At 62.2% G+C, this 112,659-nt stretch carries 102 protein-coding genes and 16 pseudogenes (2 of these 118 only partly in view); 57 read left to right on the forward strand and 61 right to left on the reverse strand.

The genetic code is table 11. The features are described 5' to 3' along the window. Positions 1 to 393, forward strand: partial view of a LysR family transcriptional regulator gene (locus AB8Z38_RS35380; RefSeq protein WP_369722157.1) — the 3' end only. Its footprint begins 552 nt before the window's first position; 393 of the gene's 945 nt are visible here — the last part of the coding sequence; its start codon lies off the left edge, out of view; the stop codon is at positions 391 to 393. 94 nt (positions 394 to 487) lie between these two features. On the opposite strand, the gene AB8Z38_RS35385 is transcribed toward AB8Z38_RS35380, so the two are convergent. The 5 genes from AB8Z38_RS35385 to AB8Z38_RS35405 all read right to left on the reverse strand — a co-directional run bounded on the left by AB8Z38_RS35385 (position 488) and on the right by AB8Z38_RS35405 (position 5,414). Beyond that, positions 488 to 1,585, reverse strand: a complete 1,098-nt coding sequence (locus AB8Z38_RS35385) for a Gfo/Idh/MocA family protein (protein WP_369722158.1) — start codon at positions 1,583 to 1,585, stop codon at positions 488 to 490. 47 nt (positions 1,586 to 1,632) lie between these two features. Continuing rightward, positions 1,633 to 2,625 (reverse strand): N-acetylglucosamine-6-phosphate deacetylase, encoded by a 993-nt coding sequence (gene nagA / locus AB8Z38_RS35390; protein ID WP_369722159.1) that lies wholly within the window; start codon positions 2,623 to 2,625, stop codon positions 1,633 to 1,635. Between the two features lie 142 nt (positions 2,626 to 2,767). Beyond that, positions 2,768 to 3,793 carry an SIS domain-containing protein gene (locus tag AB8Z38_RS35395; RefSeq protein WP_369722160.1) on the reverse strand — a complete coding sequence of 342 codons (1,026 nt, stop codon included), beginning with the start codon at positions 3,791 to 3,793 and terminating at the stop codon, positions 2,768 to 2,770. Then, entirely contained in the window at positions 3,790 to 4,545 is a 756-nt protein-coding gene (locus AB8Z38_RS35400; RefSeq protein ID WP_369722161.1) for a GntR family transcriptional regulator, read from the reverse strand. Before AB8Z38_RS35400 ends, AB8Z38_RS35395 begins: the two co-directional genes overlap by 4 nt. Next, positions 4,536 to 5,414: a BadF/BadG/BcrA/BcrD ATPase family protein gene (locus AB8Z38_RS35405; RefSeq protein WP_369722162.1), complete on the reverse strand. Its 879-nt coding sequence runs from the start codon at positions 5,412 to 5,414 to the stop codon at positions 4,536 to 4,538. The genes AB8Z38_RS35400 and AB8Z38_RS35405 overlap by 10 nt, the downstream gene beginning before the upstream one ends. Before the next feature lie 116 nt (positions 5,415 to 5,530). Between AB8Z38_RS35405 and AB8Z38_RS35410 the strand changes: the two genes are divergently transcribed. From AB8Z38_RS35410 to dhaK, 37 genes and pseudogenes are all read left to right on the forward strand, one after another. Continuing rightward, positions 5,531 to 6,454 carry an N-acetylmuramic acid 6-phosphate etherase gene (locus tag AB8Z38_RS35410; RefSeq protein ID WP_369722163.1) on the forward strand — a complete coding sequence of 308 codons (924 nt, stop codon included), beginning with the start codon at positions 5,531 to 5,533 and terminating at the stop codon, positions 6,452 to 6,454. Between the two features lies 1 nt (position 6,455). Further along, positions 6,456 to 7,718 (forward strand): extracellular solute-binding protein, encoded by a 1,263-nt coding sequence (locus tag AB8Z38_RS35415; protein ID WP_369722164.1) that lies wholly within the window; start codon positions 6,456 to 6,458, stop codon positions 7,716 to 7,718. Between the two features lie 144 nt (positions 7,719 to 7,862). Beyond that, a complete protein-coding gene (locus AB8Z38_RS35420) occupies positions 7,863 to 8,810 on the forward strand; it encodes a carbohydrate ABC transporter permease (RefSeq protein ID WP_369722165.1) in 948 nt (315 codons plus the stop codon). 11 nt (positions 8,811 to 8,821) lie between these two features. Next, entirely contained in the window at positions 8,822 to 9,655 is an 834-nt protein-coding gene (locus AB8Z38_RS35425) for a carbohydrate ABC transporter permease (protein WP_369722166.1), read from the forward strand. 8 nt (positions 9,656 to 9,663) lie between these two features. Continuing rightward, on the forward strand, positions 9,664 to 10,809 hold the full coding sequence (locus AB8Z38_RS35430; RefSeq protein WP_369722168.1) for an ABC transporter ATP-binding protein: 1,146 nt from the start codon (positions 9,664 to 9,666) through the stop codon (positions 10,807 to 10,809). Further along, positions 10,806 to 11,384: a histidine phosphatase family protein gene (locus tag AB8Z38_RS35435; protein WP_369722169.1), complete on the forward strand. Its 579-nt coding sequence runs from the start codon at positions 10,806 to 10,808 to the stop codon at positions 11,382 to 11,384. Before AB8Z38_RS35430 ends, AB8Z38_RS35435 begins: the two co-directional genes overlap by 4 nt. A gap of 186 nt (positions 11,385 to 11,570) precedes the next feature. Next, positions 11,571 to 12,233, forward strand: coding sequence for a response regulator (locus tag AB8Z38_RS35440; protein ID WP_369722170.1), 663 nt, complete (start codon positions 11,571 to 11,573; stop codon positions 12,231 to 12,233). Beyond that, positions 12,233 to 13,372, forward strand: coding sequence for a sensor histidine kinase (locus tag AB8Z38_RS35445; RefSeq protein WP_369722171.1), 1,140 nt, complete (start codon positions 12,233 to 12,235; stop codon positions 13,370 to 13,372). Before AB8Z38_RS35440 ends, AB8Z38_RS35445 begins: the two co-directional genes overlap by 1 nt. After that, positions 13,369 to 13,653 (forward strand): sensor histidine kinase, encoded by a 285-nt coding sequence (locus AB8Z38_RS35450; RefSeq protein WP_369722172.1) that lies wholly within the window; start codon positions 13,369 to 13,371, stop codon positions 13,651 to 13,653. Before AB8Z38_RS35445 ends, AB8Z38_RS35450 begins: the two co-directional genes overlap by 4 nt. Before the next feature lie 86 nt (positions 13,654 to 13,739). Beyond that, the gene (locus tag AB8Z38_RS35455; protein WP_369722173.1) at positions 13,740 to 14,849 is read left to right on the forward strand and encodes an ABC transporter substrate-binding protein; all 1,110 of its coding nucleotides are present in this window, start codon (positions 13,740 to 13,742) and stop codon (positions 14,847 to 14,849) included. Between the two features lie 302 nt (positions 14,850 to 15,151). Beyond that, positions 15,152 to 16,459 carry an MFS transporter gene (locus AB8Z38_RS35460; protein ID WP_369722174.1) on the forward strand — a complete coding sequence of 436 codons (1,308 nt, stop codon included), beginning with the start codon at positions 15,152 to 15,154 and terminating at the stop codon, positions 16,457 to 16,459. 76 nt (positions 16,460 to 16,535) lie between these two features. After that, a pseudogene (locus AB8Z38_RS35465) lies at positions 16,536 to 17,332 on the forward strand (substrate-binding domain-containing protein). A 75-nt stretch (positions 17,333 to 17,407) separates the two neighbouring features. Further along, positions 17,408 to 18,159 (forward strand): annotated as a pseudogene (locus tag AB8Z38_RS35470) (aconitase family protein); the annotation flags it as partial. A gap of 128 nt (positions 18,160 to 18,287) precedes the next feature. Further along, positions 18,288 to 19,610, forward strand: coding sequence for an MFS transporter (locus AB8Z38_RS35475; protein ID WP_369722175.1), 1,323 nt, complete (start codon positions 18,288 to 18,290; stop codon positions 19,608 to 19,610). A 63-nt stretch (positions 19,611 to 19,673) separates the two neighbouring features. Next, entirely contained in the window at positions 19,674 to 20,711 is a 1,038-nt protein-coding gene (locus AB8Z38_RS35480; RefSeq protein WP_369722177.1) for an isocitrate/isopropylmalate dehydrogenase family protein, read from the forward strand. A gap of 81 nt (positions 20,712 to 20,792) precedes the next feature. Then, positions 20,793 to 22,452: pseudogene (locus tag AB8Z38_RS35485) on the forward strand (acetolactate synthase large subunit). Positions 22,453 to 22,525: 73 nt separating this feature from the next. Then, positions 22,526 to 22,894: a phasin family protein gene (locus AB8Z38_RS35490; protein WP_369722178.1), complete on the forward strand. Its 369-nt coding sequence runs from the start codon at positions 22,526 to 22,528 to the stop codon at positions 22,892 to 22,894. A 10-nt stretch (positions 22,895 to 22,904) separates the two neighbouring features. Next, positions 22,905 to 23,141: pseudogene (locus AB8Z38_RS35495) on the forward strand (inorganic diphosphatase); the annotation flags it as partial. A gap of 22 nt (positions 23,142 to 23,163) precedes the next feature. Continuing rightward, positions 23,164 to 23,779: pseudogene (locus AB8Z38_RS35500) on the forward strand (adenylate kinase). Next, positions 23,776 to 24,948, forward strand: coding sequence for an iron-containing alcohol dehydrogenase (locus AB8Z38_RS35505; RefSeq protein WP_369722179.1), 1,173 nt, complete (start codon positions 23,776 to 23,778; stop codon positions 24,946 to 24,948). The pseudogene AB8Z38_RS35500 and the gene AB8Z38_RS35505 overlap by 4 nt, the downstream one beginning before the upstream one ends. Positions 24,949 to 24,969: 21 nt before the next feature. Further along, complete coding sequence (locus tag AB8Z38_RS35510; protein WP_369722180.1) at positions 24,970 to 25,644, forward strand: poly(R)-hydroxyalkanoic acid synthase subunit PhaE; 675 nt, start codon at positions 24,970 to 24,972, stop codon at positions 25,642 to 25,644. Beyond that, the gene (gene phaC / locus AB8Z38_RS35515) at positions 25,641 to 26,762 is read left to right on the forward strand and encodes a class III poly(R)-hydroxyalkanoic acid synthase subunit PhaC (RefSeq protein ID WP_369722181.1); all 1,122 of its coding nucleotides are present in this window, start codon (positions 25,641 to 25,643) and stop codon (positions 26,760 to 26,762) included. Before AB8Z38_RS35510 ends, phaC begins: the two co-directional genes overlap by 4 nt. Next, positions 26,762 to 28,683 (forward strand): annotated as a pseudogene (locus AB8Z38_RS35520) (acyl CoA:acetate/3-ketoacid CoA transferase). Before phaC ends, AB8Z38_RS35520 begins: the two are co-directional and overlap by 1 nt. A 189-nt stretch (positions 28,684 to 28,872) precedes the next feature. Then, on the forward strand, positions 28,873 to 29,628 hold the full coding sequence (locus tag AB8Z38_RS35525) for an alpha/beta fold hydrolase (RefSeq protein WP_369722182.1): 756 nt from the start codon (positions 28,873 to 28,875) through the stop codon (positions 29,626 to 29,628). Between the two features lie 63 nt (positions 29,629 to 29,691). Continuing rightward, entirely contained in the window at positions 29,692 to 31,170 is a 1,479-nt protein-coding gene (gene gabD, locus AB8Z38_RS35530; protein ID WP_369722183.1) for an NADP-dependent succinate-semialdehyde dehydrogenase, read from the forward strand. A 385-nt stretch (positions 31,171 to 31,555) separates the two neighbouring features. After that, positions 31,556 to 32,902, forward strand: a complete 1,347-nt coding sequence (locus AB8Z38_RS35535; protein ID WP_369722184.1) for an ABC transporter substrate-binding protein — start codon at positions 31,556 to 31,558, stop codon at positions 32,900 to 32,902. A 101-nt stretch (positions 32,903 to 33,003) separates the two neighbouring features. Continuing rightward, positions 33,004 to 33,963: a carbohydrate ABC transporter permease gene (locus AB8Z38_RS35540; protein ID WP_369722185.1), complete on the forward strand. Its 960-nt coding sequence runs from the start codon at positions 33,004 to 33,006 to the stop codon at positions 33,961 to 33,963. Further along, positions 33,960 to 34,913 (forward strand): carbohydrate ABC transporter permease, encoded by a 954-nt coding sequence (locus AB8Z38_RS35545; RefSeq protein ID WP_369722186.1) that lies wholly within the window; start codon positions 33,960 to 33,962, stop codon positions 34,911 to 34,913. Before AB8Z38_RS35540 ends, AB8Z38_RS35545 begins: the two co-directional genes overlap by 4 nt. Beyond that, positions 34,910 to 35,122 carry a hypothetical protein gene (locus AB8Z38_RS35550; RefSeq protein WP_369722188.1) on the forward strand — a complete coding sequence of 71 codons (213 nt, stop codon included), beginning with the start codon at positions 34,910 to 34,912 and terminating at the stop codon, positions 35,120 to 35,122. The genes AB8Z38_RS35545 and AB8Z38_RS35550 overlap by 4 nt, the downstream gene beginning before the upstream one ends. 6 nt (positions 35,123 to 35,128) lie before the next feature. After that, entirely contained in the window at positions 35,129 to 36,226 is a 1,098-nt protein-coding gene (locus AB8Z38_RS35555) for an ABC transporter ATP-binding protein (RefSeq protein ID WP_369722189.1), read from the forward strand. After that, positions 36,219 to 37,226: an ABC transporter ATP-binding protein gene (locus AB8Z38_RS35560; RefSeq protein ID WP_369722190.1), complete on the forward strand. Its 1,008-nt coding sequence runs from the start codon at positions 36,219 to 36,221 to the stop codon at positions 37,224 to 37,226. The genes AB8Z38_RS35555 and AB8Z38_RS35560 overlap by 8 nt, the downstream gene beginning before the upstream one ends. Beyond that, complete coding sequence (gene dhaL / locus AB8Z38_RS35565) at positions 37,223 to 37,837, forward strand: dihydroxyacetone kinase subunit DhaL (protein WP_369722192.1); 615 nt, start codon at positions 37,223 to 37,225, stop codon at positions 37,835 to 37,837. The genes AB8Z38_RS35560 and dhaL overlap by 4 nt, the downstream gene beginning before the upstream one ends. After that, positions 37,834 to 38,234, forward strand: a pseudogene (gene dhaM, locus AB8Z38_RS35570) (dihydroxyacetone kinase phosphoryl donor subunit DhaM). Before dhaL ends, dhaM begins: the two are co-directional and overlap by 4 nt. Continuing rightward, positions 38,227 to 38,541 (forward strand): HPr family phosphocarrier protein, encoded by a 315-nt coding sequence (locus tag AB8Z38_RS35575; protein WP_369722194.1) that lies wholly within the window; start codon positions 38,227 to 38,229, stop codon positions 38,539 to 38,541. The pseudogene dhaM and the gene AB8Z38_RS35575 overlap by 8 nt, the downstream one beginning before the upstream one ends. Before the next feature lie 5 nt (positions 38,542 to 38,546). Beyond that, on the forward strand, positions 38,547 to 40,145 hold the full coding sequence (ptsP, locus tag AB8Z38_RS35580; RefSeq protein WP_369722195.1) for a phosphoenolpyruvate--protein phosphotransferase: 1,599 nt from the start codon (positions 38,547 to 38,549) through the stop codon (positions 40,143 to 40,145). Then, positions 40,142 to 40,573 carry a hypothetical protein gene (locus tag AB8Z38_RS35585; RefSeq protein WP_007592625.1) on the forward strand — a complete coding sequence of 144 codons (432 nt, stop codon included), beginning with the start codon at positions 40,142 to 40,144 and terminating at the stop codon, positions 40,571 to 40,573. Before ptsP ends, AB8Z38_RS35585 begins: the two co-directional genes overlap by 4 nt. Before the next feature lie 39 nt (positions 40,574 to 40,612). Then, on the forward strand, positions 40,613 to 41,602 hold the full coding sequence (gene dhaK, locus AB8Z38_RS35590; RefSeq protein ID WP_369722197.1) for a dihydroxyacetone kinase subunit DhaK: 990 nt from the start codon (positions 40,613 to 40,615) through the stop codon (positions 41,600 to 41,602). A gap of 2 nt (positions 41,603 to 41,604) precedes the next feature. Here the strand turns inward: dhaK and AB8Z38_RS35595 are convergent, their stop codons facing one another. From AB8Z38_RS35595 to AB8Z38_RS35615, 5 genes and pseudogenes are all read right to left on the reverse strand, one after another. Beyond that, the gene (locus AB8Z38_RS35595) at positions 41,605 to 42,576 is read right to left on the reverse strand and encodes an ABC transporter ATP-binding protein (RefSeq protein WP_369722198.1); all 972 of its coding nucleotides are present in this window, start codon (positions 42,574 to 42,576) and stop codon (positions 41,605 to 41,607) included. Further along, entirely contained in the window at positions 42,573 to 43,547 is a 975-nt protein-coding gene (locus AB8Z38_RS35600) for an ABC transporter ATP-binding protein (protein ID WP_369722200.1), read from the reverse strand. Before AB8Z38_RS35600 ends, AB8Z38_RS35595 begins: the two co-directional genes overlap by 4 nt. Before the next feature lie 3 nt (positions 43,548 to 43,550). Then, complete coding sequence (locus AB8Z38_RS35605) at positions 43,551 to 44,411, reverse strand: ABC transporter permease (RefSeq protein ID WP_369722201.1); 861 nt, start codon at positions 44,409 to 44,411, stop codon at positions 43,551 to 43,553. Then, positions 44,408 to 45,351, reverse strand: a pseudogene (locus AB8Z38_RS35610) (ABC transporter permease). The gene AB8Z38_RS35605 and the pseudogene AB8Z38_RS35610 overlap by 4 nt, the downstream one beginning before the upstream one ends. A 79-nt stretch (positions 45,352 to 45,430) precedes the next feature. Next, positions 45,431 to 46,972, reverse strand: a complete 1,542-nt coding sequence (locus AB8Z38_RS35615; protein WP_369722202.1) for an ABC transporter substrate-binding protein — start codon at positions 46,970 to 46,972, stop codon at positions 45,431 to 45,433. Between the two features lie 238 nt (positions 46,973 to 47,210). Here AB8Z38_RS35615 and AB8Z38_RS35620 point away from each other — a divergent pair, with 238 nt between their 5' ends. Then, positions 47,211 to 48,167 (forward strand): MurR/RpiR family transcriptional regulator, encoded by a 957-nt coding sequence (locus AB8Z38_RS35620; RefSeq protein ID WP_369722203.1) that lies wholly within the window; start codon positions 47,211 to 47,213, stop codon positions 48,165 to 48,167. A 179-nt stretch (positions 48,168 to 48,346) separates the two neighbouring features. Here AB8Z38_RS35620 and AB8Z38_RS35625 read toward each other — a convergent pair whose 3' ends face one another. Next, complete coding sequence (locus AB8Z38_RS35625; RefSeq protein ID WP_369722204.1) at positions 48,347 to 49,672, reverse strand: NAD(P)/FAD-dependent oxidoreductase; 1,326 nt, start codon at positions 49,670 to 49,672, stop codon at positions 48,347 to 48,349. A gap of 233 nt (positions 49,673 to 49,905) precedes the next feature. Here AB8Z38_RS35625 and AB8Z38_RS35630 point away from each other — a divergent pair, with 233 nt between their 5' ends. Further along, the gene (locus tag AB8Z38_RS35630) at positions 49,906 to 50,382 is read left to right on the forward strand and encodes an Lrp/AsnC family transcriptional regulator (RefSeq protein WP_369722206.1); all 477 of its coding nucleotides are present in this window, start codon (positions 49,906 to 49,908) and stop codon (positions 50,380 to 50,382) included. 23 nt (positions 50,383 to 50,405) lie between these two features. Here the strand turns inward: AB8Z38_RS35630 and AB8Z38_RS35635 are convergent, their stop codons facing one another. From AB8Z38_RS35635 to AB8Z38_RS35660, 6 genes are all read right to left on the reverse strand, one after another. Beyond that, on the reverse strand, positions 50,406 to 52,067 hold the full coding sequence (locus tag AB8Z38_RS35635) for an ABC transporter ATP-binding protein (protein ID WP_369722207.1): 1,662 nt from the start codon (positions 52,065 to 52,067) through the stop codon (positions 50,406 to 50,408). Next, the gene (locus tag AB8Z38_RS35640) at positions 52,064 to 52,918 is read right to left on the reverse strand and encodes an ABC transporter permease (protein WP_369722208.1); all 855 of its coding nucleotides are present in this window, start codon (positions 52,916 to 52,918) and stop codon (positions 52,064 to 52,066) included. The genes AB8Z38_RS35635 and AB8Z38_RS35640 overlap by 4 nt, the downstream gene beginning before the upstream one ends. Then, positions 52,915 to 53,865: an ABC transporter permease gene (locus AB8Z38_RS35645; protein WP_369722209.1), complete on the reverse strand. Its 951-nt coding sequence runs from the start codon at positions 53,863 to 53,865 to the stop codon at positions 52,915 to 52,917. The genes AB8Z38_RS35640 and AB8Z38_RS35645 overlap by 4 nt, the downstream gene beginning before the upstream one ends. A gap of 57 nt (positions 53,866 to 53,922) precedes the next feature. After that, on the reverse strand, positions 53,923 to 55,530 hold the full coding sequence (locus AB8Z38_RS35650) for an ABC transporter substrate-binding protein (RefSeq protein ID WP_369722210.1): 1,608 nt from the start codon (positions 55,528 to 55,530) through the stop codon (positions 53,923 to 53,925). Positions 55,531 to 55,802: 272 nt separating this feature from the next. Continuing rightward, a complete protein-coding gene (locus AB8Z38_RS35655; RefSeq protein ID WP_369722211.1) occupies positions 55,803 to 57,182 on the reverse strand; it encodes an aspartate aminotransferase family protein in 1,380 nt (459 codons plus the stop codon). 12 nt (positions 57,183 to 57,194) lie between these two features. After that, positions 57,195 to 58,037 (reverse strand): GNAT family N-acetyltransferase, encoded by an 843-nt coding sequence (locus AB8Z38_RS35660; protein WP_369722212.1) that lies wholly within the window; start codon positions 58,035 to 58,037, stop codon positions 57,195 to 57,197. Positions 58,038 to 58,212: 175 nt separating this feature from the next. Here AB8Z38_RS35660 and AB8Z38_RS35665 point away from each other — a divergent pair, with 175 nt between their 5' ends. Together AB8Z38_RS35665 and AB8Z38_RS35670 are read left to right on the forward strand one after the other, a co-directional pair. Continuing rightward, positions 58,213 to 58,881: a haloacid dehalogenase type II gene (locus AB8Z38_RS35665; RefSeq protein WP_369722213.1), complete on the forward strand. Its 669-nt coding sequence runs from the start codon at positions 58,213 to 58,215 to the stop codon at positions 58,879 to 58,881. A gap of 16 nt (positions 58,882 to 58,897) precedes the next feature. Beyond that, positions 58,898 to 60,172: an NAD(P)/FAD-dependent oxidoreductase gene (locus AB8Z38_RS35670; protein ID WP_369722214.1), complete on the forward strand. Its 1,275-nt coding sequence runs from the start codon at positions 58,898 to 58,900 to the stop codon at positions 60,170 to 60,172. Between the two features lie 108 nt (positions 60,173 to 60,280). On the opposite strand, the pseudogene AB8Z38_RS35675 reads toward AB8Z38_RS35670, so the two are convergent. The 4 genes and pseudogenes from AB8Z38_RS35675 to AB8Z38_RS35690 all read right to left on the reverse strand — a co-directional run. Next, a pseudogene (locus AB8Z38_RS35675) lies at positions 60,281 to 61,737 on the reverse strand (NAD-dependent succinate-semialdehyde dehydrogenase). 17 nt (positions 61,738 to 61,754) lie between these two features. Continuing rightward, on the reverse strand, positions 61,755 to 61,886 hold the full coding sequence (locus AB8Z38_RS35680) for a hypothetical protein (RefSeq protein ID WP_369722215.1): 132 nt from the start codon (positions 61,884 to 61,886) through the stop codon (positions 61,755 to 61,757). Further along, positions 61,883 to 63,358: an aldehyde dehydrogenase gene (locus tag AB8Z38_RS35685; protein WP_369722216.1), complete on the reverse strand. Its 1,476-nt coding sequence runs from the start codon at positions 63,356 to 63,358 to the stop codon at positions 61,883 to 61,885. The genes AB8Z38_RS35680 and AB8Z38_RS35685 overlap by 4 nt, the downstream gene beginning before the upstream one ends. After that, positions 63,355 to 63,423 (reverse strand): annotated as a pseudogene (locus tag AB8Z38_RS35690) (cupin); the annotation flags it as partial. The gene AB8Z38_RS35685 and the pseudogene AB8Z38_RS35690, both read right to left, overlap by 4 nt. Positions 63,424 to 63,753: 330 nt before the next feature. On the opposite strand from AB8Z38_RS35690, the gene AB8Z38_RS35695 reads away from it, so the two are divergent. After that, the gene (locus tag AB8Z38_RS35695; protein ID WP_369722217.1) at positions 63,754 to 64,653 is read left to right on the forward strand and encodes a GNAT family N-acetyltransferase; all 900 of its coding nucleotides are present in this window, start codon (positions 63,754 to 63,756) and stop codon (positions 64,651 to 64,653) included. Between the two features lie 541 nt (positions 64,654 to 65,194). Next, positions 65,195 to 65,473 (forward strand): hypothetical protein, encoded by a 279-nt coding sequence (locus AB8Z38_RS35700; RefSeq protein ID WP_369722219.1) that lies wholly within the window; start codon positions 65,195 to 65,197, stop codon positions 65,471 to 65,473. 197 nt (positions 65,474 to 65,670) lie between these two features. Here AB8Z38_RS35700 and AB8Z38_RS35705 read toward each other — a convergent pair whose 3' ends face one another. Further along, entirely contained in the window at positions 65,671 to 65,982 is a 312-nt protein-coding gene (locus AB8Z38_RS35705; RefSeq protein ID WP_369722220.1) for a hypothetical protein, read from the reverse strand. Between the two features lie 77 nt (positions 65,983 to 66,059). Here AB8Z38_RS35705 and AB8Z38_RS35710 point away from each other — a divergent pair, with 77 nt between their 5' ends. From AB8Z38_RS35710 to AB8Z38_RS35725, 4 genes are all read left to right on the forward strand, one after another. After that, positions 66,060 to 66,485: a hypothetical protein gene (locus AB8Z38_RS35710; protein ID WP_369722221.1), complete on the forward strand. Its 426-nt coding sequence runs from the start codon at positions 66,060 to 66,062 to the stop codon at positions 66,483 to 66,485. A 117-nt stretch (positions 66,486 to 66,602) separates the two neighbouring features. Beyond that, the gene (locus tag AB8Z38_RS35715) at positions 66,603 to 67,856 is read left to right on the forward strand and encodes a cation:proton antiporter (RefSeq protein ID WP_369722222.1); all 1,254 of its coding nucleotides are present in this window, start codon (positions 66,603 to 66,605) and stop codon (positions 67,854 to 67,856) included. Positions 67,857 to 67,970: 114 nt separating this feature from the next. After that, the gene (locus AB8Z38_RS35720) at positions 67,971 to 68,168 is read left to right on the forward strand and encodes a DUF3311 domain-containing protein (RefSeq protein WP_369722223.1); all 198 of its coding nucleotides are present in this window, start codon (positions 67,971 to 67,973) and stop codon (positions 68,166 to 68,168) included. Then, positions 68,165 to 69,631 (forward strand): sodium:solute symporter, encoded by a 1,467-nt coding sequence (locus AB8Z38_RS35725; protein WP_369722225.1) that lies wholly within the window; start codon positions 68,165 to 68,167, stop codon positions 69,629 to 69,631. Before AB8Z38_RS35720 ends, AB8Z38_RS35725 begins: the two co-directional genes overlap by 4 nt. 569 nt (positions 69,632 to 70,200) lie before the next feature. Here the strand turns inward: AB8Z38_RS35725 and AB8Z38_RS35730 are convergent. Then, positions 70,201 to 72,584: pseudogene (locus AB8Z38_RS35730) on the reverse strand (membrane-bound PQQ-dependent dehydrogenase, glucose/quinate/shikimate family); the annotation flags it as partial. A gap of 235 nt (positions 72,585 to 72,819) precedes the next feature. On the opposite strand from AB8Z38_RS35730, the gene AB8Z38_RS35735 reads away from it, so the two are divergent. Then, entirely contained in the window at positions 72,820 to 73,128 is a 309-nt protein-coding gene (locus AB8Z38_RS35735) for a hypothetical protein (protein WP_369722226.1), read from the forward strand. A 133-nt stretch (positions 73,129 to 73,261) separates the two neighbouring features. Continuing rightward, a complete protein-coding gene (locus AB8Z38_RS35740) occupies positions 73,262 to 73,444 on the forward strand; it encodes a hypothetical protein (protein ID WP_369722227.1) in 183 nt (60 codons plus the stop codon). 113 nt (positions 73,445 to 73,557) lie between these two features. Here AB8Z38_RS35740 and AB8Z38_RS35745 read toward each other — a convergent pair whose 3' ends face one another. After that, positions 73,558 to 73,827, reverse strand: coding sequence for a hypothetical protein (locus tag AB8Z38_RS35745; protein WP_369722228.1), 270 nt, complete (start codon positions 73,825 to 73,827; stop codon positions 73,558 to 73,560). 282 nt (positions 73,828 to 74,109) lie between these two features. Here AB8Z38_RS35745 and AB8Z38_RS35750 point away from each other — a divergent pair, with 282 nt between their 5' ends. Both AB8Z38_RS35750 and AB8Z38_RS35755 read left to right on the forward strand, forming a co-directional pair. Then, positions 74,110 to 74,310: a hypothetical protein gene (locus tag AB8Z38_RS35750; protein WP_369722229.1), complete on the forward strand. Its 201-nt coding sequence runs from the start codon at positions 74,110 to 74,112 to the stop codon at positions 74,308 to 74,310. A gap of 185 nt (positions 74,311 to 74,495) precedes the next feature. Continuing rightward, a complete protein-coding gene (locus AB8Z38_RS35755) occupies positions 74,496 to 74,744 on the forward strand; it encodes a hypothetical protein (protein ID WP_369722230.1) in 249 nt (82 codons plus the stop codon). Positions 74,745 to 75,205: 461 nt separating this feature from the next. Here AB8Z38_RS35755 and AB8Z38_RS35760 read toward each other — a convergent pair whose 3' ends face one another. Both AB8Z38_RS35760 and AB8Z38_RS35765 read right to left on the reverse strand, forming a co-directional pair. Then, positions 75,206 to 75,433 carry a hypothetical protein gene (locus AB8Z38_RS35760; protein WP_369722231.1) on the reverse strand — a complete coding sequence of 76 codons (228 nt, stop codon included), beginning with the start codon at positions 75,431 to 75,433 and terminating at the stop codon, positions 75,206 to 75,208. Between the two features lie 45 nt (positions 75,434 to 75,478). After that, positions 75,479 to 76,054, reverse strand: a complete 576-nt coding sequence (locus AB8Z38_RS35765; protein ID WP_369722232.1) for a Crp/Fnr family transcriptional regulator — start codon at positions 76,052 to 76,054, stop codon at positions 75,479 to 75,481. 391 nt (positions 76,055 to 76,445) lie between these two features. Here AB8Z38_RS35765 and AB8Z38_RS35770 point away from each other — a divergent pair. Then, a pseudogene (locus AB8Z38_RS35770) lies at positions 76,446 to 77,301 on the forward strand (SDR family oxidoreductase). 62 nt (positions 77,302 to 77,363) lie between these two features. Here AB8Z38_RS35770 and AB8Z38_RS35775 read toward each other — a convergent pair. From AB8Z38_RS35775 to AB8Z38_RS35925, 31 genes and pseudogenes are all read right to left on the reverse strand, one after another. After that, positions 77,364 to 77,714 carry a cytochrome c family protein gene (locus tag AB8Z38_RS35775; RefSeq protein ID WP_369722233.1) on the reverse strand — a complete coding sequence of 117 codons (351 nt, stop codon included), beginning with the start codon at positions 77,712 to 77,714 and terminating at the stop codon, positions 77,364 to 77,366. 56 nt (positions 77,715 to 77,770) lie between these two features. Continuing rightward, on the reverse strand, positions 77,771 to 78,403 hold the full coding sequence (locus AB8Z38_RS35780) for a cytochrome c (RefSeq protein WP_369722234.1): 633 nt from the start codon (positions 78,401 to 78,403) through the stop codon (positions 77,771 to 77,773). After that, positions 78,404 to 79,239 (reverse strand): annotated as a pseudogene (locus AB8Z38_RS35785) (substrate-binding domain-containing protein). Then, a complete protein-coding gene (locus tag AB8Z38_RS35790; protein WP_369722235.1) occupies positions 79,223 to 81,031 on the reverse strand; it encodes a PQQ-dependent dehydrogenase, methanol/ethanol family in 1,809 nt (602 codons plus the stop codon). The pseudogene AB8Z38_RS35785 and the gene AB8Z38_RS35790 overlap by 17 nt, the downstream one beginning before the upstream one ends. 142 nt (positions 81,032 to 81,173) lie before the next feature. Then, entirely contained in the window at positions 81,174 to 81,944 is a 771-nt protein-coding gene (locus tag AB8Z38_RS35795; RefSeq protein WP_369726689.1) for a heme-binding protein, read from the reverse strand. A 77-nt stretch (positions 81,945 to 82,021) separates the two neighbouring features. Then, positions 82,022 to 82,954 (reverse strand): cytochrome c oxidase assembly protein, encoded by a 933-nt coding sequence (locus AB8Z38_RS35800; protein ID WP_369722236.1) that lies wholly within the window; start codon positions 82,952 to 82,954, stop codon positions 82,022 to 82,024. Continuing rightward, positions 82,942 to 83,295 (reverse strand): hypothetical protein, encoded by a 354-nt coding sequence (locus tag AB8Z38_RS35805; RefSeq protein WP_369722237.1) that lies wholly within the window; start codon positions 83,293 to 83,295, stop codon positions 82,942 to 82,944. Before AB8Z38_RS35805 ends, AB8Z38_RS35800 begins: the two co-directional genes overlap by 13 nt. Continuing rightward, complete coding sequence (locus tag AB8Z38_RS35810) at positions 83,292 to 83,891, reverse strand: cytochrome c oxidase subunit 3 (protein ID WP_369722238.1); 600 nt, start codon at positions 83,889 to 83,891, stop codon at positions 83,292 to 83,294. The genes AB8Z38_RS35805 and AB8Z38_RS35810 overlap by 4 nt, the downstream gene beginning before the upstream one ends. Continuing rightward, positions 83,888 to 85,800 (reverse strand): annotated as a pseudogene (gene ctaD, locus AB8Z38_RS35815) (cytochrome c oxidase subunit I). Before ctaD ends, AB8Z38_RS35810 begins: the two are co-directional and overlap by 4 nt. Further along, on the reverse strand, positions 85,797 to 86,381 hold the full coding sequence (locus AB8Z38_RS35820; RefSeq protein WP_369722239.1) for a c-type cytochrome: 585 nt from the start codon (positions 86,379 to 86,381) through the stop codon (positions 85,797 to 85,799). Before AB8Z38_RS35820 ends, ctaD begins: the two are co-directional and overlap by 4 nt. A gap of 16 nt (positions 86,382 to 86,397) precedes the next feature. Continuing rightward, on the reverse strand, positions 86,398 to 86,730 hold the full coding sequence (locus AB8Z38_RS35825) for a hypothetical protein (RefSeq protein WP_369722240.1): 333 nt from the start codon (positions 86,728 to 86,730) through the stop codon (positions 86,398 to 86,400). 164 nt (positions 86,731 to 86,894) lie between these two features. After that, positions 86,895 to 87,020: a hypothetical protein gene (locus AB8Z38_RS35830; RefSeq protein WP_369722241.1), complete on the reverse strand. Its 126-nt coding sequence runs from the start codon at positions 87,018 to 87,020 to the stop codon at positions 86,895 to 86,897. Between the two features lie 115 nt (positions 87,021 to 87,135). After that, a complete protein-coding gene (locus AB8Z38_RS35835) occupies positions 87,136 to 87,597 on the reverse strand; it encodes an inorganic diphosphatase (protein WP_369722242.1) in 462 nt (153 codons plus the stop codon). A 138-nt stretch (positions 87,598 to 87,735) separates the two neighbouring features. Continuing rightward, entirely contained in the window at positions 87,736 to 89,010 is a 1,275-nt protein-coding gene (locus AB8Z38_RS35840; RefSeq protein ID WP_369722243.1) for a DUF892 family protein, read from the reverse strand. A 92-nt stretch (positions 89,011 to 89,102) separates the two neighbouring features. Next, positions 89,103 to 90,725 (reverse strand): alpha-amylase family glycosyl hydrolase, encoded by a 1,623-nt coding sequence (locus tag AB8Z38_RS35845; protein WP_369722244.1) that lies wholly within the window; start codon positions 90,723 to 90,725, stop codon positions 89,103 to 89,105. A 46-nt stretch (positions 90,726 to 90,771) separates the two neighbouring features. Further along, complete coding sequence (locus tag AB8Z38_RS35850) at positions 90,772 to 91,836, reverse strand: UDP-glucuronic acid decarboxylase family protein (RefSeq protein WP_369722245.1); 1,065 nt, start codon at positions 91,834 to 91,836, stop codon at positions 90,772 to 90,774. Between the two features lie 12 nt (positions 91,837 to 91,848). Next, a pseudogene (locus AB8Z38_RS35855) lies at positions 91,849 to 92,972 on the reverse strand (glycosyltransferase). Then, positions 92,969 to 94,057, reverse strand: coding sequence for a glycosyltransferase (locus tag AB8Z38_RS35860; RefSeq protein WP_369722246.1), 1,089 nt, complete (start codon positions 94,055 to 94,057; stop codon positions 92,969 to 92,971). The pseudogene AB8Z38_RS35855 and the gene AB8Z38_RS35860 overlap by 4 nt, the downstream one beginning before the upstream one ends. After that, on the reverse strand, positions 94,054 to 95,181 hold the full coding sequence (locus tag AB8Z38_RS35865) for a glycosyltransferase (RefSeq protein ID WP_369722247.1): 1,128 nt from the start codon (positions 95,179 to 95,181) through the stop codon (positions 94,054 to 94,056). Before AB8Z38_RS35865 ends, AB8Z38_RS35860 begins: the two co-directional genes overlap by 4 nt. Then, entirely contained in the window at positions 95,178 to 95,546 is a 369-nt protein-coding gene (locus tag AB8Z38_RS35870) for a glycosyltransferase (RefSeq protein WP_369722248.1), read from the reverse strand. Before AB8Z38_RS35870 ends, AB8Z38_RS35865 begins: the two co-directional genes overlap by 4 nt. 29 nt (positions 95,547 to 95,575) lie before the next feature. Further along, positions 95,576 to 96,115, reverse strand: coding sequence for a glycosyltransferase family 4 protein (locus tag AB8Z38_RS35875; RefSeq protein WP_369722249.1), 540 nt, complete (start codon positions 96,113 to 96,115; stop codon positions 95,576 to 95,578). A gap of 168 nt (positions 96,116 to 96,283) precedes the next feature. Further along, positions 96,284 to 97,570, reverse strand: a pseudogene (locus AB8Z38_RS35880) (TIGR04295 family B12-binding domain-containing radical SAM protein). Beyond that, on the reverse strand, positions 97,567 to 98,634 hold the full coding sequence (locus AB8Z38_RS35885) for an NAD-dependent epimerase/dehydratase family protein (protein ID WP_369726690.1): 1,068 nt from the start codon (positions 98,632 to 98,634) through the stop codon (positions 97,567 to 97,569). Before AB8Z38_RS35885 ends, AB8Z38_RS35880 begins: the two are co-directional and overlap by 4 nt. Then, positions 98,634 to 99,746, reverse strand: coding sequence for an NAD-dependent epimerase/dehydratase family protein (locus tag AB8Z38_RS35890; RefSeq protein ID WP_369722250.1), 1,113 nt, complete (start codon positions 99,744 to 99,746; stop codon positions 98,634 to 98,636). Before AB8Z38_RS35890 ends, AB8Z38_RS35885 begins: the two co-directional genes overlap by 1 nt. 206 nt (positions 99,747 to 99,952) lie before the next feature. Then, a complete protein-coding gene (locus AB8Z38_RS35895) occupies positions 99,953 to 101,176 on the reverse strand; it encodes a phosphopentomutase (RefSeq protein ID WP_369722251.1) in 1,224 nt (407 codons plus the stop codon). Beyond that, the gene (locus tag AB8Z38_RS35900; protein ID WP_369722252.1) at positions 101,164 to 102,117 is read right to left on the reverse strand and encodes a beta-xylosidase; all 954 of its coding nucleotides are present in this window, start codon (positions 102,115 to 102,117) and stop codon (positions 101,164 to 101,166) included. The genes AB8Z38_RS35895 and AB8Z38_RS35900 overlap by 13 nt, the downstream gene beginning before the upstream one ends. Next, positions 102,117 to 102,881 (reverse strand): TIGR04290 family methyltransferase, encoded by a 765-nt coding sequence (locus AB8Z38_RS35905; RefSeq protein WP_369722254.1) that lies wholly within the window; start codon positions 102,879 to 102,881, stop codon positions 102,117 to 102,119. The genes AB8Z38_RS35900 and AB8Z38_RS35905 overlap by 1 nt, the downstream gene beginning before the upstream one ends. Further along, positions 102,878 to 103,687 (reverse strand): nucleotidyltransferase family protein, encoded by an 810-nt coding sequence (locus tag AB8Z38_RS35910; RefSeq protein ID WP_369722255.1) that lies wholly within the window; start codon positions 103,685 to 103,687, stop codon positions 102,878 to 102,880. The genes AB8Z38_RS35905 and AB8Z38_RS35910 overlap by 4 nt, the downstream gene beginning before the upstream one ends. A 1-nt stretch (position 103,688) precedes the next feature. Continuing rightward, positions 103,689 to 104,792, reverse strand: coding sequence for a glycosyltransferase (locus AB8Z38_RS35915; RefSeq protein WP_369722256.1), 1,104 nt, complete (start codon positions 104,790 to 104,792; stop codon positions 103,689 to 103,691). Continuing rightward, positions 104,789 to 105,385: a histidine phosphatase family protein gene (locus AB8Z38_RS35920; RefSeq protein WP_369726691.1), complete on the reverse strand. Its 597-nt coding sequence runs from the start codon at positions 105,383 to 105,385 to the stop codon at positions 104,789 to 104,791. Before AB8Z38_RS35920 ends, AB8Z38_RS35915 begins: the two co-directional genes overlap by 4 nt. Continuing rightward, entirely contained in the window at positions 105,385 to 106,485 is a 1,101-nt protein-coding gene (locus AB8Z38_RS35925) for an inositol-3-phosphate synthase (RefSeq protein ID WP_369722257.1), read from the reverse strand. Before AB8Z38_RS35925 ends, AB8Z38_RS35920 begins: the two co-directional genes overlap by 1 nt. 318 nt (positions 106,486 to 106,803) lie before the next feature. Here AB8Z38_RS35925 and AB8Z38_RS35930 point away from each other — a divergent pair, with 318 nt between their 5' ends. Together AB8Z38_RS35930 and AB8Z38_RS35935 are read left to right on the forward strand one after the other, a co-directional pair. Further along, complete coding sequence (locus AB8Z38_RS35930) at positions 106,804 to 107,112, forward strand: hypothetical protein (protein ID WP_369726692.1); 309 nt, start codon at positions 106,804 to 106,806, stop codon at positions 107,110 to 107,112. A 13-nt stretch (positions 107,113 to 107,125) separates the two neighbouring features. After that, the gene (locus AB8Z38_RS35935) at positions 107,126 to 108,052 is read left to right on the forward strand and encodes a hypothetical protein (RefSeq protein ID WP_369722258.1); all 927 of its coding nucleotides are present in this window, start codon (positions 107,126 to 107,128) and stop codon (positions 108,050 to 108,052) included. A gap of 4 nt (positions 108,053 to 108,056) precedes the next feature. Here the strand turns inward: AB8Z38_RS35935 and AB8Z38_RS35940 are convergent, their stop codons facing one another. The 3 genes from AB8Z38_RS35940 to AB8Z38_RS35950 form a co-directional block, all read right to left on the reverse strand. After that, complete coding sequence (locus tag AB8Z38_RS35940) at positions 108,057 to 108,839, reverse strand: Crp/Fnr family transcriptional regulator (RefSeq protein WP_369722259.1); 783 nt, start codon at positions 108,837 to 108,839, stop codon at positions 108,057 to 108,059. A 167-nt stretch (positions 108,840 to 109,006) separates the two neighbouring features. Then, on the reverse strand, positions 109,007 to 109,555 hold the full coding sequence (locus AB8Z38_RS35945) for a hypothetical protein (RefSeq protein ID WP_369722261.1): 549 nt from the start codon (positions 109,553 to 109,555) through the stop codon (positions 109,007 to 109,009). A 16-nt stretch (positions 109,556 to 109,571) separates the two neighbouring features. After that, a complete protein-coding gene (locus AB8Z38_RS35950) occupies positions 109,572 to 110,747 on the reverse strand; it encodes a zinc-dependent alcohol dehydrogenase (protein ID WP_369722262.1) in 1,176 nt (391 codons plus the stop codon). A 162-nt stretch (positions 110,748 to 110,909) separates the two neighbouring features. Here AB8Z38_RS35950 and AB8Z38_RS35955 point away from each other — a divergent pair, with 162 nt between their 5' ends. Then, the gene (locus tag AB8Z38_RS35955) at positions 110,910 to 111,692 is read left to right on the forward strand and encodes an SDR family NAD(P)-dependent oxidoreductase (protein WP_369722263.1); all 783 of its coding nucleotides are present in this window, start codon (positions 110,910 to 110,912) and stop codon (positions 111,690 to 111,692) included. A 273-nt stretch (positions 111,693 to 111,965) separates the two neighbouring features. On the opposite strand, the gene AB8Z38_RS35960 is transcribed toward AB8Z38_RS35955, so the two are convergent. After that, positions 111,966 to 112,160, reverse strand: a complete 195-nt coding sequence (locus AB8Z38_RS35960; protein WP_369722264.1) for a DUF3072 domain-containing protein — start codon at positions 112,158 to 112,160, stop codon at positions 111,966 to 111,968. A gap of 298 nt (positions 112,161 to 112,458) precedes the next feature. On the opposite strand from AB8Z38_RS35960, the gene AB8Z38_RS35965 reads away from it, so the two are divergent. Next, a protein-coding gene (locus AB8Z38_RS35965; RefSeq protein WP_369722265.1) for a hypothetical protein crosses the window boundary here: on the forward strand, positions 112,459 to 112,659 show its 5' portion. Its footprint extends 6 nt past the window's final position; only the first 201 of its 207 coding nucleotides appear in the window; it begins with the start codon at positions 112,459 to 112,461; its stop codon lies beyond the right edge, outside the window.

The following is a 112,659-nucleotide window of genomic DNA, read 5'->3' on the forward strand; positions in this document are numbered from 1 at the left end:
AGCTTTCTCTCCGCACAGCGCAAGGGTCATCCGCGCGGCAACGGGGCGCTTGACCTCGATCGCTTTTGCGCGCTCGACCATCTGCTGATCTCCGCTGACGGCGGCGGCTTCTCAGGCCTCGTCGACGACGCCCTGGCCGCGCTCGGCCGCTCGCGGCGCGTCGCCGTCTCGATTCAAACCTATGCGCTGGCACCGGTCATCCTTGCGCACAGTGATTGCATCTGCACCCTCCCGCGACGCTTTCTGATGCGATTTTCCCACGAGCTCGATCTCACGCCGCCGCCGCTCGATCTGCCGCCGGCGCGCATCGTCGCGCTGTGGCATCCGCGCAATCAGGAGGACGGAGGTCATGCTTGGCTACGCGAGTGTTTATACCAGGCGGCAGCCGCGTAATCTCGATTTGCACTCAAACCGGTTGACAACCGCCTCGTTCTTGGCGGGGAACGGAACGCTTGCCGGCGCGACACGATCTTCCGAAAATCGGTTGTCACAGGCGTACGACGTCGCCGCTGCGAATGCTGGCGTCGGCGGCAAAGACGATGCCCAGCGAGTTGATGGCGGCATCGTGATGCTCGGACAGGTCGATCTCGCCACGGATGGCGCTGAGAAATAGCCGCTGCTCGCGCTCGCAGAGCTCCTGGTGGCTCGGTTCGTCCTCGGTCGAGAGGAGTTCGTCCGGCCTTGCGAAGCGGCCCTCCAGGTCGCGGGCTGCGTGATGGATCCGCAGTGCGTTGGTTCGCGTATGCGTGTCATGGTCCGCAGAGCTCGCAGTCGCATCGCTGCTTTCCCTCGCAACCATCGATACGCTGCCGTTCGGGCCGATCATGTCCTTCACGAAATGAGCAGTCTCGCTCACCATCGGTCCCCAACCAACCTCGTACCAGCCAATTGATCCGTCCTCGAACACGATGTGAAGATGGCCGTAATTGTACATGCCAGGCGCGATCTCGTCCGTGAGCCTCGCCCCGACGGCGTGCACAGCGATCGGACGCGAGCGCGTCACCTGGCACATGATATCGACATAGTGCACGCCGCAGTCGACGATCGGTGAGGTCGACACCATGAGCTTCTTGTGAACCTCCCAGAACGAGCCGGCCGATTGCTGGTTGAGATTCATGCGCATCACGAGCGGCTTGCCGAGCGTGCGGCCGATCTCGACGAAGCGCGACCATGACGGATGGACACGAAGGATATAGCCGATCAGCAGCGCCTTTCCGCTCAGGCGCGCTGCGTCGACAATGTACCGGGCTGCCTCCAGCGTCTCGGCCAGGGGCTTTTCGCAAAACACGTGCGCACCTGCCGCGAAAGCCTGCAGGGCCATGGCGGCATGATGTTCGGTATAGGTGCAAATCGCGACGGCATCGGGACGCAGTGTCGCGAGTGCCTCGTCGTATCGCTCGAAGCGCGGCAGACCGGGAAACTCCGCGTCGAGGTCATGGCGAGCGGCCGCGCGAGAGGTGCAGAGGCCAACGAGCTTGAACCCTTCGATCGCGCCGTAGGCGCGCGCGTGGCTGGTTCCCATGGTGCCGAGCCCAACCACGAGAACGCGGATGGGCTGCGTCGTCGACGATGATGAGGAAGACATGCCCAATCGCGTCCTTCAATCCAAACAACACCCGCCAAGCTCGTGCATCAGGAGCCGCTAGACGAGCGGCCCTCGATCCAGGTTTCGAGCACGTGCAAATCGTCGTCAAGATGCACCAGGCTCGCCAGATATCCGGGCGCGATGCGGCCAAGCTCGCTCTCGCGTCGCAGAAACGTTGCCGGAACGCGCGAAGCCATCGCGAGTGCGTCGCCGAGCTCGATCTCCGTTACCTCGACGGCAAACCGTACGGCTTCGTCCATGGTCAGAACCGAGCCCGCGAGCGTTCCGTCCTCGAGCCGCAGGCTGCCTTCTGCGCAGGTCACGCGGCGGCCCTGTAGATCGAACTGATCGGGACCGCCGGCGGCCGGCGGCATCGCGTCGGTGATCAGCATGAAGCGGTCATGCCGCTTGGCGGCGAAGGCGATACGAAGGTTCGCCTCGTGCACATGATGACCATCCGCGATGATTCCGACGAAAGCCTCGTCGAGATCGAGCGCTGCGCCGACCATGCCTGGCTCGCGCCCGGCGGGCGCGCTCATCGCATTGAACAGATGGGTGAATGCGTGTGCGCCGGCTTTGACGGCCGCGCTCGCCTCCGCGTAGCTTGCATTGGAGTGGCCGAGCGAAATGAGCACGCCATGCCGCGCGAGTTCGGCAATGCTCGCCCCATCGACCCGATTGGGCGCGAGCGTCAGCATGACGGCGCCGCAATTCGCTGCGGCGATCGTCGCAATGTCGTCCGGCTTGAGGTCGCGGATGTATCGGAGCTCATGCGCGCCCTTGCGAGCCGGATCCAGGAAGGGTCCTTCCAGATGGACGCCGAGCGTTGCCGGGTTCAGTTGCCGTGCTTCGCGCGTCCCGGCGATTGCTGCCGCCATCACTTGCGGGGCATCGGTGACCAGCGTCGGCAGCAGTCCGACGGTGCCGTGCTTGCGATGCGCTGCGGCGATGCGGGCGATGCCTTCGGGCGTCGGATCCTCGTTGAACAAGACGCCGCCACCGCCATTGACCTGCACATCAATGTAGCCGGGCGCAAGCAAACCGCCACCGAGATCGCGTGCCGCGCCATGCGGTCGCCCGGAGTAGGGAGGACCGCGGCGACGCGGTCGCCTTCGACGAGGACTACGTGGTCGTCAAGGAAACGCTCGCCATCGAAAATCCGTGCGCCGGTCAAAACGATCATCAAAGGGTCTCCGTCACCTTGCGCAGGTTGCGCGGGCGGTCGGGATCTCGCCCGAGCTGGAGCGCAAGTGCCTCGGCAAGGCGATAGAACCGGTGGATCATGACGATGGGCTCCAGCAGCGTCGCCTCGACTTTTGCCGTGGCGAGACGATCCGTCTCGTCGGCGCCTCCGGCCTCGATTGTAATCACCCTCGCGCCGGCACTGGCCAGCGCCGCAAGTGTCGTCAGCATGCCGTCGCGTGCTGCGTCGGATGGCAGGAAGGCGATGACGGGAAAGCCCGAGGTCACGAGTTCGGCCGGGCCATGCAGGACCTCGGCTGCGGAATAGGCTTCGGCGTGAATCGCGCAGGTTTCCTTGAGCTTCAGCGCCGCCTCGGCGGCGATCGCAAGCGTAGCACCGCGACCGAGGACGAAAGCGCTGCGGGCATTCGCAAGCTGCCCGAGCAATGCCGCGGGCGGCGGCGCCGTTTGTCCGCGCAGGATCTCGGGCAGGCCGGTGAGGGCGTCCGCTAGCTGCCGATCTTCGCACCAAGCCGCGACGAGGCTCGCGCCCGCGACGAGACCTGCGACCATCGATTTGGTCGCCGCGACCGAGCGTTCAGCGCCGGCGCACAATGGCAGCAGCACTTCGGCCTCTTGCGCGAGCGGCGAGGCCAATTCGTTGACAAGTGCGACGGCCAGCGCACCGCCGCGTCGTGCGGCGCGCTGCATTTCGACGATGTCCGGGCTGCGTCCCGATTGCGAGATCGCGACGGAAACGCCGCTTTCGAGCCGCATCGGCGTGCGATAGAGCGTCGCGATGGAGGGACCGATGGAGGCACAGGGCACCCCCGAAACAATCTCGACAAGGTATTTCAGATAGAGCGCGCAGCAATCCGACGAGCCGCGGGCGATGGTCGCGACGAGCGGCGGATCGAGGCGGCGCAGGCGCGCGCCAAGTTCAGCGAGCCGCTCCGCGTTGTGGCCAAGCTGGCGCGCGGCCACTTCGTCAGATTCGCCAATCTCCTGAAGCATGCAGGTCGTCATCGATGCGCCTTTCGGGCCGGTGGCGACAGCGTGAGTTCGGAGACGAAGTCATACGCGTCCGCCCGGTACCAGGATTTCGTGAATTCGACGCAGGATCCGTCGGCAAGGTAGGCGATGCGCTGGATATAGAGCGCCGGGCTGTCCGGTGCGACGCCGAGCAGTTCCGCATCCGCATGATCGACGAGGGTCGCACGCAGGCGCTGCAAGCCCCGGGCGGGCCTGAAGCCTCGCGCGGAGAGCGCCTCGTAAAGCGAGCCGGCGACCGAATCCTGTTCAGGAAGAAAGCGTATAGGCACGGCGGCGCGCTCGATCGCCATGGGCGAACCGTCGGCCAGGCGCAGGCGGCCGAGCCGGAACACGCGTTCGTTCGGCCGCACGCCAAGCATCATGGACTCTTCCGGGGTCGGCAGGAATACGCCGCGCTCGAGTTCGCGCGAGCTCGCCTCCAATCCGCGGAGCCGCATATCTTCCGTGAAGCTCGTCAGGCGCGACGAGGGCTGTTCGACGCGCGGCGTTGCGCGATGAATGAAGGTACCGGCGCCATGGCGGTGAAACAGCACTCCCTCGGCGATCAGATCGGCAATCGCCTTGCGCAGCGTGGTGCGCGATACCTCGAGCAGCTCGCACAAGACCCGCTCGGCCGGAAGCAATTGCGTCTCCGCGAAGCGACCGGTCTCGATCTCGCGCCGAAGCGCGTCGACTACGGCACGATAGAGCTTTTGGCCGGGCGCGGTTTCGACCGTCAGGGACATGCAGCGTCCTCCGCGAGCGTTCCGCCGGCGAGCAGGATTGCGCCGTCGACTGCGTCGCGCTGTGGCAGGGCGAGGCGCTTGGCCACATCAGGGGGCAAAAATGGGCGCAAGGGCTCACCGAAGCCGCCGGCAAGTGCAATGCGTTCGGCGCCGAGTGCATTGAGCGCGTTCGCAAGTGCCGCTATCGCACCGGCTGCTTCGCCGACAATTTCGCGCGCGCGCATATCTCCGGACCTGGCGACGTCCAGGATCTGGGGTGCGAAGGCGCCGTAGTCGCTGGGCCTCGCGTCCGCTGCCCAGCGGCTCATCCGCAAGGGATCGCCATCGAAATGTCGCCCGAGCGCTTGCGCCAGGCCGCTCATCGGCTCGAGGCCATCGATCGCACGCAGCGTCGCGCGCAACGCCGACTCGCCAAGGCGTGCAGCAGATCCGTCGTCGCCAAGCCAGAACCCGCGTCCGCCGATGATAGTCGTTCGAGCTCCCACGCGAGCGATGCCCGCCGAGCCGGTGCCCGCGATGATCAGGCCGCCGTCGCCGAGGCCATTGGCACCGACGCAGGCGGCGACAGCATCATTGACGGCGACGATGCGCGCAAAGTCGGGCAGGGCGGCGGAGACGCGCGCTGCTTCTTCGTCGTCCGAAAGCCCGGCAAGGCTGAGGCCGACTGCGATCTCCTGCCGTGCTGCGCCGGCCGCGATGGCGGACTCGATCGTTTCACGGACGACCCGCATGGCTTCGTCGAAATCGAGATAGATGTTGGAAGCCGGCCCGACGCCGCGCCCGAGCTCGCGGCCTGAGGAATCCCGCAGTCTCGCGCGACACCGGGTCGCGCCGCCGTCCACACCGAGGAAGAATTGGGCCGTCGCCAAGGAGCCTCCTAAAAATTCCTTAACGCATCTAGACAAGTGGTATGTCACGCGGTTAAAACAAATACAAGAGGTCTGTACCATTGGTATGCACGATGTCAGGACTGCCGAACTCGGGGATGGACGGAGAGAGGTGGCGTGGCACCGGCGCCGGAATGGGCGGCGAGGCGATGTTCGTGAAGGCATTGCTCGCGTCCTACGGCCGAGCGATCGCGTCGGTCGCGGCTGCCTCCGGAGACATCCGCGCCGCCGCGCTTCGCCTCGCTGTGATTTGGCGAGCAGGCGGACGGCTGATCTATGCGGGCGCGGGCTCTTCCGGTCTTACAGCGGCTGAAGATGCAGCCGAGCTTCCCGGCACGTTCGGCCTTGATGAGAACCGCATCGCGATTGTTCTGCCCGGCGGGACCACCGAGCCGTTCCGCATCGATGGTGCCGCGGAGGACGATGCCGCAGCCGGCGAGCACGCGATAACCGGGCTCGGTGATCTCTCTCGTGATGCCGTGATCGCCGTATCGGCGAGCGGCTCGACGCCGTTCACGGTGGCCGCGGCCGCAGAGGCGCGCCGCCGCGGCGCCTACGTGATCGGCATCGCGCACCGTCCGGGCTCGCCCTTGCTCGTCGGTGCCGACGCCTCGATCTTGCTCGAGAGCGGAGAGGAGGCGTTGCGCGGTTCGACACGGCTCGCGGCCGGAGCTGCGCAAAAGGCCGCGCTAGGCATGCTCTCGTCATTGATGGGGTTCGAGCTTGGTCACATCCATCAGGGCCTGATGGTCAATCTGAAGTCCGACAATGCGAAATTGCGCGAGCGGGCGCGCGGGATCGTCGCAACAATCGCCGGCATCAGCGATGCCGAAGCGGAAGCGGCGCTGCGCGAAGCCCACGGCGAGGTCAAGCCGGCCATCCTGATTGCCTGCGGTATCGGCAGCATGAGCGAAGCCGTCGCGTGGCTCGCTGCTGCAGAAGGCCGGATAGACGACGCGTTGAGCCGCGCACGCGCAACAGCCAACGGGATCAAGGGCGAAGGCCCGAACAAGGGAGCGTAGCATGAGACGGACATTCAAGGCTGCAACGGGAGCTGAGCTTGCCGCGTTGGCGTTGCTTGCGGGGCTTGCGTCGGCCCAGGCAGGCTCGTTGAAGATCGAGAGCTGGCGCAATGACGATGCTGACATCTGGAACTCGAAGATCATCCCCGCCTTCAACAAGCATTATCCCGACATCAAGATCGAATTCGCGCCTTCGGCGCCCAAGGAATACAACGCCGCCCTGAACGCGCGACTTGACGGCGGTACCGCCGGCGACCTCATTACGTGCCGTCCGTTCGACGCCTCGCTCGCGCTCTATCAAAAGCATCAGCTCGACGCAGTCGACGGCCTCAAGGGTATGGACAATTTCTCTGATGTCGCGAAGGCGGCGTGGCAAACCGACGACGGCAAGACCACCTTCTGTGTTCCGATGGCTTCGGTCATCGCTGGATTTATCTACAACAAGGAAGCGTTCGCCAAACTCGGCGTGTCCGAGCCAAAGACGCTCGATGAATTCCACGCCGTGCTTGAGAAATTCAAGAAGGACGGGACCTATGTCCCGCTGGTGATGGGCACGGCTGACCAGTGGGAGGCCGCAACCATGGGATTCCAGAACGTCGGCCCCGACTATTGGAAGGGCGAAGTCGGCCGCGCCAATCTGATTGCGGGCAAGGAAAAACTCACTGATCCGCAATATGTCGCGGCGTTCAAGGAGATCGCAAGTTGGGCGCCGTATCTCGGGTCAGGCTTTCAGGCGCAGACCTACGCCGATAGCCAGAACCTGTTTTCTCTCGGCAAGGGCGCGATCTATGCGGCTGGCTCGTGGGATATCTCGACCTTCCGCGGCCAGGCGAAATTCGCCATGGGTGCATTCCCGCCGCCGCAGCCGGCCGGCACGACGGATTGCTACATTTCCGATCACACCGACATCGCGATGGGCGTCAACGCAGCGTCGAAGAACAAGGAAGACGCAAAGAAGTTCCTGGAATGGCTGACGACGCCGGAATTCGCAACGATCTATGCCAACGCGCTTCCCGGCTTCTTCCCGCTCGCCAAGACTGCGGTGAAGGTCGACGACGACGTCGCCGCAACGATGGTCGGATGGCGCCAGACCTGCAAGTCCACGATCCGCAACTCGTATCAAATCCTGTCGCGCGGTACGCCAGATCTGGAAAACGAGCTCTGGAACGTGTCCGCGCAGGTCGTCAACGGCAAGCTGACGCCCGATGCTGCCGGCAAGCAGCTCCAGGACGGCCTCGACAAGTGGTACAAGCCCGTCAAGTGACGTCGCTCCCTCTTCCCGCTTTCGCGGGGAGAGGGACTGTCCTTGTTTCATTCGACAGTCGCTGCACACTCCGCTAACAAGACGGCATCAGCCGCAAGCGCGGAGAGGGACGACAACGCACGGCAGGTTTAACCTCTTTCCGTCATGGCTGAATCGGTCTCGAACATCACGGCCCAGATGCCTCGCGCCAAACTGGCGGGCCTTCTGCTGTTCTTCCTCGGACCGGCGGTCGTGATCTACACCCTGTTCTCGATCTATCCTCTCGTCGCGACGATGGCGCTCTCCACCTACACGAGCGACCCGTCTGGAGCCCGGTTTTTCGTCGGGCTTGCCAATTTCGAGACGCTGCTCGGTGATGCGCTCTGGTCGAAGCCGTTCTGGAATGCCCTCGGCAACAATCTGATATTCTTCGCCGTGCACATGTGTATGCAGAATCCGATCGGTATCGCGCTCGCAGGATTACTCAGCTTGCCGGGCCTGAGACTCAAGGGCTTTTATCGCACCGTCATGTTCTTGCCGACGATGCTATCGGTTGTCATCGTCGGCTTCTCCTGGAACCTGATCCTGTCCCCGCTCTGGGGCGTGGCTGCCGGCGCCTTGAAGTCCGTGGGGTTGGGCTCACTGTTCGCGCCCTGGCTGGGGCTCGAATCGAGCGCGCTCGTAACCCTATCGCTCATTTCGGTCTGGCAATTCGTCGGCATTCCGATGATGTTGATCTATGCCGCGTTGCTCAACATCCCCGAAGAGCTGATCGACGCGGCACGCGTCGACGGGCTCGGACAATTCCGCATCTTCTTCCATATCAAGCTTCCGCTCGTCCTGCCGACGATCAGCCTGGTCTCGGTCTTGACCTTCGTCGCCAACTTCAACGCTTTCGACCTGATCTATTCGGTCAAGGGCGCGCTTGCGGGACCGAATTTCGCAACCGACATTCTCGGCACGTTTTTCTACCGGACCTTCTTCGGTAACCAGCTCCAGCTTGGCAATCCGACGATGGGCTCGGCGGTCGCGACCGTCATGTTCTTCATCATCCTGGTCGGCCTCTGCCTCTATCTCTTCCTCGTGCAGCGGCGCATCCGCCGTTACGTTTGAGGGGGAGCGGCATGACGGCGGAGCAGCGCGCAAGGAGCCTCGGTGTCCACCTCGTCCTGGTCGCCTACAGCCTGCTGGCGGTCGGTCCAATCCTGCTGGTCGTGATGAATTCGTTCAAGGTGCGCAGCGCCATCTTCGGCAGCCCGCTCACGCCGCCCGACGCTTCGACCTTCAGCCTTGTCGGTTATGAGAAAGTTTTTCGCTCCTCTCATATCCTGACCTACTACTCGAATTCGCTGATCGTGACTCTCGTCAGCATGGCGCTCGTGCTGCTGTTTGGCGCGATGGCAGCCTGGGCCTTAACTGAATACCGCTTTCGCGGTTCGACGGCGCTCGCACTGTTCCTCTCGATCGGCATCATGGTGCCGATCCGACTTGGCTCCGTTGCGATCCTCAACATGATGCGGTCCGCGGGCCTCAACGACACGCTGACCGCCTTGGTCCTCGTCTATGTCGCGCAAGGCCTGCCGATGTCGATCTTCATATTGAGCGAGTTTATCCAGCAGATCCCCAGGGACCTGCGGGACGCGGCGCGCTGCGACGGCGTTCCGGAAACCCGCATCTTCTTCGAAGTGGTCGCCCCTCTGCTGCGTCCCGCGATCGCGACCGTCGCCGTCTTCACCATCGTGCCGATCTGGAACGATCTCTGGTTTCCGCTGATCCTGACGTCGAGCGACTCGACGCATACGGTCACGCTTGGCGTGCAGCAGTTTCTTGGCCAATACATCACCGACTGGAATTCCGTGCTCGCGGCGCTGTCAATGGCGATCCTGCCGGTCGTCATCATCTACGTGATCCTCTCGCGCCAACTCATTGCAGGCCTCACCTCAGGTGCAGTCAAATAGGTTTTTGAATGGCCAATCTGCGCATCGAGCATCTCAACAAGCGCTATGGCGCGGCGACGGTGCTCAACGACATCAACCTGGGCATCGAGGACGGTGAGTTCGTCGTGCTCGTCGGCCCATCGGGCTGTGGCAAGTCGACGCTTCTGCGCATGATCGCCGGGCTGGATGGAGTCTCGAGCGGCGACATCTATATCGCAGAGAGGCCCGTCAATACGCTCGCACCTGCGGCGCGCGGCATCGCGATGGTGTTCCAGTCCTACGCACTCTATCCGCACATGAACGTGCGCAAGAACATGACGTTCGGTCTGAAATTTACCGGCGTGGCGCCGGCCGAACGCGAGCGGCGCGTCGCGGAAGCCGCCCGCATGCTGCGGCTCGTAGACCTGCTCGATCGCTATCCGCGCGATCTCTCTGGCGGCCAGCGTCAGCGCGTCGCGATCGGACGCGCGATCGTCCGCGAACCCGCCGTCTTCCTGTTCGACGAACCGCTCTCCAATCTGGACGCGGCGCTGCGCGTCTCCACCCGCGTCGAGATTGCCAACCTGCACAGAGTGTTGAAAGCCACCATCGTCTATGTGACGCACGATCAGGTCGAAGCGATGACGCTCGCCGACCGTATCGTCGTGATGAACAAGGGTCGCATCGAGCAGGTAGGCAAGCCGCTCGACCTCTACTATGAACCCGCTAACCTGTTCGTAGCCGGCTTCATCGGCTCGCCCGCGATGAATTTCTTCGATGCAAAGGTCGAAAGCATCGAGGACGGACGCGCGCGTGTCGCCGGTGCCGGGTTTGCCGACCTCGAACTGCCGGCGGCATCGCTGAAGGCCGGCGATGCGCTGACGCTCGGAGTTCGTCCGGAGCATCTTGTCCGAGGCGTGGACGGCCCCTTCGCCGCGGAAGGCATCGTCGAGCTCGTCGAACGGCTTGGCGAGGCGTCGTTCGCCTATTTGCGCCGCGCCGACGGCAGGATGTTCGTTGCAGAGGTCCGCGGCCGCCTGACGCCGTCGCGAGGCGAGACGGTGACGCTGGTTGCGGCGGCTCCCGACATACACGTCTTCGACGCCTCCGGCATGCGGGTTGCGGCGCAAACCGTTGATGGGAGCGATACGATGCCGATTGCAAGTTGCTCTGACGGCGTCATCATTCAATCATGACGAATGTCATACGCTATCTGACCCATCCTCAGGTGAGTATCGATCCCTCGATTCCCGTTCCGTGCTGGGGACTTAGCGAGGTCGGGAAAGCGCGTACGGAAGCCCTCACGGTCGCGGGAGGGCTGTCAGGTACCACGCAGGTCGTCTCCAGCGCAGAGCGAAAGGCGATCGAGACCGCTGAGATCATTGCCGCAAAGCTGGGCGTCGAAGTAGAAGTGCGCGAGGCAATGCACGAGAACGACCGATCGGCCACGGGCTTCCTCGTGCCCGACCAGTTCGAGGCGGTGGCCAATCAGTTCTTCGCGCAACCGCACATCAGCGTTCGTGGCTGGGAACGAGCGGTTGACGCCCAGCTGCGCATTGTCGGCGAGGTCGAGCATGTGCTGGCGCGCAACACGCCGGGCGACGTGCTCTTTGTCGGCCACGGTGGCGTTGGGACTCTCTTATACTGCCATTTTTCCGATTTGGCGATTGATCGCGCGCATGACCAGCCCGCTGGCGGCGGTTGCTTCTTCGCGTTCGGCTCGCATGGCCGTCGGGTGCTGCATGCGTGGCGTCGCCTCGAAGAACTGTGACTTTGGCGAAGAATCAATCCCGCTTGCGCGGTCTTTGAAGCCAATATCCATTTCTTGAGAAATGCGCCGCGTGATCGGTGCTTCGATCCCACTCTGCAGCTTGACAAGCGTGACGAATGTTCTCGATGCTGCACCTCGCGGTGACGTATCCTTCGCACGGCTGGTGCGAACGCAAGGGCTTGTTCGGTGAGGATTCTGATTGTCGAGGACGATGCCGCCATGGCGCGGGGTCTTGCCGAGCGGCTCAAGCTGTCCGGCTTCGCCGTCGATATCGAGTCTGACGGGGCTTCGGCGGCGCAGACTGCGTTGCTGGAGCCCTATAGCCTCGTCATCCTGGACATCAACTTACCAAACGTGTCGGGATTCGGAGTCCTGCACGAGATACGGCAAGCCGGCTCAACCGTTCCGGTCATGATTCTGACTGCCCGTTATGCGGTCGGCGACAAGGTCAGCGGGCTCGATCTCGGCGCCGACGATTATCTCTCCAAGCCGTTTGATATCGCCGAATTCGATGCCCGCGTCCGTGCGCTCGTGAGAAGAGGACAGGGACTTCCTAATCCGACCTTGATCTGTGGCCCGCTCGCGTTCGACCGCGCCGCGGGCACGATTACGTTGAGCGGCCGGCCGCTTGAATTGCGACGGCGCGAGTTTGCCGTGCTGGAAGTGCTGATGACCCGGGCCGGCAAAGTCGTGTCCAAGGAGCGCCTGATCGCGGAGGTGTTTGGCTTCGACGAGGCGGTAGCGCCGAACGCGGCGGAACTCTATGTTGGTCGCGTTCGCCAGAAACTCGGTCCCGCCGGGCCGCGGATCCGAACCGTCCGCGGGCTGGGCTATCTGCTGGAGGTATAGTGATCGCCACCTGGCGGCCGTCGTTGAGGCGAACGCTCCTCACCAATCTCGTGGCGCCCGCCATCGTGCTGGCGATGGTGCTTGGAATCGGCGGCATGTTGCTGATCCAGCGGGTTGTCCAGACAGTCCATGACCGGTTGCTCGATGGGTCGGTTCTCGCGATCGCCGAGCGCGTCGGCGTGGAAGATGGCGAACTGACCGTCGATTTGCCGCAGGTTGCGCTCGGCATGCTGGAAAGCCAGTCGCATGACAGCATCTATTATAGCGTGACTTACCTTGGCGAATTGATCACTGGCTATAAGGATCTTCCGCTGTCCGGCTTCGATCGATTGAAGGCCGGCGAAACCGGCCATCACGACGGCGCGTACCGCGGCAAGACGGTTCGTATCGGTGCGCAGGCGCGGCAGGTTTACGGCAGGCCAGGGCTTGTCCTCGTCGCAGTCGCCGAAACGCTTCAGGCGCGCCGCGTCGTGGAACGTGAAATGCTGATCGGACTGGCGGTGCTCGAGGTCGGATTGATTGGACTGATCGGTTGCCTCGGCTGGTATGCGGTCGATCGAGGCCTGAGGCCGCTTGGCGAACTCAAGCAACAAATCGACGCGCGCGGTATTCAGGGCGGTCCAAATCTCAGTCCACTCGACCTTTCCCGGGTGCCGCAGGAAGCTTTGGCACCGGCGTCCGCGGTAAATTCGCTGCTACAGCGGCTGGATCTGGCCATTGAACTGGTGCGCCGATTTACCGCCGATGCTTCGCATCAGATGCGCACGCCATTGGCGATATTGAGGACGCATCTCGATCTGGTGCGACGCCTTGGGTCGGAGACGCCGGCGGGCCAAGCTGCCCTTAACGAGGTCGATAACGCGATCAACCGCCTTGAGCGGCTGCTCAGGCAACTGGTGACACTGGCTCGGGCCGACGAGCAGAACATTGCGCAACCGGCCCCGGAGAACGTTGACCTGAACGACGTCGCCTTCAATGTCTTGTCGGAGCGTACGCCACAGGCTTTCGCACGCGATATCGACGTCCAGTTCGATCGATTTGACGGTCCCGCCGTCATCGCCGGCAATAGCGTCATGATCGGCGAATTGCTGGCGAACCTGATCGACAATGCCATCCGCTACAATTGCCCGGGGGGATGATCCTCGTTCGCGTGGTTGTTGATGCCGCCGCCGCGCGAGTTGAAGTCGAGGATACCGGTCCGGGAATACCGGAGGCTCATCTGGCCCGCGTCTTCGAACGTTTTTATCGGATTCCCACGGCGAACGGCCCGGAGGGCAGCGGCCTTGGACTGGCCATCGTGAAAGCGTTGTCGGATCGTCTCGGGGCTCAAATCGTGCTTGCGCCCGGCCCGGAAGGTCGGGGCCTGCGGGTCTCCGTCAGCTTTCCTCTTGCCAACCGCGATAGTGAAAGCCCAAGCTGAGGCCGGATTTCGCACCGCCGTAGCAGAGGGTTGCAATCCTGACAAACTGAAGCCGTACCGCGGCGCCTGGATGAGGAAACGTGTCGATGAAGGCTACGAAAGCCTTGGTCCTGTGCGTTGGAATCTTGCTGGCGTGGCCTGCCATGTCGGAACAGGCGCAGGTAAGCCCTCCCGACGGGCAAGCGTCCACTAGCGCCGGAGCCCGAGAGCAACTCAACATCGTATCGACCACCCAGGACGCGGACGTCGCCGACTTGCTTGCCGATTTCCGGGCACGTCATCCGGACATCGAGATCGTCCATACGAAGATCAATTCGAACGACATCTACAACCAGATCGTGGATCCCTCGAGCTCCAGCGCAGCACCCGGAGACATTATCTGGAGCTCCGCGATGGATCTGCAGATCAAGCTCGTCAACGACGGCTATGCTCAAACCTATGTGTCGAAGGAGATTGCCCATATCCCCGATTGGGCAATCTGGAAGAACGAAGCCTATGCGATCACGGCAGAGCCGATTGTCATAGTTTACAACAAGAAGCTCGTTGCGGAGTCCGATGTCCCCCGAACCCGCGCGGATCTGAAGAGCCTTCTAAGCCGAAAGCCTGACACATATCGAGGCAAGATCGCATCCTATGATCCGGAGCAGAGCGGGACTGGATTCCTGTTCATCACGCGCGATGCCCAGATCACTAGGACGACGTGGGACATGATCCGCGCGTTTGGCGGCGCCGGTATCAAGCTCTATTCGACCACCGGGACGGTGCTTGATCGGATTTCATCCGGCGAACATCTGATCGCCTACAATATGATAGGGTCCTACGCGATCGAACGGGCCAAGGAAGATGCCTCTATCGGAATAGTGTTTCCTGCCGACTACATCACCTTGATGTCGCGCATCGCGTTCATACCCGTCACAGCGCGGCATCCGGAATCTGCAAAACTGTTTCTTGATTACTTACTTTCGGAACGCGGCCAGAAATTTCTCCTGGGCCGGTCAGTCGGTCCCGTACGCCTCGGTCTCGGCGCAGACGGCGTGATACCGGCCGATCGCATCGATGCTGTCAAGCCAATCCATATTGGTCCGGAATTGCTCACCTATCTCGATCAATCGAAGCGAGCTAGCTTTCTAAAAAGAGTGGCGCCGCGCATTGCAGGATCGATAGAAATCCAGGGGTTGGGATTTCAAACGAAATAGCATCCACGAGAAGCCCTCGATCTATGCCGCCTGACGTACCGCTCGATCGCTGAGTGGGGCGGTTGTGCATCCGCATGATATCAGGTCGACCGTTAGCCGCCGTGCCGAACCCCGGCTTCGACCGGATTTGGTCGCAACGTGCGGAAGTGACAGGTTGGTGACAGCCAGCTGATATACGGTGAGCGACCATCGCAGCTTGAACGACAGCGCCTCGCGCATCGGTCAACCCGGCCGCGGTCAAGTTCGCAACACCTGCCAGACGGGTGGACAAGACAAAAAATTATAAACAAAGGGAGGACGGTATGACGGCTACCACCGGACAATCCAAGCTCGGCATGGTGCTGCGCGTCACCAGCGGCAACTTTCTCGAGATGTTCGACTTCTTTCTGTCGGGCGTCTACGCGTCGTACATCGCCAAGGCATTCTTCCCGCTGGAAAACGAATACGCGTCATTGCTGCTGACCTTTGTGGCGTTTGGCGCGGGATTTCTGATGCGTCCGCTCGGCGCCATCATCCTCGGCGCCTACGTTGATCGCATCGGCCGTCGCCAAGGCCTGATCGTTACATTATCCATCATGGCTGCTGGGACAGTGCTCATCGCATTCGTGCCAAGTTACGCGACCATTGGCATATTGGCACCAATCCTCGTTTTGATTGGACGGCTGCTGCAAGGCTTCTCGGCTGGCGTCGAGCTTGGTGGCGTTTCTGTCTATCTCTCGGAAATGGCCACACCTGGAAAGAAGGGTTTTTACGCGAGCTGGCAATCGGCTAGTCAACAGGTTGCGATCATCGTCTCGGCCTCGCTGGGTTTCGCTCTCAATGCATGGCTTGCGCCGGCACAACTTGACGGCTGGGGCTGGCGTATTCCGTTCTTCATCGGCTGCCTGATCGTTCCTTTCGTATTTTTCATTCGACGCTCGCTGCAGGAAACCGATGAATTCCTGGCGCGGAAGCATCATCCGACACCCCGCGAGATCTATCGCTCAATCCTCGCAAACTGGGGCATTGTGCTTGCCGGAATGATGATGGTGATCATGACCACGGTGTCGTTCTACCTCATCACCGTCTACACACCGACGTTCGGCAAATCGGTCCTCAAGCTGTCGGCGGCCGATGGCCTGATCGTCACGATTTGCGTGGGAATTTCGAATTTCATCTGGCTTCCCATCATGGGCGCGTTGTCCGATCGGATCGGTCGTCGGCCGATCCTCATCGCCTTTTCGACCTTGGCATTTCTGACGGCCTATCCCGCGCTTTCCTGGCTCGCCGCAAGCCCGAGCTTCCCGAAGATGCTGACGGTCTTGCTTTGGTTGTCTTTCATCTACGCCAGCTACAACGGCGCGATGATCGTCGCACTGACCGAAGTCATGCCGGTTGGGGTTCGAACGTCGGGATTCTCCCTCGCATATAGCTTGGCGACGACGTTCGGCGGGTTTACCGCGGCGATTTGCACGTGGCTGATTGCTGTGACTGGTGACAATGCTTCGCCGGGATACTGGATGAGTGCGGCAGCGCTTTGTGGTCTGGCCGGCACGTACTTGGTTTATCGGCCGCAAGAACAACGCTCGCTGTCCGGTGCCAATTCGGCGGAGACGGTGATAGGCGCGTGAACACCAATTGCTCGATGGCGTCGATCGCCCTCGAGCCACGACAGTCCCTGAATTTATGCATTGAAGGAAGTTGCCGATGAGCGTGACGATCGTCGTGCGCAGGCTAACTGCGCTGAGCTTGCTAATTGTCTTGGCGGCTGCGGCGGGAATCGCTGAGGCGTCCGAGGTCAGGGTCATGATCTCTGGAGGCTTGGCGGCACCTTATAAGGTACTCGTAACGCAATTCGAACGCGAGACGGGAAACACGGTCATCACGGCCTACGGCCCCTCGATGGGCACGACGGAGAACGCCATCCCGGTGCGACTGGCGCGCGGGGAAACCGCAGACGTGCTCATCATGGTCGGCGATGCGCTTGCCGAGATGATCGAGCAAGGCAAGGCAGTCAAAAACAGCCGTGTCGACCTGGTACGCTCGCCGATCGGGATCGCGGTACGCGCCGGGGCGTCGAAGCCCGACATCCGAACGCCTGACGCACTGAAACAGGCACTGTTGAACGCGAAGTCAGTTGCATACTCAGATAGCGCCAGCGGTATCTATGTGGGCACTGAGCTGTTCAAGCGCCTCGGGATTGCTGCCGAGATGAAGGACAAAGCCAAGATGATTCCGGCTGAGCCGGTCGCGAATGTTGTTGCGCGCGGTGATGCCGAACTCGGCTTTCAGCAGATCAGTGAACTGTTGCCGATCGCTGGAGCCGACCTAGTCGGGCCGCTCCCGCCGGAAGTCCAAAAATCACGATCTTTTCTGCAGGCATAGCCTCCAGTGCCAGTCAGCCGGAAGCCGGAAGGGCTCTCATTGCCTTCCTCGCTTCAGCGGCAGCTGCTCCGGCACTTAAAAAAGCGGGTCTCGATCCCTTCGCAACATCGGAGAAATAGACCGGCTTCGGATCGGTGAGACGCGCACGATTCCAGCGAAGGGGAAATTGAATGGAGCAGTATCTCAACAGCTTCGACGCCCGCCACCAGCGCAATGGAGAGCGATATCGCTTCCTGAAATGGGGGCGGGGCGCATTCTCGAATTTCCGGGTGGTCCCTCCAGGGACCGGTATCTGCCATCAGGTCAATCCGGAATTCCTGGCTCAGACGATCTGGACCGGCCCGGCGGAAGACGGCGGGAATGAACTGGCCTATCCCGATACGCTGGTCGGCACGGATTCGCACACCACGATGGTCAACGGCCTGGCCGTACTCGGATGGGGCGTCGGCGGTATCGAGGCCGTCATGCTGGGCCAACAAATTTCGATGCTGCTGCCGCAAGTCGTCGGGTTCAGGCTCACCGGCCGGCTCAAGGAGGGCGTCACGGCAACCGATCTCGTGCTGACGATGACGCAGCTGCTGCGCAAGCGCTGCGTGGTCGGCAAATTCGTCGAGTTCTACGGCTCGACGACATGACCGTGGCGGACCATGCCACGGTCGGCAGTATGGCGCCGGAAAATGGCGCGACCTGCGGCTTTTTCTCGATCGACCAGCGAACGATCGACTATCTCACCACCACCGGCCGCGATCCCGCCCGCGTCGCGTTGGTCAAGGCCTATGCCGAAGCCCAGGGCATGTGGCGCACCGCCGATACCCCGGATCCCGTGCTCACGGAGTCCCTGCACCTCGACATGACTGCTGTCGTGCCGTCCCTGCGCGGTATCGAGAGCGGGCTGGTGCCGCGCCAGAAGCTCGCAGTCGAGATCCGCGGGTCCGATGGCGCCAGCAAGGCTGTCGTTCCCTTGACCTGCCGCATCGATACGCTGGACGAGCTGGAGTATTTCCGCAACGGCGGAATTCTCCAATACCTCCTGCGCCAACTCGCGGCCTCACTGCCAAGCGATCGGAGCGCGCTATGACTTCAATTGCCACACTGCCATCGCAGATGGAAAAGGAAACGATGCGGAAGGTGACGTTCCGCATCATTCCCTTCCTGATGCTCTGTTACTTCATTGCGTTCGTCGATCGCGTCAACGCCGGTTTCGCCGCGCTGCAGATGAACCAGGATATCGGGCTGTCCTCGGCCGCGTTCGGGCTTGGCGGAGGGCTGTTCTACATCACCTATGTCCTTTGCGAGGTGCCGAGCAATCTGGCGATGGAGAAGGTGGGAGCCCGGCTCTGGATCGCGCGGATCATGATCACGTGGGGCATCGTCGCAGCATCCATGGCGCTGGTGGTCGGGCCCAACTCGTTCTATCTCGTGAGGATGTTGCTGGGCGCGGCCGAGGCAGGCTTCTTTCCCGGCGTCATTCTGTACCTGACCTATTGGTTCCCAGCCGAATACCGCGGCCGGATCGTCGCAATCTTCATGGTTGCCATTCCGATTTCAAGTTTCCTCGGCTCGCCGATCTCCGCCTCGTTGCTGCAGCTTGAGGGGTATCTCGGCTATCACGGCTGGCAGTGGATGTTCGTGCTGGAGGCGGTACCCGCGATATTTCTCGGCATTGCCTCGTTCTTCGTGTTGCCCAACGGTCCTGCCCATGCGCGATGGCTTACCGATGCGCAGCGGGACTGGCTGGCCAGTCGGTTGGCCAAGGACACCTCTGCGCCGAAAAAAGCGGCGGGGCATCTGTCGCTTGGGCAGGTCATATCCAACAAATACGTGCTTGCCGCCTCGCTGATCTACGCTGGCGCGTCGGGTTCGAGCCAGGTTCTGTCGTTATGGCAGCCGCAGATCATCAAGTCATTTGGCCTGAGCAACATGGAAACCGGATTGGTCAATTCCATCCCGTTCGGAATTGCATCGGTGCTGATGGTGCTCTGGGGCCGCAATTCGGATCGCACGCGCGAGCGAACCTGGCACACCGCGATTCCGCTGATGCTGTTGGCGGTCAGCCTTTCGGTGGCTCCATTCACCAGCGCGCTGCTTCCGGTCGTCCTGTTGCTGTGTGTCTCGGTCACGGCCACCTACATCGTCAAGGGGCCGTTCTGGGCGCTTGCGACGGAATGGATGTCGGCAGGCGTTGCCGCCGCTGCGATCGCGCAGGTCAACGCGATCGGAAATATCGGCGGATTTCTGGGGAGCTATCTGCTGGGCGTGATCAAGGACGCGACCGGCAGCTACTCATTGGGGCTGCTGCCGCTTGCCGTGCTGTCAGGCGCGGGGTGCATCATGGTGCTGGTGCTCAGCCGAAATCCGCAACAAAGCGTCGCGGCGGTTCAGGAGCCGGTCCATTGAACGCCGGGCAACGCTTCGATAGACGCCGGCTGAAAACGGCGCTTCATTCAAGGGGGAATTGCGATGACCACAGCCAAACCACTGCAGAAGCTTCCCGCCACGCTGATTCCAGGCGATGGTATCGGACCCGAGATCGTGAAATCGGCCGTCGACATTCTCGACGCACTCGGCTCCCCGTTCGAATGGGACGTCCGGCAGGGTGGCCTGGCCGCGATCGAGGAAAGCCGTGATCCGCTGCCGCAGGCGACGCTGGACAGCGTCAGGCGGACGCGGCTCGCTCTGAAAGGCCCGCTAACGACTCCGGTCGGGGGAGGATTCCGTTCGATCAATGTTCGTCTGCGCGAGGAGTTCGGCCTTTACGCCAACGTGCGGCCGGTTCGAAGCATGGTGCCCGGGGGACGATTCGACGACATCGATATCGTGCTGGTGCGAGAGAACCTCGGCGGGCTCTATGTGGCTTTCGAACACTACATCCCGATCGGGGACGATCCGCACGCGGTCGCGATTTCGACCGGGGTCAACACGCGCGAAGGATCGCGCAAGATCATCGAATTCGCATTCGACTACGCGCTCAAGAACGGACGCAAGAAGGTGACCGTCGTGCACAAGGCCAACGTGCTGAAGGCGCTGACCGGCATCTTTCTCGAGGTCGGTCACGAGGTTGCAAAGACATACGAGGGCAGGGTGAAGATGGACGATCGCATCGTCGATGCCACGGCCATGCAGCTCGTCATGAATCCCTGGCAGTTCGACGTCATCGTCACCACCAACCTGTTCGGCGATATCCTGTCCGATCAGCTCGCCGGGCTCGTGGGCGGCCTTGGCATGGCACCCGGCGCCAACATCGGCCCGGACGCCGCGATATTTGAGGCCGTGCACGGTTCGGCGCCTGATATCGCCGGCAAGGGCATCGCTAATCCACTGGCTTTGCTGTTGGCGGTCGGGCTGATGCTGGAGCACGTCGACCAGCCTGATCTCGCGAACCGTCTCAGAACGGCTATCGATCAGGTCTTGCGGAAGGACGGAGTTCGCACCCCCGATCTCGGCGGTAAAGCATCCACCACCGATTTCACCCAAAGCATCATCCGTCGGCTAGGATAACGACGACCGCGAGAGCCGTCCGCAGGACGGAAACGATTGGTGCCACCTCGTTACGTTGAACTGCAAGATCAGGAGAACAAGATGCCGAAGGGATCAGATCTATTGGTTGCCGCACTCGAGAACGAGGGCGTTGACCGAATTTTCGGCGTTCCCGGCGAGGAGAACCTCGACGTCGTGGAAAGCCTGCGCAACTCGTCGATCAAGCTGATCCTGACACGCCACGAGCAGGGCGCGGCCTTTATGGCCGCGACATACGGTCGGCTGACCGGCAAGCCCGGTGTGTGCATCACCACGCTCGGCCCGGGCGCATTGAACCTGACGACCGGCGCCGCCTACGCCCTGCTCGGCGCCATGCCCATGATCATGCTCACCGGCCAGAAGGGCATCATGAGCAGCCGGCAGGCCAAATTCCAGATCGTCGACGTGGTGAGTGCTTTCAAGCCGTTGACCAAGCTGTCGCTCCAGATCGTCAGCACGAGCAGCATTCCGACGATTGTTCGCGATGCCTTCCGGATCGCGATGGAAGAGCGCCCGGGCCCGGTTCTCCTGGAACTGCCGGAGGACATCGCGGGTGAGGAAGCCGAAGACGTCGCCATGGTGCCGCGGCATCCGATCGAAATTCCGGTCGCCCATCGTGCCTCGCTGGATCGCGCCGCCGACATGATTCTCAAGGCCACGCGGCCTTTGATCATGCTCGGAGCTGCCGCGTCCCGGCCGCGCAGCACGGCTGGCATCGGCGGCTTCGTCCGCCGCACGAAAATCCCGTTCTTCACCACACAAATGGGTAAGGGAACGGTGCCGGGCGGCAGCAATCTCTACATGGGGACGGCTGCGCTGAGCGAGCGCGACTACGTTCACGAGGCAGTCGACCGGGCCGATCTGATCATCGCCATCGGTCACGACACCATCGAAAAGCCGCCATTCATCATGGGCCCGAAGGGTCCTCCAGGTCATCCACGTCAGCTACACGCCGGCCAACGTAGAGCGGGTCTACTTTCCGCAGTGCGAAGTGGTCGGCGATGTCGGGCCGAGCCTGGAGCTGCTGGCCGATCGCATCGAGGGGCGCCTGCACAATGCCGGCGCGCTGTTAAGTCTTCGCGAAGGCATCCTGGCCCGGATAACCGATCGGGCGACCGAGGAGCGCTGGCCTCCCACGCCGCAACGCATCGTGCACGATGTGCGAAAGGTCATTCCCGAAGACGGCGTCGTCGCGCTGGACAACGGGATGTACAAGATCTGGTTCGCCCGCAACTACCGCACCTATGTGGCGAACACGCTGCTGCTGGACAACGCGCTCGCGACAATGGGTGCCGGGCTGCCATCCGCCATGATGGCGGCGATGCTGCATCCGGAACGCCGTGTGCTCGCGGTCTGCGGTGACGGCGGCTTCATGATGAATTCGCAGGAAATGGAAACCGCGGTTCGCCTCAAACTGAATCTCGTCGTGCTGATCCTGGAGGATTCGGCTTATGGCATGATTCGTTGGAAGCAGGCTGTCGACAGTTTTCCCGACTTTGGCCTGACGTTCGGCAATCCGGATTTCGTCAGATATGCGGAGAGTTACGGCGCGAAAGGCTCGCGCGTCGAAAGCACGGAGTCATTGATCCCGACGCTCGAAAACGCGTTCAAGGGCGGCGGCGTGCACCTCGTCGTGGTGCCGATCGATTACAGCGAAAATACACGCGTGCTCGTGGACGAACTTCGCGAGAAGCTGAAACAGGTTGTCGACCCGACCGCGTGAGACATCGGCAAGGGTCAACTGATTGGCTGAACAGAATTGGCGTGGTCGCAAACGCCGGCGATGGAGAGTGCAAATGAGTGAGCAGATCAACGAGCAAGCCGAGAAGATGCGGGAAATGGCGCAGACCACGCTCGACAAGGCGAAAGAGGCCGTGTCGAAGTACATGACCGAATCTCAGAAATTGAGAGAAAAGGCCGATTCCAGCGTTCGCTCGACCTATTCGGCGGCGAAGGAGATGAACGAACGGGCCGTCGCGTTCGCCGAGGAAAATGTGGTGGCGGGCTTCGAGCTTGCGCAACGGCTGTTGCATGCAAAGGACCCGCAGGAAATGGGCGCGGTTTATCAAAGCCATCTCAAGGAACAGATGGAAAAAATGAACGCGCAATTTCGCGAGCTTGCAAGCGCAATGAGCCAGCCGTCGACCGTTGACCTGAATAAATAGGGTCAGTCATGACGAGGGCGGCGGTGATGAGAAGATCATCGCCGTGCCGATGCCGAAACTAACGATGCGCTACGCCCATGTCAGCGGGATCGCCGACATGCCGCAAATCACGATCGAGCAGATCCAGCACTTCTTCGAGCACTACAAGGACTAGAGCCGGGGGGAGTGGGTCAAGGTAATCGGCTGGGGTGACAGCGCGGAAGCGCGCCGGCTGATCGTTGAGGCGATCGTGCGGGCACATAACTGAGATCTCGGATAGGGAATGAGGCATGAGACTGGTTCTGTTGGGACCGCCGGGCGCCGGGAAAGGCACGCAAGCGACGCGAATTGTCGACCGCTTTGCGATCCCGCAATTATCGACCGGTGACATGCTGCGCGAAAGCGGTCGCGGAAGGCACAGCAGCGGGATTGCTCGTCAAGCACATCATGGATCGCGGGGAACTTGTGCCTGACGACATCGTGGTGTCGGTGATCGCCAACCGTATTGACCATTCAGACGCGGCAAGCGGCTTTATCCTCGACGGCTTTCCGCGCACGGTCGCGCAGGCCGAAGCGCTCGATCAGGAACTCGCCACCTGGGGCATCAAGCTCGATGCGGTGCTCGAACTCGAGGTCGACGAAGATGCGATGCTCGACCGCATCAAGGGCCGCGCCGAGGAGGCGGTCAACAAAGGCGAGCCGGTGCGCCGCGACGACAATCCGGAGGTTTTCAAGACCCGGCTCCACGTTTACCGCGAACAAACCGCGCCCGTCACCGAATACTACCGTTCGCAGGGACTGCTCAATGTCGTCGACGGTTTGCAGCCGATTGACGACGTGACCGAACAACTCACCGCGGCGCTTGCGGCGTTAACGCCCGATCAGATCAGGGGTGATGTCAGATGAAAGCTTTTACCTTCCAGGCGCCGCCCAACATTCTGTTCGAGGCAGGCGCATCGAAAAAGCTGGCGGAGCTGGTCGCGGGATACGCGGCAAAACGTGTCCTGCTGGTGACCGACAAGGGCGTCCGCAATGCAGGCCTGACGAAAAACGCTGAGGCGGGGCTGGTAGCCGGCGGCTGCGAACTGACAATATTCGAGGACGTAGAGGCGGATCCGCCGTCGCATATCATCGAGCGGGCGGTCGCGCTTTGCCGTGACAAGGAAATCGAACTGGTTGCCTCGATCGGTGGCGGCAGCGCGCTCGATACCGCGAAGCTGGTGGCCTATCTGGCCAAGACACCCGACCGGCTCGACGATATCTACGGTGTCGGCCTCGCCAAGGGCGAACGCCTTCCGCTGCTGCTGGTGCCGACCACGGCCGGGACCGGCTCCGAGGTGACCCCGATTGCGATCGTCACCACGCCCACGACCGAGAAAAAGGGCGTCGTTGCGCCCCGCCTGCTGCCGGACTGGGCCATCCTCGATCCGGAGCTGACGCTCGGCCTGCCCGCGCATGTCACCGCCGCAACCGGCATCGACGCCATGGTCCATGCGATCGAAGCCTATACCGGCAAGCACCGGAAGAATCCGATGTCGGACCAGTTGGCGCGGCAGGCTCTCGCCCTGCTGTCGGCGAATGTCCGCACGGTCTGCGCCGACGGATCCAACCTGGAGGCGCGGTCGCAAATGCTGCTGGGTTCGATGCTGGCCGGCATGGCCTTCGCCAATTCGCCGGTCGCCGCCGTGCACGCGCTGGCCTATCCGATCGGCGCGCTGTTCCACGTGCCGCATGGCCTGTCGAACGCCTTGGTGCTGACCCAGGTGTTGCGGTTCAATTTGCCGGAGGCCGAAGGGCTCTATGCCGAGCTGGCGCCGATCGTCGATGCCAAGTCGGAAGGACTGGGTGTCAGCCAGAGGGCACGGCTGTTCGTCGATGCGATTGCGGCGATCTGCCGGGATTGCAACGTGCCGGCCTCACTGGCCGATGTCGGCATCGCGAGGGGCGACCTGAAGAAGCTTGCGGAGGACGCGATGAAGCAGACGCGGCTTCTCGTCAACAATCCGCGGGAATTAAGCTTTGACGATGCGCTGGCGATTTACACCGAAGCGTTCGGCAACCGCGCCGCGGCCTGAGCAGGGACAAGAGTGAGCATCATGAGTGAAAAGGAGAAATCGGCTGCCGCTGACTCCGACCCCGGCCTTGAATGGGCAAAGCTGTGGCAGACGATGGCCGAATCCTCGAACCGCATGGTCGAGGCGTGGTCCGGGTCGATGGCACCGTTCATGCTGGCACGTCTGTCGGAACGACCGGGCGGTTTTGGCGACGGCAACGAATTGTCGGCGGCGATCGAGCGGATGGCGCAGGGGCCGCGGCTTGCCGATGTCTGGGACATCGACCGGAAAATGGCGCTGGCCTTTGGCGCCTGGATCGAGATGCGCCAGCGGCTTGCGAGCTACAATGCGGTGGCTGCCGCGCCGTGGCCCGAAGCGTCGAAGCGGTTCGTCGAGACGATGTCCGCGAACAGTACCGGTGGCTTCCCGAATCCGGATTGGCGCGAGGCGTTCGCCAAATGGAGCGAAATCTCGAACGAGGAACTGATCCGCAATCAGCGCACAGACGGTTTTTTGCAAGCCCAGAAGGAGCTGTTGCAAGCTGGATTGGAATTGCGGCGCCGGCAGGATGACGTCGCTGAAGCGGCCTCGGCCATGTTGGGCCTGCCGACCCGCAAGGATTTCGACGATGTGACGCGGCAGTTGACGGAACTGCGCCGTGAAGTCCGTACGCTCACGCGCCAGATGCGCGACCAGAAGAGCGAAGGCGCACGATGAGCGATCAGGAGAATCAGGCGTCGCGCTTCGCCCGCGAGATGGCCGCCAACACCGAGAAAATGTTCAAGGCGACACAGCTGATCGCCAATACGCGCGATGAAGACGTCGCCATCGGCACGACGCCGAAGCATCTCGTCATGCGCCGCGACAAGGTCGAGCTGTTCCACTACGAGCCGATGGGGGAGGCGACCGCGAAGACGCCCGTCCTTTTGGCCTACGGCCTGATCGGGCGATACACCATGGCCGACCTACAGCCCGACCGGTCGCTGGTGCGCAGCCTGCTCTCCAAAGGGCTCGATCTCTGGCTGATCGACTGGGGTCAGCCGGGCCGAACCGAGCGATGGCTGTCGATCGACGATTACGTCGACGACTACATCGATGCCGCAGTCGACCGCATCGCGCAGGAGACCGGCCACGACAAGATCACGCTGCTCGGCATCTGCGAAGGCGGCGTCTTTACGACGTGTTACGCCGCTCTGCATCCGGAGAAGGTGAAAAATCTCGTCATCACCATCACCCCGATCGACTTCCATGCCGACGTCAAGGATGAGGCCGCCCACCACGGTTTCCTCAATATCTGGACCCGCAGTCTCGATCCGGAAGACATCGACAAATTGGTCGATACCTATGGCGCGCTGCCCGGCGAATTCATGAGCTCGGTGTTCTCGATGATGACGCCGATGCGCTCACTGACGAAATACAATGTCGATCTCATCGACGTCGTCGATGACCAGGCCAAGTTCATGAACTTCCTGCGCATGGAAAAATGGCTCGCCGACCGTCCGCATCATCCCGGCGAAGCGGCGAAGCAGTGGCTAAAGGATCTCTACCAGGAGAACCGCCTGGTCGATGGCAGCTTTGAGCTGTCCGGCCGTCGGGTCGATCTGAAATCGATCACAGCCCCCGTGCTGAATGTTTTTGCGCTGGACGACCATATCATTCCACCGGACTGCTCGCGTGCGCTCGGAGCGAAGATCGGCAGCACGGATTATACCGAAATCCCGCTGCCCGGCGGCCATGTCGGCCTGTTCGTCTCCAGCAAATCACAAGGGAAACTCAGCCAGAGCATTGCCGACTGGCTGGTCGCCCGCGACGCCAATTCCGGAAGCAGATCCTGATGCGCAACAAAATCGTCGACGCAGCCGAGGCGGTTGCCATCATCCGTTCCGGCGACACCGTTGCCTCCTCCGGCTTCGTCGGCGTGGGAACGCCCGACGAAATCATCAAGGCGCTGGAGCGACGCTTCGTCCAGACCGGAGAGCCGCGGGATCTTTCGCTGGTGTTCGCGGCGGCGCCGGGGGACGGCGCCGATCGCGGCCTTAACCGCCTGGCGCATCCCGGCCTGATCAAGCGCCTGGTCGGCGGACATTTCGGCCTGGTGCCGAAGCTCGCCCGGATGGCGGTCGACAATCATGTCGAGGCCTACAATTTGCCGCTCGGATGCGTATCGCATCTGTTTCGCGAAATTGCGGGGCGCAAGGCCGGGCTTCTCTCCAAGATCGGGCTCGGCACCTTCGTCGATCCGGCCAATGGTGGCGGAAAGCTGAACGCGCGCACCACCGAAGAGCTGGTGCGGTTGATCGAAATCGATGGCGAACAATGGCTGTTCTACAAGGCATTTCCGATCAACGTTGCGATCATCAGAGGGACCACCGCCGATCACAACGGCAACATCTCGATGGAAAAAGAGGCTTTGACCCTCGACAATCTGGCGCTGGCCACGGCTGCCAAGAACTGCAAGGGATTCGTCATCGCCCAGGTGGAGCGCATCGCCGCCTCCGGTTCGCTCAATCCGCGTCACGTCAAAATTCCGAGCGTGCTGATCGATTGCGTCGTCGTTGCCCAGCCCGAAAACCATGTCCAGACCTATGCCACCGGTTACAACGGAGCATTCTCGGGCGAATTGCGTGCGCCGGCCGATCGCAACGTTCCGATGGCGCTGGATAACCGCAAGATCATTGCGCGCCGCTGCGCGCTGGAATTGCCGATGGGCGGCGTGGTCAATCTCGGCATCGGCATGCCCGAAGGGGTCGCGTCGGTTGCCGCCGAGGAAAAGCTGTTCGACTTTGTGACGCTGACGGCCGAGCCCGGCATCATCGGTGGCATTCCGCAAGGAGGCCTCGATTTCGGTGCTTCGATCAATGCAGAATCGATCATCGACCAGAACCAGATGTTCGACTTCTACGACGGCGGGGGCTCGATCTGGCTTGTCTTGGCATGGCCCAGGTCAATGGCCATGGCGACGTCAACGTCAGCCTGTTCAATGGCCGCCTCGCCGGCGCCGGCGGCTTCATCAACATCTCGCAGAATGCGCGCCGCCTGATCTTCGCTGGCACCTTCACTACCGGCGGCCTCAAGACATCGGTCGTGGATGGCGAGCTCAAGATTCTCAGCGAAGGCAAATCATCGAAATTCATCGACAAGGTCGATCAGATCACATTCTCGGGCAAGCTGGCCGCAACCAACAGGCAGCCGGTTCTCTATGTGACCGAGCGATGCGTGTTCAGGCTTACCCCTGAAGGTCTCGAACTGATCGAAATCGCGCCGGGTGTCGATATCGAGCGCGACATTCTCGCGCTCATGGGCTTTCGACCCATCATCCGTGCGCCGAAATCCATGGACGTTTCGCTGTTCGGCGAAGCGCTGATGCAGCTCGACGACCGGCTGCTCAATCGGCCGCTGGCGGAGCGGCTGTCGTACGATGCCGATCGCAACACGCTATTTCTCGGGCTCGACGGTTATCGGGTCCATAACGACGCCGATGTCGAGGCGATCCGTGCCGCCATCCTCGAAGTCTTTCATCGGGTCGGACGCCGGTTTTCCGCCGTGATCAACTACGATTCATCCGATATCGCCTCACACATGGCGGACAAGTGGTTTTCGATGGCCGCCGAAATCGAACGGACCTGCTACGATCATGCCTCGCGCTATACCACCAGCGCATTCATGCGCCTGAAGCTAGGCGACGCCCTGTCTCGCCGTGACGTTGCTCCGCATATCTTCGAAACATCGTCCGAGGCCCACCGATTTGTCGAATGACCCGATGGAGTTGAAATCCCCTGAATTGCATGGAGCCTCAAAGCTATCCGGAGCGTGGCCTGAAGGGCGGCAGGTGGCGCCGGACCGCACGGGATCGGTGCGGGGGCTGACCCGGCGCAGCTTCCATCGCATCGCATTCACGGATTGGGGGCAGCGTCCGCAGTGCGGCCGGTGCTCTGTGTCCATGGATTGACCAGAAACGGCCGGGACTTCGATCATCTCGCCGCAGTTCTCGCCCGCGCAGGGCGGCGTGTCATTTGCCCGGATTTGCCAGGCCGGGGACAAAGCGAGCGGCTGCACGACAGCAGCGACTATGCCTTGCCGCAATATTGCAGCGACATGACCGTGCTCCTGGCGGCGCTCGGTTCAACGGAGGTCGACTGGGTCGGCACGTCATTGGGGGGCCTGATCGGGATGGTGCTGGCCGCCCTTCCGGGCAGTCCGATCCGCCGCATCGTCGTCAACGATATCGGCCCCTATCTGCCCTGGGCCGGATTGCTTCGTCTCGGTGCCAATCTCAACGAGGCGCCAAAATCCTTTGAGTCGATCGAACAGGCCGAAGGCTACTACCGGCGGGTTCTGGCGCCTTTCGGACGATTGGAGGATGCGCACTGGCGGCATCTGACGACGCATAGCGTGGCCTGGAACGTGGAGGGACGCTGCTTCAAGCCGCTGTGCGATCCGAACATCGCGCATGCGTTTCGAAACCCCTGGCACTACAGCGTCGATCTCTGGAAATACTGGGACGCGATCGACGTCCCCGTTCTGGTAATCCGTGGGCAACAATCGGATTTGCTCTCGGAAAGCCTCCTCAAGGACATGATGCGGCGCAATCGCAATGTCCGCGTCCACACTGTCGCGGACTGCGGCCATGCGCCGGCCTTGATCGCCGACGACCAGATCGAGGTCTTGACGCAATTTCTGAGTGGCAAGGAGCTCAGTTGACGTTGAGCGCTTCATGCCGACCTGCATCATAACGGTATCAACCCCAACGTAGCGGTGCTCACGATGATTTCGAAACTCACGCTTAATAATCCGAGCCTTTTGCGTAACGCTTGCCTGGTCGCGGGCGAGTGGGTAGCGGCCGATAGCGGCGGCACCATTGCGGTCGATAATCCCGCGACCGGCGCCGTGATCGGGCATGTCCCCAATATGGGGGCGGCCGAGACCAGGCGCGCCATCGAGTTTGCCAATGCGGCGCTGCCGGCGTGGCGTGCCCGGACCGCGAAAGAGCGCGCCGTGATCCTGCGACGCTGGTTCGATCTGATGATGACGAACCAGGACGATCTCGGCGCGATCATGACAGTAGAGCAGGGCAAGCCGCTTGCTGAAGCGAAGGGCGAGATCGCCTATGCCGCAAGCTTCATCGAGTGGTTCGGCGAAGAAGCAAAGCGCGTTTATGGCGATACAATTCCGGGCTTCACCGCCGATCGCCGCATCATCGTCCTGAAGCAGCCGATCGGCGTTTGTGCCGCAATCACGCCGTGGAATTTTCCGGCCGCGATGATCACGCGCAAGGCTGGCCCGGCGCTGGCGGCGGGTTGCACCATGGTCGTCAAGCCGGCCAGCCAGACACCGCTATCGGCGCTGGCGCTTGCGGTGCTGGCCGAACGGGCGGGCGTCCCCAAGGGCGTGTTGTCCGTCGTCACGGGTTCGGCGTCGGCGATCGGCGGAGAAATGACCTCCAATCCGATTGTGCGCAAGGTGACGTTCACGGGTTCGACCGAAATCGGCAAGAAGCTGATGGTACAAAGCGCGTCGGCCGTGAAGCGCACGTCCATGGAGCTCGGCGGCAATGCGCCCTTCATCGTCTTCGACGATGCGGACATCGATGCCGCAGTCAAGGGCGCGATAGCGTCGAAATACCGCAATGCCGGCCAAACCTGTGTTTGCGTCAATCGTATTCTTGCGCAGGACAAGATCTACGACATGTTCGTCTCGCGTCTGGCTGAGGCGGTTGGTGCGTTCAAGATCGGTGACGGGTTCGAGCCAGGCGTGACGATTGGCCCGCTGATCGACATGCGCGCCATCGAGAAAGTGGAAGAGCATGTTTCCGACGCCGTTTCCAAGGGCGCCCGCGTCGTGCTCGGTGGCAAGCGCCATGCGCTTGGCCGTACGTTCTTCGAGCCGACGGTGTTGGCGGATGCCACGCCGGGCATGTTGATCTTCCGCGAGGAAACTTTCGGCCCGGTCGCGCCGGTATTCCGCTTCAAGACTGAAGAGGAGGCGATCCGGCTCGCGAACGATACCGAGTTCGGCTTGGCCGCCTATTTCTACGGCCGCGATATCGGGCGGGTCTGGCGCGTTGCCGAGGCGCTTGAATACGGTATCGTCGGCATCAATGAAGGCCTGATCTCGACCGAGGTTGCACCGTTCGGCGGGGTCAAGGAGAGCGGCAACGGCCGTGAGGGCTCGAAATACGGCATCGAGGACTATCTCGAGATCAAATACCTCTGCCTGGGCGGAATCCAGATTTCTGCTGCTTGAGCGGTTGCCGGCATCGGGATCAAAGCACCGGCGGCTCAGACGCAAGCCAAAGGCCCCCGCTTCTTCGATCAAAAGCAACAGACATCGAACGCCGTGATTAACTTGCCGAGCGCTGCACCACGGCAGTGAACGACCTCATTGGCTGTCACGCCCCGCCCAGCGGAAGCTCAAACTCCGTCCGGAACAGCCTGCTTGCAATGTTTAGTAACTCGTGGTTCACTAAACAAATCGAGCTTGGCTGATCCTTAAGAATCCAGGCAGGCACGAGGAAACGTCCGTTTAGTCGTTCAGCCCGTGAAGGACTGTATCGCTCTGCTCGAAGCATTCGAGCGGGTTGGAGAGTCGCGCCATGTCGATGGCCGGCCCCACTGGGAGGGAAAGCGTAATGAGACAGACAGTAAAGGCGCTTCTTACTAGTTTCGGAGTTCTCGCATCCGCGCTCGGTGCCGGAGTGGGGACGACACCTGCGCACGCGCAGGCCAAGACCATCACGCTGTGCTGGGCCGCGTGGGACCCGGCGAACGCGCTGGTCGAACTGTCGAAGGACTTCACCGCCAAGACCGGCATCGGTATGAAGTTCGAATTCGTGCCGTGGACCAACTATGCCGATCGATTCCTGAACGAGCTCAATTCGCACGGCTCGCTGTGCGATCTCATCATCGGCGATTCTCAGTGGATCGGCGGCGCCGCGGAGAACGGCCAGTACGTCAAGCTCAACGATTTCTTCAAGAAGGAAGGGATCAGCATGGACGACTACATGCCCGCCACCGTGGTCGGATATTCGGAGTGGCCGAAGAATACGCCAAACTACTGGGCATTGCCCGCCATGGGTGACGCGGTGGGCTGGACCTATCGCAAGGACTGGTTTGCGCGGCCCGAGATCCAGGCGGATTTCAAGGCCAAATTCGGCCGCGATCTCGCCGTGCCGAAGACGCTTGACGAACTGCGCGACATCTCGAAGTTCTTCCAGGGCCGCGAGATTGACGGCAAGAAGGTCTATGGTGCTTCGATCTATACTGAGCGGGGCTCGGAAGGCATCACCATGGGAGTGTCAAACTATCTCTACGACTACGGCTTCAAATATCAGGATCCGAAGAAGCCATATTCGATGGACGGGTTCGTCAATTCGCCTGGGGCCGTGAAGGGGCTTGAGGCCTACAAGGAGCTCTACAAGTGCTGCACGCCCCCTGGCGCCTCCAACTCCTACATGTCGGAAGGCCTCGATGCGTTCAAGTCCGGCCAGGTCGCGCTGCAGATGAACTTCTTCGCCTTCTTCCCGGGCCTCTACAAGGACCCGAACGTTGGTGGCGACAAGATCGGTTTCTTCAGCAATCCGGCCGGCCCCGCGGGGCAGGCGACGCAGCTCGGCGGACAGGGTATCTCGGTCGTTTCCTATTCGAAGAACCAGGGCGAAGCGCTGCAATACATCAAATGGTTCTCCGGCGGCGATGTGCAGAAGAAGTGGTGGGCGCTGGGCGGTTATTCCTGCGCCAAGTCCGTGTTGAACGATCCGAGCTTCCCGAAGAGCGCGCCGTTCGCCGGGGAGTTTCTGAAGTCGATGGGAATGGTCGTCGACTTCTGGGCCGAGCCATCGTATGCGCAACTCCTGCAAGCCGAACAGAAGCGCGTGCATGACTACGTCGTGGCGGACAAGGGCACTGCGCAGGAAGCGCTCGACGGTCTGGTGAAGGACTGGAAGGCCATCTTCAAGGAAGAAGGCAAGAAGTTCTAAGGCAACCGCCTGGAGCGCACGCGAGCGCGCTCCAGGCTCTCTTCGGGATTATGGGCAGCTGTGGTCAGCTGACGCTCCCGGCGCGAGGATTGACCAAAGCCATGAACGATTTGAGTGCCTCATCGCAGATCACCTACGGGGCCGTCCCGGTCCGGCCAGCCTTGGCGCGTCGGATCCGGGGCCTGTCGGACCAGGCGCTCGCTTGGCTCTTCATCACGCCGACGATCGTGCTCCTGCTGGCGATCAATATCTTCCCGCTGGTGTGGACGATCTATCTCTCGTTCACCAACTACCGCGCCAACCGGGCGAACGCGCCGACGATATGGCTGGGCACCGACTGGTACCAGTCGATCCTGACTGATCCGGATATCTGGGCAGCGATGCAGGTAACGGCGCATTTCGTGATCTGGACCGTGCTCATCGAGACCGTGCTCGGATTTGGTCTTGCCCTCCTCATCGACAAGAAATTCCGTGGCCATGGCATGTGGACCACGATCATTCTGCTGCCGATGATGCTTTCGCCGGCGGTCGTCGGCAATTTCTGGACCTTCCTTTATCAGCCGCAGATCGGATTGTTCAATTACGTGGTCGCTTTCTTCACGGGGCGCGACGCTTCGTCGTTCCAGATGCTGGGCGACGTGACACTCAGTCCCTGGGCCATCGTCATCGTCGACGCCTGGATGTGGACGCCCTACGTGATGCTGATTTGCCTGGCGGGACTGCGCTCGATTCCGGATTACATCTATGAGGCGGCGGAGGTCGACCGCGCGTCGAATTGGCGGCAGTTCTGGTCGATCACGCTGCCGATGGCGCTGCCGTTCATCATGCTCGCGGTGCTCTTTCGTGGCATCGAGAACTTCAAGATGTTCGACATGGTCAACCTTCTGACCGGGGGCGGGCCGGGCTCGACCACGGAAGTCGCTTCCATCACGCTGAAGCGGGCAGCGTTTGAAAGTTGGCGAACCGGCTATTCCTCGGCCTTCGCAATCATTCTGTTCGTGACGGTGTTCGGCCTCGCCAACATCTACGTCAAGGCGTTGAACCGGGTGAAAAACCGATGAGTGCCGCAAATACAGCCCATTCAGTCGTCGAACCGTCGGCCGAGGTACGCCGCTTCGCCGGCCTGTTCGTCATACTCTATGCCATCATCACGATGATTCCGCTGCTATGGATTGTGCTCACCTCGTTCAAGTCGCCAGACGATGCGATCTCCTATCCTCCGAAGATACTGTTCAAGCCGTCGCTCGAAGGCTACTGCAATCTATTCACGACCCGCTCGCGCCAGACGCCGGAATTCATCCAGACGCTGGGTCCGCCGCAGGGGCTTTGCGATCGCATTGCGCGTAGCCGCAACATGGTCGTGGCCGGTCCGTCGAACTATGTGCCGCGTTTCGTCAATTCGCTGATCATCGCGTTCGGTTCGACGATGCTCGCCGTCACGCTCGGCACATTGTCGGCTTATGGGTTCTCGCGGTTCCGCGTGCCGCTGAAGGACGACCTGCTCTTTTTCATTCTGTCGACGAGGATGATGCCGCCGATCGCGGTCGCGATCCCGATCTACCTGATGTACCGCACTGTCGGGCTCTCGGACACCCGGCTTGGGATGATCCTGCTCTACACATCGGTCAACGTTTCGCTCGCCGTCTGGCTTCTCAAGGGTTTCATCGACGAAATCCCGCGGGAGTACGAGGAGGCGGCGATGATCGACGGCTACACCCGTTTCCAGGCATTCGTGAAAGTCGTGCTGCCGCAGGCGACAACAGGAATCGCGGCGACGGCCATCTTCTGCCTGATTTTTGCGTGGAACGAATACGCCTTTGCGGTGCTACTGACCTCCGGGAACGCGCAGACGGCGCCGCCGTTCATACCGATCATCATCGGCGAGGGCGGTCAGGACTGGCCAGCAGTCGCGGCCGGTACGACTTTCTTCCTGGTGCCGATCGTCGTGTTCACGGTGCTTTTGCGCAAGCATCTCCTGCGCGGAATCACCTTTGGAGCCGTCCGCAAATGAGCCTCGATGCGAACACATCCACGCTCCGACGCGACTTCGCTGACAGGATTCTGCGACGCGGTCCGCTGGAGGCCATCGCGACGACGATCATCGCCGCCGGCGTGGTCATGCTGATGCAGCCATTTTTCCTCACCCTCTATTCGTGGTCGTTTGCGACCACGCTGTTCGGGACGGTGATGTTCACCATCGTCTCGAAGGTCAGGGAGTAAGGCGCGATGGCACAGATCAGGGTCGAAGCGCTCGACAAATCCTTCGGGACGTTTCATGCGGTCAAGGCCGCCAGCTTCACGGTGGAAGACGGCCAGTTCCTGTGCCTGCTCGGGCCTTCCGGCTGCGGCAAGACCACAACACTGCGCATGATCGCAGGGCTGGAATTGCCGACGGCCGGCACCATCAGGCTCGGCGGCGAGGACGTTACAATGAATCGCGCCTCGGCGCGCGATATCGCCTTTGTGTTCCAGCTGTTTGCGCTCTATCCGCACATGAACGTCCGACGCAATATCGGCTTTCCGCTGAAATGCGAGCGAATCGGAGCGGCGGAGCGCGACCGGCGGGTAGTGGAGGCTGCGCGAATCCTGCGGATTTCCCATCTCCTCGACCGGTCGGTGTCGGGCCTCGCGGGCGGCGACCGGCAACGCGTCGCACTTGGGCGAGCCATCGTCCGCAAACCAAAATGCTTCCTGATGGACGAGCCGCTCGGCGCGCTCGACACCGAAATGCGGGAGGCGATGATCCATGAATTGCGCGCGCTGCATGACCGGCTCGGCGCGACTACGGTGTATGTCACGCACGACCAGCTCGAGGCCATGGCGATGGCCGACATGATCGCGGTGATGAACAACGGCGTCGTCGAGCAGGTCGCGAGCCCCCGCGACATCTACGACCGGCCTGCTTCGCTCTTCGTCGCAGACTTCATCGGTTCACCACCTATGAATTTCCTGCCGTTCCACGGTCGACTGCAAGTCGGCGCGCAGGCGGTCTGGCTCGGCGAGCGCGAAGTCGCAATTCCTGCGGCACGCGAGGAGCTGGCGGAAAGCGATCTCGTCCTCGGGGTCCGGCCGGAGCATGTTCGGTTCACCGATCGCGGCATGGTACGGGGCGAGGTTTATGGGTCGGAATATCTCGGCACGACCCAGATCGTGACCGTGACGACGCACTACGGCGCACTCAAGGCCCGTTCGCCCAGCAGCATGCGCTTTCGGACCGGAGAGAGTGTCGGGCTCGACTTCCGGCCCGACACTCTCTCGATCTTCGACAAGGCGTCGGGTCGGGCCATCCGCACCGCGCTGCATGAAGGATATGCGCATGGCTGAAGTCGAGATCAAGGCGGTCTCCAAGTCGTTCGGCCACACGCAGGCGGTCGTCGACCTGTCTCTTACCGTGGGAGACGGCGAATTCGTTGCGTTGCTCGGACCCACGGGCGCCGGCAAGACGACTGCGCTGCGTCTTGTCGCCGGGTTGGAGACACCCGACAGCGGTTCGATCCGCATCGGCGGACGCGATGTGACCGGCGATGCGCCGGCCGATCGCGACGTCGCCTTCGTCTTCCAGCAATATTCCTTGTATCCGCATCTCAGCGTGTTCGAGAACATGGCTTTTGCGTTACGTGCGCCGATCCGCCGCGTCCCCGAAGCCGAGATTCGCGCAAAAGTGCAGGAGGTCGCCCGTCTTCTCCACATCGAAACAAAGCTGCAGAACAAGGCGACGCAATTGTCGGGCGGGCAGATGCAGCGTGTCGCGATCGGCCGGGCCTTGGTGCGCTCGCCCTCGATCTATCTGATGGACGAGCCGCTCTCCTCGCTGGATGCCAAGCTGCGCGGCGAAATGCGCCTCGAACTCAAGCGCATCCAGACCGACCTCGGCGCCACCATCCTCTATGTCACCCATGATCAGACGGAGGCGATGACCATGGCTTCGCGCATCGGCGTGATCGAGGCCGGCCGGCTGATGCAGATCGGTACGCCGCGCGAGATTTACGAGAACCCGGTCAACGCCCATGTCGCCGCGCGGCTTGGCCAGCCGATGATCAACCTGCTGCCGGCGGCACTATTTGCCGGCATTTCGCCCGGCGCCAAGACCATCGGCGCGCGTACCGAGCACCTGACGATCGCCCGCAGCGGCGGAGACGTGTCGGCGACCGTCACGCGAGTCGAACATCTCGGCGACCAGAGCCATCTCCACCTCGACCTCGGCGGCCAGCCGGTCGTGACGCTGGCCGACCCCGAGGCGAGGTTGGGCCCGGGGGACATCGTTTCGCTCCGACTCAACAAGCCGCTGTTATTCGATGCGGCCGGCGGGAGGGTCGCGGCATGAGTCTGGATCAGGTTGCCAGGGAAAAGCTGGTGCGGGCGTTGGCGGAATCCGTGATCCAGCACGCCGACGAATTAACGAGCCTCGATCAGGCGATCGGCGACGGCGATCACGGGCTGAACATGAAGCGTGGCTTCGAGGCCGTGCTCGCGACACTGCCCGGCCTTGCCGACAAATCGTTGCCGGAAATGCTGAAGGCGATCGGAATGACGCTGGTGATGAAGGTCGGCGGCGCTTCCGGGCCGCTGGTTGGCACGTTCTTCATGGAGCTGGGCAAGGCGCTTCCGGAGCAGCCGATCCGAGCGGATCTCGTCACGGCGACGGAGAAGGCGATTGATGCCGTCAAAGCACGCGGGCGCTCGGAGGCGGGGCAGAAAACCTTGCTGGATGTCCTGGTGCCGGTGCAACTCGTGTTGGCGCAGGGCGGCGATGCCAAGGCGATAGCGGCGGAAGCGGCGCAAGCGGCCGATCGCACCACACCCATGCTTGCCATCCGCGGCCGTGCGTCCTTTCTCGGCGAACGTTCCATCGGTCATATGGATCCTGGTTCGCGTTCGGCGTCCCTTTTGATCGGCGCGGCAGTCAAGATCCTGGAGTTCGAGGCAAGTTCATGAGCAGTTCAAATTCCGGCAATGTCGGGATCGTTATCGTTTCACATTCCCCGAAGATCGCGGAAGGCGCGGCGGATATGGTGCGCCAGATGGTGGGCAGCGCCGTGCCGCTCGCCTGGACAGGCGGCGACATCGATGGGGGCTCGGCACCAATGTCGCCGGAATTCTCGAAGCGATCGAGGCGGCCTGGTCGCCGGCAGGCGTGGCGGTGCTGGTTGATCTTGGCGGGGCGGAGACAAATTCCGAGATGGCGGTGGAAATGCTGCCTGAAGATCGACGGGCGCGCGTTGTCGTCTGCAATGCCCCGGTGGTCGAGGGAGCTGTGATCGCGGCAACCGAGTCTTCGGGCGGCTCGCCGCTTGCCGCGGTCAAACGTAGCGCGGAGGAATTCTATGCATGATGCTCACGCCAGCCGGCCGGGCGAAACGCCGGTGCCGCTGACAGCCTCGGCGGTTCTCGTTAACAAAGTCGGTCTTCATGCGCGACCGTCGGTCAAGCTCACGCAATGCGCCAAGGGTTTTACCGCAAAGATCGAGCTCGCCCTCGCGGCTGACGGGCCCTGGACGGATGCCAAGAGCCCGGTCAAGGTGATGCGCGTGAAGGCGCCGCAGGGCGCAACGCTGCATTTCCGCGTGACCGGGCCCGATGGCAGCGCAGCGCTTGCTGCTCTACTGGCACTTGTGCATGACGGTTTCGGTGAGGCCTGATCGCGGTGGCAGAGATCCATCTCATCGGCCGTGCTGCCTCGCCGGGTCTTGCGATCGGACCGGTCGCCATGCTGACCACGGCTGTGGCCAGGCGGACAGCGAGCGACGATCCCGCGCAGGAGGCGACGGCGCTGCGGGCGGCGATTGAAGGCGCGAGGGCGGAGATCGCCGAGCAGATCAAGACGAACCAGGGCGACGTGGCCGACATTCTGGAATTCCAGGTCGCCATGCTAGAGGATGATGCGCTGGCGGATCCGGCCTATGGGGTCATCTCGGAGGGGGTCACTGCCGACCACGCCTGGCGCTTGGCACTCGACGTGGAGATAGCCGGCTATCGCGCTGCTGAAGATGAATATTTCCGTGCCCGAGCGGCCGATCTCGTCGACATCCGCGACCGGGTGCTCGCGCATCTGAGCGGTGTGGACACGGTCGCCAGGATTGCCAATGGCTCGATCGTCGCGGCTGACGACATCACGCCTTCCGCTTTTCTTGCGGCTGACTGGTCGCACGGCGGCGGCATCGCCCTGGCCGCGGGCTCACCGTCCTCGCATGTTGCGATGTTGGCGCGGGCGCGCGGGGCGCCCATGGTGGTTGGGCTCGGCCCGCTGTCGTGGAACGGACAGTCACCGGCATTGGCGCTCGTCGACGGCGATGCCGGCACCGTGATCTTCGATCCAGAGCCGGAAACGCGCCGCGTGTTCGAACAGCGCATGGCGGTTGCGAATGCCGCGCAAGCCGCAGCCGATGACGGCCGGCTCGAGTCGGCTCGCACAGCCGACGGCCGGCCGATCGCGGTCCTTCTCAATATCGCTGCGCCCGAGGACCTCGCTGGCCTCGATCCCGCAATCTGCGACGGCATCGGCCTCGTGCGTACGGAATTTCTGTTCGAAGCGTCCCGGGGCCTGCCGGACGAGGACGCGCAATATGCAGTCTATCGGCGCATTCTCGACTGGGCCGAGGGAATGCCGGTCACGATCCGCACCCTCGATGCCGGCGGCGACAAGCCAATCGCAGGCTTGACCATCGATAACGAGCGCAATCCCTTCCTCGGCCTCCGCGGCATCCGTCTCTCGCTCGCGCGGCCGGACGTGTTTCGGCTGCAACTGCGGGCACTGTGCCGTGCGGCCGTACACGGGACGTTGAAGGTGATGCTGCCGATGATCGCGGTCCCTTCGGAACTCGACCGTGCGAATGCCCTGCTGGATGAAGAGTTCACGGCACTCAGGGCGGAGGGGATCGCCTGCGCCCGACCGCCGCTCGGCATCATGGTCGAGGTCCCGGCGGCGGCGCTCCGCGCCGAGGAATTCGGCGCGGCGTTCTATTCCATCGGCTCGAACGACCTGACCCAGTACACGATGGCGGCGGCGCGCGACATCGGTGCCGTCGCGGACCTCAACGATACCAGCAATCCGGCGGTGCTGGCGCTGATCTCGCGGACTGTCGAGGCCGGACGAAAACGCGGCGTGGAGGTCTCGCTCTGCGGTGATGCCGCGGCCGATACGCGCCTGACCACGGCGCTGATCGCCACCGGGTTGACAACTCTCTCGGTCTCGCCGATTGCGGTCGCACGGCTCAAGGCGGCAATCGCAAAGGTACGTTCATGACGGATGAAGCAGGCGAGGATACCCGGGCGCCTGGTGACAGCAATGTGGCGGATTACAAGGCCATCCTGCGACGGGTGCTCGACAATCGGCCCTCGGGAACGCGGCTGAAGCTGGCGGCGGCGCTGGGCAAGAATCGCTCCTTCGTCACCCAGATCACCAATCCGGCGTATCTGGTGCCGATTCCGGCAAAGCATGTCGCGATCATCTTCGAAGTCTGCCATCTGTCCGGCACTGAGCGCGCGGCATTCCTCAAAGCTTATGGACGCGCGCATCCCGGCCGGCTGCGCGCACCGCACCGCGAGGCGCGCACCCGGATTGTCTCGGTGACCGTACCCGACCTCGGCGACGACAAGAAGAACCGTGCGCTCGAACAACTGATCGTGGATTTCGCCGCGCAACTCGCGCGCTATGCCGAAAGCGTGGGTTGAGCCGTTGATTTGAACAATAGACCAGACGGGAGGACGTTCATGAAAAAGCTGATCAACAGCACCGATACGATACTCGAAGAAAGTCTGGACGGTTTCGCGGCAGCTCATGCGGATATCCTGCTTCTGGGCGCCGAGCGCAAATTCGTCCGCCGCCGCACGTTGAAGCCGGGCAAGGTCGCCCTGATTTCGGGCGGCGGCTCGGGACATGAGCCGCTGCATGCGGGCTTTGTCGGCCTTGGTATGCTCGATGCCGCTTGCCCCGGCCAGGTCTTCACCTCGCCGACGCCGGACCAGATGGTCGAGGCCGCGGAGGCGGTCGACACGGGTGCTGGCGTGCTCTTCATCGTCAAGAACTACGAGGGCGATGTGATGAATTTCAGCATGGCTGCCGAAATGGCCGGGCGGGAAGTTGCGAGCGTTGTGACCAACGACGACGTGGCGGTGGAGAAATCGACCTATACGACCGGTCGTCGCGGCGTCGCGGGGACATTGATCGTGGAGAAAATCGTCGGCGCTGCGGCTGAGACCGGAATGCCGCTTGCCGCTCTGAGGACGCTCGGCGAAGATGTCAACCGGCGCACGCGCTCGATGGGTGTGGCGCTGTTGCCATGCACCGTGCCGGCGGCTGGGCGGCCGAATTTCACATTGGCCGATAATGAAATGGAAATGGGCGTCGGCATTCATGGCGAGCCCGGCCGGCGCAGGGTGCCGTTGGCTTCCGCCGATGCGATCGCCGCAGAGCTGCTCGACGCGATCCTGAAGGATCTTGGGCCCGGCAAGGGCAGCGAAGTGCTGCTTCTTGTCAACGGGTTTGGCGCGACGCCTCTGATCGAACTGTATCTGATGGTCAATGCTGCAAAGCGGATTCTGGACAGCGCGGGCGTCACAGCGGTCCGTTTCCTGACCGGCTCCTACGTCACATCCCTCGACATGGCCGGTGTCTCGATCACCGCATCCGTGCTCGATAGCAAGTCGACGAAACTGTGGGATGCCCCGGTGCAGACCGCAGCTCTGCGTTGGGGTGTCTGATCTCAGGTCGCCACATTGTGACATGCGACTGCTCGAACGCCATGGCCGACCAAACGCAGTTCTGGAACATCGACCAGGCAGCGATCGCTGGCCATTGGACAGCGGGGCGCATATGCGCAGCCGCGCGGCCGCGTGAACAGGCTTGGCGGTTCACCCATTTCGATCGCGCCTAGAATCCGCTTCGAAGGGTCCGGCTTCGGAATTGCTGCCACAAGCGCTCGCGTATAGGGATGGAGCGGATGATCCAGCACCGTCCGCGTCCCGGCCTGCTCCACGACCCGGCCCATATACATCACGGCAACGCGGCTGCTGATCTGCCCGATCACGCCAAGGTCGTGCGAGATGAAGAGCATCGACAGTCTCAACTGGTCACGCAGGTCCATCATCAGATTGAGCACCTGGGCCTGCACGGATACGTCGAGGGCCGAGACCGGCTCGTCGGCGATGATGATGGACGGCGTAGGAAGAATGGCGCGGGCGATTCCGACCCGTTGCCGTTGCCCGCCACTCAGTTCGTAGGGATAGCGAGCGGCAAAAGACGGATTCAAGCCGACGGCCGTCAACGTGGCAGCTATCGCCGCGCTGCGCTCGGCGCGGCTCTTGAAGAAGCCGCTGATATCGCCCGCCTCCGCCACCGAATCTCCAATTGCGCGCCGCGGGTTGAGGGATGCATTGGGATCCTGGAAAACCATCCGGACCTTCAGGCGCATTTCGCGGAGGCTGAAGCCGCTGGCTCCCATCATTTCGGCTTCATTAAACCTGATGGTGCCGCTGTCGGGCTGGACCAGCCCGACGATGGTTCGGCCCACGGTTGTCTTGCCGCAGCCCGATTCTCCGACGATCCCAAGGACCTCGCCTTCCGCCAGCGACAGCGACACACCATCCACTGCCTGCACCCGGTATTTCCGACCGGCTCGCCTGGCCCGGAACGAGACCATCATGTCCCGGACGTCGAGGATGACATCGCTGCTCATCTCAGCTCACCGCCGGCCAGCGGGAATGCGCAGAGCACCTCATGCCCTTGGGAGACCTCCAGGCGAGGCGGGAGGGCCACGCGGCACGCATCGTGCACGGCCGAGCAGCGCAAGGCAAACACGCAGCCAGCAGTGACCGTACCTGGCACCGGCGGCTGACCTGAAATGGTTGGCAGCCGCCGCGCGCCGGAATTTCGCGACGGCATGCAGTCCATCAGTCCGCGGGTGTAATGGTGACGCGGTTTCCCGAACAGCGCATCGACCGCTGCGGTTTCCACGATCCGGCCGGCGTACATGACAGCCACGCGATCGGCGAGTTGCGCAACGACTCCCATGTCGTGGGTGATGAACAATATCGCCATATCGAGGCGATTGCACAGCTCGCGCAAAAGCCCGAGAATTTGGACCTGTATGGTGACATCCAGCGCTGTGGTCGGTTCATCGGCGACCAGCACCTGTGGCCTGCAGGCCAGCGCAATCGCGATCATGACCCGCTGGCGTTGACCTCCCGACAACTGATGCGGATACGCCGACAACTGCATCCTGGCGTCGGGCATACGCACCAGTTCGAGCAGTTCGCGCGCACGGGAGAGAGCCGCCGCGCCCGAAATTCGCTCATGCACGTGCACGGCTTCGGCGATCTGATCGCCGATCCGACGAACCGGGTTGAGCGAGGTCATCGGCTCCTGAAAGATCATTGCCATGCGGCCATGGCCCGCCTCGACACGTTGCCAGGGCTGCAACTGCGTTACGTCGCAGCCCTCCAGCACCACCCGCCCGGTGCGGACCCGTGGACCTGGTTGCGGCAGCAATCCCATGACCGCGAGCGAGGTCATGCTCTTTCCGCAGCCGGACTCACCGACAAGACCGAGGATCTCGCCCTTGGCCAAGCCGAAGGACACGCCCGCGACGATGTCGACCGGGGCGGTTTCCGGTCCTACTGACACCGTAAGGTCGCGAACGCTCAGCACGGCCTAACCCTTCTCACCAAAGACTTGACGGAACCGCGGATCGAGTCCATCGCGCAGCGCATCACCGACCAGGTTCAGGGAAAATGCCGTCGCCACGATCATCATGCCCGGGAAGAAGAGCAACCAGGGGGCGCGCGTGATGAAGGTGCGCGACTCCGCCAGCATGTTGCCCCAGCTTGGAATCTCCGGCGGTGCGCCGAGACCCAGGAAGTCGAGTGAAGCTGCGCCAAGCTGCGCGAACGCAAAGACGAAGCTCGCCTGCACCAGAAGCGGTGAGACCAGGTTCGGCAAGATGTGGCGACTGATGAGCCATGCCGTTCCAGCTCCCATGCTGCGGGAGGCCTCGACATAGGTCTCAGCGCGCAAGCGCAGCGTCAGACCGTAGACGATGCGTGTCGTCGTTGTCATGTAGCCGAGCCCGATGGCCAGAATGACGTTGGCCACGCTCGGGCCGAGGATGACAATCAGGCCCAGCGCGAGAAGCAGGGTCGGGAAGGCCATCAGCACGTCGACCATGCGCATCAGCAGGTGTCCCAGCCGCGGGAACAGAGCGGAAAGTACGCCGGCCGGAACGCCGGTCGCGAGGGCGAAGACCACCACGCCCGAGCCGATCAGAAGTGCCATCCGTGCTGACTGAATGGTGCGCGACAGGGTATCCCGGCCGAATTGGTCGGTGCCGAACCAATGGATCGCGTTCGGGGGCGTCAGACGGATCATCGGATCGATGGCGTACGGATCGTAGGGCGACAGCCAGGGCGCGAACGCGGCGGCGAGCACGGTCGCCAGAAGGACCCCGAGCCCGGCCAGCGCGATCGGCCGGGCGATGAAGGGCTTGAGCCACATGGTCGCGCTGTTGCTGCTCATTGAAGTTCGACCCGCGGATCGAGCAGACGGTAGCTCAGGTCGACGATCAGATTGACCAGAAGATAAACCACGACGATAACCAGGATGACGCCCTGGATCACCGGGTAGTCCCGGCGAAGGATCGACTGAACGACGAGGCGGCCGATGCCGGGCAGGGCAAAGACGGTTTCGGTCACCACCGCTTCGGACAGCAGCGCGGCGAAAGTGAAGCCGAATGCCGAGACGACCGCCAGGAGCGCATTGCGCCAGATGTGGCGGCGCACCACCTGCCAGGGCCGGATTCCTTTGCGCGCGCCGTGCGCACGTAGTCCTCGCGGGAGACGTCGAGCATGCTGGCGCGCGTCAACCGCAGGATCAAAGCGGCATTCGGAGCCGCAAGCGCGAGGCTGGGGAGGAGGAGGTAGCGGAGATTGGCAAGCCCGCCTTCGAATATCGACGGATATCCGGAGCTCGGGAACCAGCCGAGCCAGGCGGCAAAGATCAGGATCAGATAGAGCCCGACCCAGAACGTCGGTATCGACGCCATCAGCATCGCCGCGCCGGACAGCCCCTGGTCGAGCCACGTGCCGTGCCGGACCGCCGCAATCATGCCGATCGGCACACCGATCATCACAACCCAGATCATGGTCATGCCGGCGAGCAAGGTGCTGGTCTCGGCACCATCGGCAATCACCGAAAGCACGGGCGCCTGGAAGAAGATCGACCGCCCGAGGTCGCCCTCGAGCACATGGCCGGCCCAATTCAGGTATTGCAGGATGATCGGTTGGTCGAGGCCGAGTTGGTGTCGCAAGGCGTCGATCTGGTCCGGAGTCGCGGTGTCACCGAGCAAGACATAGATGGGGTCTCCCGGCACGACATGTATAAATGCGAAGATGATGACGGATGCTGCCAGAAGCGTCACCGCCGTCATTCCTGCGCGCTTGAGTGCGTAAGACCACATCTGATTGCGCGGCTGATCAGCGGCAACGATGCGCGCCGGCGCCGGCGCTCGACAATCCCCGCGGCGTCATTGCCCGTCCTTATTTGGTGGAGACATTCCAGAAGGCGGGACCGTTCGGGTTCAGTCCCCTGAGCTTTGGAGAAGCAATGTCATAGGTGTACGCATCGCCCACTTTCATGACCGGTACCTGTTCATAGATCAGCGATTGGATCTTGTCCCATGTCGCCTTCCGAGCGGTTGGATCGGTCGACTTGATCAACTCGGCCCGAAGCGTGCCGATCTCGGGGCTGTCCCACCAGCCGGGATAGGTCGCATTCAGGAACGTGAGCAGCAGCGGGTCGGGCGAGAACGAATGGTGGGTGACGAAGATGTCCCACTGTTCCGGCTGGCCACGCATCTTCAAAAGGGTCGCCCAATCGACGACGATCATCTGAACATTAATCCCGGCATCGGCCAGCTGCCGGGTGAAGACGGAGGCCTCGTCATAATGCGCCTGGTAGTTCGTCGAGACCAGCAGGCGGATCGGCGTCCCAGTGTAGTCCGCCTCCTTTGCGAGTTCCTTGGCCTTCTTCGGATCGTGCGCACTGTAACCGGAGGTGCCTTCCGTCGAGTACCAGGGCGTGCCTTTGGGAAAGATCGACCCCTCGGCATTCCACAGGTCCTTGGGGCCGAAGGCGACGCGCAGCGCCTGCGACTTGTCCAGCGCGGTCTGGATGGCGCGGCGGAGCTTGTAATTGTCCTTCAGGATTCCCTGCTTCGAGTTCATGAAGAAAAGGCCGAAGATCGGCGCGTTGGTACGCTGCACCTGAACCGATGGGTCTTTGCTCAGGGACTCGTATAAATCGCCGGAGATCATTTCTGCATAGTCGTAGTCGCCAGCCTGCACGCCGCTTACGCGCGTGCTGACGTCAGGCACCGGAATGAACCGTATCTTGTCGAAGACGGCGACCCGGGAGCCAGCGAAGCCATCGGCCTTTTCCTTCACCGGCTTGTAGCCATCGAACTTCTCCACTTCGACATAGCGGTTCGGCCGCCACTCCACGAACTTGTAAGGCCCGGTCCCGATATAGTCCTTCTGCTCGATCGGCCGGTTTCCCGCATTGGCTGCTATGTCTTCCGGATAGATCGCAAGACCGCCATTGACGTCCGAAATCAGAGCCTTCCAGGCGCCATTCGGCGATGACAATTTCAGCGTGACTTCATATTTTCCGCTCGCCTCCACCGAAACGGCCGCGGCCATCAAGAGCTTGCCGCGAGCGCCGAAATTGCCCCATCGCGTCATCGAGGCCACCACATCCTTCGCGGTCATCTCCTTGCCGTTATGGAAGAGGACGCCTTCGCGGAGCTTGATGATGATGGTTCGGCCGCCGTCTTCCGCGCGATCGCTTTCGGCCAGCATCGGACGCGGCGTGTAGGTCGAGTTCAGCGCATAGAGGGTCTCGAAGATGTGGCGGCCGATGACCGACGCGACGTCGGCTGTCGTCAGCATGACATCGAGCGGCGGCGGTTCTCCGATGGTGGCTTCGCGCAGCAGGGTGGCGGCATGGGCCTGCGCAATCAAGAACAACGCGGTTGCCATCCCTACGGCGCCACGCATCAAGACACTCGGACCGTATCTCATGATCGCCCCTCCCGCCCGTTGAGCCACCTGCCTCTTAGTGCAGGGGCCGTGACTTCAGCTGCAAGTCTGAGCCACGCGATTGTTTGTTCGAAAGTTACATACACAATTCGAATATTTTCAAGCGGAAAATGCTGGTCTTCCCGGATAAGGCCGATATACATCTGGTCCGTGCTGAAGGTTTCTTACGGCAGCCTCCTGCCAAGAGCGTAGGTTGAGCTGACCTGAGGAAGGGCGGTCAATGCCGCGTGCAAAGCGAAATGTCCCGGCAAGGGCCGCTGGTGCGGCGGTTTCCAAGCCGCCCAGTCACGACAATATCGTGGCCGGCGACATCATCTCCCTCATCAGACAGAGCGTTCCGAGTCTCAGCCCGTCGGAGCAGCGCGTCGCCACGGTGCTGCTGGCCGATATTGAGTTGGCCGTTCATGCCAGCAACTCCGAACTGGCCCGGCGGGCGCGCGTCAGCGAGCCCACCGTCACTCGGTTCAGCCGTTCCGTCGGCTGCCGCGGTGTCCGTGACCTCAAGATGAGGTTGGCTCAAGCCATGGCGGTTGGACGGATTTATGTTGAACTGCCCCCGCATGTCGGGACGGATCTGGCGCGCCCCGCGCTCTGGCGATCGGTGTTTCAGGAAATCCGTCGTGCGATTGCCGCCGCGGAGGAGGGGCTTCGGAAGGAGGACATCGAGAGGGCTGCCGAAGCTATCTCCCGTTGTTCGAAGCTTGCCGCTTTCGGCGTGGGGGGCGGTTCGACCCTTGCGGCGGCGGAAGTTCAGAACCGGTTCTTTCGTCTTGGGATCGCCGTTTCCCACGCCTCCGATCCGAGATTGATGCGCATGATCGCCGCGACCCTCGGCCGGGACGACGTCGTCGTTGCCATCTCGACCACCGGTGCCGCGAACGACGTGATCGAGGCAGCCGGTATCGCCAAGCAATATGGCGCCTTGGTCGTCGCAATTACCAGGCCGCAAAGCAGGCTGGCTTCAATCGCGGATATTGCGCTCGGCGTACACGTGGCCGAGGCGGCCGACGCGCTCAAGCCGACGGCGTCGCGCTATATGCTTCTCGCCACGATCGATCTGCTCGCCGCGTCCACTGCCTATTGCAAGCCGCTTGAAGCCCAGGGTCGCATGCGGCGGATCAAGTACGAGTTGCTGAAGGGCAGTGAAGGCGACGCCAAAGGGCCGCTGGGGGACTGATTCAGACCCAACCACCCATCTTCGCTCCTATCGTCCCGCCGTTTGCGTGCTCGGCGCCGCCATTCTCGATTCACAGGGCCGGCCGGTTGGTGGCGGCGCGAGATCAGCATAGGTTGAGCTCGCGTCCCGTGCCCTTGCCGCAACACGCCTCTGAATTTGGGCGGTCCAGCTTCCAAACCCTAAAATTCAGAGACCTTTCCGACCGCGAGTCCGGCAAAGCGGTCTGGCCGATAGGGCGTTGGATCGACGATCGGTGCGGCGCCCGTCACCAGGTCCGCGATCAGGTGCCCCGATCCGGGGCCAATACCAAAGCCGTGGCCACTGAAGCCTGCGGCCAATATCAATCCAGGCAGGCCGGAAGCCTCTCCGATGACCGGCACGCCATCGGGCGTCGAGTCGATATAGCCGGCCCACGTCGCGGTAATTTTCGTGCTCTTCAGTGCCGGCAACAGTTCAAGGGCGCGCCGATGCGTAAGTTCGATCGTGCTCGGATCAGGCACAGGATCCAGAATGCGCATGCGCTCCATCGGCGTCGGCTCGTCCACGCGCCAACGCTGGAGCGTTTCGTGTCCGGACCTGACGCCTTCAAGGCTGCCTGGGAGCAGACTGCGCCAGCGCCGCAAGAACATCGGCAGGAATTGCGGGGCGAAGCGGAGCTGCTGCGCGGTTGGATCGACGCGGCCTCGGCCGCTGATGGCGAGGGTATATCCGCCATCGCTCCGTTTCGTAATCGAAATCGCGGAGGTGTGGAGTGCGTCCGGCAGGCCTTCCGCGCCTTCCGAGACGGAGAGGATGGACGAGCGGATCGAAGCCAGCGGAAGGCGAATGCCGGCCTGATGGCAGAAGGACGAGGACCAGGCACCGCCCGCGAGTATGGCGACGCGCGTGCGAATCGTGCCGCGCTCAGTCACCACCGCGCTCACGCGACCGCCCTCGGTCTCGAATCCGCGAGCGGCACACATCTGATGCACGGTGCCCTCGGAGTTGAGGATCGCCCGCGCCACCGCCGGGGCGGCGTTGGCGGGATCTGCGGTGCCGTCGGTTGGCGAGAACACTCCGCCCTTCCAGCCTCGTCCCGTCGCCGCGCCGCGCTGCGTCGCCTCGGTCGCATCGAGCATGTGCGTGGTCACGCCGACGGTTCGCGCGAAGTCGCGCCAGCGCGCCCACCCCTCGATCTCTTGGTCATCATCGCTGAGATACAGCAGGCCACGACGGGAGAAACCCGTGTTTTCGCCGCTTTCGGCGCCAAAGCTCTCCCACAAATCCAGACTCCTGGTCGCCATCGGCAACTCTCGGGCGTCGCGGTTTTGCTGGCGGCACCAGCCCCAGTTTCGGCTCGACTGCTCGGCTCCGATCCGCCCCTTTTCCACGAGGGCGACGCTCAGGCCTCTCAGGGTAAGATAATAGGCCGCAAACACCCCAATGATGCCGCCTCCGATGACGACCACGTCGGCGCCGCGGGGGAGATCCGGCGAGGTCTCGATATGGCTGAGTGGCGCGGGCATCCTGACTTCCTAGCTTTTGCTCGTCGCATCGTAAGTCAGGCGTTGGTGCGCGCGACGCTGGATTCGATGGCAGCTCAGCACTTTATGCTGCATCCGCTCAGCCCTGCAAAACTGTATTCTGGCCTAAAGATATGAGGTCATGATGGACAATAAATGCAGGATGAGTGAGTTTTGGCTACTAGTGCCAATTTTTATGCTGCGCCGCTTGGCGCGTGTTCGATGGAGGGTCGCCAATGAAGCTGGATCGAATCGACGTCAAGATCCTGCACGAACTCCAGAAGAACGGTCGCATCACCAACGTCGAGCTCGCCGAGTTGGTCAACCTGTCGCCCAGCCCTTGTCTCATGCGCGTGAAGAGACTGCAGAGCGAGGGCTATATCGAAGGCTATTCGGCTCGCATCAATCTACGCAGGCTGGGGCAGACGCTGACCGTCTTTACTGAGGTGACTTTGAAGAACCACAGGCAAATCGACTTTGCCCGCTTCCTGGCGGCGGTCGACAAGGTCGAGCAGCTGATCGAATGTCATCTCGTCTCGGGAGGTTACGACTACATGCTGAAGTTCGTCACCGCCAGCATTGGCGAGTACCAGACCATCATGGAACGTCTGACGGACATGGATATCGGCATCGACAAATATTTCAGCTTCGTCGTGTTGAAGTCGCCCATCGTGCGCTCGCAGATGCCGCTGACGAGCCTGTTTCCGGCTTGATCTCGCCGACCCGGCGGCCGGTTCTACTGGCGAGAATAGGCCCGCACCGCTTCGGCATTCTGTTCCAAATTATCGAGCCAGGCGGGGTCGAGCTTGGGGACCGAAGAGAACAGCAGTCTGCTATAAGGGTGCTGCGGTGCCGTCAACCGTGTCGGCGTGATCTCCTCGACCTTTTGACCGCGATACATCACGATGATCTCGTCGCAGATCGCTTCCACGACGGACAAGTCGTGGCTGATGAAAATGTAGGAGAGGCCGAGTTCGCGTTGCAACTCCTTCAGGAGCTCAACGACGGCGGCTGCCACGACAGTGTCGAGCGCCGACGTGATCTCGTCGCACAGGATGAGCGTCGGCTCGGCAGCGAGTGCTCGCGCGAAATTGACCCGCTGCTTCTGGCCGCCTGAAAGCTCTCCCGGCAATCGATGGCGCACCGATTTGGGGAGACGGACCAGATCGAGAAGTTCGCTCAGGCGCGCATCGCGCGCCTTGCCGCTCATGCCGTGATAGAAGGTCAGGGGACGTCTCAAGATGTCTTGCACCGATTTTGCGGGATTGAGCGCGGTGTCGGCGTGCTGGAACACGATCTGAATTTGGCGGAGCTCGTCGCGGGTGCGGCTGCGGCCGACTTTTCCCAGCTCCCTGCCGTTGAAGATGATGTCGCCCGCATAGGCCGGAAGGATTCCGGCGATCGCCCGGGCAAGGGTTGACTTGCCGCAGCCGGACTCGCCGATGATGCCGAGATTCCGCCCCCGGTCCAGCTTGAGGCTCACGGCCTCCACAGCACTGACCAATGGTCGTCCATCACGCAGACGAGGACCATAGCCGACCGTCAGATCGTCGACCTGAAGCAAGGGACGCTTCGTCGCAGCCTCGTATTCGGGCCCGTGCTGTCGCGCCTCCGGTCTGAACGCGGCCAAAAGCTCTCGGGTGTAGGGGTGGTGGGCGTCGTTGAGGATCTGGCTGGTCGTGCCCGTTTCCTGGACTGAGCCGTCCTTGAGCACGACGATCCGATCGGCGATCTGGGCGACGACTGCAAGATCGTGCGAGACGTAGACGCCGGCAATGTGGTGCTGCGCCGTGACGGCCTTGAACGCGCGCAGCACCTCTACCTGGGTCGTGACGTCGAGTGCCGTGGTAGGCTCGTCGAAGATGACGACCTTCGGTTGACCGATCAGGGCCATGGCGGCGGCAAGACGCTGCAACTGACCACCCGAGACCTGGTGCGGATAGCGGTCGCCGATCGTTTCCGGCTCCGGAAGCGAGAGCGCTTTGAACAGCGAAAGGGCTTTCGCTTGTGCCTCAGCGGCCGACATGAGCTTGTGGATACGTGCCACCTCGGTGACCTGATCCATGATGGTAAGTGCAGGGTTGAAGGCAGCCGCGGCGCTCTGGGGCACGTAGGCGACCGTGGTCCCGCGAATTCGGGCGCGTTCCGCTTCCGAAAGCTTGACCATGTCGACGCCGGCCACTCGCACTTCGCCGCCGGTGATAGCGCAGCCTTGGCGGGTGTAGCCCAGAAGCGTCATGGCAATCGTGGTTTTGCCCGAGCCGCTTTCGCCGATGAGGGCTAGGATCTCGCCTTCGGTGATGTCGAGGCTGATATCCTTGATGATCTCGACCCGCCGGCCTGCGTCGGTTGTCGCTTCAACCCTGAGATTGCGGATCTCGACGAGGTTTCCCGTCATTCGGCGCTCCGGTCGCGGATTCTGCGCGGCAAATTGTCGATCAGAAGGTTGACGCAAATCGTGAGACTTGCGATGGCGAGCGAAGGGAAGATCACCGCCGGCGCACCGAAGGGAAGGCCGCCGATATTCTCACGGACCAGTGCCCCCCAATCGGCATAGGGCGGTTGCACGCCGAGTCCGAGAAAGGACAAGCCGGAAAGCAGGAGTACGATGAAGACGAAGCGAAGGCCGAGGTCGGCAAGCACGGGACCAAGAATATTGGGAAGGATCTCGGAGGCGATGAGATAGGGCAGGCCTTCGCCCCGAATGCGGGCGACCATGACGAAATCCATCGTGTTGACATTGACGGCGAGAGCGCGGGCGAAGCGATAGGCGCCTGGGGTATAGATCACCGAGAGCGTCGCGATCAGCGCCGGGATTGACGAGCCGATGGCCGCGACGACGACGAGGCTGAACAGCTTGCTGGGAATCGAGTTGAGTGCATCGAGAAACCGGCTCAGCGAACTGTCGAACCAGCCGCCCGCAACTGCTGCAGTCATGCCGAGTGCGACGCCGCTGAAACAGGCAATGGAGACGGCGGCAAGCGAGATGCCGAGCGTGTAGCGCGCGCCCATCAGGATGCGCGAGAATATGTCGCGTCCAAGATAGTCGGAGCCAAACCACAAATCTCGGCTCATGGGCCCGAAGTAATCGGTGTCGACGATCTCGCCGACAGAATGCGGGATGATGTGCGGGGCGAAAACGGCGATGCCACCCCAGAGAAGGATGATGCTCAGCGCCGTCACGCCGATGAGATTGAAGCGATAGCCAAACTGCACGCCGAGCCGGCCGGGCGAAGTGGATTTCGTCATCGGAGCCTCGGATTGGACAGGACGGCGATGATGTCGGCTGCCGTGATCAATGTCAGATATCCCAGGCAGAAGATCATCGCACATGTCTGGATCAGCGGCAGGTCGCGATTGGAAACGGCATCGACCATCAAATATGCGATGCCGGGATAATTGAAGATTGTCTCTACGATGATCACGCCACCAAGCAAATACGACAGCGAGAGTGCGACCGAATTGACGATGGGGCCAAGCGCGTTGGGCAATGCATGTCTTAACACCAGCCGAGGGCGCGAGGCGCCTTTGAGAAGCGCCATCTCGATGTAAGGCGTGTTCAGTGTCTCGACGACGGCGGCCCGGGTCATGCGGATCATCTGCGCCGAAACCCCGATCGTGAGCGTTACCACCGGCATCGCGTAGATCCTCATCAGGTCATAGAACGACTTGACCTCATTTGTGAGAGATAACGCCGGCAGCCATTTGAGGTAGACTGCGAAGAGCAGCACCGCCAAGGTTGCGATCATGAACTCCGGCACGGAGATGATGCCGATGGTCGCAACGGTCACCATGCGGTCGTAAAGGGTGCCTCGCCACATTGCGGCGGTGATGCCGAGCGTCAGGGCGAACGGCACGGCGATCGAGGCGGTCAATCCTGCAAGCTTCATGGTATTGGCGAGCCGTCCACGTATCAGATTGGCGACAGAGACGTTGTTTGCATAAGACGTGCCGAAATCACCCTGAACGAGGCCGGCCATCCATTTCAGGAAGCGGACGATCGCGGGATCGTTGAGGTGCATGGCCTTGCGCAGACCCTCGATGGCTTCGGGCGTTGCGGACTGGCCGAGCAAGATGGTGGCTGTATCGCCGGGCAGGAGCGCGGTGGCAAAGAAGACCGCAAACGAAACGATTATGAGCGTGATCAGGGCGATAACAAGCCGCTTCGCCACAAGCGACATAACTTGTCTTCTCACATTCGAGCTCCCGCACTGCCGCTCAGTTTCTCAGCCACGATTGCAGCAATGGGCCGCTCAGGTAGCAAGCCAGACGTACTCGGCGAACGCGTAGCCCATCATACCGCCGAGCGGGTTGGGCTCCAGTCCCTTCAGCTTGGCCGTGATGGCGTCCGCATTGGAGATGTAGGCCGGAATGATGGTGCCCGCTTCCTCTGACACCAGGACTTGCATCTCATTGTAGATTTCGCGGCGCTTGGCTTGATCGAGCGAACCGCGGGCCTCGAGCAGCATCTTGTCGAATTTTTCCGAGCTGAAACGGCTCTCGTTCCACGGCGCGTCAGACTTGTAGAGCAAGGAGAACAGGATGTCCGGCGTCGGACGCGGATTGAGATTGCCGAAATGAATCGGCGCCTTCAGCCAGTAATTGCTCCAGTAGCCGTCGGAAGGCACGCGCTTCACGTCGAGTTTCATGCCGATTTGGGCGGCCGATGCCTGGACGATCATGGCCATGTCGATCGCCGAACTGGCCGCTTCGGAGGTAATCACCTCAATGCTCTGCCCGAGAACGCCCGCTTTCTGAAAATGGAATTTTGCCTTGTCGGGGTCGAACGATTTGGGCTTGAGAGCCTTGTTGTAGAAGAAGTTGACGGGCGACACCGGCTGATCGTTGCCGGCGACGCCGAAGCCGCGCAGTGCCGATTTGACGATCTGCTCGCGGTTGACGACGTATTTCATGCCCTCAACGAAATCCCGATTGCTGCCGGGCGCCATGTCCATCCGCATGTTCAGGTCGGTATAGGTGCCCGACGTGCTCGTGGACAGTGCGAAACCATTCTGGCCTTCGAGGAGGCGCAGCGATCGTGGGTTGATCGCGGCGGCGAGATGAATATCCCCGGACAGCAGCGCGTTGATTCGAGCGTTTTCATCGGGAATGGCGAAAAACTCGAACGAATCGACGTTCGGGCCGCTCTTGAAGTAGTTGGTGTTCCGCACGCCGATCGAGCGCTCGCCGGGGCTGAATTGCTTGCACGTGAAGGCGCCGGTCCCGTTACCGGTGGAGAAATCGGTGGTGCCGTCGGCCACGATCATAAAATGATGCATCGACAGGATCGTCGGCAAATCCGCGTTGGGGCTCGCCAGCGTGACCTCGACGGTATTCTTGTCGACGGCCTTGAACTCGGACATTTGGGAGGCGATTGCCGCCACTTTCGATCCGGTTGCCTTGTCCAAATGGCGCTTCAGGGAAAAGATGACGTCGTCGGCGCCGAGGTCCTTGCCGTTGTGGAAGGTGACCCCTTTCTTCAGCTTGATCGTCCAGGTCTTGGCGTCGCCGCTTTCAATCGATTCGGCGAGCTCCATCTGCGGTACGCCGGCTTGGTCGAGAAATGTCAGGCGATTATAGAAGGAGCAGCAGCGCACATAGTCCGTCGAGAGCGACGCTTTGGCCGGGTCGAGCGTGTCGGCCGTCGAGGAGGACCAAGCCGCGGCTTTCAAAGCGCCGCCTTTCACGGGCGTCGCTGCCACCGCTTGCGATGCGCGACCGAAGACCGTGTTGGCAGCCGCCAACACCATGCCGTTGGCGAGCATCAACTTCAGCAAGTCGCGGCGGGAAGCCCCGCGCCGAATAGCGCTCTCGACCGCGGCGTCGTCTGAACAAGACCAGTTCGTCGTTGTGTCGTTCATGTCAATCCCTCGTCGCTGACTAAGGCTATGGCTCATGCTGCGGTGAGCGACGGATTATTCCGTCGCGCCATTGTGCTGGATGCCGGCGTGGTCTTGTCAAACGACCGTAACGCGGCGCCCCTCAGGATTGCATTCTTTCCCGCGATCGAAGTCTCGCAGGATAGTTTCACGGCTTTGGCCGAAAAGCCCGTGCGCCACGGCACAAAATTGCGAAGATGCTTCGATTTCTAGTATTTCGGACCTGCTTGCTGCCACCTCAATGTGCTTGCCCATTAATGTTGCAATGCGGCGCGAACTTCGGCATCGGCCAGTGTGTCGTCGAGCGTCCTTGCGGTCCGCTCGATGATCGCATCGATATCGGAGTCGGAGCAGCAGAGCGGCGGAGCATAGCCCAACACGCCTGTCGGGAAAGCCCGGATGACGAGGCCGTTTTTCCAGGCGCGGTCGAAAATGCGCTTTGCTGGTTCGGCGGCGGCGGGGAGCGGCGTCTTGCGCTGCTTGTCAGTGACAAGTTCGATGGCGGCGAGCATGCCACGGCCGCGCACGTCCCCAACGAGGGGATGATCCCTGAGCGATTGCAGGCCAGCCATCAGACGTGCACCCGCTTTTGCGCCATTCGCAAGCAGCCCGTTTTCGTAGAGGCGCAGCACTTCCAGGGCCACGGCGGCGCTGACGGGATGCGCGGAATAGGTATATCCGTGGCCGACAGCGCTTGAGCCCGCCGCATCGGCGATCGTGTCGTAGACGTGATCCGAGAGCAAGACCGCGCCCATTGGCACGTATCCAGATGTCAATCCCTTGGCGAGCGTCATGAGGTCCGGCACGATTTCGTCCTCGCTGCACGCAAAAAGCGGTCCGGTCCTGCCGAACCCGGTAATGACCTCGTCCGCCACGAAGAGGATGCCGTAAGCCTGGCAACGCGCCCGCATCGCTTTCATCCAGCCCTTGGGCGGCACGAGCACACCGCCTGAGCCTTGGATCGGCTCGGCATAGAACGCGGCAACACGTTGCGGGCCGCCAATCTCCTCGATTTTCGCATCGAGCGCGGCCAGTGATGCGGCGGTGATAGCGTCACCGTTCGCTCCGGCTGGATTGCGGTAGACGTCGTGCGAGGGGATCCTGTGCTGCCAGCTGTGCGGCACGCCGAAGCCGGCATGAAAGGCGGGCAGGGCTGTCAGCCCCGCGCCCACGGCCGAAGACCCATGATACCCCTGTTCAAGGGTGATGAAATGCTCGCGCTGCGGCTCGCCGCGAGCGTGCCAATAGTAGCGAATGAAGCGGACCGTGCTGTCGACGGCGTCGGAACCGCCCAGTGTAAAGTAGACGTGGTTGAGGTCGCCGGGCGCGCGTTGAGCCAACTCCGCGGCAAGCCGGATCGCCGGCTCTGAGCCGAGGCCGAAATAGCCCGTTGCATAGGGAAGCTCCTGCATCTGCCTGGTTGCGGCCGCAACGATGCTCTCGTGCCCATAGCCGGCATTGACGCACCAGAGGCCGGCAAAGCCGTCGACGAGCTGATGTCCGGAAGCATCCGTCACTATCGCCCCTTTGGCCGATTTCAGCACCTTGACGCCGGCCGCCTCGTGACCGCGGTACGATGCGACCGGGTGGACGAGGTGAGCCCGATCGAGCTCGATGAGCGAGTTGCTGAGCATTGGAGTCTCCACCTATCCGAAAGCCTGGCTGGCGAGCGCGAATGTGGTGAATGGCGCGTGGCTGGATCGCACAGCGGCAGGGCGCTGCATGGCCATGCCCTCGTCTACCCGGACGAGTCCCTTGTCCGTGAGCCAGGCCCCCAATTGAGAGGCCTCGGCAGTATCTACGCGTACAAAGCATCCTTCCCGCTTAGCCATGAAATAGGCCAGCAAGGCCTTCCCGTCGTCCGCGTTTGCCGCCACGACGGGGCCGATCACCTCACCTCTGCCGAAGCTGCGCAGCGCCGCGAATCCAGTCAGCGTCTGGCCATTGCAGAGCACGGCAAGCTGGCCAAGCTTCGCAAGCACAAGAAGCAGATTTCTGCGGTCTGCACCGTATGCGCTTCTGTCGAGTTCAAGAATCCCGGAGATATCGTGCGACTCGGCCGGCCGGACATTGGCAGGCGGGACGATATGCAGAACCGTTCCCTGATGCTGCGCGATCGTTCCGGTCTGGCAAAAGCCGAGCTTTTGATAGAGTGGCATGCCCTCGCTGGTTGCAACGAGGCTCAGCGCGCGCCCCGCCGCAAGCGCGATGGCCGCCGCCATGAGCTCACGACCCAATCCGCGCCCGCGGGCGGCTTCATCGACGATCACCATGTTGATGGTTGCGACATCCCCTTTGTAGGGCGTCATCAGAACCGTCCCGAGCACGGTTGCGGCATTCGCGTCCAGCGCGACTAATCCCTCGCTCAAGTCGAGTGCAACTTGCCAGTCCTCGAGCCGGTGCGGCCACTTGGCCTGAAGTGAAAGCCGCAGGGCACCATCGAGATGCTCGGGGCCGAAGGCGGTGAGCGATAAGGTGCTTTGGGTCATCGATTCGTTTTCCTGTCCGGCATCAGTCTCGTATTTTGGCGATGTGCAGATCGTCTGAAGGCCGCCGCGCGAACGATATCTTTCACCGCAGCCGACGGAAAAGCCGCATCTTATGCCGCACGGCTCCTCTATTGTTGCGGCACCGACATCGCGCGAGCGCCCCAGGACAAAGATGATGAGCCAGTTTCGCCCAAAATACGTGACCTTCGATTGCTACGGCACGCTGACGAATTTCCAGATGGCGGAAGCGGCGCAGGATCTCTATGGCGCGCGTCTACCCGAACCGCAGATGGCCGCCATGGTCCGGGATTTCGCGGCGTATCGGCTCGACGAGGTTCTCGGCGACTGGAAACCCTATGCCGAAGTGATCCACAATGCGCTGGAGCGCGCCTGCAAGCGCAATGGCGTCGCCTTCGAGGTCGAGCATGCACACATGGTGTACGATCGCGTGCCGAGCTGGGGGCCGCATCCGGACGTTCCTGCCGGCCTTGCCAGGGTTGCCAAGGAGATTCCGCTCGTCATCCTCTCGAACGCCATGAATGTGCAGCTGCCGTCCAACGTGGCGAAGCTTGGGGCGCCTTTTCACGCCGCACTCACGGCCGAACAGGCGGGATCCTACAAGCCTCGCATGAAGGGATTCGAATTCATGTTTGATATGTTGGGCTGCGGACCGGAAGACGTGGTGCACTGCTCCTCGTCGTTTCGCTACGACCTGATGACGGCTCACGACCTCGGCATCAAGAACAAGGTGTGGGTCAATCGCGGACACGAGCCCGGCAATCCCTATTACGGCTATGTCGAGATCAAGGGTATCGACGCCTTGCCAAGCGTGTTCGGGCTCTGAGCGGTCGGGATCTGCGGTGAAATACGTCTCTTACTGGCACGATACCGCACCAGGCTTCGACGGCGGGGACACAGGTCCCGTCGAGGGGCACTATGACGTCGCAGTGATCGGCGGCGGCTTTACGGGGCTGGGAGCTGCGCGCCAGCTCGCGAGGGCCGGAACGAGGGTCGTCGTCCTGGAAGCGGACCGGGTGAGCAGCGGAGCATCGGGCCGGAACGGCGGGCATCTCAACAATGGTCTGGCGCATAGTTATCTTTCCGCCAAAACGGAGTTGGGAAAGGAGCGAGCCATCGCGCTTTACCGCGCACTCGATGCCTCAATCGACACGCTCGAGGCGCTGATTGCGGAGGAGGGCATCGACTGCAATTTCCGCCGTGCCGGCAAGCTAAAGCTCGCGTCCAAACCGACGCACTTCGATTCCATCGCGCGGAATTTCGAAGCGGTCCATCGCGAGGTCGATACAGAGACCGCGTTGCTGTCCGCCCAGGATCTTCGCTCGGAAATCGGCTCGCCGTTCTTTGGTGCGATGCTCTCGAAGAAGAGCGCGATGATGCATATGGGGCGCTACGGCGTCGGACTAGCCGAGGCGGCCAAACGCCACGGCGCGATCATCTTCGAGCAAGCGCCGGTCACCGCGCAGGCGCAGGAAGGTTCGCGTCATCGCTTGACGACCTCTCGTGGCAGTGTCACCGCCGATCAGGTGCTGCTGGCGACCGGCGCCTACACCACACCGAATTTTCGCTACTTCCGTCGCCGCATTGTTGCCGTCGGAAGCTTCATCATAGCGACCCGTCCGCTGGATGCGGCCGAAATCGCGGCCACCATGCCCGGCAACCGCACCTGCGTCACTTCGATGAACGTCGGCAATTATTTTCGGCTGGCACCCGACAATCGCCTGATTTTCGGCGGGCGCGCACGCTTCTCGGCCAGGTCGGATCAGCGTTCCGACGCAAAGAGCGGGGCGGTACTGGTCGACGGTCTCGCGCGAACCTTTCCGCAACTCGCCGGCATACCGGTGGACTATTGCTGGGGCGGGCTCGTCGACATGACCAGCGATCGCTATCCACGCGCCGGTTATCAGGACGGGCTGTGGTATGCGATGGGCTATTCCGGCCACGGTGCACAGCTCTCCACCCATCTCGGAATGACCATCGCCGACGCGATGCTCGGACGCGAAGACCAGAACCCGATGAAGGGCCTCGACTGGCCCGCGGTGCCCGGCCATTTCGGCAAGCCGTGGTTCCTGCCGCTGGTGGGAATGTACTACAAGGTGCTCGATCGCGTTCAGTAGTACGACCGCGCGCTCTCAGGTGGAGCGCCTAGCATTGCGCTAACTCGTCTGCAGCGGCTGCCTGGACCCGGAGAGAGCGCAGGCACGCGCCCCCTCCGTCGCACATGGTTATCCCAACCCACCGATATGGAACGCCTTCGTTTCGAGGTATTCCTCGATCCCGACCTGGGCTCCTTCGCGACCCAAGCCGGATTGCTTGATACCCCCGAATGGCGCCACTTCCGTCGACACCATGCCGGTGTTGAGGCCGACCATGCCCGCCTCGAGCGCCTCTGCGACGCGCCAGGAGCGCTTCAGGTCTCTGGTGTAGAAATAAGCCGCGAGTCCGAACGGGGTTGCATTTGCGATGGCGACCGCCTCCGCGTCGGTCTCGAAACGGAAGAGCGGCGCGACCGGACCAAATGTCTCTTCGTGCGCGAGCGCCATCTCGGTGGTTGCCTCGGTCAGAACGATAGGCGCGGTAAATTGCGGCCCCTTCGGTAGCTTCACGGGCTGGCCCGCAAGACGGGCACCCTTGGACAGTGCGTCGGCGACATGGCGGTCGATCTTGCTGATCGCCGCCTCGTTGATCATCGGCCCGATCGCCACGCCCGGCTCCAGGCCTGGTCCCACCTTCATTCTTTCGACGCGGGCCACAAGCTTGTCCGCGAAGGCATCATAAACGCCGGCCTGCACGAGAATCCGGTTGGCGCAAACGCAGGTCTGGCCGCCATTGCGGAACTTCGACATGATCGCGCCCTCGACCGCGAGGTCGAGATCGGCATCGTCGAAGACGATGAAAGGGGCATTTCCGCCGAGCTCGAGGCTCACACGCTTGATGCTATCGGCGGCACCGCGCATGAGCAGCGAGCCGACGCGGGTCGAGCCCGTGAACGAGATCTTGCGCACCGTTTCGTTGGCCATGATCTCCGCGCCGATCTCGGTTGGCAGGCCGGTGACGACGTTGACCACGCCCGGGGAATACCGGCGCGCTCCGCCAGCACCGCCAGAGCGAGTGCCGAATGGGGCGTGAAGTCGGAGGGTTTGATCACAACCGTGCACCCCGCCGCGAGCGCTGGCGCGACCTTGCGTGTGATCATGGCGTTTGGAAAATTCCAGGGCGTGATGATTGCGCACACGCCCACCGGTTCCTTGAGAACAAGGATGCGCCGGTCTGGCGTCGGCGAGGGGATCGTCGTGCCGCCGATACGCCGGGCTTCCTCCGCGAACCATTTGACGAAGGAGGCACCGTAGCGGATCTCGCCCTTTGATTCCTCCAATGGCTTGCCCTGTTCGAGCGTCAAAATGTGCGCCAGATCGTCCAGATGCGCGATCATGAGTCCATGCCAGGCTTCCAGAAGCACAGCGCGCTCGGCGTTGGTCTTCGCACGCCAACCCGCATAAGCGGCGGCGGCGGCAGCAATAGCGGCGCGGGTGTCGTCCCGCCCCATGTTCGGCACGGTGCCGACAATGGCCTGCGTCGCCGGATCGATCACATCGATCGTTGCTCCCGAAAGTGCCCCCACCCATTGGCCACCAATCAGGCCCCGCTGGCGGAACAGCCCTTCGTCGTTGAGGTTCTGCATCTGATGATCCTTGTCGGCTAGGAGAAACGGGAATGCACGGCTGTGGTGATCGCCTCGGTGCCGGCGGCCCCCAGCAAGGCCCGTGCGGTTGCTGTCACCTCGCGCCCAATGCCGGCGCCGGGAATGAGTGCGATGCCGTAGCTCTTCATGAAAGCCCCTCGATATGGATGAGTACGCTCTTGGAGCGGCGGTTCGCGCAATAAGCTTCGCGGCCGAGATCCTTGCCGATGCCGGAGCGCTTGTAGCCTCCGGTCGGCAGAATGTGATCGCGCGATCGGCCATAGCCGTTGACCCACACGGTGCCGGCGGCAAACGCGCGCGTGACCCGGATCACGCGTGAGACGTCGCGCGTGTAAAGTCCGGCGGCAAGTCCGTAGGTCGGATGGTCGGCGAGGCTCACGGCTTGTTCCTCGGTGGTGAATGTCTGAAGCGTCAGCACCGGCCCGAAGATCTCTTCGGCAATGGCGGGAGAAGCTTGCTGCACGTTGGCAAGAAGCGTCGGTGCATAGAAATAGCCTTTGCCGTCCATGGGTTCGCCGCCCGCTCGACACTCGGCGCCACTGGCGCACGCTGCTCGGACGATCGTGTGAATTCGCGAGCGCTGCCGCTCGGAAATGATCGGCGAATACGTGGTTGCGGCATCCCAGGTCGGACCAGCGCGAACGGCTTTCATGCGAGCGAGGATGGCCTCAACGAGCGGTTCGGCCACGAAGGCGTGCGCGATCAGCCGCGATCCGGCGACACAGGCTTGACCTGCGTTGGCGAGGATGCTGCCGGCAATCGCCGCAGCAGCCTGATCGAGATCGGCGTCCGCGAACACGATCTGTGGGCTTTTGCCGCCGAGCTCGAGTGTCATTGGCTTGATGCCGGTAGCCGCAATATTGACCATGATCGCAGCTCCCGCGCCGGTCGATCCGGTGAAGCTCACCTTGGCCACATCGGAATGGCCGGTAATGGCGGCGCCGGTCGTTGGTCCATCGCCGAGCACGACGTTGATGAGTCCGGGGGGCAGGCCGGCCTTGATCGCCAATTGAGCGAGAAAGACCGAGGAGAATGGCGTCAGCTCGGAAGGTTTCAGCACCACGGCGTTGCCCGCGGCAAGCGCCGGTGCGAGCTTCCAGCCTGCCATGGACAGCGGAAAATTCCAGGGCGTGATGGCGCCGACGACTCCGTAGGGCTCGGTCATGATCATGCCGAGATGCCCATCATCGGTGGGTACCAGGTCGCCGCCCTCCTTGTCGGCGAATTCGGCGAAGAAGCGGATTTGCTCCGCGGTCACCGCGATGTCTCCCGCAACGAGTTGGCCGACCGGGCGGGTCGATGAAATCGCCTCGACTTTCGCGAGAGTGTAGGCTTCGCGCTCTATGAGGTCGGCCCAGCGTTTGAGGACGTTGGCGCGTTCGCGCGGCCGCACGCCACCCCAGTTGCTTGTCTTCAGGGCCTTTCTGGCGGTTTGAACCGCCTCGTCGACGATCTCCTCCGAGGCGACGGGACATTCGGCGTAGAACGAGCCATCCGAAGGGCGCTGCAGCGGAAGCAGGCCGGGCGCCTCAAGCAGCCGATCGCCAATCAAGTGGCCGATCGGCAGCGAAATCTGATCGGGGTCGAAGCTCAGGCTCATGATACTGTGACGTAGATCTTGCGGACGGTCTCGATGGTCTTCCAGACGCCCGTAAAGCCTGGTCGGGGATCCACCCCGACGGGGCCGATCGCGAACGGCAGGTGCGGGAGATCGCGAGCGAAGGCGTCGCGAAAAACGGTCGCGCGCTGTGCGTCGGAATTGAAGAGAAATGTCATTTTCGAAGTCGATCGCACCAACAATGGCGAACTCGCCAGGTTGAACCATGCTATCGGAGCGAGCGTTCATCCGGTGCCGAATGCGATCGTGATTTGGTGGATTGTTTCGTTGCACGGCAGTTCTGAAATGTAATCTGCGGCAGCGGCCGGTTTATGCTGAGCTTCTCCGGAGCCCGGAGCGGCGGCTTCGGCCGATGTCGGGTCTGATCAGAGAGAGACATGAAGCCTCGCACGACCAGTTCACTCACGATCGATGCCTTCGATGCGCGCGCGGTCGACATCGACACGGTAGAGCTCGAACAGCTCTACACGTTGTCGATCGGCGTAGGCTGGCCGCACCGGCCCGAGGACTGGCAGTTTCTGCGCAACGTGGGACACGGGATCGCGGTTCACGATGAAATCGGACGATTGCTGGGCTCCGCCATGTGGTTTCCCCACGGGCCGGATTTTGCCACCGTCGGAATGGTCATCACGTCACCCCGCGTTCAGACACGCGGCACGGCCCGGTGGTTGATGAAGCGGGTTCTGTCCGCGTGCAAGGGACGAAATCTCCGCCTCAATGCCACGCGCGCAGCCCGCAAGCTCTATCTCTCGCTCGGCTTTCGTACCGAGCGCACGGTGTTCCAGCGTCAAGGCGAGGCGCAATGGTCCAGCGAGATGCCGCTCCTTTCCGGAGGAGCTGAATTGCGTCCCCTTCACGAGAGGGATCTGCGGGCAATCGCCGAACTCGATGCGCAAGCATTCGGAGCATCACGCCTCGCGCTGCTTGGGGCTCTCCTGCCGCAATCCGCAGGGGTAGGGCTCTATCGGCGCGGTCGTCTCGAGGCCTTCGCACTCTGCCGCCCGTTCGGGCGGGGGCATGTCGTCGGGCCGGTGGTCGCCTCGAACGACGAGGACGCGATCGCGGTGATTGCGCCGCACGTCGCTGCCCATGCAGGAGAGTTTCTGAGGCTCGATACGCACCTGGCCGACGGCGAGTTCTGCTCGTTTTTGGCTGGCTCGGGCCTCGCGTTTTTCGACAGCGTTACGACGATGTCGCTCGGGGGAGAGTTTTGCGATCCAAATGCGCGCTCTTCAAGGCCCACAACTTACGCGCTTGCAAGTCAGGCGCTCGGCTAACCTCAAATCGTGGAGCGTCCGCGATACGGGCCTTGCCGATCGTTCTGAGAACCGCCGCTCGCCGGCCGACCCGGATCTAGTGCGCGTCAATCAACGACCTAGAAGATATGCGCTGCGTTCGGCGCCCGCGTTTGCAGAACGATAGTGGCGCGCATCCATCCGAGTTCATGGATCAGCACGGCAGCAAGCGCTGACCGCGATCGCACTGGGCGGTCCCGAAGGTTGCATCCCTGCAGCGCACACCGCGACGACACAGGAACCAAACAGCAAGGGAAGGCTTGATCGCTAAAGGAGGTGCGGCATGAACGTCTCCCGAGTTGCCCTTGTCCTGGCTGTGATCATTCCTTGCGCCGCGTTTGCTCAAGGCGGCGGAGGCGGAGGTGGCAGCGGCGGCGGATCTGCCGGCGGAGCAGGTGGCGCCTCGTCCTCCTCGGGTGCTGGCGCAGCAGCTTCAACATCTCCCTCCAGCGGAGCTGCCGGCACTGGCGCGACAGGCGCGAATGGAAGTGCGTCGACAACGGCTCCTGGGCTCAATGGAAACGTGGCGACGGGCACGGTCAATGGTCTCTCGACCGGGCAGCCTGGCGTTAACCAGCGAACCGGCGCCGAAAATGGGCTTGGAACAGGAACAACGCCCGGCACCAACACCGCCGGCACCGCAAGCTCATCAGGCGCGCCAGCCGCGAACGCGCAAAACGCCGCGCCTGCCGGCGGCATCGGCAGGCCTACGCGAACCAAAGAGCAGGACAGCGATTCCAAGATAGATCAGGAGAACAACAAGGCTGATCGGACGGTGGGGCAGATCTGCAAGAACTGCTGAAACGGACTGCCATGACGGCGCGGCCTGTCGGCCGCATGATGATGATCGGACGTCAGCAATTCGAACCGCCGCATGGGACAGGGCACCGCGTGCCCTCCCAGCACGCACCACGCTGAACGTGTCGACAGACCCTCGTGCCGTAACGCTCCCCTGCCAAGGTCGCTCGCAAAACCGGCGCGAACCAAAACCCGCGCGAACTAAGGCTCGTTTCGTCGCGTGTCGAAGCTGGTATTCCCGCAATTCGGGCATTTGGGAATTTTGTGGCCCTTCGTGACGTGGGTCGTCTCGTGGCATCGTTCGCAGCGGAAATCGCCGGTTTGCTCCGCGGCTTCTCCAGCATGTGCAGCCATTGCGTTTCTCCTGTGATCGCTGCGTGTCAAATCACCCAGCTTCGCAACGGTTTCTATTTGCCGGTTCTTTTCTCCCGCCGTGGAGTTCAGGCAAAAGGCTTGTTGAGCATCGCTACTAGGAACGATCCGATCAATTCCTGCTTTTCTGATCGCCGCCATGAGCGCCGCCGCCAGGCATGGCGGTGCGGACTTTCTGGTCGGCGATCGCGATCCTAAAATTATCAAGGAGAACGTCCATGAAACAGTTGATCCTCGCCGCCGCTTTGCTTGCCTGCCCAGCCGTTTCGGCGTTCGCGCAGACCTCAGGTCCGGTCAATAGCTCGCAGATGGACGCGGCCTCCAGCGCCAACGACCAGAAGAGCCCGACGGACCAGGGCCAGAACGCCGGCGGGGCACAGAACACGGCCGCGATTCAGAAGATCAGGCAGGATCTGGAGAGCGCAGGGTTTACCGACGTGAAGGTTGTCGCGCAGTCATTTGTGGTCCAAGCGAAATCCAGCGAGGGCAATCCGGTCGTTATGACCATCGGACCGCATGGCATGTCGGTTTTCGAGGCCATGAGTTCGGGCTCTGGCACCGTCGGATCGGCCTCTGCCGGGGCCAGTGCGACTTCTCCGGCCTCACGGTCCTCAAGCGATCAGAATGCTGGCGCGCAAAAGTAGACGCCGCCGGGCCGACCCAGCCATCCTGACCGGCCGCAGGACGGCCGGCAGGATCCGGACTGCGGAAGCAACCAGACCTGCAAGTCAGCGCGAGCGGGCCGGTGAACGGGCGAGGGCATGTCGCCACTTTCTTTCATAGCGGTGCTGTTGTGCCTTGCGTCCACGTTCGGACTTCTCAACCGGATGCTTCTGCGGCTTCCCGGCACGATCGGGCTGACGGTGGTCGCGCTCATTGCTTCGCTTGTTGTCATCGCCCTCGGCGCTCTCTTCCCTGCTCTGAATTTGCGACTGGCGCTCCAGGATATTTTGGGTGTCCGGGAGCTGCCGGAGACGCTCTTGAACGGCGTCCTGTGCTTCCTGCTTTTTGCCGGCACCTTGCAGGTCGATGTTTCCGCATTGTGGTCCCGCAAGATCACGGTCTTCCTTCTGGCGACCGCGGGGGTGGTGATTGCGACCGTGTTGTTCGGGGTGGGGATCTACTTCGCCTTCGCCCTCACTGGGGTGCAGATGCCGCTCTCCTGGGCCCTCGTGCTCGGGGCCATCCTCGCGCCAACAGATCCCGTGGCGGTCGGGTCGATACTGTCGCGAGTGGGACTCTCCAAGCATTTGCAGGCGGTGATGGCGGGCGAGAGCCTGTTCAACGACGGCGTGGCGGTGGTCCTGTTTCAGGCGACGCTAGCCTATGCGGTCGGGAAACATCCTACGTTCGGCTCCATCGGCCTTGATTTCCTGCGTGAGATGGGCGGCGGTCTCATCGTCGGCGCTGCGACCGGCTGGATCGGTTATCTGGCGATGAAGCGCATCGACGACTACCCGTTGGAGATCACGATGTCCTTGGCTTTGGCGAGTGGGTCTTACGTGCTCGCCAGCAGTCTCGGCGCCTCCGGTCCGATTGCGGTCGTGCTTGCCGGTCTTTTAATCGGCAGCCGCGGACGACGCGAGGCGATGAGCGAGAAGACGTGCCGCAATCTTGCTCTGTTTTGGTCGGTGGTCGACGAGATCCTGAACTCGCTGCTGTTCTTGTTGATCGGTTTCGAGATGCTTGGGCTGGCTCGTCTCGAACGCTCGACCTTGGTCGTCATGGCACTCGCGATTCCCCTCAGTCTGCTCGTGAGAGCCGCAAGTATCGTCGGCACCGCGTTGTGGCTTCATGCCAGGAATCCGAACCGTTGGCCCGCAATCGCCGTCCTGACCTGGGGCGGGTTGCGCGGAGCCATCTCGGTGGCGCTGGCGCTGAGTATCGGTTCCAGCGAATGGAAAAGTGGACTTTTGGCGATCTGCTACGCCGTGGTCGTATTCTCGATCGTGGTGCAGGGGCTGACATTGGAGCGGGTCGTGCGGTTAAGCCGCTTCAAGGACCAGGTTCGGTGAAGCCTTGCGGAGCCGTACAATCGCAGGCGAGTGAGCGCCCATCTCAGCATTATTACAGGGCGAAGGAACTTTTGCGGAACGGGCAGGTTTTCGCCACAGCAAGAGTGTTCGCCCATGCGCCAAATCCGCTGGCTCGCCGTCGCGCCGTTCCTCGCTCTCGTGGCCGGTCCGTTCTTCGTCAACCGGGTGCACCCGCTTGTCTTCGGCCTGCCGTTCCTGCTGGTCTGGATCGTGGCCTGGATTGTGCTGACGTCGCTCATCATGGCCGTGATCTACGCCGTCGATCCGGCTAACCAGGAGAGCGAGCCGTGAACGGCGCGCTGCCCTTTATCGCGGCTGCGGCGTTGCTGGCTCTCACCCTCGGCTTTCTCGCGCAGCGCGGGAAGGACATGAACCTGGAGCAGTGGACGGTGGGTGGCCGCGGTTTCGGCGCCGTTTTCGTCTTCCTGCTGCTTGCAGGAGAGATCTACACCACCTTCACGTTTCTCGGCGGAAGCGGCTTTGCCTACGGCAAGGGCGCGCCGGCCTATTACATCCTCTGCTATGGCACGCTGGCCTACGTGCTCTCGTATTTCATGCTGCCGCCGATCTGGCGCTACGCCAAGGAGCACCGGCTTTACTCACAGTCGGACTTCTTCGTGCGTAAATATGATAGTCCGGCGCTCGGCATCATCGTGACGCTCGTCGATATTGTGGCGCTGATTCCCTACCTCGTGCTCCAATTCAAGGGGCTCGGAATTATCGTCGAAATCGCCGGTTATGGCGCGATCTCCTCCACGGTTGCGATCTGGACAGGCGCTGTCGTCGTGGCGGGTTACGTCATGGTGTCGGGCGTGCATGGCTCGGCCTGGACCGCGGTGGCCAAGGACATTCTGATTCTCGTCATCGTGGTGTTTCTCGGCCTCTACCTTCCGTCGCACTACTATGGTGGGCTCGGGGCGATGTTTGAGGCCATCGAGCAAGCCAGGCCCGGTTTTACGGTCCTGCCGCCGCATGGGGAAAGCCTGTGGTGGTTCTCCTCCACCGTGCTGCTCACCGCGCTCGGCTTCTACATGTGGCCGCACAGCTTCGGCTCGATCTATACCGCCAGAAACGCGACCGTGATCCGCAAGAACGCGATCGTGCTGCCGCTGTATCAGCTCATCTTGTTGTTCGTGTTCTTCGTCGGCTTCGCCGCCATCCTGCAGGTGCCCGGGCTCACCGGCCCGGACATCGATCTCGCGCTCTTCAAGCTGTCGGTCAAAACATTCGATCCGTGGTTCGTCGGTGTGATCGGGGCCACCGGCGTGCTCACTGCGTTGGTGCCCGGCTCCATGATCCTGATGACCACTGCGACGCTGATTGCCAACAATCTTTACCGCGTGCTCAGCCCGTCCTCCGACGATCGACAGGTCTCGCGGGTGGCAAAGCTTCTGGTGCCTGTGGTGGCGCTCGTGGCGGTGTTCTTCACGCTGAGAGGCGGAGAAACCATCGTGGCTCTCCTGCTGATGGGATACAGTCTGGTCACACAGTTGTTTCCTTCGCTGGTGCTCAGCCTCGGTCAGCGCAACATCGCGACGCGCGAGGGCGCAGCCGCGGGCATCCTCGCCGGTGTCGCCACGGTCGCCATCGTCAGCCTCACCGGCCTCAACTTGCACAAACTATCCTGGCTGCCGACAGAGGTGCAGGACCTCAATATCGGCATCATCGCGCTGGCGGTGAACTTCATCGTGCTGATCGCGGTCAGCCTGGCTATGCGAGCCGCCGCGGCCCCCGCTCAGGCCGCTGCCGAATAGGTGCGCCCCGCCGCTCACCGACAGCCCGGCGCCTTCGAAACTAACCCAGGATAGATATGAGCGTTTTTTTGAACGGCCGGCATTGCCGCGAGCTCTGGCGTGGGCGTGGAGGCTGGGGATTGGGTGGACATAGGAACGTCCGACATTCAGGCTCGTTACTCGCCCGCTTCATGAACGAGACCTGCTGGGGACGCAGCCACGGCAGCCATTTGCGGAGAGCAAAGATGAAGAGCACGGCACCTTTTCTGACGACACTCGCAGTTCTGTTCGCGGCCGCAGCACCGATGCAGGCCCGCGGCGCGGTTGGACCCGCGATGGGAGGTTATTCGGCCGGCGCCGTCTTCGAGGGCGTCGAATTGCCCAGCTATGGCTGGCCCGGCTACGGATATGCGGATGCGTCTTGGCGCGGAGCCTACCGTGAGCCGGTTCAGCCCTTCTCTCCAGTACGCCCACGCTCGCATCGCGGGCACTGGTCGCGGCAGTAAGCGCTGTTCGCGCCAATCGGGAACGGCTCGTCGTGGCTGCCCATCGACACTGTCGTCAACATGGCGACGGTGATCAGACCAGCCGCTGCCGGGCAGTGCATACGCCCGGACATAATCGCCGAGTTTAGTGCCGAACGAGCCGTGACCGCCATCGACGGTCACCACATACTGCTTGCCGCCGGCCTCATACGTCATCGGTGTGGCCTGCCCGCCGGCGGGAAGCCGGTCCTCCCACAATTGCTGGCCGGTGCTGATGTCGAACGCTCGGATGTAATCGTCCATGGTGCCCGTCAGGAATGCGACGCCGCCCGCCGTGATCATCGGACCACCGAGCATCGGCACGCCTAGCTTGAAGGGCAACGGCAGCGGCGCCTCGTCGCGAATTGTCCCGACCCGATGCTGCCAGATGATCTTGTTGGTCTTCAGGTCGATCGCGGCAAGAGTCCCCAGGGCGGCGCCAGACAGGGTATTCCGAGCGGCGACAGGAAGATTCCGAGGTCCACCCCGTAGGGCGTACCATACATTGGCTGCACACCAAGTTCGGTCCCGGGCGGATGCGACGCGGTCGGCGCCGCTGGATTGTCTTTTCCGCGCGGCACCAACCGCGAGATGAATGGGATCGACTGCGGATTGGCGATAGCAATCTGGCGGTGAGGGTCGACGGCGATGCCGCCCCATTCGAACATGCCGAAATCGCCTGGAAACACGATCGTGCCCTGCTCGGAAGGCGGCGTAAACGGGCCTTCATAGCGCAGCCGGCGGAATTTGATCCGGCAGACGAGCTGGTCGAACATCGTGCTGCCCCACATTTGCGCGCCGGTCAGGTTCTCCCGCGGACGAAAACTCAAATCGGAGAACGGCTGTGTCGGCGAGAGTCGGTCGCCAGGGGCCGCACCTTGCGGTACGGGTTGCTCGGGCGCCGGGACCAGCTGATGACCGTCCCGGCGATCAAGCACGAAGATGTTGCCGGTCTTCGCGGGCACGTAGATCGCGGGAGTGACCGCGCCGCCGATGGGCAGATCGACCAGGCTCGGCTGCGAGGGCATATCCATGTCCCAGAGGTCGTGATGCACGTTTTGGAACGACCAGCGTAGCTTGCCCGTGTTGATGTCGAGGGCGACAAGCGCGGAGTCATATCGCTCGTAGTCCGGCTTTCGATTGCCGCCCCAGATATCGGGCGAACTCGAGCCGAGCGGCACGTAGACCAACCCCAAGCCCTCGTCGACCGCCGAGATCGACCATGAATTCGGCGAGCCAGCCGTGAAGTGGTGGGTAGCCGAAGGCATCTCGTTCGGATCGGGATTGCCGGAGTCGAACACCCAGATCAGCTTTCCGGAATAGATGTCGAAGCCGCGGATCACGCCCGAAGGCACGCGATCGGAATAGTTGTCGATTACGGAGCCGCCCATGATCAAGATCTTGTCGGTCACGACGGGAGGCGAGGTGCCCTCGTAGAAGCCGAGCGTCTTGATCTCGCTTCCCTGTTTCAGGTCGATCTGGCCGTGATCGCCAAAGCTCTCACAGGGCTTGCCGCTTTCGGCATCGAGCGCAAACATTCGCCCGTCATCGGTCGGCAGAAAGATGCGCTTGGGGCAGTCCGCCGGCGCGGGTGTTCCGTCCGCGGTGGCCGCGCCCTGCTTCGTCTCGTGATAGGAGACGCCACGGCAGGTCATGTGCTGGAATGTCTTGTTGCGCGCAATCTGCGGATCGAACTTCCAGCGCAGCTTGCCGGTGGCGGCTTCGAGCGCAAACACGATCTGATGCTGCGAGCAGGTGTAAAGCAGGTCTCCGATCTTGAGCGGCGTGGCTTCGTTGGTGATCTCATCGGGGTCATCCGGGCCCTTGCCGTCTCCGGTACGGAACTCCCATGCGAGCTTGAGATTTTTCACATTGCCCGTGTTGATCTCCCGCAGGCTGGAATAGCGTGTGCCAAAGCCGCTGCCACCATAGGCGGTCCAGTCGGATGCGGCGTCGGCCGGCGATGGTGCGCCTGCCGCGGCATTCGCGTTCTCGGCGCCGAGCGCTCCCGCTATCGCTTTGCGATCCGAGCTTAAGGAAACACCAAGTACGACGGCCGCAACAATCAGGACCAATCCCAATCCCGAGGCTGCCGCTCGTCGGCGGCCAGCCAAATGCGAGCTGATGAACGGCAGCAGCAGCCAGATCCCGATCGGGACCAAAACATCGCCCCGCGGGGCCAGCGACCAGAAGTCCAGGCCGACTTCCCAGATGGCCCAGATCAGCGTTGCGAGCAACAGCGCCGCATACAGCCACAACGCCTCGGCCCGCCTTCGGAAGAGGAGCCACGCCACCGCGAGCAGTGCCAGCCCGGCGATGAGATAGTAGAAGGACCCGTGAATCAGGACCAGCCAGATTCCACCGGCGGCAAGTACAAGCCCCATGAGCGCGAGGATGATGGCGGTCGCGACCAACAGCGGCGCCTGCCGCACTGATATACGGCTATGCATTGCCGAACTCCGGAATGATTAGACTGAGCGAAACTGCTGGAGCTCGGCGGAAGTTCCTCTTGACGGGATGGCGTACGTTCCAGCCCGGCAGCTTCGTTCCGCGGCTTCCGGCCTTTCACTCGGGGCCTCGCCAATCTGCCCCAAGACTAACGCCTGTTTCCCCGCGGAATCCCTCGGCTTAGGAACACCTCTGCCGGAATCGCATTGTGAATCCACCTTGAACAGGAGGACAGTGATGCGAAAACTCGTTATTGCCGCTCTTGCGGCAGGCGCGATATCGGCCGTAACCGCAGCACCAGCCGAAGCGCGTTGGCACGGTGGCTGGCATGGAGGATGGGGCGGTCCCGGTCTTGGCTTCGGACTTGCTGCCGGCGCCTTGGCCTTGGGAGCTGTTGCGGCTGCTTCGCCTTACTACTATGGGCCCGGCTACTATCCCGGTCCATACGCCTATTACGGGCCACGTCGCTATGCCTATTACGGTCCGAGCTATTACTACGGGCCACGATATTATCGCTCTTACTATGGGCCATACGGCTACTGGTAACGACAACGGCCCGGTTTGATCCGGGCCTTTTTGTCGGCGACGAGCGATGTGTTCGTCCTTCCGGTTAACTTATGTAGACGTCAGCGGCGCGCCGGCGCGATAGCCTTCTCACGAAGCCACGAGAGGAGTGCCAATGCAGAAACGACGCCGCTTCAAGCAAACAACATCGCTTCAAGACCGCATCGCAAAATTCTCAGAGGACGTCCGCAAGCAAGCTGACAACGCGGCCGATAAGAGTACCAAGGAAGCGCTTCTTAAAAAGCTTTGTGCTGCCGATACCGCCGCCGATCTCGACCGTCAATTGTCCACCGGGTGATGCGGAAAATTCGGCCTTGCCCGAATGCAATCTGTTCCCCGGATCGGCTCAGGCAGCGAGCGTGACGCGCCGCGCGACAATGATCGCCACGATCGTCAGAAAGAACTTGCCCATCACCTCTTGTCGTCCTGAGCGTCCTTCTGGACCGGTTGACGCGGCATGTGGCCAGGCTGTGTCTTCGGAGCAGTCTGTGCACGCTCCTTGTCTTGAGGCTGTTCCTCACCGCGCCCCGCTCGCGTGATGCCCTGATCGGGTGGTTGCGTCATGCTGTCGTTTCTTTCTGACTTCTGACGCGCGCCTTCCGCGGCAAGTCGACCGTCGCCCAGGATTTCTCCGACGAGCTCTTTGGTGGTCCCGGCGATGCTGTCTTTCGGCTTGCTCATGCGGCCTCTTTGAACGCTCTCCGTCGTCAGGCAACGGCAACGGCAACGGGCGGGCCAGGCGGCCGTTCCTCGCAGCCTTTCTGTCAGCCGCCGCCGGATTTGCGACCGTCATTTCATGGAGACGCCGATTGGCGGCGAACTGGTCGGGTACGCGCCCGATGAGCAAGCGATGAGAGCAGGCCTGGCGGCCGCCACCGGCCGCGCTGGGCCGGGCTTTAACATGTGCGAATCCGGAACTTGCCGGTTTCGTGCATAATCGGCCCGACAACGGGGGAAGCCCACATGTTTGATGCCCAAACAGCCGCCTTGTTGCGGACGATCCTCGACGAGGTTTGTGCAGGCATGTCCGGCGACGAAGCCGCTACGAGAGCCCATGTGGCCTCGAAGCTGTTCGAATCCGCCAACCGCGGCGAAATCTCGGTCGAAGGTCTGAAGGCCGTCGCGCGAAAGGCGCTCTCGGACGCCCCGACCATGTGGCGGTAGTGTCAGAGGCGTCGTCGAAGTGGCGCGCAGCTTCCGCAATACGTCAGCGATCGCGGCGCACACGCGCCGCTTTAGCGGTCAGGGGTTCTGGCATTCAGTGGCATTTCCGATATTTGCGTCGGACATAGGAACGAACGCTTGGCCACTGCTTAGGCTCACCGAATGAGCGAGGGAGACGCCCGGTGATGCCGCGCTTCTATTTCGATCTGCGCGACGGTGACGACCTCGCCGTTGATGAAGAAGGGCTGGAGCTGCCCAACATAGGCGCGGTTCAAGCGGAGGCCGCGATATCGCTGGCCGATATGGCCCGGGATGCCGTCCATAGCGCTCCTCTCGTTGGTGGCGGACACCGCATGGCTATCGAGGTTCGGGACGACGCCGGGCCGGTGATGCAAGTCAGGTTTGCCTTCGAGGTCGAAGCACAGAAACAGTAGTCCGCTGGAAGAATTTCACAGATCGGCAGGCGCTCGTGTCAACGAAAACGGACTGCCTCTTCAGGCGCCGTCGGCTTCGGATCTCGTTGGCTGATCCGTTAACCTATGTAGATGCCATCTGAAATGGCGGGCTGTAGGTTTACTGTTGAACAGGCGTGAGAAGTACTGCAATGCAACGACGACGTTTTAAGCAGACGACCTCCCTTCAGGAGCGAATAGCGGAGTTTTCCGAGAGAGTCCGTAAACAGGCAGATGCGGCGACTGATGGAAAAGAGAAGGAAGAGCTTCTCAAGAGACTCCGTTGCGCCGACACTGCGGCGAACCTTGAACGGCAGCTGACGATCGATTCCTGACCGCCTTCTCGCGTTGCTCCGGCTTGCGGAGGTGCCTCGGTGGAACGATATCGCCGCGCACGGCGCGCGCCATCGGCGGCAGCCTGTGTCTTGGCCAATCGGGGGCCTTCACCCAAGCTCTTTCAGGCCAAGTGTTACAGTCATTTCAAACAATGGCCCGTCCTCGGTCCTTACGGTCACGGTCACCTGCGATCCCTTTGAGGCGAACACGTCCCTCGCTATCGAGGTCGCCGTGGCAATAGCTTCCTTCCTCGCAGCTTCGACGCTGGCATGCTCGGCTCCCTCGTCGTCAGACACGGCAAAGAAGTCATCCCGAATATCGAAATAATAGCGCATTTCAGAGCGAGGGATCCAAATGAAGATAGAGCGCGTCGAAGTCGGCTATCTCCTCAATCCAGCTTCGTTCAGCAGCGTGATGCGGCCTCTGTCGAGATCGAGCAGACCTCTGCTGCGCAATTCCTGGACCACACGGTTCATGTGAACCACGCTCGTTCCCACGGCGTCAGCAAGCAGTGCTTGCGTTGCCGGAAAGCTGTAGGACCGGCCGTCCGTGCGTCCAATCGCCGCCAATCTGGTATAGAGCTCGAGTACCAAGTGTGCCACGCGGCTCGTCGCGTCCCGCTGGCCGACATTGCAGATCCACTCGCGGAAAACCGAGGCATCGGTCAGGGTGTCGCGCCAAAGCGCCTGAGCAATATTCGGTCGGCGCTTGATCAGCTCGCGCAGCGGCGCATGCGGGATAAAGCCGAGGACGCTATTTCCCAATGCGCTGACATCGTGATCCATGACGTGAAGAAACAGGCTCTGCAGATCAGGGATGTCGCCTGGCTGGTGGAATGCGAGAACCTGACGGCGCCCGGTCCCGACGATCTTGGATCGCAGCACGAATCCATCGACGACCAGGCAGCACGCCGACGGCCGATCGCCGAAGGATACGATCGGCTCGCCGCTGGCCATCGATTTGACTGATATCGGGAGCGTTCTGATCGCACCCTCGTCCTCCTCGTCGATCTCGGTGCTGACCCTCAATCTCTTCAAGAAGGGCTCTGTAACGTCCGCTTTGGTCATCTCTCGCTCCCGAACGCAGAACCTGATTTCGGGAAAAAAGTTCCCAAGCAAAGTTCCCAAACATGGCTGCCGCCGCCATCCCTACCGATGGGCTCGTCCAGCGCGCGTATGCGTAGCGAGAATTGATGCCGCGATAGGCTGATCGCTATGAACGTCACGCTCGTGGTGGTGTTCCCAGGCCCGCGAGGGCTCGGCCCGACTCTCCTGCAGATCTGCCGCCAGAGAGAAGGAACGCCTTGCGGACAGCACAAGTTAGTCAGCCGAACAGCCGGAGCCTGACATGACCAACTATCCAAAGCCGCCATACCCGCCGCAAAAACAATCGATGCCCGGTTCGACCAAAGCGATGAACCCACGGCCCGACCATGGTGAGGCGACGTACAAGGGCGCCGGCCGTCTCGCCGGCAAGAAGGCAATCATCACGGGCGGGGATAGCGGGATCGGGCGGGCGGTTGCGATTGCCTACGCGCGCGAGGGCGCGGATGTCGCCATAGCCTACCTGGATGAGCACGAGGACGCCGCCGAGGTCAAAGCTCTGGTCGAGCGAGAAGGGCGCAAGGCCGTTCTTATCTCCGGCGATATCCGCGACGCCCAACATTGCCGTAGCGTCGTTCGCCGGACCGTCGACGAACTTGGCGGGCTCGACATCCTGGTCAACAATGCGGCGCACCAGGACACTTTCAAAGACATCGCCGACATCAGCGACGAGGAATGGCAACGGACCTTCGAGACGAATATCCACGCCATGTTCTATTTGACCAAGGCGGCGGTCGCTTGCATGAAGCCGGGAAGCGCCATCATCAACACGGCTTCTGTCAATTCAGACATGCCGAACCCGACCCTGCTTGCCTATGCTACCACCAAAGGCGCGATCCAGAACTTCACCGGTGGACTCGCCCAGATGTTGGCGGAGAAGGGCATTCGGGCCAACGCGGTTGCGCCCGGTCCGATCTGGACCCCTTATTCCGTCTACGATGCCGGAGGAGACGGTCAAGAATTTCGGTCAACAAGTGCCCCTGAAGCGCGCCGGGCAGCCGGCCGAGCTCGCAACGGCCTACGTCATGCTGGCCGATCCTCTTTCGAGCTACACCTCTGGCACGACGGTCGCTGTGACCGGAGGCAAGCCCTTCATCTAGGATCGCGTTTCACGGGGCTGCGCTGGAGCAAGTCGTCCTTGCGTGATGGCTGCCGGAACAGGCTATTTTAGCGTGTAGAGATAGGCGGCAATGTCCCGCGCATCTTTCTGCGGAATGCCCATGCTCGGCATGGCATTGCCCGGCAGGACCTTCTGCGGCTCCTGAATCCAGAACGCCATATTCTCGGGAGAATTTCGCACGAAGCCTGCAATGTAAGTGCGGGTGCCGATACGATGTAGCGGTGGGCCAACATTGCCGTCAGCGCCCGCTATACCGGGAATGTCATGACAACCGCCGCAACCGTATTGGCGGATCAGCTCGGCACCGTGTCGGGCGTCACCGGTGAAATTGACCGGGCCGGCAGCTTTGCCCGGACCGCAAGCGGTGAGCACGGAGCCGAGCAGCAGGATCATCAGAAGACGCGTATCGCGGGGCGCAGAGAAGCAGATCATCGGGCGCTCCGTCTCACTCATGGTTTTTGGCCGAAGCTGAATCCTTTGGTGCTCGACCAGGGATCGCTGGTCGAAACCTGCTCCGACGGGACCTGCTCGACATTTGGCGACAGCGGGCTCGCGGAGAATGTTCGACCCCATTGATGGATCGGCTCGTTGCTGATCTTGCCGATATAGGTCACGAGATCCCAAATCACCGAATCTGGTAGCACCGCGCCCCACGCCGGCATGCCGTTCGGGCGGCCCTGGTAAATGGAGAGATAGATGTTCTCTGGCTGCGAGCCGTAGATGAAAAGACTATTGCTGAGCGCAGGCCCCATCCCGCCGCCACCGTTCGGCGCGTGACACCCGACGCAGTTGAGACTGACGTAATACGTCATGCCGCGTTCGAGTGCCTTCGGGTCTCCCTGTGCAGGATTCTTGATGGCCGGGCTGCTGGGCTGTGCACCCGGGAAGAGGTGGGTGACCGGCACTTGCATGAAAACGCCCGGCCTGCCGTTGCCGACACTCTCGCCAAAATTAGGCCGGGGCGCGAGCGTCGGCGTCTCGGCTTCTTGCGATTGTGGCAGGGTCTGCTGGCCGATGGATGATCCGCTGCCGGCGATGACCACGAGCAGAGCAATGGCAATCCTGAAGGGACGCAGGGGCATCTAATGTCCTCCGGAAGCGGTTTCCGACATCTCCACCAAGGGAACGCCGTAATCACGCAGGAGGGTTGCGATTTCGGCGCGATGGTCGACGATGAATGTATTGAGCTGATCGCGCAGGGCGTGATCACCCTTGCGCACGCCCATCGAAACGGAAAACTGGAATTGCTGGGGTGCAAACCGGTCCCCGTCCCGGATCGGCGTGACGGTCAAAGGCACCGGCGAAAGTTTGGCGAAGTAGCCGGCGAGGGCCCCCATGCGGCGGCAACGTCGATCTCCCGATCTTCGACCGCCTCGAGCAATCGCGCCGGTGGATCTGCCTGGCGATAGTCGCCATAGATCGAGTAGCCACGCACGTTGTCGACAATACCCTGATCGCCGAGTGCCTGCGCCGGCGGCGCATTGTTGCCGTCATCGCCGATCAGGTGCACCCCGATCGTCAACTTGCGCAGCCTTGGATCGAGCAGGGAAGCGACATCGAGATGCTGATCCTGGCGCGACAGGAAAACGTAGGTCGACCGATAATAAGGAATCGTCGGCTCGACCAGATCGTAGGTCGAGGGCACGCCCATCACCACGTCGCATTTGCCGGCTTTCAAGGTGTTTCGGATGAATCCGCGGCGCTGCGCCCACCAGGTGTAGGCGACCTGCTTGCCCAGATGGTCCGCGATCATGGCCGCAAGCCGGTTCTCAAATCCGAGCTCGGCGCTGTTGGAAAACGGCATGTTGTTTGGGTCGGCGCACACCCGAAGCTCGGAAGCAGACGCAGCGATGATACGGCTGGTCAAGAGGACCGTAGTCGCAAGCGCCGCCGTCGCCCCCTTACTGAGCCGGCGCATGATTGTTGTCCTGCGCTGGATTACCCAACCTGAAGACGAGCAGCTCGCTGCCGGCCGCGGTGTAGAACGGCAAATCCTGGGTCGCGCCCGTGAAGCCAAGCGCAGCGTTGCGCACGCGGGGATCGACCTCGGCATTTGCCACGACGCCCGGCCAACCACCGACGCCTGACAGAACGGCGATGTATTGCTGGCCGTCCGAGCCGCGATAGGAAACCGGCTGACCGATAAAGCCGGATCCCGCCCTGAACTGCCAGAGCGGATGTCCATCCTTGGCATCGACGGCTTTGAACAGTCGGTCCATCGTGCCGTAGAACGCGACATCTCCGGCCGTGACCAATGCACCGCTCCAGACCGGAAGCTTCTCGTGAATCTCCCAGACCTTTTTGCGCGCGACCGGGTCCCACGCCATGAACTCGCCACGGTAGCCACCCGGACCCGCGAACATGTCGACTTCAGCACCGACATACGGCGTGCCGGCGATATAGCCGACCTGAGACGCCTTGAAATTCATGCACAGATGTTGATGCGGGACGTAGAGCAATTTGGTTCGGGGAGACCAGGCGCTCGGCTGCCAATCCTTGGCGCCAGGCGCAGAGGGACAGATGTTCTCGATGGTCTTGCCGAGCAGAGGCGTCTTCTCGTCATTGGGAATGATCTTCCCCGTCTTCAGATCGACGCCCTTGTAAGCGTTGACGAACTCGTAGGCGTCCGCGGAAATCACCTCGCCGGTCGCGCGGTCGATCACGTACATGTAGCCGTTGCGCCCCGGGTGGATCAGCGCTTTGCGCGGCTTCCCGTTGATCTCGAGGTCGACAAGGACGTTTTCGTTGATTTCATCGTGGTCAAAAAGATCGTGCGGATTGACCTGATAGGCCCATTTGGCCCGGCCGTTGTCGGGATCCCTTGCGAAGATCGTGGTGCTCCAGAGATTGTCGCCGCTGCGCTGGTTGGCGTTCCACGGACTTGGGTTCGCCGTACCGTAGTAGATCAGTTTCAATTCCGGGTCGTAGGAAATCCAGCCCCACATCGTGCCGCCACCAACCTGCCAGCGATCAGCCGGCCAGCTCTTGACCCCGAGGTCTTGGCCCTTGAGATTGTCGTAGAAAGGCTTGAAATCATCGCCGATCAGGACGTCCTTGTCCGGCCCTGTTGCGTAGGCGCGCCAGACGATGGCGCCGGTGTTTTCGTCCAGCGCCGTCACCCAGCCGCGAACGCCCATCTCACCGCCGCTGTTGCCGACCAGGATCTTTCCGTTGACGATCACCGGCGCCATGGTGATCGTTTCGCCCTTGTTGATCTCCCCAAGTTTGGTGTGCCAGAGCTCCTTGCCGCTGCCCGCATCGATCGCAACCGTGTGGTTGTCGAGCGTGTTGAGAAAGACCTTGCCATTATCGAAGGCAAGTCCGCGATTGACCACGTCGCAGCAGGCAACGCCGGCCGCGGCGGGCTCTGGCTTCGGCGCATACGACCATTTCAACTCGCCTGTCGTCGCGTCGAGCGCGAACACGCGGTTGGGGTAGGGGCCCGCATACGGGCCGACCACATACATCGTGCCGTCGACGACGATAGGCGCGGCCTCCTGTCCGCGATCGGCTCCGATCGAGAATGTCCAGGCAAGCTGCAGGCGAGACGCGTTGCCTGCATTGATCTGATCGAGTTCGCTGTAGCGGGTATTGGCATAATCCCGCGCCGCCATCGGCCATTGTGCGGGATCCTTCATGCGGCTGATCAGATCGGTTTGGGCTGAAGCCGCGGGCAGCAACGTTCCAGTGATCAAGACAAGGCCCAACATTCCGATCAGCGAACGCCTCAAGTCCCGCGCTAACATATGTAAACGTCTCCACGACGGGGTATGGTCCGCGCCTGCCGCAGGCCAACCGCGGACGTACAAAGGTTTCCTCAGCTGTTGGTTCCTAACCTGCCGCCGGGCAAACCTATCTCACGACGTTTCCCGACACCCCGGCACCGAGATCGGTTGCGATCTGGTCTTCCTTGCCGTTGCATTTGGGGTGACCAAAGCCCGATGGGCTTTTGCCGTCTGGCCCGATGTCGTAGATGATGGCGTCCTTCATGTTGGGACTGACGCCTGCCGGAACGTGATCGAGCCCGAGATAATGGCGCGTGCGCCAGGCGACGTTGTGATCCGCGCACGAGCTGTCGCCGCTGACCCCGATCGCGCCGGTAATGCCGTGATCGTCGTAGAGCGCAAGGCCGCCGCCGAACACGATCACGCCGCCCACGGGCTTGCCGACCATCGGATCATGCGCGGTGCCGAAGTCCTCCGGTCGGCCGGAATAGATCACGTCCGGCGACGGCGGATTGCTCAGCCCCGCGCCGAACAGGATTCCGCCGGGTTGGGAGCCCGCATAGAGATTGGCGCTCGCCATCGCCTTGTTCTTCAGGCTGAACGCGTTGGCGGTGTTCGCCTTCTCTGCTGCGATGGCGCGACTGCCGAGCCATTGATCGTCCGCCTTGTCGCCGCTGTAAGCAACCGCGCAGACGACGCCTTCGCGGTTCACGACGGCCGCCCACTCATTGTTGTCAAATCCACCGTTGCTTGGGCCTCCCGACGGCTTGACGCTCTTCTTGAGGACATCGGCCAATTGGTTATGGTCGACCGGGCAGGACATTGGGGAGCTCGGCTGATCCTCCGCCGGCGATGCCGACGGACCGAGACAGCAGATCACCAGGATAAATCCAACCATTGCGCGTCGGTTGCTCATGCATTCTCCCGTCATGACCGTTAACCCCTGCGACGAACGTCGGGCGAAAGCAGCGGTTCCTAGCCGATTCCGGGCATTCGATAGGAGGCGTGAGAGGACGGCGTTTCGCTCATGCTGAGCCAGCGATAGGCGAACACCAGCGCAGCGCCGGTGTAGAGCGCTCCCATGGGCACCCACATCAAGATGCCTGCAAGCTGCTGGTCTTCCAACTTTGACAGACCGAAATCCGCCGCGAGAACGCCTTGGCCGGGAATCCACACCCGTGTCGACAAGGTCAAAAGCGCGCCGAGCACGCCGGAATGCAACACCGTTACAAACAGACATGCGATGCCGATCCCGTCGCGCAGCCGCGCGCTGCGACCCGGACCGCGGCCGTAGAACAGCACCCACCAGAACAGAAGCGCTGTCGAAAAAAAGCTGACATGCTGCAGACGATGGACCGCCACGTTCTCCAGAGCCCATGCGTACAGAGGCGGTGCGTGCCAGATCCAGAGCGCAAGCCCGTGCAATGCCGTTGCGCTGACAGGGTGGCTGAGGAAGCTCCAGGCCGCCGCCAACGGCCCTGTGCTGAAGACGCGACCGACCGGGGCGCGCAGCTTTGAGGGCAGGCTCCACAACATCGGGCCGTTGATCCTGGCCCAGGCCATCAGCGGAGCAGCGACCAGCATCAGCAGTTCATGTTCGACCATGTGCGCGGTGAACAGGCGCTCGCCGATCCAGTGAAGAGGTGACGTGACCGCGAGCGCAACGACCAGCCATCCGGTCCAGAACGCGGCGACCCGACCGTAGCTCACTCCACGCCCACCGCCGGCGCTATGCCAGAGCCGCTGCGTTCCGATGTAAAAGCTGATGCCGACGACATAGAGCGGGCCGAGCAGCCAAGGGTCGTAGCTCCACAACGACGATGGATCGATCACGTCGGACAGGCCGTGCGCGGCAGCGGACGAGGGCAGCCACCCGACAAACAGCAGAACCGCGATCAGCGCAGGCATGAGTTGACCATGGAAGCCGCCATGAGTTGATTTGCGATCACGAGCGCGAACAGGATGCCGCTGCCGACGCCGAGCCAGGCCATGAACGTTCTGGGGCCGCCGCCCTGAGCGTCGGCCCATTCCGATCCGGCACCGCGATAAATCGCCCGCGCTGACAGCAGCGAGCCGGCCAGAGCGACCAGCATCAAAATGGCCCCTACCACCAGGCCGCTGGACGCCGTCTTGTGGCAGGCGAAATGTGTGATGGCGTAAGCGGCCTGCGAATTTGTAGCCCAGGCGACCGGCCCCAGAGCCACGCCGGCCCAATAAAGCAGCTTTGAGTTTTGCTCAGGAGTACTCATAGCCTTGGCACCCAATCGAGCAGGACGTACAGAGGCAGCCATGCCAGGACGACGAAATTCCAGTAGAAAACGTTGTCAGTGACGTCGCTGAACCGGCGCGGCTTTGCGTGGGACGTGAACATCAGCACCGTCAGAACGATCGTGTCGGCGAGGTCGGTCGCCAGATGCGTCGTATGCAGGCCGAGAACGAGCCAGACGATGGAGCCATAGGCCGAATTGTCCCACCTGGTGTTGAGATGCGCGAATTCAGATCCGCGCAAGACCAGCAGCACGATTCCGATCAGCGACATCACGATCAGGCAGGCACGGACCTTCGGCAGATCCTGGCGATGCGCGACACGGCTGGTGTACTGGTTCGGGATGATGCTGAGGAGATACAGCGCGGTCTCGACGCTGCCCGGCCAAAGGTCGGGCGGCGCCGCTCCGATCGGCCAGGTTGGATTCACCGCATACAGATAAAGGTATGCACCGACGGCGATCGCAAAACCCATGCCCTCGAGCGCCATGAAACCCATCGCGCCCCACCACGGCCCGCTCCGTGGGCCGAAACCGTAGGTCGGCAACTCTCCGACGTTCTGAACGATTTGCTGCTTCACTCCTCGTCCTCCCTGCTGCCGGTCGGCCAGAACCAGCCGATCAGGGCGACGGCCATCGGAGGCGTACCCCAGAGCACGGCCCAGGGCGTGAAGATGGAGCCGATGAAGAACACCGTGGTGGCGAGCGCGGTGAGCAGGGGCCAGATGCTTGGCTCCGGCGAAGCTTCGCGGACCTGCGGATCGGCTTCCGCAAGCGATGTCAGCAGCACCTCGCGGTGCTCCACGCTCATACCGGCTACGACCCGCATGCTCTCGGTGTCGGACCACAGCGGCTCGCGATGGTCCACCGCGGGAATACGCTCGAAATTGTAGGACGGCGGCGGTGAAGTCGTTGCCCATTCCAGCGTGGAGGCGCCCCAGGGATTGTTGCCGGCCAGCGCACCTCTGCGCCCACTGACGAACGCGTTTACAATCAGCAGGACGAAACTGAGGCCGAAAAGCGCGGCGCCACTGCTCGACAGCAGATTCAACCGGTCCCAACCCATGTCGGGCGTGTAAGTGTAGACCCTGCGCGGCATGCCCAGCAGTCCGAGAAAGTGCATCGGGAAGAACGCGAGGTTGAAGCCCACGAACGCAAGCCAGAAATTCCACCGCCCCAGCCTCTCGCTCATCAAGCGACCGCTGATCTTCGGGAACCAGTAGTAGACGGCCCCGAGCAGCGGAAACACCGCCCCGCCGATCAGTACGTAGTGGAAGTGAGCCACCACGAAGTAAGTGTCGTGCACCTGGGTATCGATCGGCACCGAGGCCACCATCACGCCTGAAAGGCCGCCGATCACGAAGATCACGATGAAGCCGAGCACGAACAATAGCGGCGTCCGATAAACCGGTCGGCCATCCCACAACGTTGCGAGCCAGCAGAAGATCTGCAAGCCACTCGGAACCGCGATGAGCATGCTGTTGGCCGTGAACAGCGCGGCGCCAAGCTGCGGCAGTCCGGTCACGAACATGTGGTGCACCCACAGCCCGAACGACAGAAAGCCGGTCGCAATCAGGGAAAGGACAATCACGGGATATCCAATCACCGGCCTGCGCGCGAACGTGGCGAGGATCATGGAGGCCATGCCGGTCGCAGGCAGGAAGATGATGTAGACCTCGGGATGTCCGAAAAACCAGAACAAATGCTGCCACAGCAGCACGTGACCGCCGGCCGCCGGATCGAAGAAATGCGTGTTGACGAGCCGGTCGAGGATCAGCGAGGTCGAGGCGATCATGATGGACGGCATCGCAAACATCACGAGAAAGGAGGTCACCAGCATCGACCAGACGAAGATCGGGATGCGATCGAGCGTCATGCCGGGTGCGCGCAGCTTGAACACGGTGACGACGATCTCTACGGCGACAGCAAGCGCGGCGACTTCCGTAAACGTGATCATCTGCGCCCAGACGTCGGCGCGTTTGCTGGGCGTGAACTGGAGGCTCGAAAGGGGGCGTAGGCGAACCAGCCGACATCAGGGCCGACATTGAAAAGAAAGGAAATCCACAAAAAGAGTCCGCCGAACAAGAACATCCAGTAGCTGAAGGCATTGAGGCGCGGAAATGCGATATTCCGCGTACCCACCATCAACGGCACGAAATAGACAGCGAACGCCTCCATCACGGGAACGGCGAACAGGAACATCATGGTCGAGCCGTGCATCGTAAAGACCTGGTTGTAGAGGTCTGCCGACAGAACGTGTTTCTCTGCGCCGGCGAGCTGAGCGCGCATGAGGAGCGCGAGAATGCCGCCCAGAAACAGGAATAGAAACGCCGTGAGGATGTAGCGCCGGCCGATGACCTTGTGATCGACCGATGCAAGCGCGCCGATCAAGCCAGACGGGGTTCGCCAGATCCTGTCGAGCCGCGTCGCGAGTTGCAGCCCGTCCAGAGCGTCGTCGCGCAATTCGCTGTGCTGGGCGACCAGAGTCACTTGAGCTGCTCCAGATAATGGTGGATCGCGATGAGTTCATCTGACTGCAACGGCATCTGCGGCATGAGATTGCCGGGCTTGATGTGTTGGGGGTCGGCGAGCCACGCGCCCAGGGTCGCTGAATTGAGCGGCAACGTACCCGCGGCGATTGTGGTGCGGCTGCCGATATGCGTCAGGTCTGGACCGAGCTGGCCGCCGGCAAGGGTGCCGCGGATGGCGTGACAGAGCGCGCAGCCGCGAGCGCGAAACAGCTGTTCGCCCTGTTTTGCCAGCGGGTCGCTCGGGCTGACTGCGCTCTGGTTCTCGTGATCGCGCCAGCGCTTGAACTCGTCTTGCGGCAGCGCGATCACCGCGAACGCCATGTGCGCGTGCTGCAGTCCGCAAAACTCGGCGCATTGGCCGCGATAGACGCCAGGCGTCTTCGCCGTAAACTGGATCTCGTTCTGCTGGCCTGTGATCAGGTCCATTTTTCCCGTGAGACTTGGGATCCAGAAACTGTGGATGACGTCGGCCGATTCCAGCTGCACTTTCACGGGCTGCTCGACCGGGATCCGAATCTCGTTGGCCGTGATGAAACTCAAATGCGGGCTATCCGCCTCATAGCTGACTTCCCCACCACCATTGATGCCCGGTGATCTTCAGGGTGAGTGCGTTGGGGTCCTTCGCGAACACGCTGCGTTGTCCGGCGTAGCTGACCAGGGACAGCGCAAGCACGATGATGATCGTTGCGATGCCGAGTCCAAGGACAATTTGGCCGGCGCGTTTTTCAAACGGCGGATCGAGTGCAAGTGGGTCTCGGGACAGTGTGCGCTGGCGCCACAGCCCCGCGGCGAGAACCGCCACAACGGCAATCCAGACGACCGCTGCGACGGCCAGGAAGCCGACAAACGTACGGAAAATGTCTCCGGATTGCAGCGCGTGAGGGTCCAACGCAGATTGCCGCCCGGCACAGGCGCAGAGGGGCCAAACCGCAAAAAATACAAGACCCGATCTCATCCAAGCTGGCATGGGTGGTACAGACGCTCCGCCTCCTCGGAACCTGCAGCAGGTACAAAGGTTCCTATCTACGACCGCGTGGCGTGGTTGCCGCGAAGCTAGAGCGGCGGCCATCCCTTGACCGCGATGATGATCGCCGCATCGCCGGCTGCGAAGAGCAGGAGGACGAGGCCGGTAGCGATCAGCGCCCCTGGCTGAGCGAGTGCACGCAGATCTTCGAACATGACGTCGTGGTTTCCATAAGCCGCCCTGAAGAATGGCTTTAGGAAAGAGTGGTTCCAATTGCTTGAGGCAGAAGCGGGGTTTTCAATCTGCCGATGCGGCGTCATTCCCTAAGGCTTACCGGGACAGCCGGCGAATGGTTTTGATCGCACGGTTTGGACCGTGCCAGCCCAGGAAGCTGAGCTCCTTGTTCTCCAATACATTGGTTGCGCGAAAGAACTGCTCAAGCTCTTCGCGGCCATGCGATGGCAGATCCCGAACATCCCGGAGATCGGCTTCGAGGGATGAACGGTCGGGCACCGCGAAGACGCGGTCATTCCTTTCCACGCGGCCTTGGCTCTTCTGCTCGACCTCGAGTATTCCGATCGGCCTGCATTTGAGAACCACGCCGGGATACGTCCTGGCGTCGTGAATAATCAGGACGTCGAGAGGATCCCCATCTTCCGCCTTGGTGGATGGAATGAAGCCCCAATCATAGGGGTAGGTGAGCCCCGCCATGAGCGGCTTCGCCAATGTAAACGCACCGAGCTTGGGATCGAAATCAAGCTTGCACGAGCTTCCACGCGGCGTCTCGACCACCGCGTGGAGATATTTCTTGTCAGCCCAGCTGGGCAAGCTCAAGAGATCCGTCATTGAATGGACCCCGCGAGGGACCGAAGTCGGCGCGAAAACTGCGCCGACCTCATCATTAGCTTTCGGTTTCGCCGTCGCTTCGTCCTAGGATTCGGCCTGTTCCAAAGTGGCGGGCATCTTGGCGACGGACATCAGCGATCGCGCAACCTGATTGAGCAGGACGTCGGCATTCTCTTCCTCGGCGAGCGACTTGGAAAGCAATGCCACAATCGCACTGTGTCGGAGTTGCTGTGCGAGGTTGCGGGCGGTGGTGTAGCCGGCCATCTCATAGTGCTCGATCCGCTGGGCGGCAGCGATCAGCGCGAGGTCGGCGGCCGCGTCTTCCTTTTTCTCGCTCTCCTCCATGACCTCCTTGCCTTCCTCGACGAGGCCCATCATGCCCTTGCAGGGTTTGGCGCGGGCGGTCTCGCCCAGAAGCGCGAAACATTGATTGATACGCTCGATCTGCTCTTCCGTTTCGGCCAGATGCTGCTCGAAAATCTCCCGTAACTGGTCAAACCGAGCAGTTTGGGCCATCTTCGGCAGAGCCTTGGTCAGCTGCTTCTCCGCGTGCAGGATGTCCCTCAGCTCATGCAAGAGGAGCTCGGTCAAGCCTGCCTCGTCGACCGGTGGTGAGCTTTCCGTGACGATCGGGGTCGCGGCGCCGGGCTCCGCACTCTGCAATGCGGGCGATTCGGTGAAGACCCATTCGCCACCTTCGTTCCACGGACCGCGCGTGTCGATCTCGCCATGGTCGCCCGTTCCGGTGGAGTCGTTGAAGAACTGATTGACCAGACCCGGTGTCGGTGCAATCCGGCCGACGCTGAATGCCGGCTTGGCCAGGCTCTCGAGCGCAGCCGCGAACGCCTTCATGTGCGTGATTTCACGCGTCATCAGAAACTGCAACGCATCCTTGGAACCGGCGTCATCGCAGAAATTGATCAGCCGTTCATAGACGATCTTGGCACGCGCTTCGGCCGCGATGTTGCTTCGCAGGTCGACGTCGAGTTCGCCGGTGATCTTCAGATAGTCGGCAGTCCAGGGATTTCCTTGCGAGTTGAACAGATTGACCCCGCCGCCGCCGGCGATTGCGATGAGCGGATCCGTCTCCGCGGCCTGGCGGTCGAACTTGGACGGCGCCAGATGCATTCGCGCGAGACTGCCGACAACTTCCAAATGGCTCAATTCTTCCGTGCCGATGTCCATCAGCAGGTCCTTGCGATCGGGGTCTTCGCAATTGAGGCCTTGAATGGAATACTGCATTGCGGCGGCGAGTTCGCCGTTGGCGCCGCCGAACTGCTCGAGCAACATATTGCCAAAGCGCGGATCGGGTTCATCGACGCGAACGGTGAACATGAGCTTCTTGACGTGGTGATACATGGGAATTTCCGGGGCACGAGGAGTGGACGGCGCGACAACGGGGCCTCCAACCCTTCGTTCCTACAACGCGTCGTTGTTGTGAGGCTCCGCTCCTATTGGGCGGTTGCGGCGCCCGCTGGACCCCCTGGCCTCTCAAGTTCGATGATGACACCTTCATTGGCCCGGAGCAGGACCGACGCCGGTTCGACAGTTGGTGGGGACCGGTCCGGGTGCGTCGACAGCAGCACATTCCCGCGACAGTCCCCTTCAAACCTGCGAGGCTCGGCCGCGATGTTGAGGACAATAAGCAGCTCGCTTTGGTCCAGAGAACGCTTGAACGCTAGAATGTTGTGGCGGGCGCGGACGGGGTGATACTCGCCGCGCTGCAGGGCCCGGTGTTTTCGCCGCACCGCGATGAGGCTCCGGAACAGATGCAGGATAGAGCGTTCGTCGCGTCGTTGCTGCTCGATATTGCGGGCACCGTCTTTCTCCAATGGTAGCCAGGGCGTGCCGGTCGTGAAGCCGCCCGCTGGGCTATCGTCCCACCGCATCGGGGCTCGCTCGGGATCGCGGCAGAGACCGTAGCCTTTGACGAGCTTCTCGAAAGGATCATCAATCCGATCATCGGGGATGTGAACGCGTTCGCGGCCGATCTCGTCGCCCATGAAAAAGAAAGGCGTACCTTTCAGCGTCATCAGCAGCATCGCCAGCGTGCGCATCGCCGCTTGTCCGATCGAGCTTGCGATGCGTTGCTTATCGTGACCACCGATGACCCAGACCGGCCAGCCGCCCTTGGGCAGAGCATTCATGTAAGCGTCGATCGCCGCCTGCAGCGCGAGCACGTCCCAATCGCAGTCGAGCAGCGCGAAGTTGAGCGGGAGATGAAGACGTGGCCGCTCGGTTCCGTAGAAATGACCGATGCGGTCCGTCTTGCCCTGAACTTCCCCGCAGAGCAGCCTGCTGTCGTAGCGATCGATCGTCTCGCGAATGAACTCGATGCATTGCATCGTTTCCGGCCGATCGTCGGTGAAGACCGGCGTGAATCGCTGCGGCGGCGGCTTGTCTTCGGCCTGTGGGGCGGGCGGATTGTCGCGAAGGAGGTGATCCTTGATCAAGACGGCGCTGGCGTCGACGCGGAAACCATCGATGCCGCGATCCAGCCAGAACCGCATGACGTCTGCAATGGCCGCCCGGAGGTCGGGATTTCGCCAGTTCAGGTCGGGTTGCTCGACCAGGAATGAATGGTAATAGTATTGGCCTCGGGCGTCACACCATTGCCACGCGCTGCCACCGAAGCGGCTGAGCCAGTTGTTGGGCGGACCGCCTGTCTCGGCCGGTTCGGTCCAGATGTACCAATCGGCCTTTGGATTGTCGCGGGAGGCACGGCTCTCAACGAACCACTCGTGATCACAGGACGTGTGGTTGGGCACGAGATCGAGAATGAGCTTGATGTTCAATTCGTGCAACCTGGCGATCAGCCGATCCATGTCGTCAAGGCTGCCGAACGTGCGGTCGACCGAGCGGAAGTCGGAAATGTCGTAGCCGAAGTCGCGGAATGGGCTGTTGTAGATCGGCGTAAGCCAGAGGGCATCGACGCCGAGCCAGGCGAGGTACTCAATGCGAGAGAAAAGGCCGGGCAGATCTCCCCTGCCGTCTCCATTGGAGTCTTGAAAGGAAATGGGCGCCAGTTCATAAATGACCGCGGACTTCCACCACTCGTCTGTGACTTCGTTCATGAAGAAGCTTTGTCGCGTGATCTGGTCCTATACGTGTCTCGTCTCATTAGCGCTGATCTGCGATCGTCAGTCTGCCGCGTGCCATCCGCCCGGTCTTTCGGGTTGCGATTGCCGGCACTAGTGCCGGCGCGTCGGTTGCGATGCGAAGGGCAAAATAGGCGATCGTCGCCTGAAGGCCCTCTTTCAGCGGCACGCGCGGACGCCAGCCCAATGCCCGTTCGGCCGTTTTAATGACAGGCTTGCGCCGCTTGGGATCATCCTTGGGCAGCGCCTCGGAAGCGGAGCGGGGGTCAGAATGGGTGTATGACAGAACCTCGCGGGCAATTGCCTCGATCGTGACCTCGTGCGGGTTTCCGAGATTGCACGGACCGGTGACGGAGGCGTGGCTCTCCATCAACAGCTGTAGTCCGCGCACGAGGTCTTCGATAAAGCAAAAACTCCTGGTCTGAGTTCCGCGTCCATAGATCGTGATGGGGTCTCCTCGCAGCGCCTGCACGATGAAGTTCGAGACCACCCGGCCGTCGTTTTCGAGCATGCGCGGTCCATAGGTATTGAAGATGCGGGCGATCTTGATCTCGACGCCGTACATCCGGTGGTAGTCGAACATCAAGGTCTCTGCGGCCCGTTTGCCCTCGTCATAGCAAGCGCGCGGGCCGATCGGATTGACGTTGCCGAGATAGGACTCGGGCTGGGGATGAATTTCGGGATCGCCATAGACCTCGCTGGTCGATGCCTGGAGCACGCGAGCCCCCTTCTTGAGCGCGAGTTCCAGAATGTTGAGAGTCCCCATCACGCACGTCTTCATCGTGCCGATCGGATCCTTCTGATAATGCCGCGGTGACGCCGGGCAGGCCAGGCTGTAGATCCGGCTGACGTCTTCGTCGACGTCAAGCGGGTCGCGCACGTCATGTTCGATGAAGCGAAAATTCGGATGGTTGAGCAGAGGCCTGATGTTGTCAGTCGTGCCGGTAAACAGGTTGTCGACACAGATCACCGTGTTGCCATGCTGCAGCAAGGCGTCGCAGAGATGCGATCCGATAAAGCCGGCCCCTCCGGCAATCAAGACCGCGGAGGAGCTACGGGGCGCATTGATGCGGGTCTGGAACGTCATGGCACTCTCCTTTCAGAACTCGGCGACCTGCACCGGCCGGATTTCGGACAATCTTCCTGCTTTGCGTCGACGCCGCGCGAGTGCTTCCAGATAATAGGCCTCCAGTTGCTCGGCTCTGTGATACGACGTGTGCTCGGCGAGGACTCGCCGTCTCGCGTTCGCTGCGATGGTGCGACGGCGTTCCTCAGGCATGTCGCGCAGATCTCGACGACGTCCCGCGGGCTCGAGACCAGCAGAATTTCCTGCGACGGCTTGAAGATGGTCTCGAGCCCCGGCCATTTGTCCGAGATGATCGGCGTGCCGCAGGCGGCCGCTTCAAACAGCCGAACGCTCGGAGAGAAGCCCAGAGCGCGCATGTCTGCGCGGGTCGCATTCAGGGCGAAGCGCTGCTCCGAGTAGAACATCGGATGCCGTTGTGGCGGGAGATGCTCGATCCGGAACACGTTGTCCGGCCAGGTGATATCGTCGGGGTATTGTGCCCCCGCGACCACAAATTGCTCGGACGGAAGGGCGCGGGCAGGCGCGAGAAGCAATTCTTCAAGGACCGGTTGCCTGTCGTCACTGTAGGTCCCGAGATAGCCCAGAGACCATTTCGGCTCGGCCTGCTGGGGCGCGTATACCCGCGTATCGGCGCTGCAATACAGCGCCCGTGCCAGAGGACTGCCGTAAGTCTCCTCAATCATCTGCGGAACTGGACCGCCGGAGAAGGAGAGATAGAGGTCGAAACGCGGGATCATCGCGGCAGAAAGATAGTCCAGATTTCCTTCGAGCCGGGACAACGTGACCGGCGTATCGATGTCGTAGAAGGCGGTAATGCCCTGGGCTTGGCTCGTGACCCATTCGGAAATCGCAATGCCGTCCGGGACGAAGGAGCCGATGATCACCAGATTGGCCCCACGGATGAGTTGGCCGAAGCGGCGTGGAATGTCACTCAGGGACTCGTAGAGGCTTGCGTTCCACGCGGAAGGGTTCACCAGATCGCGATGGTTTCGGTACCACGGCACGTCCCGCTCCAGAAAGGTGACGTGGTGGCCGCGTTGCGCCAGGGCCTCGATCAGGGCGCGATAGGTCGTGGCATGACCGTTGCCCCAGGACGACGTGACCGAAAGACCGATGACGACAATGTTGAGCTTCATTCTGCTGCCTCAATTCGCGAACTGCTTCCGACAAATAGATCGCTGAACTGGCGCGCGCGGTGCCGATAGGTGTGATGGCCGAGGATGCGCAGCCGTGCGCGGCCGGCGATCGCCTGCGCGCGATCCGGGCTCAGAGAGCTGATGTGGTCCGCGACCTCCGCGCCCGTCGAGGCCACCAGGACCTCGCGGCCAGGTTCGAGAAAATGATCGATGCCGTCCCATTGATCGGTGATCAGGCAGGCGCCGGCGCCGATGGCCTCGAAGACTCGCGTGGGTGGAGAGAACCCGTAGCGTGCCATGCTGTCGCGATTGACATTCAGTGTGGCGAGGCCTGAGCCGAAGAATGCGTTGTGGTCGCCGGTTCCGACATGTCCGACCTTGCGCAGATTGGCAGGCGTGTCCTTGGTTTCCCAACCGGAGCCGCCGAGCACAAAGGTCTTTGTCGGCAAGGAACGTGCAACATCGATGAAGAATGTCTCGACGCGCTGCTCGCGATCAGGCAGGCGGTTCGCCAGCAGGCCAAGATCGCAACAGAACCGCGGCTTCGGCGGCGCCGAATAATGCGTGGCGGGATCGAGCGCATTGTAGATCGGGACGCAGTCGCGGGCACCCACGGCGCGATAGGCGGATACGACGCCGTCGCCGCCGCCATAGGTCAGCACCATGTCGTAGGACGGGATGGCACGGCGGAGATGATGTTGCGGATCGTTCGCCATCGCCTCGAGCGTGGCGGGCGCGTCGACATCCCAGTAGATCCGCAGCGCCTTCGACGGGATGTTGGCTGCGGCGATCTCCAATTCCTGGTCGAACACGCCGACGCCGCTGGCCTTGATCAGCATGTCGGCCGACTTCGCGGCCATCTCGATACTGCGTTGCCAGCCATCGGGTGTTGCCGGATAGAGGACGACTTTCGCCCAATCGGGATCCGCGATATCGCGATGCGCCTGGCGCTCGAAAGCGTCCGGCTCGAAGAAGGTGATGTCGTGCCCGAGTGCCGCGATTTCCTTCAGCATGCCACGGTAATAGGTTGCGGCGCCGTTCCAGTACGAGGAAACCAGGCTGGATCCGAAGAAGCAGATCTTCATGCGACGGCTCCAACATATGGCCGCTGCTGCGGCTGGCCCGAGATCCGGATGCTGTCCACGATGCCGAGAAGCTGTTCCGCGCGATGGCGGCAGGTGTGACGTTCCCTGATCACGCGGAGGCCGGCTTCCACTGTGGCGGACGATAGCTCGCGGTCAGCCAGAAGCATGCGCAGGGTACGTTTCATCTGCGCTCCATTGGCAGCGCTGAAATAGCTGCCGTCGGGGAACAGGCCTTCCGAATCCGACCAAGGTGCGGATACCAACGGGATGCCGCAGGCCATCGCCTCGAACACGCGAATGGTCGGGATGCCTGGAAGCGATCGGACATAGGGGCCGCGCGGCACATGCACCGTTGCGCGTGCGCTGGCGAAGGCTGCGGGAGCCCGGTGCGCGGGCAGCCAGCCTCGATAGCGGATGCCTGCGGCCCATATCGTCTCGAGCGCCGCATCCGAATAGCGGACGCCATAGGCGCTTGCGCGCAGCTTCAGTTCAGCCACCGGCTCAACCAGGAATTCGTTGAGTTCGGCGCTTCGTTCGCCGTCGCCCCAATTGCCGATCCAGATCAAATCATCGGTGCGCGCGATGTGCGGCAACGGACGGTACAGCGCGACGTCAGCCGCCTCGTGCCACGTGAAGGCCCTGTCGGCCCAGCCGAGCTTCAGATAGATTTGCCGGAGCACCTCACCGAAGGCGAGCACGCCGTCGAACCCATCGAGGTCGAACTGCGCCAGTTCTTCCGGCGCACTGACGGCGCGGTGATGGGTGTCGTGAAACAGCAACGTAAAGGACGCGCCTTGCGCACGCCTGCGCCCGATCTGCGCGATCAGATCGGGCGAGTTCCACTCGTGAACGATCACGAGATCGGCGCCGTGCAGTGCCTCGGCGAGATCCAGGAAAGCGTCATAATGACGAACGTCGATGCCGGGGAACAGCGCCGGAATCTCGTCCATCGCATGCGTGCCGCCCTCTCGCATGGCATTCAACCGGCTCCAGCCGTCAACGGGTTCGTAGACGACGACCTCGTGACCGAGCGCATGAAGCTCGCGCGCGAAGCCGCGCACGAAATGCGCGTTGCCGTTGTTCCAGCAGGAGCTGAACGCGTGATAGAACAGGACGCACTTCATGCGCGCACCTCGATGGCATCATCCGGCGCCGTTGCGCGCCGAGATGTGAGCAGCCCTTCGTAGAGCCTCAAATACGCGCTGGTCATCCGCGCCAGCGAATAGGTCAGCGAGTATTCATAAGCGGCACGTTGCAGCCGGGTGCGCTCACGTTCGTCGGTGCAGAGATGCGCGAGCGCACGATGCAACGCCTGGCGGTCGGCGGGATCGACGAACAGCGCAGCTCCGCTCCACAATTCCCGGAACGTCGGAATGTCGGACAGGACAAGCGCGCAGCCCGCGGCCGCGGCCTCGAGGATGCACAGACCGAACGGCTCGTACAGTGCCGGGCTGACAAAGATGGCGGCATGCTGCAGGTGTGCGCGCATGACCTCGTGCGGCAACTGTCCAAGCCAGCTCACAGCAGCCGACGGGCTTGCATCGGCCGGTCCCGCGACCTGGACGGGCCAGGGAGACCAGGTGCCGCGGCCGCGAGAGCTTCGATGTTCTTGGCGCGGTCCCAAAGTCGACCCGCCGCGAAGATCAGTTCCTGTTTTCGCCCACCGGCAGCGCCGGGTGCGATCCCGTTCCAGATCACCGCGCCCGGGGAGTGGGGACGGTAGATCTCCGCGATCTCGCTGTGGAACGAACGGCTCGGGCACACCCACGCTTGAGCATTATCGAGAGCTGCCGCGACCCGCTCAGTGTAGCGGCGCCATCGCGGCTCCTCCAGCCACGCGCTGTCCCGACAGGCCCGCGCCCAGGAGCGAACGCAGGAATGTGCCACGACCACGGTTGGCGCGCGCCAGCCGAAGGATGCTTCGCGAAAGCTGTTGAGATGAACAAGGTCGGGCCTGAGTTTGGCTTCGAGGCCGGCAAGGACGCGCCGCGCGTCCGAGATGTTTTGCCCTTCAGGATCCTGCCATTCAAGCGCCAGGTCCGTCTCGATCAAGCGCACCCGGGACTCATGCAGCATGGCCAGCTGATCTGGCGCGCGCCGGGACCCAGGGTCACAAGGGTGACCTCGGCGCCGGCTTCGGTGAAGTCTTGGCGAGGCCACAGGAATAGGTCCACACCCCACCCACCGTGTCGGTGGTCATCAGGATCCTGAGCTCCGGGAGACCGCTCATGGCGCGACCTGAAGTTCGAGAGCATCGAGGGGAACGGGACGGTCGTTCTGCACGTCGCTGAACTGGTCGAACAACGCGAGATAGTGCTGATGCGCGCGTTCCCAGGCGAAATCGTCGGGTTCGCCCCATAGCTTTCTGTAATCCGGCGAGCCCGGATGAGGGGTAGAGCGGCACCGGATCATTGGCCCAGATGCCGGCATCCTGCATCTGGCGGCGCCAGCGTTGCACGACCGGATCATCGTCCTCGGGCACTTCGATCAGGTTGGCCTGCACGAACGGGACGTGACGGCGTGCCTCGACCAACCGCTCGGCCAATTGGTCGGTGGTCATTTTGCAATTCTTGGCGAGCGCGGCGCGCCCCTCCACCGTCAGGCTCTCGATTCCGGCCTCGATCGAGACGCAACCCGCCTGGCCGAGCAATGCCAACATGTCCGGTTTCCAGAGGTCGATCCGCGTCTGCACGCCGAACTTCAGCCCGCGCGCGCGCAGTCCCTCCAGCAGCTCCCTGTTCGGGAGAAAGATCTCGTCGATGAAGTAGACATATTCGATGCCTTGTTGGCGCAGGCAGTCGATTTCATCGAGGATGATCGCGGGGGGACGTTTGCGATAGGCGTTGCGAAAATTGTCCTTGGCGCAGAACGTGCAGCTGTATGGGCATCCCCGTGACGCTTCGACTTCCGCGCCGGGAGCGACCGGCTCGGCCTCAAAGCGGTGATGGTGGTGGTGATGGCGCCGGACCATTTCGTCCGGCCAGCGCAGCGGCGGCTGATCCTTGAAGTCGACCGCCTGGGGGCCTCCATTGACCCGCACCGAAGCTCCGTCGGCAAAGCACAGGCCGGCGAAGTCGCGCTCGCCATTGGCCAGCCGAAGCAGGGAGATCTCGCATTCCCCCATCACCACGATCTCGACGCCGAGCTTCTTCAACGCCGCCCGCGGCGTGGTCGAGCCGTGGGGACCTATCGCGACCAGCACCGGGGCGAGGTCTCGGATCGCCAGCGCAAGCTCCTGTGGAACACGAAGCTCGGGCGGCGCGCAGCGCAAAACAGATAGGTCGGCGCCGTCGTGATGACGACCAGGTCAGGACCGAAGCCGCGCAGTTCGGCCTCGACCTCGGCCAGCGACAGATCGAACATGTGCGCATCGAGCAGCAGGGTCGTGTGCCCGGCCGCCTTCAGATAGTGATCGGAAATTCCGAGCTCGAGCGGCAGGTGAGGGGATCGGCAGCCGAAATAGATGCTGCCGCCGAAGTCCCAATTGGGATTGATGAGGGCGACGCGCGTCATGCCATGGCCTCCCGATTGCCGTGGGGCGATGCGAAACGGCTGTCGAGCCATGTGTGGAGCGAGCGGAGGCCTTCCGTGACGGCGATTTGCGGAGCCCAGCCGATAGTCGTGGACAACGCGCTTGTGTCGGTGACGTACCAGGGCTGATCGCCGGGACGCCAATCGGCGAAGCTGTAGGCGACATTGCGACCGGTCAGCTCGGTGATGGCATCGATCAATTCCAGCAGGCTGATCGCATTGGCGGGACCACCGCCGAGGTTGAACACGCGTCCGCGGACCGAGTCCATGCGGTCGAGCACAGCGAGCCAGGCGCTCACCGCGTCCGAGACGTGAAGTGCATCGCGGACCTGCTTGCCGTCGCCATAGATCGTGAGCGGGTTTCCGCGGAGCGCGCTCAACAGGAAATGCGCGATCCAGCCCTGATCCTCGGTCCCGAACTGGCGCGGGCCGTAGATGCAACTCATCCGCATCACCACGGTCCGGAGACCGAACACACGGGCGTAGTCGTGAACATATTGGTCCGCGGTGCCCTTGGAACAGCCATAAGGGCTATAGAAATCAAGCGGCGCATTTTCGGAGACCCCGGCCGCCAGGAGAACGTCCGTCGGCATGTAGCGGCGACCTGAGAGCGTGATCGCGCTGTCCTCGATCAGGCGGCCGTAGACCTTGTTGGTCGAGGCGAAGATCACCGGTGCCTGCCGGTTGTGCAGGCGGACGGCTTCGAGAACGTTCAGCGTACCGCGCGCGTTGATCTCGAAATCCGAGGCGGGATCGCTCACGCTGTCCGTGACCGCGACCTGGGCGGCCAGGTGCAGCACGGCACGCGCCTCGCGCACCGCGTCGATCACCGGAATGGGCTCACGTATATCGGCAACCGTGATGGCAATCTTCTCGCCATGCCTGGACCTCAGCCATTGCGCGTTCTCCCGCACCCCGGCGCGCGCGAGATTGTCCAGCACCAAAACGCTCTCGCCACGCTGCGCAAGCCGATCGGCGAGATTGCAGCCAATGAAGCCGCAGCCGCCGGTGATGAGGACTGGTTTGTTGTCGCGGGTCTCTGTCATCACGCGACCAATCCCCGTTGCAGCAACTCCCTGGTGGCTCGCTCGGCCTGATCGTCGGCAATCTGGTCCGCCAGATATTCGGCGAGCTCTTCGAGGCCATCCTTGAAGCCGACATGTGGCTCGAACCCGAGCAGATCGCGCGACTTGCCGATATCGGCGAAGCAGTGCCTGATATCGCCGGCACGGTACTTTCGGGTGATCTCGGGTTCGATTTCGCTCCGGCCCATCACTTCGGCCAGGTCTTGCGCCACCGAAACAATGGTTCGGCTCTGGCCCGAGCCGACGTTAAAGACGTCCTGGGCGTGTTCGGCCTCGAGCGCGATGCGGCATGCCCTTGCCACGTCATGCACATGGACGAAGTCGCGGCGCTGCTGGCCGTCCTCGAACACGAGGGGCGACCGTCCGTTGAGCAACCGGGCGGCAAAGATGGCGAGCACGCCGGTGTAGGGATTGGACAAGGCCTGGCGCGGACCGAACACGTTGAAGAAGCGCAGGGCTACAGTGGGGATGCCGTAAGCTTTGCCCGTGATCAGGCACATGCGCTCCTGCGCATATTTGTTCAGCGCGTAAATCGAGCTCAGCGACGGCTGCTTTGTCTCGGGCGTCGGAACGGGTTCGAGCGGATGGCCGGAACTGTCGCGTAACTCCCACTCGCCGCGGCGAAGCTGTTCGATCGGCCGCTCTTCGCAGGCCACGACCCTGTGGTCGGCGCTGCAATAAAGTCCCTCGCCGTAGATGCTCATGGACGAGGCCACCACCAGCCGCTCGACCGGTTGCTTGGAAAGCGCCTGCAACAGCACGGCTGTGCCGACCTCGTTGGTCCTGACGTAAGGTTCGATGTCGTACATGCTCTGACCAACGCCAACGGCGGAGGCGAGATGGAGAACCATGTCGGTGCCGCGCAGAGCGTGTTCGACGGCAAGTGCGTCCGTGACATCCCCGACCACGAGCTCGGCGTCGTCGGCAAGATAGGCCGGACGCTGACGATTGCCGCCGTGAACCTGAGGCGAGAGATTGTCGAGGATTCTGACCTCGTAGCCGGCCGCAAGGAGGACATCGGCAGCATGGGAGCCGATGAACCCCGCACCTCCAGTGATCATTACCCGCGTCATTCACCGCTCCGTGCACCGTGAGGCCGATCGTGGGAGATCGACCTGAATGAGAGTGGAAGCGCGCTTTGCTAATTGGTCGGGCGACCCGCGCGCCAGTCACGTTCGAAGTTAGAAGCGGTGCAAGGAATGTTCGTTCCTCGAAAACGTACAAACGAAAGTTTCTCTAACCTGGATCAATAACCTGAGTGAATCGCAGGCGCGCTTTTTCAAAAGCGGATGCCTTGAAAGCTGGTGCCTTGGAGGAGCGGCGGCAGGTCGAGATGCGCGGCCACGGACGCGCCGATGTCGGCAAAGCCGGTCCGCCGCCCGATGCGCGAGTTTCGAGTCGCATTCAGGGCTAAAATTGGGACCTGCTCGCGGGTGTGATCTGTTCCGCCCCACGACGGATCGCAGCCATGGTCGGCGGTGATGATGAGAAGATCGTCACTTCGCAGGGCCCCCAGCAACTCCGGCAGGCGTGCGTCGAAGGCTTCGAGTGCTGCGGCGTATCCGGTCACGTCGCGGCGATGGCCGTAAGTCGTGTCGAAATCCACGAAGTTCGCAAACAAGAGACCGCCGTCTGCGAGCCCACGCAGCTGTTTGAGCGTGGCGTCGAAGAGTGCATTGTTGCCGTCGCCGCGCGTGTTCCGGCCGGTGCCGCGGTGGGCAAAGATGTCGTCGATCTTGCCGATCGAGACGACGTCGCGACCGTCACTCTCCGCGAGATCGAGGAGTGTTTGTTCTGGCGGAGGAACGGAATAATCCCGGCGGTGCGAGGTGCGTTTGAAGTCCCGCCTGGAGCTGCCGACGAACGGCCGCGCAATCACGCGGCCGATGTTCAGCGGGTCGATCAGCTTGCGCGCGATCGAACAAACCTCGTAGAGGCGTTCGCGCCCGAAGACCTCTTCGTGTGCGGCGATCTGGAAAACGCTGTCGGCGGAGGTGTAACAAATCGGTTCGCCGCTTTGCATATGGCGCTCGCCGAATTCTGCGATGATCTCCGTGCCGGAGGCGTGGCAATTCCCCAATGTGCCGGGTAGCCCCGCTTCCGCACAGAGTTGCTCGATCAGTTCGGCGGGAAAACAAGGTCTTGTTCTCGGGAAATAGCCCCACTCGAACGGGACGGGAACGCCGGCGATTTCCCAATGTCCGGATGGCGTATCCTTGCCCCGCGACAGCTCGCTTGCGCATCCGAACTGGAATTGCTCACGCGCGAAGCCGTCGAGACCTGGAGGAATACGCCCGCTGGCAAGTCGACAGGCTTGACCCAGGCCCATTGCCACGAGGTTGGGAACACGCAGGGGCCCCTCGCGCACCTCGCTATCGGCTTGCCCACGCGCGCAGGCGTCGGCGATATGACCGACGGTGTCAGCGCCCTGATCACCGTAGTGCTGGGCATCGGGGGCGCCACCGATGCCGACGGAATCCATCACCAGGATCAGGGCACGCATGCGCGCTCCTCCTCGGCTAGCCCAGGAAACGAGGGGCGAGCCGAAACGCCGGTTCTAACGCAGTAGCGCTCGACCATTCGCGCGCAGAAGTCCGCGAATTCGTTCACGTCAAGCGGCGGACTCGTGTGGTGAGGGGCTACTCCTCGATGTTCTGGCGTGAAGCAGAACGTGACCGTCACCTGAAACTCTGCCAGGGCATCCATCTGTCGGTCGAACCAATCGAGCGCGTTGGGACGGAAGCTATCGGCCCACGACAAGCCCGTCCTGAGATGCGCCACCCCGAGGCGCTGCATCCAGCGCACCGCGTCATCCAAGCGATGATCCTCGAAGTGGAACCACTGGCACAGGCCCATGTCGCGAGCGTACGGGCCAAACCGGTCGAGCGCAGCCTTGGGTGTCCCATCTTCGCGCAGCAGCCCCATGTGAAAATGGCGATAGTAGGAGGAGCCCTCAGCCTCCTTGTGCCGCGTCGTGGCTTCCCAGGTGGAGGGGAGATCGTACAGGCTGTACCAGTGAATACGTGGCGCGCGACCGATCAGGAGTTCTGCGGTGCGCGACAGACCCCACGCCTGCACCTCTTCGGCACCGAAGGACGACACGCCGACTTCGGTCACCCAGACCGGGAGCGAGGTGACCGCTTTGATTTCGTCCAGCTTGGCCGGCCATTCCCCGATCTTCCACAGGTTCCAGTCCAGCGGAAAGCCGTGCACGGCCACTGCATCGACGTGATCGAGAACGCCGCGGGCCTGCATGTTCCGGATGAAGGACGGATCGATCGGCGAGATGCCGCCGAGCACGCGCGGCAATGTCGGATGCGCGCTACGGATTGCATTGCCCGCGGCGGTGGCGAGGCCAGCAAACATCGCCCAATCGGGATCGATCAGAATGTCCCAATGCGATTTGTTGTTGGGTTCATTCCAGATCTTGGCAGCTTCGATCATCAGCCGGGTCTCCCGAAGGGATAGACGGGGCCGTCGGCTTGCGGCCGCTCGGTCCGCTTGCAGAGATAAACCTCGTCTTCCGGATGTGCGGTGATGGCGAAACCGGAGCTGCGGAGCATGGCTTCGACGCAGGCGCGATTGGGCACCCACCAATTGGTCGGATCATCGGCGTATTTGTGCTCGATGAAGTGGAGCTTGGGATAGCCTGCCGAGTCGAAATGTTCTGTGGTCCAGAAGTCATAATTCTTGTCGACGACGTCGACCTGACCGTCGCCGCGCAGCATCGATTGGAACAGCAGGAGATCGCCGGCCACGTGCTCATGGATGAGGTCCAGCGCGAGCAGCGGATGACGCAGGTGATATAGCACGCCCATGAAGATCACGAGATCGAACTTTTCGCGGAGCTGTCCCACGTCATAGGCCGACATCTTGCGAAACTCGATCCTGAGCCCATTGACCTCCGCGGCGAAGCGCGCCTGTTCTAGATACTCCTCGTCAGTGTCGAGGCCGAGCACACGCTCGGCGCCGCGCCGCTTCATTTCCATCGCGTAAAAGCCGGCGTTGCAGCCGATATCCAGCACGGTCTTTCCTTCGAGCCGGTCGGGAATGACGCCGGAGAACCGTCGCCATTTGACGTTCGGGTAGTCGCCGAGAAAATGAGTGGGCGCGGTCGGGACGCCGTCAAGATCGAGATTGTGAAACCACGGACCCAGCGCGTCGACGCGCCGGCGAATTTCGTCACGGGAAAGCGCGCTTCGGGTCATGCAACCGCTCCGTCGTTGGTGATAGCCGGCGCGCGCGCCGTCTCCGGGGATCCGCCGGACCGCAATCGCGAGCGGCCGTTCCCCGTGCCGCTTCCAGCCAGAAGGGCCATGGCCGTGCGATAGCCGTCGATGGTGCCGACATCGACATAGGATTCGCCTGCCTTCACTCCTGTGCCGCGACCGCCGGCGGCGAGGTAAGCATTGACCAGCGTGCCGAAATATTCGTCCCTGCGATCGCGCTCACGCCAGAGCGCCTGGAGCTGGCGGAACCCTCGGGCGGACATCCGAAAGGCGCCCCATATCCATTTTGACCCGGCATCCGGTTGTTTTACCTGGATTTCCGTCACCTCGTCGCCGTCGAGCATCACAGCGTCGAAAAACTCCGGATGCTCGACCGGAAACAGCAGGAAGGAGAGGTCGGCGTCGGGTAGAGCCTGCAACGCGGCCTTGGGAAACCAGACAGTGTCGGGAAGACCAACCACGACGTCCTCGTCCCGGCCGACCACGGTTCCGGCTCGGAAGACTGCGTCACACAATCCGGCTGGCTCCGGCTGCACGACGTAGGCGAGCTGAGCGCTGCCATAATGGTCGCCGAAATATTCGAGGATGTCGGACTTCCCGGGTGAGATCACAAAGCAGATCTTGTCTGCACCGCCCAAAATCAGACGCTCCAGAAGATATTCAGAGACCGCGCAGGGACGGTCGGTGCCGTCCTCTCCGCGGCTGCCGACGGGCAGCAATTCCTTCGAAAAGGCGAGCGGCTGGATTCGGCTGCCGCGACCCGCAGCCGGGACGATGCCCCACATGTCAGGCCTCCTCGGGTTGTTGATGGCGCGTGCCACGACATGCGGCTCGTTCCAGCAACGAAATGAGTTCGCGGGCCCGCTTGTCAGATGTGTGCTGGTCCATGGCCCGCTCGCGCGCCTTCTGTGCGATGCCTCGAAGCTCGGCGTCGGGCATCGCCAAAGCGGCGAGTGTGTCGGCCTCGTCGCGTGCGATCAGGATCTCGTCGCCGGGAGTGAAGAACGCGTCGATCCCTGGCCAGTTGTCGCTCAGGAGCGGAACTCCGCAAGCCGCGGCCTCAAACAGTCGGCCAGACGGGCACCAACCCATCTCCGCCATCGCCGGTCGCGTGACATTCAGTGTCAGGCGAGACGACGCAAAGAACGGCGCATGTTCGGATGGCGGCAGATGTTGCACGAAATAGATGTTCGGCGACCACGGGAAAGCGTCGGGATACTGCGCGCCTCCGATCAGAAAGCGCAGCTCGTGCCGCGCCTGTGCAGGTCTCACGAACAATGTTTCGAGCGTTGGCTGGCGATCGTCGGAGTACGTCCCGAGATACGACAGGTCAGCGCGATAATGCGGCTGTGGCGAGACCGGCCTGTGAATGTCGGTGTCGACATGACCGTAAAGCGGCTCGACCTGACGCGCGCCGAGCCTGGTCCGGAACTCGTCCGAGATCCGCGGCCCCCCGGTGAAACTCAGGACCAGGTCGAAGTCCTTCAGGCCGCGTTGGCCGATATAGCTCACTGTCTCTCCCGCCATGAGCTTGGCCAGAGTGACCGGCGTATCGAGGTCGTAGAACACAGGGACTGCGCGACCTTCGGCAAGGATCAGTTCGGTCGCCGCGATCCCGTCCGGACAATAAGAAGTTACGATTGCGACGTCCGCGTCGCGAATGTCGCTTCTCGCCGCCGATCGCACGTCGTCCCAATCCGAAAACAGGGTCAGGCGACCACCGGCCAGTTCGTAAAGATCCCGGGCTCCGGCGTAATAAGGCACGTCACGCTCGAAGAACACGATGGTGTGCCCGAGCCGCACCAGATGCTTGCAGAGGCCGCGCCACAAGGTCGCGTGGCCGTTGCCCCAGGAGGAGGAGATGGTCAGACCGAAGATGACGATTTTCACGCAGACACCCGCTGGTTGATGCCGGTGATCGTGAGTCCACCGTTCTTGACGGTGAGCGTACTGATGCTGGCTGGATCAATCTCGATGGAGATGAAATCATCGAGCTCAATTCGGGAATAGTGCAGGAGTGCCGCCCGAATCGGCTCGGCGTGGCTGACCGCCACAATGATGTCGGCGCCTCGATCGCTTCGCAGTTGCTCGAGATGGTCCACGACGCGGCGCTGGAGCGATCGCATGCATTCGCCGCCGGGGGGACGGCTCGCTCCGCGTTGCGTATTCCAGCTGGACCATTGCGGGTCGCGGCCGAGGTCTTCAAAACGTCGCCCGGTCCATTCGCCGTAATCTAGCTCGTCGAGGGCGGGCACGATCTCGACCGGGAGGCCGAAGCGAGCGGCCATGATGCAGGCCGACTGCATGCAGCGCCGCTGCGGGCTCGATTGAATCAAGCTTGGCCGCGGCCCAATGAGGTCGGCGCAACGCGCCATTTCCTGACAGCCGAGATCGTCGAGTGCGACGCCCTTCATCCGGCCGCATAGCGTCCGTCCCAACAGGGCGTGATGACCGTGACGGACGAGGTGAATGATCGTCGCCATCACGTATAGGCCTTGTCTGCGATGAAGGCCCGTGTCCGGCGTCCGGCCTCCTCATCGGTGAACTGCCGCGGCGGCGACTTCATGAAGTAGCTCGAGGGCCCCGTCAGCGCGCCGGCCTGTCCGCGATCCATCGCAAGTTTGGCGCAGCGGACCGCGTCGATGACGACACCCGCCGAATTGGGCGAGTCCCAAACCTCCAGCTTGACTTCCGCACTCAGGGGAACGCCGCCAAAGGTCGTGCCTTCGAGCCGGATGAAAGCAAGCTTGCGGTCAGTGAGCCAAGGCACATGATCGCTCGGGCCGACATGGATGTTGTCGGCGTCCATGGGAACATCGAATTGGCTGGTGACGGCCTGCGTCTTTGAGATTTTCTTGGAGGTCAGCCGCTCCCGCTCGAGCATGTTCTTGAAATCGGTATTGCCGCCGACATTGAGCTGGTAGGTGCGGTCGAGCCTGACGCCGCGGTCGCGAAACAGATTGGCCAGCACGCGGTGAACGATGGTGGCGCCGACCTGGCTCTTGATGTCGTCGCCGACGATCGGCAGTCCAGCTTGCTCGAACCGCCGCTGCCAATCCGGATTCGAGGCAATGAAGACCGGGATGCAATTCACATAGCCGCAGCCGGCCTCGATCGCACGTGCGGCGTACCATTCGCTGGCCCGCTGCGATCCGACGGGAAGATAGGAGACCAGAACGTCCGTGCGTGATGTCGCCAGTACTTCCGCCACGTCAGCCTCTGGAACGTCGGCAATCGGGATGTCGTCCTGGAGATAGCGGCCGACCCCGTCCATGACGGGACCGCGTTGCACGATCACGCCGGTCTCGGCAACGGCGCAAAAGCGGTGCGTGTTGTTGGGTTTGGCCAGGATCGCTTCAGCAACATCGCGGCCGACCTTGGTTGCGTTGACGTCGAATGCCGAAGCAATCTGGATATCGCTGATGTGATAGCCGCCGAGATCGACATTCATCAACCCGGGCACCGGCTCGTTCGACTCGGCGTCCCGGTAATAGGTGAGCCCCTGGACCAGGGAGCTCGCGCAATTGCCGACACCGACGATGCCGACGCGCACGCGCCGCCTGTCTTGAAGACGTGAATGCATGGATTGAAGCCCTCCAGGACACAAGCGGCGCCGAACGTAAGTAGATCGGCGAACGTGCGGCGGGTATGTTCGTTCCTGCTCAGATCATGCTGTGGGGCGGCAAGAGCCTTTTCGGCTGCACAAAATGCAACAAGCTTAACCTGGATTAGAATCCGTGGACGCGCGGAGGGAACGAACAGCTTCTTGGTTGAAGATGAAGAAGATGCGGCAGCCCTTCCTCACTGGCCAGAGAACCAATCCTTCCGGCCGGCGTTGGACGCGAAAGCGAGGCTCTCGACCGCGTGTCGGGGTCCAGCGCGCCAGCGAAGAAGGTGCCAAATGAACACGAGCCATGCAAAGACCAAAGCAAAGACTGAAGACAGCGAAGCTCAGAAGACCACCGACCACGACGTCATTCGGAAATGGGTGGATCAGCGCGGCGGAAAGCCTGCCACCGTGAAGGCAACCGAGGAGGATGGACATGCCGGCATCCTGCGGATCGATTTCGATCCCCCCGATCAAGGCCTGGAGCGGATCGGCTGGGACGAATTCTTCGAGAAGTTCGACGAAACCGGGATAGCGTTCCTTCATCAGGATCGGACCAAGGACGGTCAGTTGAGCCGCTTTCACAAATTCGTAAAAGCCTAGACGGTCGCCTTAAATGGGCGGGACGGGCGGCTGGACGGAAGCAATGCGTGCGGGCGCGTTCGCGCAAGCCTGGGCGATCACCGATCGGGATCTGGCGAGGCTTGCGCTTGCTCCCAAGCATACGGGGCCGCGTCACCTGCAGCGGATCTGGCGCGGCGAGCAGCTCGCCGACAGGCATGTGCTGGTCCGCTGCTATCATGGCCTTGGTGACACGATCCAGTTTCTGCGTTTTATGCCTGCGCTTGCAGCTGTTGCGCGCAACGTGACGGTCTGGTGTCAGGCCGAGCTGCTGCCGCTGGTCGAGCGGACGGCGGGCGTCGACGTCGCGATTCCGCTTCACGATGGTGCGCCCGGCGTTGAGTTCGAGACCGACATCGAGATCATGGAAGTGCCCCATGCTCTCCGTGCCGGACGCGAGGCGGCCGAAATGCGCGCGCCATATCTGAGCCTGCCGGACGATGGAGCACGCACGGAGCCATTGCAAAACTCCAGCGGCCTGTCCGTCGGTTTGGTTTGGGAGGTCGGCGCCTGGGACAAGCGGCGTGCCATTCCCGCGGGGCTTTTGCGACGTCTTGCGCATGACGGCATAGCGCTTTACTCGCTCCAGCGCGGTGCGGGCGTCGATCGGCTCGCGGAGACGGGCGCGCAGGACGTCAGTACGCCTGACATTGTCGCGCTTGGGCATCTCCTCCGTCGGCTCGACCTCGTCGTTTGCGTCGACACGATGGTTGCGCACCTGGCAGGCGCGCTGGGATGCGAGGCCTGGGTGTTGCTGCATGCCGACTGCGACTGGCGCTGGCCTGCTTCGGAAGCACATACGTTCTGGTATCCGACCTTGCGGCTTTTCCATCAGAAGAATGTGGGCCAATGGGACGGCGTCGTCCAAGAGGTGCGGCGCGCGCTGCTCGCGCGTGCCGAGCTGAAACGCACGGCCGCATGAAGGTTCAGGCGAGCTCGACGCCCATCGAGACTGGTGTGAGCTGCGGTGCTCGCGCCGCGCTGTCGTGAGGACGGGTTCGCAGATAGGCGGAATCGAAGCCTGCAAGCCGGACAAGCCCCGGCCAGTCCGTGATCGTCATGGTCTTTCCATGCCATTGCAGGAGGTTGCGCCGACGCAACTCCTGAATCGTCCGATTTGCGTGGACCGGGGAGATGCCGCACGCGGCCGCCAGGTCCGATTGCGTGAAGGGAGACGAAAAGCTGAAGTCTCTCGCCAGACCGACGCCGTGGAGGCGCTCCCTGATTTCGCAAACAAGGTGCGCGACGCGGCAGAGGGCGTCACGGCTGCCCAGATTCACCGTCCAGTTTCGTTGGATGGCGAGATCGGCCAGCATCATCAGAAGCAGCGCCCGGGACATCGCGGGCGAATTCGCGGACAGCTCGCGAAAGAAGTCGTGAGGCACCAGCGCGATGATGGCGGATCCGAGCGTGACCAGATTGGCCCCGACCGAAGGATGGTAAAGCGTGTGCAGATCGGGAACGTCACCGGGCACGTATATCGCCGTGATCTGCCCGTCCTGTCCCGCCGCGACGTGCCAGCAAAGATAGCCCTGCAGCAGAAGGCAACAATGGTCGGTCTCGCTGTGGTGTCGCACGACAGTCTGATGAGCGCCAACGTGCACGATGGTGCTTGGCATCTCCGCGAGCAGGTCGAGGTCCTCAGCGGTTAGATCGGTGAGGCTCGACAGTCTGTCTGCCAATTTGGAGAAGGCGAACCCTGCTTGCATCAGGCATCCAGTTAGACGTGGCCAGCGACCCATTTGACTTTGGTTGCAGGACTGTCGCATTAACGTTTGCTAAGTTGGCAGGCAAAGTACGTTGGCGCCCAGCACCCTCGAGCTCCCGGTCACATCGGGTGGAACTTCACGCGACAGGCCTTGACGGTCGCAATTGCTCAGGAGGGGACCACGGTCTTGGCTCGGCTGTTCGTCAGCTGCTTGGCCCGATCCTTCACCGCCGCGAGCCCCTTTGGAAATCCGCTGCGGTCCGGGTAGAGCCTGCGCCTTGCCTTGGGCGAGGGGCGCTTCGGCCTGGTGTCCTGCGCGGCCCGGTAATCGAGCATCGCGATGCCGCCGATCATGAGAAGAGCCAATGCGACATTGCCCTTCTTGGGATTGTCCGGCGTCAGTGCCGACATGAGCGCGGCAGCATCGAGGCCGTCGCCGCCGACACGCGCCCACAAGCCGGCGTTCTTGTCGACCGAGAGCGACATGATCCCGCTGACGATTTCCCGGGCACCGAATGCGCGCACCAGCGTCTCGTGGCCCTCCATCCCCAGCGTCTCCGTGACCCGCCGCGGCGCCAACAGCTCCGCCAATCCGAGCCCGATGCTGAACCAGCCGAGCGCACGTGCGAGCCGGTCTTCGGGGCGCGCGAGACTGCTCCCGCTCTCCACGATAGTCGGATCGCCCTTGGTCCTCACGATATTGCCGAAATGAAACATGTCTTGCTCGCTTCCTTCAGGGCTTCAACACGACCTTGACGCAGGAGTCCCGCTTGTCGCGAAACACCTGGTACATCTCCGGGCCCTGCTCCAGGGGGACGGTGTGCGTGATCACGAAAGACGGATCGATCTCGCCTTGCTCGATCCGCCGAAGCAGGTCGTCGGTCCAGCGGTTGACGTGCGTCTGTCCCGTTCGCATCGTCAATCCCTTGTTCATGAAGGCGCCCATCGGAATCTTGTCGGAGAAGCCGCTGTAGACACCCGCGACGGAGATGATGCCGCCGGGACGGCAGACATAGATCATCTCACGCAGCACATGCGGGCGATCGCTTTCGAGCATCACCATCTGCTTGGCGCGATCGAGCAACGTATCCGGCTGCGAGGCCATCACATGCGATTCCATGCCGGCCGCATCGATACATTTTTCCGGACCCCTGCCGTCTGTCAGCTCCTTGATCCGCTCGAGAACGCTTTCGGTCTCGAAGTTGATCGTGGTGGCGCCGCCGGCTTCCGCCATGCTGAGGCGTTCCGGGATGCAGTCGATGGCGATGACCTGATTGGCACCGAGCAGGATCGCACTGCGGATCGCCATCTGGCCGACCGGGCCGCAGCCCCAGATCGCAACGGTGTCGGTGGGCTCTATGTCGCAATGAACCGCGGCCTGCCAGCCGGTCGGGAAGATGTCGCTGAGAAACAGCACCTGCTCGTCCGGAATGCCGTCGGGAACCTTGATGTGCGTGGCATCGGCAAATGGCACGCGCAGATATTCGGCCTGGCCGCCCGGATAGCCGCCGGTCAGATGCGTGTAACCGAACAGTCCGGCGGTGGTGTGTCCGAACACCTTGTCGCCGAGCTGCCGCTTGCGGTTGGTGGTCTCGCACACGGAGAAATTGCCGCGCTTGCATTGATCGCATTCGCCGCAAATGATGGTGAAGGGCACGACGATGCGATCGCCCTTCTTGAGCTTGCCGTCCACGCCGGAGCCGACCTCGACGACTTCTCCCATGGTCTCGTGTCCCATGATGTCGCCAGGCAGCATGCCCGGGATGAAGTTGTGGAACAGGTGCAGGTCCGAGCCGCAGATGGCGCAACTTGTAACCTTGATGATGGCGTCACGCGGATCCTGAATCTCCGGATCGGTCACGGTGTCGCAGCGAATGTCCTCCTTGCCGTGCCAGACGAGCGCTTTCATGCATGTCTCCAGGTTGAGCTTGACGCATCTAAGTCGAGCAACAAACGATGGTTGCTATGGAAGCTTGAAAAAAGCGGCGTCGACCGCGAGATGTCGCGAGATTTGGAACGAGCCACGGGCGCGGCGATTGAGCGGGATCATCGACATTCGAAGGATCTGCTTATGCCAGCCAATCAGTTTGCCGTCGTCACCGGAGCTTCCACCGGCATCGGTCTGGAACTCGCGAAATGCTGTGCCAAGGCCGGCTTCGATCTCGTGATCGCGGCCGACGAACCGGCGATCCAGGGAGCCGCCGATGAGCTCCGCGGTCTCGGCGCCAAAGTTGAATCCGTCCAGGCTGATCTTTCAACGACCGGCGGCATCGACAAGCTCTGTGGCGTGGTGGGTAACCGGCCGGTCGATGCACTGCTCGCCAACGCCGGTGTGGGTCTCGGCAAGGCGTTCCTCGATCAGGAGTTCGATCGCGTCCGGCGCGTGATCGATACGAACATCACCGGGACGCTTTACCTGATCCATCGTGCGGGTAACGAGATGCTTCGGCGCAAGAACGGACGCATCCTGATTACCGGCTCGGTCGCGGGATTCACGCCCGGCAGTTTCCAGGCGGTCTACAACGGGACCAAAGCGTTCCTGGACTCGTTTTCGTTCGCGCTTCGGGAGGAGCTGCGCGATTCCGGCGTCACCGTCACCTGCCTGATGCCCGGCGCGACCGAGACCGAGTTTTTCCGCCGGGCCGATATGATGGACACCAAGGTCGGGACTGAGGAAAAGGACGACCCTGCCGATGTCGCGAAGGCGGGTTTCGAGGCGATGATGAGCGGAGAATCCGACATCGTGACCGGCCTCAAGAACAAGCTCCAGACGACCGTCGCCAATGTCACGCCAAACGAGCTGCTCGCCAAGCAGCACCGCAAGATGGCCGAGCCCGGCACCGCGAAGTCCTAGAGCGCGGGCCAAAAGAGAATTCGTCGCGGCCCACAAAAAATGCGGCGGCGCACGCCACCGATTCACATTTCATAATGCCGTCGCCACCCCGAGCCGTCAAAACGGCGGCTTGGAACGAGGGCGGCGGCGATGGACCATGTGGAACTGCTTTTTCTCGGCACCGCCTTTGCCGGCTTCGTGCTGATGGTCGCGGCGCTAGTCTGGATGGCAGTGGCCTGACGGGCCATCAGCGCGGAACAGCTTTCGGCGAGGGCGACGACCGCGCGCGCCTTGTCATTTCTCCAGCCCCGCTTCGGCGCGCAACTTGTCGATCAGCTCCGAGGCTTGCGCCTTGGTGAGCTGGTTCTCGGTCGGGTCCGGCTGGTTGGCCTGTTCACTAAGAGTCTTGAGGTAGGAGGCTTGTGCGCCGGTCATCGGATCATCGCCGGACACCCACTCGCTCGGGTCCTTCTCGGTGTTGTCTGCCATCATGATCTCCCATCGGTTATTCGCCCAACGCGCGACCTGTCTACCCGTTCCGCATTCGTTCTTTGCAAAGCCGTAGGATGGACATGGGATTTGCAGCTGGCGGTTCGCGACGCAGCAGGCGCAAATCGCGGAAATCTCGCGGGGAATTAACCTATCCAAATGCGGGAACGCGGCTTGCGCCTGAAGCTGCGAGTAGTGCCGCTTGGTCGTCCAACGCCGGCATGATCCCGGCCCCGGCGCGCCATACCTCCCGCCCGGGGCCGGCTTCCCCTTTCCAGAAGCAGCCGCGGAAACGCAGATGACCGCCACACGCAAGCGAACGAAACAGACGCAATCGCTCCAGGAGCGCTTGCTGACATCGGCTGACAAGGCACGCGAGCGCGCGCAAAGCATGCCGCCCGGCAAGCCGCGCGACATGTTGCTGCGCCGTGCGATGCAGGACGAGGTGACCTCCAGCTTGACCGACTGGTTGAGTGCGCCCGGTTACAGAAGGCCGGCT

Source organism: Bradyrhizobium sp. LLZ17, from assembly GCF_041200145.1.
Lineage (GTDB): Bacteria > Pseudomonadota > Alphaproteobacteria > Rhizobiales > Xanthobacteraceae > Bradyrhizobium.

Bases quoted from the DNA above. Each gene is read 5' to 3' on its own strand.
- AB8Z38_RS35385 (WP_369722158.1), bottom strand. From the start codon at position 1,585: ATGTCTTCCTCATCATCGTCGACGACGCAGCCCATCCGCGTTCTCGTG.
- AB8Z38_RS35395 (WP_369722160.1), bottom strand. From the start codon at position 3,793: ATGACGACCTGCATGCTTCAGGAGATTGGCGAATCTGACGAAGTGGCC.
- AB8Z38_RS35400 (WP_369722161.1), bottom strand. From the start codon at position 4,545: ATGTCCCTGACGGTCGAAACCGCGCCCGGCCAAAAGCTCTATCGTGCC.
- AB8Z38_RS35410 (WP_369722163.1), top strand. From the start codon at position 5,531: ATGGACGGAGAGAGGTGGCGTGGCACCGGCGCCGGAATGGGCGGCGAG.
- AB8Z38_RS35415 (WP_369722164.1), top strand. From the start codon at position 6,456: ATGAGACGGACATTCAAGGCTGCAACGGGAGCTGAGCTTGCCGCGTTG.
- AB8Z38_RS35420 (WP_369722165.1), top strand. From the start codon at position 7,863: ATGGCTGAATCGGTCTCGAACATCACGGCCCAGATGCCTCGCGCCAAA.
- AB8Z38_RS35425 (WP_369722166.1), top strand. From the start codon at position 8,822: ATGACGGCGGAGCAGCGCGCAAGGAGCCTCGGTGTCCACCTCGTCCTG.
- AB8Z38_RS35430 (WP_369722168.1), top strand. From the start codon at position 9,664: ATGGCCAATCTGCGCATCGAGCATCTCAACAAGCGCTATGGCGCGGCG.
- AB8Z38_RS35435 (WP_369722169.1), top strand. From the start codon at position 10,806: ATGACGAATGTCATACGCTATCTGACCCATCCTCAGGTGAGTATCGAT.
- AB8Z38_RS35450 (WP_369722172.1), top strand. From the start codon at position 13,369: ATGATCCTCGTTCGCGTGGTTGTTGATGCCGCCGCCGCGCGAGTTGAA.
- AB8Z38_RS35455 (WP_369722173.1), top strand. From the start codon at position 13,740: ATGAAGGCTACGAAAGCCTTGGTCCTGTGCGTTGGAATCTTGCTGGCG.
- AB8Z38_RS35460 (WP_369722174.1), top strand. From the start codon at position 15,152: ATGACGGCTACCACCGGACAATCCAAGCTCGGCATGGTGCTGCGCGTC.
- AB8Z38_RS35475 (WP_369722175.1), top strand. From the start codon at position 18,288: ATGACTTCAATTGCCACACTGCCATCGCAGATGGAAAAGGAAACGATG.
- AB8Z38_RS35480 (WP_369722177.1), top strand. From the start codon at position 19,674: ATGACCACAGCCAAACCACTGCAGAAGCTTCCCGCCACGCTGATTCCA.
- AB8Z38_RS35490 (WP_369722178.1), top strand. From the start codon at position 22,526: ATGAGTGAGCAGATCAACGAGCAAGCCGAGAAGATGCGGGAAATGGCG.
- AB8Z38_RS35505 (WP_369722179.1), top strand. From the start codon at position 23,776: ATGAAAGCTTTTACCTTCCAGGCGCCGCCCAACATTCTGTTCGAGGCA.
- AB8Z38_RS35510 (WP_369722180.1), top strand. From the start codon at position 24,970: ATGAGTGAAAAGGAGAAATCGGCTGCCGCTGACTCCGACCCCGGCCTT.
- phaC (WP_369722181.1), top strand. From the start codon at position 25,641: ATGAGCGATCAGGAGAATCAGGCGTCGCGCTTCGCCCGCGAGATGGCC.
- gabD (WP_369722183.1), top strand. From the start codon at position 29,692: ATGATTTCGAAACTCACGCTTAATAATCCGAGCCTTTTGCGTAACGCT.
- AB8Z38_RS35535 (WP_369722184.1), top strand. From the start codon at position 31,556: ATGAGACAGACAGTAAAGGCGCTTCTTACTAGTTTCGGAGTTCTCGCA.
- AB8Z38_RS35540 (WP_369722185.1), top strand. From the start codon at position 33,004: ATGAACGATTTGAGTGCCTCATCGCAGATCACCTACGGGGCCGTCCCG.
- AB8Z38_RS35545 (WP_369722186.1), top strand. From the start codon at position 33,960: ATGAGTGCCGCAAATACAGCCCATTCAGTCGTCGAACCGTCGGCCGAG.
- AB8Z38_RS35550 (WP_369722188.1), top strand. From the start codon at position 34,910: ATGAGCCTCGATGCGAACACATCCACGCTCCGACGCGACTTCGCTGAC.
- AB8Z38_RS35555 (WP_369722189.1), top strand. From the start codon at position 35,129: ATGGCACAGATCAGGGTCGAAGCGCTCGACAAATCCTTCGGGACGTTT.
- AB8Z38_RS35560 (WP_369722190.1), top strand. From the start codon at position 36,219: ATGGCTGAAGTCGAGATCAAGGCGGTCTCCAAGTCGTTCGGCCACACG.
- dhaL (WP_369722192.1), top strand. From the start codon at position 37,223: ATGAGTCTGGATCAGGTTGCCAGGGAAAAGCTGGTGCGGGCGTTGGCG.
- AB8Z38_RS35575 (WP_369722194.1), top strand. From the start codon at position 38,227: ATGCATGATGCTCACGCCAGCCGGCCGGGCGAAACGCCGGTGCCGCTG.
- AB8Z38_RS35585 (WP_007592625.1), top strand. From the start codon at position 40,142: ATGACGGATGAAGCAGGCGAGGATACCCGGGCGCCTGGTGACAGCAAT.
- dhaK (WP_369722197.1), top strand. From the start codon at position 40,613: ATGAAAAAGCTGATCAACAGCACCGATACGATACTCGAAGAAAGTCTG.
- AB8Z38_RS35595 (WP_369722198.1), bottom strand. From the start codon at position 42,576: ATGAGCAGCGATGTCATCCTCGACGTCCGGGACATGATGGTCTCGTTC.
- AB8Z38_RS35605 (WP_369722201.1), bottom strand. From the start codon at position 44,411: ATGAGCAGCAACAGCGCGACCATGTGGCTCAAGCCCTTCATCGCCCGG.
- AB8Z38_RS35615 (WP_369722202.1), bottom strand. From the start codon at position 46,972: ATGAGATACGGTCCGAGTGTCTTGATGCGTGGCGCCGTAGGGATGGCA.
- AB8Z38_RS35620 (WP_369722203.1), top strand. From the start codon at position 47,211: ATGCCGCGTGCAAAGCGAAATGTCCCGGCAAGGGCCGCTGGTGCGGCG.
- AB8Z38_RS35625 (WP_369722204.1), bottom strand. From the start codon at position 49,672: ATGCCCGCGCCACTCAGCCATATCGAGACCTCGCCGGATCTCCCCCGC.
- AB8Z38_RS35630 (WP_369722206.1), top strand. From the start codon at position 49,906: ATGAAGCTGGATCGAATCGACGTCAAGATCCTGCACGAACTCCAGAAG.
- AB8Z38_RS35635 (WP_369722207.1), bottom strand. From the start codon at position 52,067: ATGACGGGAAACCTCGTCGAGATCCGCAATCTCAGGGTTGAAGCGACA.
- AB8Z38_RS35640 (WP_369722208.1), bottom strand. From the start codon at position 52,918: ATGACGAAATCCACTTCGCCCGGCCGGCTCGGCGTGCAGTTTGGCTAT.
- AB8Z38_RS35650 (WP_369722210.1), bottom strand. From the start codon at position 55,530: ATGAACGACACAACGACGAACTGGTCTTGTTCAGACGACGCCGCGGTC.
- AB8Z38_RS35655 (WP_369722211.1), bottom strand. From the start codon at position 57,182: ATGCTCAGCAACTCGCTCATCGAGCTCGATCGGGCTCACCTCGTCCAC.
- AB8Z38_RS35660 (WP_369722212.1), bottom strand. From the start codon at position 58,037: ATGACCCAAAGCACCTTATCGCTCACCGCCTTCGGCCCCGAGCATCTC.
- AB8Z38_RS35665 (WP_369722213.1), top strand. From the start codon at position 58,213: ATGAGCCAGTTTCGCCCAAAATACGTGACCTTCGATTGCTACGGCACG.
- AB8Z38_RS35680 (WP_369722215.1), bottom strand. From the start codon at position 61,886: ATGAAGAGCTACGGCATCGCACTCATTCCCGGCGCCGGCATTGGGCGC.
- AB8Z38_RS35685 (WP_369722216.1), bottom strand. From the start codon at position 63,358: ATGAGCCTGAGCTTCGACCCCGATCAGATTTCGCTGCCGATCGGCCAC.
- AB8Z38_RS35695 (WP_369722217.1), top strand. From the start codon at position 63,754: ATGAAGCCTCGCACGACCAGTTCACTCACGATCGATGCCTTCGATGCG.
- AB8Z38_RS35705 (WP_369722220.1), bottom strand. From the start codon at position 65,982: ATGGCGGCGATCAGAAAAGCAGGAATTGATCGGATCGTTCCTAGTAGC.
- AB8Z38_RS35710 (WP_369722221.1), top strand. From the start codon at position 66,060: ATGAAACAGTTGATCCTCGCCGCCGCTTTGCTTGCCTGCCCAGCCGTT.
- AB8Z38_RS35715 (WP_369722222.1), top strand. From the start codon at position 66,603: ATGTCGCCACTTTCTTTCATAGCGGTGCTGTTGTGCCTTGCGTCCACG.
- AB8Z38_RS35720 (WP_369722223.1), top strand. From the start codon at position 67,971: ATGCGCCAAATCCGCTGGCTCGCCGTCGCGCCGTTCCTCGCTCTCGTG.
- AB8Z38_RS35735 (WP_369722226.1), top strand. From the start codon at position 72,820: ATGCGAAAACTCGTTATTGCCGCTCTTGCGGCAGGCGCGATATCGGCC.
- AB8Z38_RS35740 (WP_369722227.1), top strand. From the start codon at position 73,262: ATGCAGAAACGACGCCGCTTCAAGCAAACAACATCGCTTCAAGACCGC.
- AB8Z38_RS35745 (WP_369722228.1), bottom strand. From the start codon at position 73,827: ATGAGCAAGCCGAAAGACAGCATCGCCGGGACCACCAAAGAGCTCGTC.
- AB8Z38_RS35750 (WP_369722229.1), top strand. From the start codon at position 74,110: ATGTTTGATGCCCAAACAGCCGCCTTGTTGCGGACGATCCTCGACGAG.
- AB8Z38_RS35755 (WP_369722230.1), top strand. From the start codon at position 74,496: ATGCCGCGCTTCTATTTCGATCTGCGCGACGGTGACGACCTCGCCGTT.
- AB8Z38_RS35760 (WP_369722231.1), bottom strand. From the start codon at position 75,433: ATGCGCTATTATTTCGATATTCGGGATGACTTCTTTGCCGTGTCTGAC.
- AB8Z38_RS35765 (WP_369722232.1), bottom strand. From the start codon at position 76,054: ATGGCCAGCGGCGAGCCGATCGTATCCTTCGGCGATCGGCCGTCGGCG.
- AB8Z38_RS35775 (WP_369722233.1), bottom strand. From the start codon at position 77,714: ATGATCCTGCTGCTCGGCTCCGTGCTCACCGCTTGCGGTCCGGGCAAA.
- AB8Z38_RS35780 (WP_369722234.1), bottom strand. From the start codon at position 78,403: ATGCCCCTGCGTCCCTTCAGGATTGCCATTGCTCTGCTCGTGGTCATC.
- AB8Z38_RS35790 (WP_369722235.1), bottom strand. From the start codon at position 81,031: ATGTTGGGCCTTGTCTTGATCACTGGAACGTTGCTGCCCGCGGCTTCA.
- AB8Z38_RS35795 (WP_369726689.1), bottom strand. From the start codon at position 81,944: ATGGTTGGATTTATCCTGGTGATCTGCTGTCTCGGTCCGTCGGCATCG.
- AB8Z38_RS35800 (WP_369722236.1), bottom strand. From the start codon at position 82,954: ATGCCTGCGCTGATCGCGGTTCTGCTGTTTGTCGGGTGGCTGCCCTCG.
- AB8Z38_RS35805 (WP_369722237.1), bottom strand. From the start codon at position 83,295: ATGAGTACTCCTGAGCAAAACTCAAAGCTGCTTTATTGGGCCGGCGTG.
- AB8Z38_RS35830 (WP_369722241.1), bottom strand. From the start codon at position 87,020: ATGTTCGAAGATCTGCGTGCACTCGCTCAGCCAGGGGCGCTGATCGCT.
- AB8Z38_RS35840 (WP_369722243.1), bottom strand. From the start codon at position 89,010: ATGTATCACCACGTCAAGAAGCTCATGTTCACCGTTCGCGTCGATGAA.
- AB8Z38_RS35845 (WP_369722244.1), bottom strand. From the start codon at position 90,725: ATGAACGAAGTCACAGACGAGTGGTGGAAGTCCGCGGTCATTTATGAA.
- AB8Z38_RS35850 (WP_369722245.1), bottom strand. From the start codon at position 91,836: ATGACGTTCCAGACCCGCATCAATGCGCCCCGTAGCTCCTCCGCGGTC.
- AB8Z38_RS35860 (WP_369722246.1), bottom strand. From the start codon at position 94,057: ATGAAGATCTGCTTCTTCGGATCCAGCCTGGTTTCCTCGTACTGGAAC.
- AB8Z38_RS35865 (WP_369722247.1), bottom strand. From the start codon at position 95,181: ATGAAGTGCGTCCTGTTCTATCACGCGTTCAGCTCCTGCTGGAACAAC.
- AB8Z38_RS35870 (WP_369722248.1), bottom strand. From the start codon at position 95,546: ATGCGCGCACACCTGCAGCATGCCGCCATCTTTGTCAGCCCGGCACTG.
- AB8Z38_RS35885 (WP_369726690.1), bottom strand. From the start codon at position 98,634: ATGACAGAGACCCGCGACAACAAACCAGTCCTCATCACCGGCGGCTGC.
- AB8Z38_RS35890 (WP_369722250.1), bottom strand. From the start codon at position 99,746: ATGACGCGGGTAATGATCACTGGAGGTGCGGGGTTCATCGGCTCCCAT.
- AB8Z38_RS35895 (WP_369722251.1), bottom strand. From the start codon at position 101,176: ATGCGTGCCCTGATCCTGGTGATGGATTCCGTCGGCATCGGTGGCGCC.
- AB8Z38_RS35900 (WP_369722252.1), bottom strand. From the start codon at position 102,117: ATGATCGAAGCTGCCAAGATCTGGAATGAACCCAACAACAAATCGCAT.
- AB8Z38_RS35905 (WP_369722254.1), bottom strand. From the start codon at position 102,881: ATGACCCGAAGCGCGCTTTCCCGTGACGAAATTCGCCGGCGCGTCGAC.
- AB8Z38_RS35910 (WP_369722255.1), bottom strand. From the start codon at position 103,687: ATGTGGGGCATCGTCCCGGCTGCGGGTCGCGGCAGCCGAATCCAGCCG.
- AB8Z38_RS35920 (WP_369726691.1), bottom strand. From the start codon at position 105,385: ATGGCGACGATCATTCACCTCGTCCGTCACGGTCATCACGCCCTGTTG.
- AB8Z38_RS35925 (WP_369722257.1), bottom strand. From the start codon at position 106,485: ATGCATTCACGTCTTCAAGACAGGCGGCGCGTGCGCGTCGGCATCGTC.
- AB8Z38_RS35930 (WP_369726692.1), top strand. From the start codon at position 106,804: ATGAACACGAGCCATGCAAAGACCAAAGCAAAGACTGAAGACAGCGAA.
- AB8Z38_RS35935 (WP_369722258.1), top strand. From the start codon at position 107,126: ATGGGCGGGACGGGCGGCTGGACGGAAGCAATGCGTGCGGGCGCGTTC.
- AB8Z38_RS35940 (WP_369722259.1), bottom strand. From the start codon at position 108,839: ATGCAAGCAGGGTTCGCCTTCTCCAAATTGGCAGACAGACTGTCGAGC.
- AB8Z38_RS35945 (WP_369722261.1), bottom strand. From the start codon at position 109,555: ATGTTTCATTTCGGCAATATCGTGAGGACCAAGGGCGATCCGACTATC.
- AB8Z38_RS35950 (WP_369722262.1), bottom strand. From the start codon at position 110,747: ATGAAAGCGCTCGTCTGGCACGGCAAGGAGGACATTCGCTGCGACACC.
- AB8Z38_RS35955 (WP_369722263.1), top strand. From the start codon at position 110,910: ATGCCAGCCAATCAGTTTGCCGTCGTCACCGGAGCTTCCACCGGCATC.
- AB8Z38_RS35960 (WP_369722264.1), bottom strand. From the start codon at position 112,160: ATGGCAGACAACACCGAGAAGGACCCGAGCGAGTGGGTGTCCGGCGAT.